Genomic DNA, 111,176 nt, shown 5'->3' with positions numbered 1-111,176 from the left:
CGGCCCGACGGCGCGGTCGTCGTCACCGACTTCGGCATCGCCCGTCTCGGGGAGGGCGCGGGGCGCACCCGTACCGGTCACGTGATCGGCACGCCGCTGTACCTGGCCCCCGAGCAGGGCCGCGACACCGGCCGGCTCGACGGCCGCGCGGACCTCTACTCCCTCGCCTGCTGCCTGTTCACGGCGCTGACCGGGCGTCCGCCGTTCACCGACCCGGATCCGTTCGCCGTGGTGATGGCGCACCTGCGCGCGACCCCGCCGCGTCCGTCGACGCTGCGGGCCGGGATCCCGCCGGCCCTGGACGCGGTGCTCCTGCGCACGCTGGCGAAGGACCCCGCGCACCGTCCGCGCGACGCGGCCGCCCTCGCGGCGGCGCTGCGGGCCGCGGTCGGGGCACCGCCCGTCCCGCCCGCCCGGACCCGCGAGCTGCCCACCGGCGGCGACGACCCCGCGCACCGCGACCCCGCCGCGGCGACCGGCTCGCACGCGCTGGACAGCACGATCGCCGAGGTCGAGAGCGACGAGTCGCACTCGGCGGACCGGCGCCGGGGGCTGGCGGCCGTCCTGCTCGTGCTGGCGGCCCTGGTGCTGGTCGGGCTCGTGGTCACGCTCGTCACCGTCGGCTGAGCCGGGCCGGCCGCGTCAGGCCGGGGCGGGGGTGCGGCGCAGGACGAGGGCGAGCGCCAGGGCCCCCAGCAGCAGCGCGCTCACGTAGCCGGTCACCCCGGCCCAGCCGCCGTGGTCGTAGGCGACGCCACCGGCGGCACCGCCGATGCTCGACCCGGCGTAGTAGCCGACCAGGTAGAGCGACGACGCCTGGGCCGGCACCGCGCCGGGCAGCATCGCCGAGCGGCGCCCGACCCAGGAGCTCGCGACCGAGTGCGCACCGAAGAAGCCGACGGTCACCATGAGCAGCCCGACCAGGGTGGTGACCAGCAGGTCGGGCAGCGTCACCCAGATCCCGGCGACGGCGAGCAGGGTCGCCGTCCAGAGCACAGGACGGCGGCCGAACCGGTCCCCCAGCCGGCCCGCGCCGGTCGAGGCCCAGCTGCCGGCGAGGTAGCCGAGGAAGACCAGCCCGACGAGCGTGCCGGGCAGCGAGAACGGCGGGGCCAGCAGCCGGAACCCGAGGTAGTTGTAGACCGTCACGAACGCGCCCATCAGCAGGAACGCGATCCCGAACAGGCACAGCAGCCCGCGGTCGGTGAGGTGGCGGCGCAGCGGGCCGCCGAGGTCGCGCAGCCGGGTGCGCGACGGCGCCGGTGCCGTCGCCGGCGGCAGCAGCAGCCGGAACGCGACGGTCGCGGCGACCGACACGAGACCGACGGCGGCGAGCCCGCCCCGCCAGCCGCCGAGCTCGGCCACCCAGCCGGCGACGAGCCGCCCGGACAGGCCGCCGAGGGTGTTGCCCGCGATCAGCAGCCCGACCGCGCCGCCGAGGTGGCGCGGCGCGACCTCGTGCGTCAGGTGCGCCATGGACAGCGCGGGCAGCGCGGCGAGCGCGACGCCCTGCAGCCCGCGGACGACGACGAGCGTCTCGAAGGTCGGCGCGAGCGGGGCGAGCAGCGCCAGCACCGCCGACGCCCCCAGTGCCCACGTCATCACCCGGGTCCGGCCCCATGCCTCGGTGACCGCCGAGAGCGGCAGCACCGCGAGCGCGAGCGTGCCGGTGGTCGCGGAGAGCACGAGGCTGGCCGTCGAGGACGGGACGCCGAACTCCGCCGCGAGCGTCGGCAGCAGCCCCTGCACGCTGTAGACCAGCACGAACGTCGCCAGCCCGGAGAGCCACAGCGCGATCCCGAGCCGCCGGTAGCCCGGCGTGCCCCGCTCGTGCGGGGGCGCGGCCCGGACGGCGGGCGGGGCGGCGGGACGCTCGGTCGTTGTCATCGCACACGACCGTAGGCGGGCCCAGGGCGATGCGTCCAATGCATCGTTCGTCGGCATATTCTGCATTCATGCATGAGTCGTTGGCGCCGGCGCTGCACCGGTTCGTGGCGGTCGCGCGCGACGGGCACCTGACCCGTGCGGCCGAGCGGATCGGCGTCCCGCAGCCCACCCTGTCCCGCGCGATCGCCCGGCTGGAGGGCGAGCTCGGCGTCGCCCTGTTCCGGCGGGCCGGGCGCGGGCTGCGCCTGACCGCGGCGGGGCGCACCCTGCTGCCCCGGGCCGAGGCGGCGCTGGCGGAGCTGGCCGCCGGCGTCGCGGAGCTGACCGGCGACGCCGACCCCGCGACCGGCCGCGTCGCGCTGGGGTTCCTCGGCACGCTCGGCACCGCCGCGGTGCCGGGGCTGCTGCGCGGCTACCGGGAGCGGCACCCGCGGGTACGGATCGAGCTGGTGCAGGTCCCGCACGCCGAGCTGCTGTCGCGGGTCCGGCAGGGCACCGTGGACCTGGCGCTGACCTCCCCCCTGCCCGACGAGCCGGGGCTCGTCGCGACCCCGCTGGCCGAGGAGGAGCTGCGGCTGGCGGTGCCGTCGGGGCACCGGCTGGCCGGGGCGGCCGCGGCGGATCTCGCCGAGGTCGCCGACGACCCGTTCCTGCTGTTCGCGCGCGGCTACGGCCTGCAGGGGGTGGTGGAGTCCTGGTGCGCGCAGGCCGGGTTCCGCCCGCGCCGGGCCTTCGAGGGCGGCGAGACGGCCACGCTGCGCGGGCTGGTCGGCGCGGGTCTCGGCGTCGCGCTGCTGCCGGTCGGCCCGGACGTGCCAGGGGTGGTGCAGGTGCCGGTGCGCCGTCCGCACACGGTGCGGACGCTGGGGATGGTGCACGCGGCGGACCCGCACCCGACGGCCCCGGTGCGCGAGCTGCGCGCGTTCGTCGCCGCGCACGGGCCGCGCTGGCTGGCCCACGGCGGGTGAGCCGGCCCGGCGCGGCCGGGGTTACCGTGCTCGCGTGCCGAGCACCGTGACCGACGACGAGGGCCGCGAGGTGGCCGTCCCCGCGAGCGTCCGGCGGGTGGTGTCGATCGTGCCGTCGCTGACCGAGGCGCTGGAGGCGAGCGCGCCGGGCATCGTCGTCGGCGCGACGGACTGGTGCACCCATCCCGCCGACCTGGCCGCCGAGCGGGTGCGGGGCACCAAGAACCCCGACGTCGAGCGGATCGTCGCGCTCGCGCCGGACCTGGTCGTCGCCAACCAGGAGGAGAACCGGCCCCCCGACCTCGACGCGCTGCGCGCCGCCGGGCTCGCGGTGTACGTGACCGACATCCGCGACATCGACGGCGGGCTCGACTCGCTCGGACGGCTGCTCGCGGCCTGCGGGCTCGGCGAGCCGGACTGGCTGGGCGAGGCCCGCGCGCTGTGGGCGGCGCTGCGCCCGGCCGCGCCGCGACGACGCGCGGTCGTCCCGATCTGGCGCCGGCCGTGGATGGCGGTCGGGTCCGACACGTTCACCGGCGCGGTGCTGGAGCGGCTGGGCGTCGACAACGTCCTCGACGGCTCACCCGAGCGCTATCCGCGGTTCGACCCCGCCGACCTGCCCGCGCACGACCTCGTCGTGCTCCCCGACGAGCCCTACCTGTTCACCGCCGACGACGGTCCCGAGGCCTTCGGCGCACCGTCCGCGCTGGTCAGCGGCCGGCTGCTGACCTGGTACGGGCCGAGCCTGGTCGAGGCGGCGCGGGAGCTGCCGTCCGCGCTGCTCCCCCACGGCGACGACGCGGACACGCCCGCCCGGTGACCGGTTCCGCGCCGTCGCGGGCGACCGGCGCCGAGGGGGCGGCGCCTACGGTGGCGCCATGGCACCCGTCGACGAGGACCTGCTCACCACGCTCATCGCGCGGCTCGACCTGGAGCGCAAGGTCCGGCTGCTGACCGGTGCCGACTTCTGGTCCACCCCGGCCGAGCCGGCGATCGGGCTGCGCCGGATGGTGCTGTCCGACGGCCCGTCGGGCGTGCGCGGGGAGAGCTTCGACGAGCGCGACCCGTCACTGTCGCTGCCGTCGGCCACCGCGCTCGGCGCGACCTGGGACCCGGCCGCCGCGCGGCGCTACGGCTCCGCCCTCGGCGCCGAGGCCCGGCGCCGGCACGCCGACGTCGTGCTCGGGCCGACGATCAACCTGCACCGCACCCCGTTCGGCGGCCGGCACTTCGAGGCGCTGTCGGAGGACCCGCTGCTGACCGGCGAGCTCGCCGCGGCCTACGTCGAGGGCGTGCAGGCGCACGGGGTGGCCGCCACGCCGAAGCACTACGTCGCCAACGACGCGGAGAGCGAGCGCTTCACCGTCGACAACCGCGTCGGCGAGCGCGCCCTGCACGAGCTGTACCTGGCCGCGTTCGAGCCGGCCGTCACCCGGGCCGGGGCGTGGGCGGTGATGTCGGCCTACAACGCCGTCAACGGCACCACGATGAGCGAGAACGGGCTGCTCGCCGAGCCGCTGTGCGGCGAGTGGGGCTTCGACGGGCCGGTGGTGTCGGACTGGGGCGCGGTGCGCACCACCGACGCGGCGGCCCGCGCCGAGCAGCACCTCGTCATGCCCGGGCCGGTGGGCGCCTGGGGCGGCCGGCTGGTCGAGGCCGTGCGGGCGGGCCGCGTCGCGGAGTCCGTCGTCGACGGCAAGCTGCGCCGGGTGCTGCGCCTGGCGGCGCGGGTCGGGGCGCTCGACGGCGCCGGTGGCGTGACCGCGGGGGCACCGCCGGGCGAGGACGGCACGGCCGTCGCGCGGGAGCTCGCCGCCGCGGGCAGCGTCCTGGTCCGCAACACCGGCGAGCTGCCCTGGGACCCCGCGACCCTCGGGACGGTCGCGGTGCTCGGCCACAACGCCGTGCTCGCCCGCACCCAGGGCGGCGGCAGCGCGACCGTCCGGCCGGCCGCGGTCGTCTCCCCGCTGGAGGGGTTGCGGACCGCGCTGGGCGCCGACCGGGTGCGGCACCGCCTGGGCGCGCAGGTCGCGGCCGGTGTGCAGCCCTTCGACCCGGCGGAGATCACCAACCCGGTGACCGGCGGGCCGGGGCTGCGGGCCGTGTTCCGCGACGCCGACGGCGCCGAGCTGCGCGCCGAGGACCGGCGGGCGGCGTCGCTGATCTGGATGGGTGCCGAGATCCCCGAGGGCGCCCACCACCTCGAGGTCGCCGTGCGCTGGAGTCCGCCCCCGGGTGTGCACCGCGTCGGGGCCGCCGCCGTCGGGCACGTGGAGCTCACCGCGGGCGACGCCGCCGTGCTCGACACCGACGCCGTCCTCACCGGCGACGAGGGCCCGGGTGCGGCGATCTTCGAGGCGCCGTCGGTGACCGCGGAGATCACCACCGACGGCCCGGTCGAGCTGCGGCTGCGCTTCCGCCCGTCCGGCGGCGAGGCCGGGATGGCACTGTTCGCGGTGACCGTCGGGGAGGAGACGGTCGTCGCCGACCCGGAGGCCGAGGTCGCCGCCGCGGCCGAGCTGGCGGCCGGGTCCGACGTGGCCGTCGTCGTGGTCGGGACCAGCGACCGGATCGAGAGCGAGGGTTTCGACCGGACCTCGCTGGCCCTGCCCGGCCACCAGGACGCCCTGGTGCGCGCGGTCGCCGCGGCCAACCCGCGCACCGTGGTCGTCGTGAACTCCGGCGCGCCGGTGCTGCTGCCGTGGCGCGACGAGGTCGCCGCGGTGCTGCTGGGCTGGTTCGGCGGCGAGCGGTTCGGCGAGGCCGTCGCGGACGTCCTGCTCGGCGTCGCCGAGCCCGGCGGGCGCCTGCCGACCACCTGGCCCGCCACCGGCGGGGAGCGCTCGGTGCTGTCCGGGGTGCCCGGGGGCGGCACGCTCACCTACGACGAGGGCGTCCACGTCGGGTACCGGAACTGGCTGCGCCGCGGCGAGACGCCGGCGTACCCGTTCGGGCACGGGCTGGGGTACACGAGCTGGACCCTCGACGACGCCCGCACCGGGCGGGCGTCGGCGGACGGCGTCGAGGTCGCCGTGACGCTCACCAACACCGGCACCCGGCCCGGCCGCCAGGTCGTGCAGGCCTACCTGTCGCGCGACGGCGGCGCGGTCGAGCGGCCGGTGCGGTGGCTGGCCGGCTGGGCCGTCGTCGACGCCGCACCCGGCCCGGTGACGGTCACCGTGCCCGTCCCCCGCCGGGCGTTCCGGTACCGCGCGGGCGGGGCGTGGGCCACCGAGCCGGGCAGCTACGTGCTGCACCTGGGGTTCTCGGTGGCCGACACCCCGCTCCACGTCGAGGTCGGGGTCGCGCCGCAGGGCTGAGCGCTCAGGAGTGTGCGGCCCGCACCAGGTCCGAGCACTTCTCCCCGATCATCATGGTGGTGATGTTCGGGTTGATCGCCGGCAGGAACGGCATCGCCGACCCGTCCGCGACGCGCAGGTTCTGCACCCCGCGCACCCGAAGCTGCGGGTCGAGCACGGCGTCCGGGTCGCCGTCGGGACCCATCCGCGCCGTGCACGCCGGGTGGTAGACGGTGTTGTGGGTCTTCATGATGTAGTCGGCCAGGTCGTCGTCGGTGACGGCGTCCGGGCCGGGTGCCAGCTCCGCGGCGATCCACTCCTTGAGCGCGGGCTGCTCGGCGATCCGCCGGGCCAGCCGGATCCCCTCGGTCATCACCCGCATGTCGTGGCCCTCGGGGTCGGTGAAGTAGCGCGGGTCGACCTTCGCGCGGTCGCGGAAGTCGCGGGTGCGCAGCCGCACGGTGCCCCGGGAGCGCCCGCGGGTGACGTTCGGGGTGAGGCAGAAGCCGTTGTCGGTGGTCGGGTAGCCCCAGCGCAGCGTGTTCATGTCGAACGGCACCGAGCCGTAGTGCATCATCAGGTCCGGCCGGTCCAGGCCGGGGTCGGTGCGGTGGAACAGCCCGATCTCCCACCACTGGGTGGACTCGGTGACCATCGGCTTCGCGGCCTCCCAGAAGACCAGCCCCTCGACGTGGTCGTCCAGGTTGGACCCGACGCCCGGCAGGTCCGAGCGGACCTCGATGCCGAACTCGCGCAGGTGCGCGGCCGGGCCGATGCCCGACAGCATCAGCAGCTTCGGGGTGTCGATGGCGCCCGCGGAGAGGATCACCTCCCGGTCGGCGTGCACGGTCTCGCGGCCCGGCCCGATCCCCCGCTGGTACTCGACGCCGGTGGCGCGGGTGCCGTCGAAGAGCACCTGCGAGGCCCAGCAGTCGGTGCGCACCTCCAGGTTCGGGCGCGAGGACAGGATCGGGTGCAGGTAGGACACCGACGCCGACGCGCGGGTGCCGTCGGGGAAGGAGTTGATCTGGAAGTACCCGGCGCCGTCGGTGACGGTGCGGCCCTCGTTGAACCGCACGGTGGGCATGCCCACCTCGGCGGCGGCGGCCAGCACGGCGTCGCCGCACGGGTCGTTCGCCGGGATCTGCATGAGGTTGACCGGGCCGGAGCGGCCGTGGCCGTCCCACTCGCCGTCGTTGGTCTCCAGGCGCCGGATCAGCGGCCAGCACTCGTCGGCGGACCAGCCGGTCAGGCCCATCGCGGCCCACTCGTCGAGGTCCTCGCGGGGGGTCCAGAACGCGATGCACGAGTTGTGCGAGCCGCACCCGCCCAGCACCTTGGCCCGCGCGTGGCGCATGTGGGAGTTGCCGCGCTCCTGCGGCTCGATCGGGTAGTCCCAGTCGTAGCCGGAGTCGAGCAGCTTCATCCACTCCGACAGCACCAGGATGGCGGGATCGCCGACGTCGGACGGGCCCGCCTCCAGCAGCAGCACCCGCACCTGGGGGTCCTCCGACAGGCGCGCGGCGACGGCGCAGCCGGCGGAACCGCCCCCGACGACGACGTAGTCGAACCGGTCGCTCATGCGTTCTCTCCCATTCCCTGCTCGATCTCCCGGGCCCGGTGCTCGGGCAGGCACCCGAGCTGGTGGCGGCCGCGCAGCCGGAACCAGGCCAGCCCGGCGAGCGCGACGACGCCGATGAACAGGAACGCGATGAAGCGCAGCCACCCGGTGCCGTAGACCTCCTCGCGGGGCCAGGCCAGGTTCAGCGCCATCGCCGCGCCCCACAGCACCGCCAGCACGTTGACCGGCAGCCCCAGGCGCCCCAGGGAGAAGTACCCCTTCTGACCGTCGTCGGGCCACTCGCCGCGCAGCCGTCGCACCAGCATCGGCACCGTGACCAGCAGGTACGCGATGTAGATCATGATGATCGCCACGCTGGTGACCGCGGTGAACACCTCCGGCACGCCGACGTTGGCGAGCAGGATCAGGATCGCCACGACGCCGACGACGATCGCCGGGACGACCGGCGTCTTGTGCTTCGGGTCGATCCGGGCCAGCACGGACCCGGCCGGCAGGGCGTTGTCGCGGGCCATCGCGAACATCAGGCGGATCGCCGCGGTGTGCACCGCCAGCAGGCAGACGATGACCGCGATGCTGATCGTGATCAGGAAGACCCGGCCGATCGTGCCGCCCGCGACCTGCAGCAGCACGAGCTGCCCGCCGCCGTCCTTGGTGCCCAGGCGCGGGTCGGCCAGGTCCGGCGCGGCCAGGATGATGCCGAGCAGGATCAGCCCGCCCAGCACGAACGACGCGACGACCGCGCGCAGAATGGCCGCCGGGGCGGTGCGGCGCGGGTCCACGGTCTCCTCGCCGAGCGAGCTGGCCGTGTCGAAGCCGTACATGACGTAGGCCGAGGCGAGCGCGGCGACGAGGAACGTGCCGAAGTAGCCGCCCCCGCCCGCCGCGGGCGCCGGCGTCTCGAACAGCACCGAGACCGGGTTGCGGATGCTCAGCAGCAGCGCGACCACGATGACGACGGCCGCGATCAGCTCGATGAACACGCCGGTCGAGTTGATCCGCGCCATCAGCTTGACGCCGATCGCGTTGATCACGGTGGTGAGCACGATGAGGATCGCGCCGAGCAGCACGCCGTTGACCGCGGCGTCGGACGCGTCGGCGGCGTCGCCGATCAGCTGGAAGCCCGACCAGATCTGCGGGAACGTCAGCTGGGCGGCCAGCGCCACCGCCGACAGCGACACCACCGAGGCGGTGAACATCATCCAGCCGGCCAGCCAGGAGACCGTCGGCCCGGCGAGGCGCTTGGACCAGTTGTAGACCGACCCCGCGACCGGGTAGCGGCCGGCGAGCTCGGCGAAGGACAGCGCCACCATGAACTGCCCGGCGAACACCATCGGCCACGACCACCAGTAGGCCGCGCCCCCGGTGCCGAAACCGAAGTAGAACAGCTGGAACGTGCCGGTCAGGATGGAGATGTAGCTGATGCCCGCCGCGAAGCTGGCGAACTTGCCGATGCTGCGGTCGAGGGTCTGGCTGTAGCCGAACTCGGCCAGCCCTCCCCCGTCACCGTCGCCGGTGGCCGGCTGCTGCCGCGTCGGATCCGGACCGGTCATGCGGGGCCTCCAGGACTCTGTGGGCGGGGACGCGTTCGTCGCGCAATGATGGACGCGTCAGCCACCCGCGAACCACCGCTGGGGCGCCGGCTCGGTGTTGGTCCAGACGTGCTTGATCTCCTGGTACTCCGCCAGGCCGGTGGGACCGAGCTCGCGGCCGTTGCCGGAGCGGCCCATGCCGCCCCACTCCGCGCCCGGGAAGTACGGGTGGAAGTCGTTGATCCAGACGGTGCCGTGGCGCAGCGCGTTCGCGACCCGGTTCGCACGGCCCATGTCGGCGGTGAACACCGCGCCGGCCAGGCCGTACTCGGTGTCGTTGCCGAGCCGGACCGCCTCCTCCTCGGTGCTGAACCGCTCGACGGTCAGCAGCGGGCCGAAGGTCTCCTCGCGGATCAGCCGCGAGCCCGGCTCGAGGTCGGTGATGACCGTCGGCAGGTAGAAGTAGCCCTTCGCCAGCTCCGGGTCGTCCGGGCGCGCGCCGCCGCAGCGGATCGTCGCGCCCTCGGCGCGGGCGGCGGCGACGAAGTCCTCGATCTTGGCGCGGTGCGCCTCGGACACCAGCGGCCCGACCTCGACGCCGTCGGTGAGCCCGTTGCCGAGGCGGATCAGCTGCGCGCGGCGCACGACCTCGTCGACGACGGCGTCGGCGATCGGCTCCTCGATGATGAGCCGGGCGCCGGCCGAGCACACCTGCCCGGAGTGCAGGAACACCGCGAGCATCACGTAGTCCACGGCGAGCTCGAGGTCGGTGTCGGCGAAGACGATGTTCGGGTTCTTCCCGCCGAGCTCGACGGCGGTGCGCTTCACCGTCTCCGCCGAGGCCCGGATGATCGTCTGGCCGGTCGAGAGGCCGCCGGTGAAGCTGACCATGTCGACGTCGGCGTGCTCGGTCAGCGGGGCGCCGACCGACGGGCCGTCGCCGAGCACGATGTTGACCACCCCGGCGGGGACGCCGACCTCCTCGCACAGCTCCACGAGCACGACCGACGTCAGCGGGGTGACCTCGCTGGGCTTGATCACCATGGTGTTGCCCGCGGCGATGGCCGGGGCCACCTTCCAGGACAGCTGCAGCAGCGGGTAGTTCCACGGCGTGATCAGGGCGCACACCCCGACCGGCTCGTGCACGATCCGCGAGACGACGGCCGGGTTGCCGGTGTCCACGACCCGCCCGGCGTCCTTGTCGGCCAGGCCGGCGTAGTAGCGGAAGACGGCGGTGACGTCGTCGACGTCCTGGCGGCCCTCGGCGATCGTCTTGCCGGTGTCGAGGGTCTCCAGCCGCGCGATCTTCTCCCGGTCCCGGACGAGCAGGTCGGCGATGCGCCCGAGCAGCGCCCCGCGCTCGCCGGCCGACGTCGCGCGCCACGGCCCGGAGTCGAAGGCCCGGCGGGCGGCGGCGACGGCGCGGTCGACGTCGTCGGGGCCCGCCTGGTCGACCTCGGCCACGGTCGAGGCGTCGAAGGGGTTGATCACCGGCGCGGTTCCGGCGGACCCGGTGGTCCACCGTCCGTCGATGTAGAGACTCGGCACGGCGGGCAGCATCGCGCCCGGGATGGGACGGCGCAATCCCGGGCACACGCGGGCCGGTCGCGGTGGGGGTGACGCATTCCGGCCCGCCGCGTGGCGTGCCGGGAACCCCGCCGATAGGGTTGCGCCATGGGCAACACGGTGCGCGGACGGGAGACCGGGGTGCAGTCGGTCGACCGGGCGATCATGCTCCTGGAGCTGATGGCCGACCGGGGCGAGGCGGGGGTCAGCGAGCTCGCCGCCGCGCTCGACGTGCACAAGTCGACGGCCTTCCGGCTGCTCGGGGCCCTGGAGGAGCGCGGGCTGGTCGAGCAGGTCGGCGAGCGCGGGAAGTACCGCCTGGGGTTCGGGCTGATCCCGCTGGCCGGCCGCGTCGCCGAGCGGCTGGAGGTCACCACCCAGGGCCACCCGGTGTGCGAGGACCTCGCCGGGCAGCTCGGCGAGACGGTCAACATCGCCATCCCCGACCGCGGCTGGGCCGTCAACGTCGACCAGGCGCGTGGCCCGTCGATGGTCACCACGTTCAACTGGCTCGGCCGGATCACCCCGATGCACAACACCTCCAGCGGCAAGGTGCTGCTCGCCGCCCTGGTCGGCGACGACGGCGGGGAGCTGCCCGACACGGTCCCGGCGCGCGGGCGGCGGGCCCTGCTCGACGAGCTGGACCGGGTCCGCGAGAGCGGCTACGCGTGGTCGCTGGAGGAGCTCGAGACCGGGCTGAACGCCGTCGCCGCGCCGGTGCTGGACCACGGCGGCGCGGTCGTCGCGGCGCTGTCGGTGTCGGGGCCGGCCTACCGGCTGCCCGCCGAGCGGATCGAGCGGATCACCCCCGAGGTCGTCGCCGCGGGCGAGGAGATCAGCCGCCGGATGGGGTTCTGGCGCTCCGGCTGAGCCGGCGCGGCACCCGCGGGCGGCTCAGGTCAGCGGCGGGGCCGGGGCCGGGCCCTGCAGGCGTTCCAGCACCGGGGGCAGCGTGCGCTCCAGCTCGTCGCCGTGGCGCTCGAACTCGCGGCGCAGGAACGGGGCGGCGAGCTTCAGCAGCCCCTTGAGCCGCACCTCGGCGTGGAAGCTGACCGTGCAGCCCCCGTCGTCGGCGGGCTCGACGACGATCTCCTCGGTCGCGGTGACGGTCGGGTTCTCCGCCACGAACAGCACCCGGCGGTCGTCGAGCTCGCGCAGCGTGTGGTCGAGCTCGCTCTCCCGCCCGCTCCACACCGACACGGTGTGCCAGGCGGCGCCGACCGCGACCGGGCCGCCCCCGTCGGACCGGACGCAGGAACGCACGGTGGGGTCCCAGATCTCGCTGTGCCCGTGGTCGGCCAGGTAGCCGAGCACGGTCGCGGCAGGCGTGGACACCGCCATCACCCGCTGGACGCCGACCACGACGCTCCTCCCCCGACCGGGACACACCGCGTGTCCCGGCGCGTTGCTCCCGCCGGGCGAGGATGGTCTCACGAGCGCGGCTCATGATCGAGAGCGACCGCGGCGGGTTCTGCGGATCGCCCGTGCCGCGGCGTGCGACCCCGCACACTCGGCGGCGCGGGCGGGCCGGCCGGGCCCGCCCCCGACGACGGAGGTGCCGCGGTGCACGACGCAGGACGACCGCTCCCGCCGCCCGGACCGGGGACGGCGCGCACCGACCCGGACGCGCTCGACGGCGCGGCGGCCGCCCTCGACCGGGTCGCCGACGCGCTGCTCGCCGACGCGGCCGGGGGGGGGGCGTGGCCGGCCGCGCCGGGCTTCGCCACCGGCGCCGCCGCCGTCGCCTGGGAGGACGCGGCCGTGCGCGCGACCCGCGGGCACGCCGCGCACGCCGACGGCGCCGCCGGGGCGCTGCGCGCGAGCGCCGCCGCCTGGCGCGCGGCCGACGACGCCGCGGCCGCGGCCCTCGCGGGACGTCCCGCGTGAGCACCGGTCCCGGGCTCGCCGAGCTCGTGGCCGCCGACCCGGGGGCCTGGCTGCGCCGGGCGGGCGCCTGGGACGGGCTGTCGCGCGCGCTCGACGACCGGGCCGCCGAGCTGGAACGCACCGCCCCCGCGGGCTGGACCGGCGCCGACGCCGACTCGGCGGCCCGCGACCGCGCCGAGCTGGTGCGACGGCTGCGCACCGAGGCCGGTGCCGCCACCCGCGCGGCGCAGGCGCTGGGACGCCACGCCGGCGAGGTGCTCGACGCCCAGCGCCGGCTGGTGGTCGCCGCGCTCGGGGTGCACCCGGAGTTCGTCGTGGACCTGGAGCGCGGCACGGTCGCCCCGGTCGCCGGACGCCCGCTCGCGCTGCTGCGGGGGGCGGCGTCGCTCGCCCGGCTCGCGCCGGACCTGGTGCGCCTCGCCGACGCCGTGGACGACGCCGTCGCCGACGCCGCCCGGTCCGACCGCGAGGCCGCCGCCGCGCTCGGCGCGCTGCACCCCGTCGCGGGGCGGGGGTCGCTGTCCGTCGTGCCCGCGGCGGCGCCGACGACCGGGGCCGCCGACGTGGCGGCCTGGTGGGCGGCGCTGCCCGCCGACGCCCGGGAGGCGCTGCTGCGGACCCGCCCGGAGCTGGTCGGGGGCACCGACGGCGTGCCCGTCGCCGAGCGGGACCGCGCCAACCGCGTCCTGCTCGACGCCGAGCTGGCCCGGCTGCGCGCCTGGTCCGGGACCCTGGCCGCGTCCGGGGCCGGGGCCGCCGCCCGGCGCGCCGCGGACACGGTCGCCGGGCTGGAGGCGGTCCGGCGCCGCCTCGACGCCGGCGGGGCGCTGCTGCTGGGCCTGCAGCGCGGCGGCACCGGCGGGCGGGTGGTGCTCGCGGTCGGGGACCCGACGCGCGCCGCGCACGTCGTCACGCACGTGCCGGGGACCGGGGCGGGCTGGGCCGGCGTCGCCACCGACCTGGCCCGGGTCGAGGCGACCCGCGACGCCGCCCGGTCCGCGGCGCCGGGCAGCTCGGTCGCGGCCGTGCTGTGGACCGGCTACGACGCACCGCCCGACCTGGCCGCCGCCGCGGAGGTCGGGCCCGCCCGGCGGGCGGCCGGGGACCTGCGCGCCTTCCAGGCCGGGCTGCGGGCCGGGCACGACGGCCCGGTGCACCTGACCGTCGTCGGGCACTCCTACGGCTCCACCGTGGCCGGCCACGCCGCCGCGGAGCCGGGTCTCGCCGCGGACGACCTGGTGTTCGTGGGCAGCCCCGGGACCGGCGCCCGGCACGCCTCGGAGCTGGGCGTGCCGCCCGGTCACGTGTGGGCCACCACCGCCGGCAACGACCCGATCTCCCGTGTCCCGGGTGCCGACCTGTTCGCCACGTCGCGGGCGCTCGCGCCGCCGGCGCTCGCGCACGGCGCGGACCCGTCCGTGCCGTCGTTCGGGGCGCGGGTGTTCGCCTCGGCGCCGGGCCCGCTGCTGCCCGGCCCCGACGACCCGGCGACCGCGGTCGACGAGTCCGAGCCCGCCGCGGCGCACGGGGCGTACTGGGATCGCGGGACCCCGAGCCTGGCCGCGCTCGGCCGGATCGTCGCCGCGGCGCCGGGAGCGTGGTGACGCTGCGTCATCGCCGGGGTGCTTTGCGAGACCGGGGCACGGCCGTCCGGCCGAATGAGCGACCGCTCAACGAACCATCAATGGCGCTGGTCACACGTAGTCGTCAGATCGTGCGCAACTACCCTGTCGCCAGGAGGACCACGAGCAGTAGCATGCGGGTCGTGACCGAGACCGAGAGCAGACCGGCACGGCGCACCGGGCGCCCGCCGCTCACCGACCGGGCGACCTTGCTCGCCGCCGCGCGCGAACTCGGGTTCTCGGACCTGACGGTCGGTGCGGTGACCGCCCGGGTCGGCGTCAAGTACTCCACCTTCTACCGGCACTTCCCCAGCCTGGAGGCGCTCGTCGCCGCCCTGGTGGACGACGTCGTGACCGAGGACGTGTTCCCCGCGACCGAGGGCCGCTGGCAGGAGCAGCTGCTGGCGTTCGCCGCCGCGACGTTCGACGTCATGGCGGCGCACCCCGGGCTGGCCCCGGCGCTGGTCCGGCTGCCCGACGCACCGGCGGCGATGCTGGGCGCGTTCCGGCGGCTGACCGACATCCTGCTGGAGGCCGGCTTCACCGCCGAGGACGCGGTCATCGGCGCCTCCACCGTGATGCACATGGGCATGCAGCCGTGGCTCACCGCGAACGCGCGGGGCACCGGCGACGCCCGTCGCCGCGACCAGGTCCTCGCCTCGACCGAGCCGTTCGACGCCGGGGTCCGTGCGGTGTTCCGCGACCGGCTCGACGACCCGCCGCGCAGCTGGACGCTCAGCCGCGTCGAGATCGTCATCGCCGGCCTGGAGACGCGCCTGCCGTCCTGACCCCTCCCGACACGACGACGCCCGGGGTGCTGGTGAGCACCCCGGGCGTCGTCGTCGAATCAGGAGGTCAGGAGGGGACGACCTGGTCCGCCTGCGGGCCCTTCTGGCCCTGGGTGACCTCGAAGGTCACGGCCTGCCCCTCGTCGAGGCTGCGGTATCCGGAGGTCTGGATCGCGCTGAAGTGGACGAACAGGTCCTGCCCGCCTCCGTCCGGCGTGATGAACCCGTACCCCTTCTCCGCGTTGAACCACTTGACGGTTCCCTGTGGCATCCGGATGTCTCCTCGCGTATTGCCGGTTCCTACGAGGTGGACATTAGCCGTACCGGACCCCGCGGGCTACAGCCGCCGTGCGATCGGGTACCGGCGCGTCGCCCGCCCGTGCCGTTTCGTCCGGATCGGACCGGTCAGGCGAGCACCGCGACGAGCACCAGCCCCCCGCTGGTGGCGACGAACGACAGCCCGCTCACGACCTGGAACACCCGGTGGCGCACCACCTGCGGGCCCCACGCCATGGGCAGGAACAGCGCCGGGTTGACCCAGGTGCCGAACACGAGCACGGCGACCAGCCATCCGGGCAGCCCGGGTGCGGCGAGCCCGACGGCGACCAGGATCAGACCCATCAGGACGAAGTCCAGGTGGGCCTGCAGCAGCCGGCGCGGCTCGACGATGCCGATCCGGGCCCACGCCTGCGGCCGGGTCACCGAGACCACCACGGCCCAGCCCAGCACAGCCCCCACCGCCAGCTCGACCAGCCCGATCCGCACCATCGCGTCCATGCGGTGATCATCGCCGACGCCCGGCGGGCTCAGCGCACGGGCCGGTCCCGCAGCTCGATGCCGGCCGGGGTGGTGGCCCCGGCCAGGCCGCAGACCAGGTCGAGCTCGGCGACGACGTTCTGCACGACCCGCGCGACGCCGCGGGCGCCGTCGAGGGCCAGCCCGTGCACGAAGGGGCGGCCGAGCAGCACCGCGCGGGCGCCGAGCCGGACCGCGGTCGCGACGTCGGCGCCGGTGCGCACCCCGGAGTCGAGCAGCACCGGCAGGGCGTCGCCGACGGCGTCGAGCACACCGGGCAGGGCGTCGAGCGAGGCGACGGAGTGGTCGACCTGGCGCCCGCCGTGGTTGGACACGACGATCCCGTCGACCCCGGCGTCGGCGGCGCGGCGGGCGTCGTCGGGGTGCAGGACACCCTTGAGCACGATCGGGAGCCGGGTGCGTGAGCGCAGGGTCGCCAGGTCCTCCCAGGACAGCCGGGGCCGGGAGTAGACGCGCAGGAACGTCTCGACGGCGGCCCGCGGCACCGGCGAGCGCAGGTTCTCCCAGAACCCGCCGGGCGCGTTGCGGGTGATCTCCAGCAGGGTCCGGACGGCCTGCGGGGTGACCCTCGGCGGGGCCCCGGCCGACGGCGCGGCGAGGGTCTCCCGCACGAGGCGGCCGAACACCGGGTCGGAGGTGTACTGGGCGATCCCGATGCCGCGCGCGAACGGCAGGTGCCCGAGGTCGAGGTCGCGCGGACGCCAGCCGAGCATCGTGGTGTCCAGCGTGACGACGACGGCGTCGCACCCGGCCGCCTCGGCCCGCCCCAGGAAGCTGTCGACGAGCTCGTCGGAGGTCGACCAGTACAGCTGGAACCAGGTCGGCCCGGCGACGGCGGCGACGTCCTCCATCGGCGCCCCGGCCTGGTTCGAGATCACCATCGGGACCCCGGCGGCCGCGGCCCCGCGGGCGACGGCGAGGTCCGCGCCGCGGCGCACCAGGTCGAGCGCGCCGATCGGGGCGAGCAGCAGCGGCGCGGGCAGGGTGCGGCCGAACAGCTCCACGGACAGGTCGCGCTCGCCGACGTCGCGCAGCACGCGGGGCACGATCTCGCGGCGGGCGAAGGCGTCGCGGTTGGCGCGCACCGTCGTCTCCGCGCCGGCACCGCCGGTGACGTAGGCGTCGGCGCGGCGGCTCATCGCGCGCCGGGCGCGGCGTTCGAGCTCGTCGGGCCCGGTCGGCACGCGGGGGCGGGCGCCGGACACGCCCTCGCGGTAGATCCGTTCCTGCCTGGCCCGGCCCGGTGCCGTCATGGCGCCCTCCCCCGTCGTCCGACGATCACCCTACGTGCGGCCACCGGTCCCCACGGCGCCGCCGCGGGTGACCGGCGGCCGCTGTCCGGGCCGGACGGGGATCAGCCGGTCAGGCGGACCGGCAGCGCGGTCAGGCCGTGGATCAGGGTGCTCTCCCGGTGCCGCCCGGGCTCGCCCGCGAGTGCCATGTCGGGGAACCGCCCGAGCAGCGTGCGGAACGCGACGTCGGCCTCCAGCCGGGCCAGCGGCGCCCCGAGGCAGTGGTGGATGCCGTAGCCGAAGGCGACGTGCCCGGAGGTGTCGCGGGCGGTGTCGAGCCGGGTCGGCTCGGGGTAGCGGTCGGGGTCGCGGTTCGCGCCGATCAGCGAGACGAGCACGATCTCGCCGGCCGGGACGGTCACGCCGGAGATCTCCACGGGCTCGTCGGTGAACCGGATGGTCGCCAGGTTGACCGGCCCGTCGTAGCGCAGGAACTCCTCGACGGCCTGCGGGACGCGCTCCGGATCGGCCTGCAGCAGGGCACGCTGCCCGGGGTCGCGCAGCAGGGCGAGCATGCCGTTGCCGATGAGGTTGACCGTCGTCTCGTGGCCCGCGACGAGCAGCAGGAACGCCATCGCGGTGACCTCGGCGGGGCTGAGCGAGTCGCCGTCCTCCGAGGCGCGGACGATCTCGGAGAGCATGTCGTCGCCGGGGTGGGCGGCCTTGTCGGCGACCAGGCCGGTGAGGAACTGGGCCATCGCCCCGGCCGCGGCGCCGCGCACGTCGTCGGGGCTGTTGGTCAGCAGCGTGTTGGACCACTCGCGGAACTCGTCGCGGCGGTCGTCGGGGACACCGAGGATCTCGGAGATCACGGTCATCGGCAGCGGGAAGGCGAACGCGTCGAGCAGGTCGACGTCGGGGCCCGCCTGCTCGGCGGCGTCGGCGAGGGAGGTGGCGATCTCCTCGATCCGCGGGCGCAGCCGGGCGATCGCGCGGACGGTGAACGCCCGCCCGACGAGCTTGCGCAGCCGGGTGTGGTCCGGCGGGTCGGCGTTGAGCATGTGGCCGACCAGCGAGTCGGCGAACTGCCGGATCGAGGTCGCGCCGTGACGCTGGAGCAGCTCCGGCAGCCGCCGCGAGTCCTTCTGCAGGCGCGGGTCGTTCAGCGCGGCCCGCGCGTCGGCGTAGCGGGTGACCATCCAGAAGGTCAGCCCGTTCGGCCCGGTGGCCCGGGTGACCGGGCGGCTGTCGCGCAGCTCGCGGTAGAGCGCGTCGGGGTCGTCGAAGAAGTCCTGGTCCAGCCGTACGGGCCGGGTGTCGTGCTCGACGGTCATCGTCCGCTCCTCGTCCTCGGTACTCGCCACGATTGCACTTCGCGTGCAAAAATGCACGCGTGATGAAAAGGACGGAGCGGCCCTCGGCCCGCGAGCGCAACCGGCGCTCGATCCTCGACGCCGCCCAGGCCGTCCTGCGCGAGGACCCCGAGGCGTCGCTGGACGACGTCGCGGCCCGCGCCGGCGTCGTGCGCCGCACCGTCTACGGCCACTTCACCAGCCGCGCCGACCTGGTCGTCGCCCTGGTGCGCGCCGCCGCGGCCGACTTCATCGCGCAGGTCGGCGACGTCGACCCGGACAGCGGCGACCCCGCCGCGGAGTTCGCCGCGACGATCCTGCGCACCTGGAGCACGTCGCGGCGCTACGGCCCGGTCATCCTGCTCGCCCGCCGCACCGTCGACGACGAGGTGCGCGCCGCCATGGCGCCGTTCGCCACGATCATGGTCCGGCTGCTGGAGAACGGACAGCGCGCCGGGGTGTTCGCCCGGCACGTCGCGGCGCCGGTGCTCGCCGAGGTACTGCAGGCCGGGTCGGCGACCTACCTGCGGGCCGCCCAGGCCGGCCGGTGGGACGGCGGGGAGGCCGACGTGGCGCTCGGGCACCTGCTGACGCTGGGCGTGCCGCTCGACGACGCGCGCGCCGCCGTCGCGCGGGCGGGCGCCGCCCGACCCGACGTCTTGACCTGAAGCCGGGTCGAGCTCCTGGCGTCGGGCGCAGGTTCACCGACGCACGAGGCGGGGTTGCGGGCGCGGGACGCGGGGTGAGCCGCCGCGCCCAGCGCGGCACCTACCGGTCGCGGCGCCTCGCGGACGGCGCCCGGTGCTGCACGGGGCCGGCGCCGTGCCGGTGACTCGCGGACCGGCAGGCATGACGACGGGGAGCCGCAGTCGGCCGGACACACGTCGACCCCCGGAACCCGCTGACGGGTCTCTCGGGGGCCGAACCGGGGACAGTGCTCCTCCGATTGGACTCGAACCAATAACCGCCCGATTAACAGTCGGGTGCTCTGCCATTGAGCTACGGAGGACCGTTCTCGCCGTCCGGGCCGTTACTCCCGGCGACGAGAAGGACTCTACAACACCGTTCACAGGGCTCTCGCAACCCCCCGTTCGGCCGCTGTTCCCGCAGGTCGCAGGCATGTCCGGGTGGCGGTGGGGCACCCACGGCGCGCCGGGTACGGTCGCGGTCGGAGGTGAGGGGAATGGTCAGGTTCCTCGTGGGGGTCGCCGTCGGATACGTCCTCGGCACCAGGGCCGGGCACGAGCGCTACGAGCAGCTCGTGCGTGCCTACCACCGCGCGGCGGATCATCCCGCGGTGCAGGGCGCGGCGGGTGTCGCGCGCGCGGGCGTGGAGGGCGCGATCGACAAGGTGCGCGGCGGGCCGAACGCCGGGCAGTGAGGCCGCACCGCACCCCGTGGCCCGCGCCGTGGCCGGGTCGCGGGGCGGGTCAGCGCGTGCGCGCGACCGCGAAGACGCGGCGGAACGGGAACCAGGTGCCGCCGTCGGCGCTGGGCGGGTAGGCCGCACGCAGGCGGGGCGCCAGCTCGGCGACGAACTCGGCGTAGGCGTCGTCGTCGAGGGCGTCGCGGACCGGGCGCAGCGCCGTCCCGGAGACCCAGCGCAGGACCGGGTCGTCGCCGTCGAGGCGCTGCAGGTAGGTGGTCTCCCAGGCGTCGACGTCGGCGCCGGCCGTGGCGAGCAGGTCGGCGTAGCCGAGCGGGTCGAGGACGGTCTCGGTGCCGCGCAGCAGGATCCGCTCGCGCCAGCGGGGCTGGGCGGCGACCTCGCGGGTCAGGACGTGCGAGGGCGCGTCGAAGTTGCCGGGCACCTGCACGGCGAGCCACGCCCCGGGCGCCAGCGAGGCGGTCCAGCGGCGCAGCACCTCGGGGTGCTCGGGGACCCACTGCAGCACGGCGTTGGTCACCACGACGCCGGTGTCGCGCGGCGGCGTCCAGTCCCGGACGTCGACCTGCGCGGCGTCGACGCCGGCGGCGCGCGCGGCGGCGACCATGTCCGGTGAGGAGTCGAACGCCTCGACGGTCGCCGCCGGCCAGCGCCGCGCCAGCAGCCCGGTGAGGTGCCCCGGTCCGCAGCCGGCGTCGACCACCCGCGACAGTCCCGGGCCGGGCTCCCCGATCCGCGCGACGAGGTCGAGGAACGGGCGGGAGCGGTGGTCGTCGAAGGCCCGGTAGAGCTCCGGGTCCCAGCTGGTCACGGCTCCTCCGGCAGCCGGGCCGCGATGCCCTCGGCGAGGCGGCGGGCGGCGACCGGGTCGGTGCCCGGGTCGGGGCGGACCTGCAGGACCAGGCCGTCGCGGCCGGGGACGCGCCGCTGCAGCACCCACGCCCCTCCCCCGGGCAGCTCGCGCCGGTTGCGGGTGCGGACGGACTGGGTGACGCGCTCCTGGACGGCCTGCGGCACCCGGCCGGGCTCGGCGAGCCGGAACCGCAGCGGACGGCCGTCGGTCAGCAGCTCGGTGCCCGGCGCGATCTGCTCGGCGGTCGTCGGGGTGACGACGAGCGAGACCTTGTCCCAGGTCGCCTTGGCGATCGTGTGCCAGCCGATGCGCTCCCCGCCGGGCGGCCAGATGCCCCACGAGGTCACGACGAGCGCCCCGCCGGGTGCCTGCGCGGTGGCGACGACCGCCTCCGACGGGTCCAGGGCGTCGGCGACGGCGTCGGGCACCGGGTCGCGCCCGAACAGCCGCGCCCAGAGCCCGGTCACGAGGCGACCCCGGACGCCTGCTCGCGCAGCTGGATCTTGTACTGCTCCAGCGGCACGAGGACGCCGAACAGGTCCATGTACTCGTCGTGGTCGGTCTCGGCGTTGGTGCGCTGCAGCTGGGACTTCAGGTCGGCGATCTCGCGCTCGACCAGACCCAGCCGCACCCCGGCGAGGACGCCGTTGACGTAGCGGACCTCGTCGGTGTTGCGCTTGGGCAGCTCCAGGTCCTCCACGGCCAGCTCGCTGACCAGCCGCTTCACGTCCTCGCCCGCCCCCTGCGCGACGACGGCGTCGAGCCAGTCCGAGCCGTCCAGCCCGGCGCACACCCCGCCCGCGGCCATGATCGCCCGGTGCACCGCGGCGAACTGCGGGTGGGTGAACCCGGCCTCGGGCAGCTCGTCGAACCCGGGCCCGACGACGCCGGGGATCTGCAGCGCCGCCTTGAGCGCCTCGCGCTGCAGGTGCAGCTGGGCGTCGCCGCGCTTCGGGGCGGGCAGCGCCTCGCGGCGGCGCCCGCGGCCCTCGGTGGGCGCCCCCGCGGTCTCGCGCACCCGGCGCACGACGACGGCGATGTCGTCCCAGCCGACCCAGCCGGCGAGGCGGCGGGCGTACTCGTCGCGCAGGTCCTCCCGCTTGATCTTGGCGACGATCGGGACGGTCTGCTGCAGCGCGGCGACGCGGCCCTCGGCGGACTCGAGGCGGTGGTTGGCCAGCTCGGTGCGGATGGCGAACTCGAACAGCGGCTCGCGCCGGGCGACGAGATCGCGCACCGCGGTGTCACCGTGCCCCAGGCGCAGGTCACAGGGGTCCTGGCCGTCGGCGGCGATCGCGACGTAGGTCTGGGTGGCGAAGTTCTGGTCGCCCTCGAACGCCTTCTGCGCGGCCTTCTGGCCCGCCTCGTCGCCGTCGAAGGTGAAGATGACCTCGCCGCGGTCGAAGGAGTCGTCGCCGATCAGCCGGCGGATCACCGAGACGTGCTCGGTGCCGAACGCCGTCCCGCAGGACGCGACGGCGGTGGTGACCCCGGCCAGGTGCATGGCCATGACGTCGGTGTAGCCCTCGACCACGACGACCTGGCGGGTCTTCGCGATCTCGCGCTTGGCCTGGTCCAGGCCGAACAGCACATGGGTCTTGCGGTAGACGGGCGTCTCGGAGGTGTTGAGGTACTTGGCCTCGATGCCGTCGTCGTCGAACAGGCGCCGCGCGCCGAAGCCGACGACGTCGCCGCCCAGGTCGCGGATCGGCCAGAGCAGACGCCGGTGGAACCGGTCGATCGCGCCGCGCCGGCCCTCCTTCGAGATCCCGGCCTTGATCAGCTCGTCGAGCTGGAAGCCCTGGGCCAGCAGGTGCTTGGTGACGGTGTCCCAGCCCGCCGGGGCGTAGCCGCAGCCGAACCTCTCGGCGGCCGCGTCGTCGAACCCGCGGTCGGCGAGGAACTGCACCCCCGCGCGGCCGGCCGGGGTGCGCAGCTGCTCGGCGTAGAACGCCTGGGCCTTCTTGTTGATCTCCAGCAGACGGCTGCGGGTGCCGCGGTCGCGCTGCACCGACGACCCGCCGCCCTCGTAGGTCAGCCGGACCCCGCACCGCTCGGCGAGCCGCTCGACGGCCTCGGGGAAGCCGATGACCTCCATCTTCATGACGAAGTCGATGACGCTGCCGTGCTCACCGCAGCCGAAGCAGTGGAACGTGCCGTGCGAGGGGCGGACGGTGAACGACGGGGTCTTCTCGTCGTGGAAGGGGCACAGGCCCTTGAGCGAGCCCGCCCCGGCGCGGCGGAGGGCGACGTACTCCTCGACGATCTCCTCGACCCGCGTGCGGTTGCGGACCTCGGTGATGTCGGCGTCCCGGATCCGTCCTGCCACGCGGCCAGTCTAGGCGTCGCGGTCGGCGACGCCCGGCGCTGCCCGCTCCCGGCGCGCGGCGGGTGCGGGGCCGGCGGCGCCGTCACCGAGGTCGGCGGCGTCGACGACCACCCCGCGGCGGCGCAGCCCGGGCACCCGGCCGAGGCCGACGAACATCCCGACCAGCGCGATCCCGAGCCCCAGCACCGCCTGCGCGGTCAGCGGCTCGCCGAGCACCGGGACCGCGCCCAGCGCCGTCGTCGCCGGGACGAGGTTGAGCAGCGAGGAGACGAAGACCGTCGACCGCAGGCGCAGCAGCAGGAACATCAGCACGAACGCGCCCGCGGAGTTGAAGATCCCCAGCCAGCCGACGGCGAGCCAGCCGCCGGCCGCGCGGGGCAGCCAGTCCGCGCCGAGCAGCGGCCAGGCCGCCAGCGTCGCGACCAGCGACGTCGCCATCTGGACGACCACGCTGGTGACGACGGGCGTGTCGTCGTTGAAGCGCTTCTGGTAGAGCGTGCCGGCCGCCAGCGACACCATGCCGAGCACCGGGAACGCGACGGTGCCGCCGAGCCCGCCGCCCAGATCGTCGGCGAGCACGACGTAGACGCCGGCGGCGCCGATCAGCAGGCCCAGCACCGGCCCGGCGCCGAGCCGGGTGGACAGCAGCAGCGGGGTCAGCAGTCCGACCAGCAGCGGCGCCATCCCGAGGATCAGGCTCGACAGCCCGGCGGGCACGCCCGAGGCCAGCCCGCTGTAGACGAAGGTGAACTGCCCGACCTGCAGCAGCAGCGCGGTGACGGCCAGGTGGGCCCAGGCCCGCCCGCGCGGGAGCCCGGGGCGCAGCACCGCGGCCGCCACGAGCATCACGACCAGCGCGATCACGAACCGCCACAGCAGCACCGCGGGCACGTCCATGTAACCGGTCGCGATCTTGCCCGCGATGAAGCCCGAGGCCCAGAGCGGGACGAACAGCAGGGCCAGCACGGGGACGAGCCGACGCGAGGAGGTCACGCACCCACTTCAACGCAGTGCTAACGACCCCGGCAAGCGGGGGTGGCGGGAGCCTCACCCCGCGACGGCGCGGCGTGGGCGGGGCGGGGCAGGCCGTCCTGGGCGTGCCGCGCCAGCCACGGGGCGGCCGCGACCAGGACGAGCACCAGCAACCCCAGGGTGACGCCGGCTGCCCCGGCCGTGGCGGACGCGACGTGGGTGAGCGTGACCATGAGCCCACCGTGCGCCCCGACCCTGTGAACGGGCTGGGAGCCCGCTGGCAAGACCCTTCACCCTGAGTGACGAACACGCGGCGTGTCCGCCACGGATCCGACGTTCGCATTCGCGAACATCAGGGGGTGCGTGTTCGAGGTGTGCGGGTCGCCGGGCTGATGGCGGCCGTTCTGGTGCTGGCGGGGTGCGGAACCCCCGGATCGTTCGTGGACGTGCTGGACGCGGCCCTCGACAGCGGCGTCGTCGACGTCGGTGCGGTGGCGGCGGGCTCGCCCGGTGAGGTCGGCGGGCCCGTCGCGCCCGGGGCGGAGGCGGCGGCCACGGGCAGCGCGGCGACGACGCTGCGGACGCTGCCGGTCAAGGGCCGCGCCCCGAAGACCGGCTACGCCCGCGACCAGTTCGGCCGCACCTGGGCCGACATCGACCGCGACGGCTGCGACCAGCGCAACCAGGTCCTCGCCCGGGACATGGACCGCGAGACGTTCAAGGCGGGCACCCGCAACTGCGTCGTGCTGACGGGATCGCTGCGCGACACCTACACCGGGACGACGATCGCGTTCACCCGCGGGCAGGGCACCAGCGAGAAGGTGCAGATCGACCACGTCGTCGCCCTGTCGGACGCCTGGCAGAAGGGCGCCCAGCAGCTCGACGCGGCCACCCGCGAGCGGATCGGGAACGACCCGCTGAACCTCATCGCCGTCGACGGGCCGACCAACGGCCGCAAGAGCGACGGCGACGCCGCGACCTGGCTGCCGCCCGACAGCCGCTACCGCTGCGCCTACGTCGCGCGGCAGGTGGCGGTGAAGAAGAAGTACAGGCTGTGGGTCACCGCCGCCGAGCGCGACGCGATCGACCGGGTGCTCGGGAGCTGCCCGGGCCGCGCGGTCACCACCGACGCCGACGCCGCGAAGCCCGCGATCACCCTGCGCTGACCCCGCTAGGGTGCCCCGGTGCCCGATCCCGCCGAGCCCTTCGAGCGCCATCGCGCGCACCTGGTCGGGGTCGGGTACCGGATCACCGGCAGCCTCGCCGACGCCGAGGACGCCGTGCAGGAGGCCTGGCTGCGCCTGGCGCGCAGCGACGCCGGCGAGGTCCGCGACCTGCGCGCCTGGCTGACGACGACGGTCGCGCGGCTCTGCCTGGACCGGCTGCGGTCCGCCGCGGCACGCCGCGAGCGCCACGTCGGTCCGTGGCTGCCCGACCCGGTCGTCGCCGGGGCCGACCCCGCGCTGGACGCGGTGCTGCGGGCCGACGACGTGCGGACCGCGGCCCTGCTGGTGCTCGAGCGGCTCACCCCGGCGCGGCGGGTGGCGTTCGTGCTGCACGAGGCGCTGGACCTGCCCTTCGCCGAGATCGCCGCCGTGCTGGGCTGCAGCGAGGCGGCGGCGCGCCAGCACGCGTCGCGGGCACGGCGCGAGATCGACCGCGCACCGGCGCCCCCGCCGGTGCCCCCGGCCGAGGCGGCCGCGGCCCTCGAGCGGTTCGCCGCGGCGCTGGCCACCGGCGACCCGGTCGCCGTCGCCGCCACCCTCGGCCCCGACGTCGAGTTCCTCTCCGACGGCGGCGGCGTCGTCCGGGCGGCGCGACGCCCGGTCCGCGGCGCGGAGAAGGTCACCCGGCTGCTGCTGGGGCTCCTGCGCGAGGGCGACCTGCTCGCCGGCTCCCCCGTCGCGGTCAACGGGGCGCCGGGGTGGGTCGTGCCCGGGCCCGGCGCCCGCCCCGCGTCGGCCACCGCTCTCACCGTGCGGGACGGGGTCGTCGTCGGGATCTACGCGATGCTCGACCCGTCGCGGCTGGGCCGCTGACCCACCGCGCAGGCCGCGGCGAAGCCCTGGTCGGTGACGCCGAGGGCGTGGTTGGAGCGGGCCCGCATGTTCTCCACGGCGATCATCCGGGTCAGCTCGACCAGGCCCGCGTCGCCGAACTCGGCCCGCAGTGCCGCGACCTGCTCGTCGGTCACGGTCATCGGCTGCGCGGTCACGGCGTCGGCGTAGGCCAGCGCCAGCCGCTCGGGCGCGGAGAACGACGGGCTGCTCGCGTACTCGTCGATCCGGGTCAGCCGCTCGACGTCGAGCCCGGACAGCCGCTGCAGCATCGCGCCGAAGTCGACGCACCAGGAGCAGCCGACGACGGTCGCGGTCCGGTACACGGCGAGCTCGCGCACGGAGGCGGGCAGCCGGGTCGCGGCGCGCTCCCAGGCGATCTCGGCGACCAGCGACGCCCAGAACAGGCCGCGGTGGTGGCGCTCGACGGCGAACGGCTCGGGGACCGCCCCGAACCGGCGGCGCAGGACGCGGTAGGCGAGGCGGCCCGCCCGGCCGGCGCGGGCGGGTGGGACGGCGGGGATGCGGGGCACGGTGACCTCCGGTGTCTCGACGACGTGGTCACCGGGTGGACGGGGCGGCGGCCTCCGACGTGACAGCCACGGGGAGTGACGGCCGTCACGTCCGGGTCAGTCGCGGCAGAGGGACCGGTGCCAGGCGTGCGCCGCCGCGTCGGTGAGCGAGGCGACCTGGTCGAGCACGACCCGCAGCCGGGCCCGGTCGTCGGGCGCGGCGGCCCAGTCCTCCGCGCGCGCCGGGTCCAGCGCGCCGGGGCCCCGCGCGCACAACGCGGCGACCAGGTCGTGGAGCAGGTCGCGCTGGCCGGACTGCATCGCCAGGCGTCGCGGGTCACTCATCACGTAGCGGGTGGCGAGCGCCTTGAGCACCACGACCTCGGCGGCCGCGCCGCCCGGCACGACGAGGTCGGCGCGGTGGCGGGCGAGCGGGGCGTCGCCGTACGCGTCGAGGGTGGCGTCGGTGGCGGCCAGGGCGAAGCGCCCGACCAGCTCGGAGGTCATCCGCTTCATCGCGACCAGGTCGTCCCCGGCGGCGGTGCGGACGTCGAAGCCGCGCACCGCCCGCACCACGGGCAGCGCGTCGAGCCGGGCGGCGGCCTCGGCGCAGGCCCCCTCGTCCGCGCCGAAGCGCAGCGCCGCCTCCGTCGCGAGCGCCGCCCGCTCCCCCGGCGACGACAGCACGGCCAGGTCCATCCGGCCGGCCAGCACGGCGTCCTCGACGTCGTGCACCGAGTAGGCGACGTCGTCGGCCCAGTCCATGACCTGGGCCTCCATGCTGCGCACCCCCGGCCGCGCGCCCGCACGCACCCACTCCAGCGCGGGCAGGTCGTCGGCGTAGGCGCCGAACTTGCGCTCGGCGCCGCGGCGCGGCCAGGGGTACTTGGTGGCGGCGTCGAGCGTCGCCCGGGTGAGGTTGAGCCCGCCGGGGCCGCGGCCGTCGCCGGAGCGGGCCTTCGGCTCCAGGCGGGTGAGGATGCGCAGTGTCTGGGCGTTGCCCTCGAACCCGCCGCACTCGGCCCCCGCGACGTCGAGGGCGCGCTCGCCGTTGTGCCCGAACGGCGGGTGGCCGATGTCGTGGGCCAGCCCGGCGGCGTCGACGACGTCGGGGTCCAGGCCCAGCTCCTCGGCGATCCCGCGCCCGATCTGCGCGACCTCCAGCGAGTGGGTCAGCCGGGTCCGCGGGATGCCGCTGACCTCCGCGCCCTCCCCCGGGCCGACGACCTGGGTCTTGCCGGCGAGGCGGCGCAGCGCCGCGGAGTGCAGGACCCGCGCCCGGTCGCGCGAGTAGGGGCTGCGCCGCTCGACGCGTCCGCGCTCCCCCAGCCCGGACCCCTTCGGGGCCTCGGGGTGGCGGCGCTCGGCGTCGGCGGCGGTGTACCCGGTGCCGGGGAGCTCCAGGGTGCTCATCCCAGACCGGAGCTCGCGGTGTCGACCGAGGCGTGGGTCAGCTCGTAGAACAGCAGGGCGCCGGTCTCGCGGTAGATGTAGCGCAGCTGCGTCTCCCGGGTCTGCACGATCGGCCCGCTGCGGGTCGGCGAGGTCCACGCGGACAGCCCGGCGTCGCGGGCCATCGTGCGTGCCCGCAGGCTGTGCCACGGGTCGGAGACGAGCAGCGCCGAGGACCAGCCCTGCTCCTGCGCGGTCGCCGCGACCGCCTCCAGGCTGCCGAGGGTGTCGGCACCGCGCGGGACGGCCTCCACCGCCGAGGCGGGCACCCCCTGCTCGACCAGCCAGTCGCGGCTGGCCTCGGCCTCGGTGTAGCGGTCCCCGGTCCGGCCGCCGCCGACGGTGACGATCCGCGGGGCCACCCCGTCGCGCCAGAGCTGCTCGGCGTGCTTGAGCCGGGCGGCCAGCACCGCGCTGGGCTCGCCGTTGTACTGGGCGGCGCCGAGCACGACGACCGCGTCGCTGGGCCGCTGGTCGTCGACCCGGGCGACCTGCCAGACGCGCAGCGCCGTGACGCCGACGACCGCGACGAGCATGACCAGGCCGCCGACGACCAGCCGGGCCCCCCAGGTCATCCCGGTGCGCACCGGACGGCGCACGGTCCGCCCCGGCGACGGGGCGCGCGGGGCGGGCGGGGCGCCGCCGAGGCCGCGCCGCGAGGAGGGGGCGCTCATCCGCCGATCCGCCCGGTCGAGGCGGCCAGCGCCGAGGCCGAGCGCCCGGCCCGCAGCGCGACGACCTGCGCGACGATCGACACCGCCGTCTCGGCCGGGGTGCGGGCGCCGAGGTCGAGCCCGACCGGGCCGTGCACCTGCTCCAGGTCGGCCTCGGTCACCCCGGCGGCGAGCAGCCGCTCGCGGCGCGCGGCCTGGGTGCGCCGCGAGCCCAGCGCGCCGAGGAAGCCGCGCCCGTGGGCCAGTCCCTCGCGCAGCACCTCGTCGAAGCCGGGGTCGTGGTCGAGCAGGACCAACACGTCGGCGTCGGTGAAGTCCGCGACGGCGGAGCGGGCGTCCGGCAGGGTGGTGACGGTGCGCGCGGTCCAGCCGAGCAGCCCGGCCTGGGCGTGCAGCGCGGCGCCGAGCGCGCCCTCGCCGACCACCAGCACCGACGGGACCGGGACCAGCACGTCCACCAGCACCCGGACGCCGTCGACCTCGATCTGCTCGGTCGCGGTGGCGCCGCGGCGCAGCAGCGCGCGGGCCTGCTCGGCGGCGGCCGCGGTGGCCGGTCCGAGGTCACCGTGCTCCCGCTCCAGCCCGGGGCCGGTGAGCACCAGGGCCGCGCCGCCGTCGACGACCGCCAGCAGGGCCGCCGGGCGCCCCGCCTCCAGCGCCTCGCCCAGCGCGGCCGCGGCCGCGGCGGCCAGCGGGTGGGCGTGCAGCGTCGCGCCACCGGCGCAGGCCAGGCCGGCGGCGAGGGCCGGGGTCTCGGCGACGTGGGCCTCCCGCACGGCCGCGGTGCCGGACGCGGCCTGCACCGCCAGCGGGTGCGCCGCGTCGTCCAGGGCGCCGAGGTAGAGCTCGCCGGCCACCTCGCCGGTCGTGGTGGCGGCGACCAGCTGACCGGACTCGACGGAGCCGAAGCCGTGCCGGTCGAGCACCCGCACGATGCCGGTGCCGGCACCGGCACCCGCCCACCGGCGCAGGGCCGCACCCAGGTCACGACGGGGATCGGCCGGTCGCCGGGCCGCTGGGGAGGTCGCGGAGGTGGTCACGGTCGCCAGGGTAGCGACGCTCACCGACAACGTGGACGGTGTGGCCGCCACGACCCGGACGACCGGCACCCCCTCGTTGCGCCGCACACCGGTACCGCCGTTCGGGGCATCACACCGTGACCGGGGCGACGCACCCGGCGGGGAACCGTACGATTCCGGCACGCGTTGGAACCCTCGAACGCCCATCAGACCGCGAGTCAGGAGTCATGGACCCCACCTGCAGTCCGCGCGCCGTCCGTCCCCGTGACGGTCGGCGACCCCGCACCGCCCCCGTCCCCGTCCGCGCCGTGACCGCACCGGCCGGACCCGAGACCCGGGCGGTGACGCTCCGGTGATCGGCACGATCCTCGGTATCGGCCTGGGCATCCTGGTGGTCCTCGTGATCACCGCCCTGACCGGCTACTTCGTGGCCCAGGAGTTCGGCTACATGGCCGTGGACCGGTCCCGCCTCAAGGCACGCGCGGCCGACGGCGACGCCGGCGCGGCCCGCGCCCTCGACATCACCCGCCGCACGTCGTTCATGCTCTCCGGCGCCCAGCTCGGCATCACCGTCACCGGCCTGCTGGTCGGTTACGTCGCCGAGCCGCTGATCGGCAACGGCATCGGCGAGCTGCTCGGCCTGGTGGACGTGCCGAGCGGTGTCGGCATCGCGGTCGGCACCGCGATCGCGCTGCTGTTCGCCACCGTCGTGCAGATGGTCTTCGGCGAGCTGTTCCCGAAGAACCTGGCCATCGCCCGGCCGGAGCCGGTCGCGCGCTGGCTGGCGCTGTCGACGAAGACCTACCTGGCCCTGTTCGGCTGGATCATCCGGATCTTCGACGCCGCCTCGAACGCGCTGCTCAAGGCGCTGCGGATCGAGCCGGTGCACGACGTCGAGCACTCGGCCACCCCGCGCGACCTCGAGGCGATCATCGACGACTCGAAGGACTCCGGGGACCTGGCGCCGGAGCTGGCGACCCTGCTGGACCGCGCCGTGGACTTCACCGACCGCACCGCGCGGGCGGCGATGATCCCGCGCCCGCGCGTGTCCTGGGTGCGCGACGACGCGACCGTCGAGAGCCTGATCGGGCAGATGGCCGCGGCGCACTCGCGCTACCCGGTGCTGGGCGTCCCGCCGGACGCCGCGGACCCCGACACCGCCCTGGAGCTGGTCGGCGTCGTCTGCCTGAAGGACGTGCTGGCGCTGGCCGAGCGGCTCGACGGGCGGACCTTCGCCGACGTGCGCGTGTCCGAGCTGATGCGCAGCCCGGTGCTCGTGCCGTCGTCGCTGCCGCTGCCTCAGGTCCTCGCCCGGCTGCGCGAGGAGGACGAGGAGCTCGCCTGCGTGCTCGACGAGTACGGCGGCCTCGCCGGCGTCATCACCGTCGAGGACATCGCCGAGGAGCTCGTCGGGGAGATCACCGACGAGCACGACCAGGCCGGGACCGACCAGGCCCGCCAGTCCGACGACGGCTGGGTCGTCCCCGGCGACCGGCACGTCGACGAGGTCGGCCGGCTCATCGACGCCGAGCTGCCCGAGGGCGACTACCAGACCGTCGGCGGCCTGGTGATGGCCGAGCTGCAGCGCCTGCCCCGGACCGGCGACGCGGTGTCGGTCGTCATCCCCGGCGACGACCCGGACGACGAGGCCCGCACCCTGCGGCTCACCGTCCGGGAGGTCGACCGCCGCGTGCCGTCCGCGGTCCACCTGCTGTGGGCCGCCGCCGACGCCGACCAGGACCAGGAGGTGCGCGCGTGAGCGCGTTCGAGATCATCGCGTCGGTCGCGCTCGTCGCGCTGAGCGCGTTCTTCGTCGCGGTCGAGTTCGCCCTCGTCGCCGCCCGCAACTACCGGCTCGAGGAGGCCGCGCAGACCTCGGCGTCGGCGCGGGCCGCGCTGCGCAGCGCGAAGGACATCTCGCTGCTGCTCGCCGGCTCCCAGCTGGGCATCACGCTGTGCGTGCTCGGCCTGGGCGCGATCACCAAGCCCGCCGTGGACTATGCCCTGAACCCGGTGCTGCTGGACTGGGGGCTGCCCGCCGGAGTCGCCGGCGTCCTGTCCTTCGTGGTGTCGCTGATCGTCGTCACGTTCCTGCACCTGGTCGTGGGCGAGATGGCGCCGAAGTCCTGGGCGATCTCGCACCCGGAGCGGTCGGCGATCATGCTGGCCATCCCGATGCGGGCGTTCATGATCGTCGCCCGGCCGCTGCTGCTGCTGCTCAACGGCGCCGCCAACCGCTGCCTGCGGCTGTGCGGGGTCGAGCCGGTGGACGAGATGGCCTCCGGCCGCAACGCCGAGGACCTGCGGGAGCTGGTCGACTTCTCGGCGCGCTCCGGGGACCTGGACCAGCAGCGCCGTGACCAGCTGGTCGCCGCGCTGGAGCTGGAGCGCACCCCGGTGCGCGAGCTGGCCCACGAGCCGTCGGCGGTCGCCGCGGACGACGACGTGGCCGCCGTGCAGGACACCGCGCGCCGGACCGGGCACCTGCGGCTGCTCGTGCGCGACGGCGCGGACCCCGTCGGGTACGTGCACGTGCGCGACACGATGACCCGCGAGCCCGCCACCCGGGCCCGCGACGTCATGCGGCCCGTGCTGACGCTGCCCGCGGACACCCCGTACCACGCGGCGGTCAACACGATGCGCGACGAGCGCGCCCACCTGGCACTCGTCGCCGGTGACGACGGCGCCCCGGTCGGCATCGTCACGCTGTCCGAGCTCGTCGAACGGCTGCTGCCCGAACCGGTGTAAGTCCTCCCCCGGACCGGGTACCCGAGCGGCGCCCGGCCCGGGGCGGCACCAGACTGGCCGCCTCCCGTCCACTCCCGGAGGTTGTCATGTCCGCTCCGACGCTGCGTCCCGCCGACCTCGACGAGGCCGCGCTGGCGAAGCTCCAGCAGCTGGAGTCCCGCATCGGCGGGCCGCTCGTGGCCTACCGGCCCGAGTCGCCGTACGCGGCGCTGTCCGACGACCAGCTCGAGGAGCTGCGCCGGACCGAGACCGAGCTGGGCGTGCAGCTGCTCGCCTACCGGCCCTGAGACGACCGGCGCCCCGCCCGGGGGTCCCGGGCGGGGCGCCGCGTCACGTGCCGGAGCGGCTCAGCAGCCGAGCAGGCGGGTCGCGAGGTAGGTCTCGACCTGGTCCAGGGCGACGCGCTCCTGGGCCATCGTGTCGCGCTCGCGGATGGTCACGGCCTGGTCGGTGAGGGTGTCGAAGTCGACGGTGATGCAGAACGGCGTGCCGATCTCGTCCTGGCGGCGGTAGCGGCGGCCGATGGCGCCTGCGTCGTCGAAGTCGACGTTCCAGTTCCGGCGCAGCTGCGCCGCGAGGTCGCGCGCCTTCGGCGACAGGTCGGCGTTGCGCGACAGCGGCAGCACCGCGGCCTTGACCGGCGCGAGCCGGCGGTCGAGCTTCAGCACGACGCGCTTGTCGACGCCGCCCTTGGCGTTGGGCGCCTCGTCCTCGGTGTAGGCCTCGATGAGGAAGGCCATCATCGAGCGACCGACTCCGGCGGCGGGCTCGATGACGTAGGGCTTGTAGCGGGTGTCGCTGGCCTGGTCGTAGAACGACAGGTCCACGCCCGAGTGGTTCGAGTGCGTGGTCAGGTCGAAGTCGGTCCGGTTCGCGATGCCCTCGAGCTCGCCCCACTCCTGGCCGGTGAAGTTGAACCGGTACTCGATGTCGACGGTGCGCTTCGAGTAGTGGGAGAGCTTCTCCTTGGGGTGCTCGTACTGGCGCAGGTTCTCCGGGTCGATGCCCAGGTCGGTGTACCAGCGGGTGCGCTCGTCGATCCAGTACTGGTGGATCTCCTCGTCGCTGCCGGGCTCGACGAAGTACTCCATCTCCATCTGCTCGAACTCGCGGGTCCGGAAGATGAAGTTGCCCGGGGTGATCTCGTTGCGGAAGCTCTTGCCGATCTGGCCGATGCCGAACGGCGGCTTCTTGCGCGAGGTCGTCTGCACGTTGAGGAAGTTGACGAAGATGCCCTGCGCGGTCTCCGGGCGCAGGTAGGCCATGCCCTCCTCGGACTCCACCGGCCCGAGGAACGTCTTCAGCATCATGTTGAACTCGCGCGGCGCGGTGAACTGGCCGCGGGTGCCGCAGTTCGGGCAGGGCACCTCGGACAGGTCGTTCGGGTCGGCCTGCTCCGGGTCGCGGCCCTTGCGCTCGGCGAACTCCTCGGCCAGCTGGTCGGCGCGGTAGCGCTTGTGGCACGAGGTGCACTCGACCAGCGGGTCGGTGAACGCGTTGACGTGCCCGGACGCGACCCAGGTCTGGCGGGGCAGGATGACCGAGGAGTCCAGGCCGACGACGTCGTCGCGGCCGGTCACCATGGTCTTCCACCACTGGCGCTTGATGTTGTCCTTCAGCTCGACGCCGAGGGGCCCGTAGTCCCACGCCGACCGGGTACCGCCGTAGATCTCACCGGAGGCGAAGACGAATCCGCGCCGCTTGGTCAGCGCGACGATGGTCTCGATCTTGGCGGAGGTGGGCTTGCTGGCCACTGCGGTACTCCAGGGACGTGGAACGGAACGACCCCCGGACACCGGGGGTGCCCCAGATTACCGACCCGCCACCGATCCCCCGTCGCCGCCCACCGGGCCCCCGGCCAGCAGGCTCGGGTGGTGCACCGCGGCGGCGCCGGGGGCGGCGGACAGGAGGGTCTCGTGGGTCTGCTCCACCGTGGTGTCGGCCTCGGCCAGCAGGGGGTGCACGTGCTCGCGGATCTCGAAGGGCCCCAGGGCGCGGCGGTAGGCGTCGACGGAGTCGAACCGGACGGTCAGCACCCACTGCCCCGCGTCCTCGATCGCGCGGCCCGCCTCGCCCCCGCGACAGCCGGGACGCGCGGCGAGCAGCTCCAGCGCGCGGGCGGCGCGGGCGGTGAACGCGTCGGCGTCGGAGGGGGACACGCGGAACCGGCAGACCAGCAGCACGCGGCGACGATAACGAACACGCCTACCATGTCGGGAGCGGCCGGCACGGCACAGCAGCGCCGGGGGGTGTGGCCGCCGCCCCCGGGGGACGGGACGGTCAACCAGATGTCTGCCGCAGCTCAGACCACGCACGCGCAGGGGAGCGACCGGCACGGGGCCGACGACCACCCGCCCGCGCCCGAGCCGGGCCCCACCCGCGACCCCCGCACCCTCGCCGCCGCCGGGGACCTGCTGCGGGCGCTGGCGGCACCGGTCCGGATCGCGATCGTGCTGCAGCTGCTGGAACACTCGCGGTGCGTGCACGATCTCGTCGACGCACTCGGTGTCACCCAGCCGCTGATCAGCCAGCACCTGCGGGTGCTGAAGGCCGCCGGGGTGGTCGAGGGCGAACGCAAGGGCCGTGAGGTGCTGTACTCGCTGGTGGACGACCACCTGGCGCACATCGTCGTGGACGCCGTGGCCCACGTGGAGGAGGAGACGTGACCGAGACGACGGCCGAGCGGTCCACCGCCGGGCCGCGAGGCATCCGCGCCACCCGGCAGCGGGCCGCGGTGACCGCGCTGCTGGACCGGCTGGAGGACTTCCGCTCCGCGCAGGAGATCCACGAGGAGCTGCGCCGCGGCGGTGAGGGAATCGGGCTGACCACGGTCTACCGCACCCTGCAGACCCTCGCCGACGGCGGCGAGGTCGACGTACTGCGGACCGCGTCCGGCGAGGCCGTCTACCGGCGCTGCGAGACCGAGCACCACCACCATCACCTGGTGTGCCGCCGGTGCGGCGCCGCCGTCGAGATCGAGGGCCCGGCCGTCGAGTCGTGGACCGAGTCGGTCGCGCAGAAGCACGGCTTCACCGAGGTGTCCCACACCCTGGAGATCTTCGGCGTCTGCGGGCGCTGCTCGGCCGCCTGACCCGTCTCAGTCCCCGCAGCCGGGCACGGCGGCGGGCTCGGCGCCGCGGGCGAACGGGTCGGCCGGACGCGGGTCGGGCGTGGGCGCCCAGCGGCCGTCGACCAGGGCGTAGGTCCAGCCGGGTCCGCGCCGTGCGAGCGCGTGCAGCGCCGTGACGAGGCGGTCGACGTCGTCGGTGGTGGTGCGCAGCCCGAGCGAGGCCCGGACGGCGTCACGCCCGCCGGTGAGCCGCTCCAGCAGCGGGTGGGCGCAGAACCGGCCGTCGCGCACGCCGATGCCGTGCTCGGCCGACAGCGCCGCCGCGACGAGCCCCGCGGGCAGCTCCCCCAGCGTGAACGACACCGTCGCGGTGCGGTCGGCCGCGTCGTCGAAGCACGACAGCACGCGCAGGCCCGGCACCGTCGCCAGACCGGCGTGCAGCCGGGCCGCGAGCGCGCGCTCGTGCGCCGGGACGGCGTCGTCGACCAGCTCGTCGAGGACGCGGCAGGCGGCACCCAGCGCGGCGGCGCCGAGCACGTTCGGGGTGCCGCCCTCGTGCCGCTGCGGCGCGGGCAGCCACGCGGTGGCGGTGGCGCCGTCGTGCACGGCCACCGACCGGACCGCTCCCCCGCCCGCGACGTGCGGCTCGGCCGCGTCGAGCCAGTCGCGGCGCCCGACCAGCGCCCCGGCGCCCCACGGCGCGTACAGCTTGTGCCCGGACAGCGCGACGTAGTCGGCGTCCCAGCCGGCCAGGTCGACGCGGCGGTGCGGGGCCAGCTGGGCGGCGTCGACGCACAGCCGGGCGCCCGCGGCGTGCGCGATCGCGGCGATCTCGGCGACCGGCAGCAGCTCGCCGGTCACGTTCGACGCCCCCGTGACGGCGACGAGCGCGGCGTCCGGACGGGCGGCCAGCTCGGCGCGCAGCGCGTCGAGGGTGCCGGCCACCGTCGTCGCGGCGCGCACCACGCGGTGCTCGCGGCCGCGCCAGGCCAGCAGCGTCGCGTGGTGCTCCAGGTCCAGGGTCACCACCGGGCCGGGGACGGCGCGGGCGAGCAGGCCGAGCGCGTCGGTGGTGTTGCGGGTGAACACGACCGTGTCGCCGCCGCGGGCGCGGACGAAGCGGGCGACGTCGGCGCGGGCGTTCTCGACGAGCGCGGTGCAGACCTTCGAGGTCCAGCCGGCGCCGCGGTGCACGCTGCCGTGGTACGGCAGCACCTGCGCGACGTGCGCGGCGACCGGCTCCAGCGCCGGTGCGGAGGCCGCGGAGTCGAGGTCGCAGTAGCGGACCCACCCGCCGTCGACGAGCGGGACGGTCAGCTCCGCCCCGACGACGCGGGGCAGCGCGTGCTGGACGGGGCGCGACAGGGCGAGGGTCATGATCCGGCCTCCGGCGGGATCTCGGGGACCCGGCACTCGGCCCGGATCCGCGCTTGCCGCCCACGGGATCGCGGCGGCCCGGTCATCACCCGGGGCACCCCACCGCGGAGGAGGGTTGCCGCCCAGCGAGCCGGGGCTTCGCGCTGGAACTCGTGACCTTCGCCGGTGAAGGTAGCAGGGCGTCTCAGATCGCGACACCGTGAGCAGCGCCACTCGGGATAGCGTCGCGGGGTGGAGGTGAGGTCGACGATGACCGACACGCACGAGGCACCCGGCACCGTCCGGCGGATCGACGTCCCGGAGTCCGGGGAGCTGGCCCAGCTCGCCGCCGTCTTCGACGATCTGCAGTACGTGCTGCGCTGCTGCGAGCACCTGGTGACCGCGCTGGGCGGGCCCGAGTCCGGGCCGGTCCGGGTGGACGCCGACCCCGCGCTGGTCGAGGCGTTGTGGACGGGGGCGGTGGTCGGCTACGTCCGCTGCTTCTCCGGGCGCACGAAGGTACTGACCCGCGAGGACCTGGCCTCACTGGAGCTCGAGGGGGACGTGAGCGGCTTCCACGACATGGTCTCGACGCTGCGCGACCACTACGCGTCGCGGCACGTCAACCCGCGCGAGTCCTACTCGATCGGCGTGGCCCAGTCCAACGACGGGACCCCGCGCGGGATCGCCGTCGTCTCGACGCCGCGCCCGCTGGTCGACGAGACCACCGTGCGGCTGCTCGGCCGGGTCGCCTACGCGCTGTCCGGGCTGGTCGACGCGCGGATGACGAAGGCGCAGAACGACGTGCTCGGCGTCGCCCACGCGATGACCCCGGGCACGCTCGCCGCGCTGCCGGTGGTGCACCTGCACGACGAGCAGGACGCCGCCGGGGCGGGGTGACCCGCCGTCGCCGGGCCCGGGCGGCCGTCCGACGGGGACGGCCCCCGGCCGGTCGCGGCGGCGCTCAGCCCCCGACCAGCTCGGCGCGCATGCTCGACGCCGAGGACACCACCAGCATCAGCAGCGTGCCCATCGGCCCCTGGGCGAGCCCGGCGGCGGGGAACGCGTAGCGCAGCGTCACGTCCCAGCCGCGCTCCCCGCGCACCACGCGCGGCGTCCCGAACAGGCCCTCCCCGACGCCGAGGCCGACCCGCCGGGGCACGTCCTCGGCGGGGTCGTCGCCCTCGGGCAGGTCCCAGGCGACCACGCAGGTCAGGTTGAGGACGGGCAGCCCGTCCTCCAGCTCGGTGCCCTGCACCACGCACAGGACCCCGCCGTGGGCGAAGGTGAGCGCGCCGTCGTCGTCGACGGTGACGTCGTGGAACCGCTCCAGCGCACCCCGGGCGGTGGCGAGCATCCGGGTGATGACCTCGCCGGTCACGAGCCCGCCCCCGCCGCGTCCACGGCTCCGCCGAAGCGCCGGTCCCGGCGGGCGTAGATCTCGACGGCCTGCCAGATGTGGCGCCGGTCGAAGTCGGGGAACAGCGTGTCCAGGAAGACCATCTCGGCGTAGGCGCTCTGCCACAGCAGGAAGTTCGACGTCCGCTGCTCGCCCGAGGAACGCACGAACAGGTCGACGTCGGGCATGTCGGGCTCGTCGAGGTGGCGCGCCAGCATCCGCTCGTCGATCTTGTCGGGGTTGATCCGGCCCTCGGCGGCGAGCCGCGCGATCTGCCGGACCGAGTCCACGATCTCCGCGCGGCCGCCGTAGTTCACGCACATGGTCAGGTCGAGCACGTCGTTGCCGCGGGTCCGCTCCTCCGCGATCTCCAGCTCCTTGATCACCGAGCGCCACAGCCGGGGGCGGCGCCCGGCCCAGCGCACGCGCACGCCCATCGCGTCCATCTCGTCGACGCGGCGGCGGATCACGTCGCGGTTGAAGCCCATGAGGAACCGGACCTCGTCCGGGCTGCGCCGCCAGTTCTCGGTGGAGAACGCGTACGCCGACAGCCAGCGCACGCCCATGTCGATGCACCCGCGCGCGACGTCCATCAGCGACGCCTCGCCGCGCTTGTGCCCCTCGGTGCGGGGCAGGCCGCGGGCGTTGGCCCAGCGGCCGTTGCCGTCCATCACGAGTGCGATGTGGCGCGGCACCAGGGCCGGCGGGATCGCCGGGGGCCGCGCACCGGACGGGTGCGGCGCGGGGGGCTGGAACGGCACGTCCGCCGACTCTACGGAAGGCCCGGCGGGCCCGGCCGGTCGCGGTGCTCCTCGGGCCACGCGGGGACGTCCGGGTCCTCGAGACGCTCGATCGTCTCGCGCAGGGCGCGCATCCCGCGGTGCCCGCGCACCCGGTCGGCCTCCGACAGCGGGTCGGACTCGTCGGGCCGGATGACGGGCAGCATCGGGATGGCGGGCCAGGCGCCGTCCTCGGTGCGGGCGCGGACCTGGCGCATCGCGCGGGTCGGGCCGTCCTGCGGGGACTCGGGCAGCAGCTCGGTCCGGACGGGCAGCTGCTGGGTCGGCGGGACCGGGATCCGCTGCGTCGCGGCCGGCAGCCGGCTCGTGCGCCCGGCGGAGTCGCGCCGGTCGGACCGGTCGGTCCGTCCGGCACCGTCCGGCGGCGGGTTGTGGGGTCGGGTCACGACTACCTCTCCGACGGGGCTGGGGTCCCCTCGATCACAGGAGCGTAACGAGACCGTCCGGCGGGTTGCCCACCCGAGCCGACCTTCACCCGGTGGAGTCGGCGGACGACGGCCGGGACGCGACCGGCGGCAGCCGGGTGGTCCCGGTCACGTCCACGTCGACCGCTCGACGGGACGGGCGGTCGGCCGGTCAGGGCGCCGTCGCACCGCCGGATCCCCTGTCGGGCACGGTGTCCGGAGCCGGGCCCGGCGCGGGGTCGGCCCCGGCGGCCGGGCGGTTGCGGGACCGCCGGTCCACCAGCGGCAGCGAGCGCAGCTGCCGTTCCAGGTGCCACTGCAGGTGCGCCGCGACCAGGCCGCTGGCCTCGCGGCGCGACGGCGTCGCGGAGCCGTCGGCGGTGTCCCAGTCCCCGTGCAGCAGCGCCGAGAGCAGCGCGACCGTCTCCGGCGCGGGGGTGACCGAGCCGGGCGGGCGGCAGCGCGGGCACACCATGCCGCCGCCGGCGACGGTGAACGCGCGGTGCGGGCCGGGCGCGGCGCACCGGGCGCACTCCACCAGCGACGGCGCCCACCCGGCGTGGCTCATCGCCCGCAGCAGGAACGCGTCGAGCACCAGGGCGGGCTCGCGGGCGCCGTCGGCCAGCGCCCGGGTCGCGCCGAGCAGCAGCAGGTAGACCCGCAGGCTCGGCTCGCCCTCCTCGGACACCAGCCGGTCCGCGGTCTCCAGGATCGCGCAGCCGCACGAGTACGCCGACCAGTCCGCGACGATCGCCGGGGCGAACGCGTCCACGGTCTGGGCCTGGGTGACCACGTCGAGCGTGCGGCCGGTGTAGCACTGGACGTCGACGTGGTTGAACGGCTCCAGCCGCGCCCCCCAGCGCGACCGGGTGCGGCGCACGCCCTTGGCCACCACCCGGATCTTGCCGTGCCCGCGGGTCAGCATCGTGACGATCCGGTCGGCCTCGCCCAGCTTCTGCACCCGGAGCACGATCCCGGTGTCGCGGTAGAGCTGGGGCATCCCCCGAGTCTAGAAGCCCAGCTTGCGCAGCTGCTTGGGATCCCGCTGCCAGTCCTCGGCGATCTTCACGTGCAGGTCGAGGTGCACCCGGGTGCCGAGCAGCTTCTCGATCTGGCGCCGGGCGTCGGTCCCGACCTGCTTGAGCCGGGCCCCGCCCCGGCCGATGACGATCCCCTTCTGGCTGGACCGCTCGACGTAGATGATCGCGTAGATCTCGAGCAGGTCCTTCTTCTCGATCGTCTCCTCGACGACGACGGCGATCGAGTGCGGCAGCTCGTCGCGCACGCCCTCCAGCGCGGCCTCCCGCACCAGCTCGGCGACGAGCACGTCCTCCGGCTCGTCGGTGAGGTCGCCGTCCGGGTACAGCTGCGGGCCCTCGGGCAGCAGCCCGACCAGCAGGTCCGCCAGCAGCTGCACCTGGAACCCCGACTGCGCCGAGGTCGGGACGACCTCCGCGAAGTCCATCAGCTCCGACACCTCGGTGAGCCGCTCGACGACCTGCTCGGGCCGCGCGAGGTCGGTCTTGGTGACGACGGCGACGACCGGGGTGTGCGCGGCGACCTTGCGTAGCTCGGAGGCGATGAACCGGTCGCCCTTGCCGACCTTCTCGTTCGCCGGCACGCAGAACCCGACGACGTCGACCTCGGACCAGGTCTCGCGGACCAGCTCGTTGAGCCGCGAGCCGAGCAGCGTCCGCGGGCGGTGCAGGCCGGGCGTGTCGACCAGCACGATCTGGGCGTCGGGCCGGTGCACGATGCCGCGGATCGCGTGCCGGGTGGTCTGCGGGCGCGACGAGGTGATCGCGATCTTCGACCCGACCAGCGCGTTGGTCAGCGTCGACTTGCCCGCGTTGGGCCGCCCGACGAAGCAGGCGAACCCGGACCGGAAGCCGTCCGCCGGGCCCCCGGGGCCGGTCACGCCGCCCCCAGCCGGGCGAGGATCTCGCGGCCGATCGGCAGCGCGGCCGTCGCCGCCGGGGACGGGGCGTTGAGCACGTGCAGGATCGAGCCCGGGCGGCCCGCGCCGTCCGGCCCGGCCTGGTCGAGGAACAGGAAGTCGTCGACCAGGGTGCCGTCGGGCTTGACCGCCTGGGCCCGGACCCCGGCGCCGGCCGGGTGCAGGTCCGCGGCGGTGACGTCGGGCAGCATCCGCTGGATCTGGCGGACCATCGCCCGCGTGGACAGCGACCGCTGCACCTCGCCGATGCCGTAGCGCCAGTGCGTGCGGGCGACCCGCAGCATCCCCGGGTAGGTGAGGGTGCCGAGGAGCTCCTTCGGCTTGATCGTGCGCCAGTCGTAGCCCTCGCGGGCGAGCGCGAGCACCGCGTTCGGGCCGGCGTGGACGTGGCCGTCGATCCCGCGGGTGGCGTGCACCCCCAGGAACGGGAACGCCGGGTCGGGCACCGGGTAGATCAGCCCGCGGACCAGCGACGCGGCCCGCTCGGAGAACCCGGAGTACTCCCCGCGGAACGGCACGATCCGCACGCCGGGGTCGGCCCCGGCCAGGCGTGCCAGCTCGTCGCAGCGCAGGCCGCCGCACACGACGGCGCGGGTGCCGAGCAGGTCGCCGCGGGTGGTGCGCACGACGACGTCGGACGGGCGGCGCGCGAAGCCGGTGACGGTGCGGCCCAGGTGGACCTCCCCGCCGTTCTTCTCCACCAGCTCGCCGAGCTTCTCCGCGACGAGGCGGTAGTCGCAGATGCCGGTCGAGGGCACCCACAGCGCGGCGAGGCCGCGGACGTCGGGCTCGTACTCCCGGATGCCGTGCTCGTCGAGGCGGTGGTTCTCCACGCCGTTCGCCGCCCCGCGGCGGGCCAGCTCGTCGAGGCGCGGCAGCTCCTCGGGCCCGGTCGCGACGACGAGCTTGCCGCACACCTGGTGGGGCAGGTCGTGCTCGCGGCAGAACGCGACGGTCTCGGCGCACCCGGCGACGGCCAGGCGCGCCTTGTAGCCGCCCGGCGCGTAGTACAGCCCGGAGTGGATCACGTTGGAGTTGTTGCCGGTCTGGTGGTTCGCGAGCCGCTGCTCGCGCTCGACGACGGCCACGCTCAGGCCGCTGCGGGTGGCGGCGTAGGCGGTGGCGAGGCCGACGATCCCGCCGCCGACGACGACCAGGTCGTAGCGCGGCGTCGCGGGCAGCCCGGTCATCGGGCTCGCTCCACGGGGACGGTCGTGCGGGCCATCGTTCCTCCTCGGGCCCGCCGCCGGTCGGCGGGGACCCCTCGTCTCGTCCGCCCCCCGTGTCGCGGGGACGGTGTGCGGTCGGTGCCGGTCAGCGTCGTTCCGCGCCGGCGTGTTCGGTCGGGTCGCCCGCCGCGGAGTCCGGGACGTCGGACTCCTCGGTGCGGGCGCGGTCCTGCTCGGGCGCGGTGTCGCCGGCCGGCTCCAGCGGGCTGACCAGCACCGCGGTGATGCGGACCCGGCCGCGGGCGTCCTTGCCGCCCTCGCCCTGCAGGCGCAGCAGGTCGTCGAGCTCCGCGGTGGCGCCGGGCAGCGGCACCTTCCCCAGCCGCTGGGCGAGCAGCCCGCCGACCGTGTCGACGTCGGCGGCCTCCAGCGCCTCGTGCAGCTCGTCCTCGCGGGGGGTGCCGCGGAAGCGGCCGGCGAACAGCTCCTCGAGGTCCTCGACGGGGAGCCGGGCGGAGACCCGGAAGGCGCCGTCGGCGGCCTCGGCGACCTCGGGCACCTCCTCGCTGTCGTACTCGTCGGTGATCTCCCCGACGATCTCCTCGAGGATGTCCTCGATCGTCACGACGCCGGCGGTGCCGCCGTACTCGTCGACGACGACGGCCATGTGGTTGCGGGTGCGCTGCATCTCGCGCATGAGGTCGTCGCTGCGCTTGGAGTCCGGCACGAACGCGGCCGGGCGCAGGATGTCGAGCAGCGCGACCTGGCGCTCGCCGCGCCGCGCCTCCTCCCGGGCCCGCACGAGGTCCTTGAGGTACGCGACGCCGATGACGTCGTCGATGCCCTCGCCGAGCACCGGGATCCGCGAGTAGCCGCTCTTCAGCGCGAGCCGCAGGACCTTCTCCACCGGGGTGTCGCGCTCGGTCCAGATCAGGTCCGGCCGCGGCACCATGATGTCGCGGACCGGGGTCTCCCCCAGCTCGAACACCGAGTGGATCATCTTGCGCTCGCCCTCGTCGACGACGCCGCGGTTGCTGGCCATGTCGACGAGCTCACGCAGCTCGACCTCGGTGGAGAACGGGCCGTCGCGGAAGCCGGGGCCCGGGGTGATCGCGTTGCCGAGCAGGATCAGCAGGGTCGCCAGCGGCGACAGGACGGTGCCGATCGCCCGGATCGGGGCGGCGAGCAGCAGCCCGATCCGGTACGGGTGCTGGCGGCCCAGCGTGCGCGGGCCGACGCCGATCAGGACGTAGCTGGCCAGCACCATGATCACGCCGGTGAGGACGAGGCCGATCCAGGTCGCGGAGAACAGCGGGGCGAGCGCGAGCGCCAGGAGGATGACCGCGACGGTCTCGCAGGTGACCCGCAGCAGCATGAGCAGGTTGACGTGCCGGGGCCGGTCGGCGACGACGGCCGCCAGCGCCCTGCCCCCGGCCCGGCCGGCGCGGACGACGGCGTCGACCCGGGCCCGCGAGATCGACATGAGGGCGGAGTCGGCGGCGGCGAACACCCCCGCCAGCAGCACGAGCAGGACCGTCGCGACGATCAGCCAGACGGTGGTCACTTCTGCTCCTCAGGAGAACGTGTCTGTCGGGATGCCGGTCACCGGCCGGGCTCGTCCTCGAACCCGGCCGCGCCGAGCAGGCGGTCGTCGCTGCGCTTCTGGGCGTCGCGCGCGCGCTCGCGGGCGCGGTCCTCGCGCCAGGCCTTGAGCAGCCGGTTCTGCAGCGCGAACATCTCGCGCTCGTCGTCGGGCTCGAGGTGGTCGTAGCCCAGCAGGTGCAGGATGCCGTGCACGGTCAGCAGGTGCAGCTCGTCGGCCAGGGTCTGGCCGGCCTTGCGGGCCTGCTCCCGGGCGAAGGCCGGGCACAGCACGACGTCGCCGAGCAGGGCCGGGCCCAGGTCGGGCGCGTCGGGACGGCGGGTGTCCTCGGTGAGGGAGTCCATCGGGAACGCCATGACGTCGGTCGGGCCGGGCTCGTCCATCCAGCGGACGTGCAGCTCCTCCATCGCGTCCAGACCGACCGCGGTGATCGCCAGCTCGGCGGCCGGGCTCACCTTCATCGCGTCCAGCGCGTACCGGGCGACGGACACGATCTGCGCCTCGTCGATCGTGATCCCGGACTCGTTGACGACCTCGATGCTCACGCCGCCGCTGCCCCGCCCCTGCTCGTCGTCACTGCGTCCGTCCTGTGGAGGGGCCAGCGTAGACGCCGGACACCGGCGGTCCGGGCGCCACCCGCCCGCCGCCCCTCACCGGCGCCGGTTGCCGCGGCCGACCGGGCCGTTGCGGGGCGCGCCGTTGCCGACCGCCGCCGCGCGCCGCTCGGACGCGGCGTCGAACCGGGCGTAGGCGTCGACGATGTCGGACACCAGCCGGTGACGGACGACGTCGGCGGAGTCGAGCCGCGAGAAGTGCACGTCCTCGACGCCGTCGAGGATGTCCTGCACGACGGCCAGCCCGGACCGCGCGCTGCCCGGCAGGTCGACCTGGGTGATGTCGCCGGTCACCACGATCCGCGAGCCGAAGCCGAGGCGGGTGAGGAACATCTTCATCTGCTCGGGCGTGGTGTTCTGCGCCTCGTCGAGGATGATGAACGCGTCGTTGAGCGTGCGGCCGCGCATGTAGGCCAGCGGCGCGACCTCGATCGTCCCGGCCGCCATCAGCTTGGGGATGGACTCGGGGTCGATCATGTCGTGCAGCGCGTCGTAGAGCGGGCGCAGGTACGGGTCGATCTTCTCGAACAGGGTGCCGGGCAGGTACCCCAGCCGCTCCCCCGCCTCGACGGCCGGGCGGGTCAGGATGATCCGGTTGACCTGCTTGGCCTGCAGCGCCTGCACCGCCTTGGCCATGGCCAGGTACGTCTTGCCGGTACCGGCGGGCCCGATGCCGAAGACGATCGTGGAGGCGTCGATGGCGTCGACGTAGCGCTTCTGGTTGAGCGTCTTGGGCCGGATCGTCTTGCCGCGGCGCGACAGGATGTCCAGGCTCAGGACCTCGGCCGGGGACTCGCCGAGGCGCTCGTCGGCGGCGTTCTCCGCGGACAGCATCTGCACGGTGCGCCGCACGGTGTCCGCGCCCACCAGCTGCCCGCGCCCGGCGAGGGTGATGAGCTCGGTGAACACGCGCTCGGCGAACGCGACGTCGCCCGGGTCGCCGGACAGGGTCAGCTCGTTGCCGCGGACGTGGACGTCGGCGGTCAGCTCCTCCTCGGCGGCGCGCAGGCTGTCGTCGCGCGAGCCGAGCAGGGCGAGCAGGGCGGTGTCCGGCACGGTCATCCTCGACCGGACGGTCCCGCCCGGTGCTGCGTCGGACCGCAGGTGGGGGGTGGGGCCGGGTTCGGTGCCGGTCAAGAGTGTGTTCGCCTGCCTCGTACGTCGGGTGTCCGGACTGCGCCGATGGTACCGGTGCGACGCGGCGCGGCACCCGCCGATTCCGCCCCCGGCGTCACACGGGGGTGCTCAGCCGTTCGACGGCGGCCAGCGCCGCCGCCCATCCCGGGTGTGCGACGTCGATGAGCTGCTGGTGGGTGGCGCCCTCGACCCGCACCAGCTCCGACCGGTCCCCCGCGGCGACGGCGGCGGTCACGAAGTCCTCGCTCTGCTCCAGCGGGACGACCTCGTCGGCGGTGCCGTGCACGCACACCGACGGCACGCCCAGCGGCAGCGCCTCGGCCGGGCTGGTCGCGCGGTACCGGGCCGGGTCGCTCGACGGGGTGGCCGCGACCAGGTCGGCGACGGCGCCGTCGCCGAGCAGCGTCGCGCCGGCCAGGTCGAGCACCCCGGCCAGCGACACCACGCCCGCCGGGCGCACCACCGGCGCGGCCCCCGGCTCGCCGGCCGCCAGCCCGGCCCGCATCGCCAGCCAGGCGGCGAGGTGCCCGCCCGCGGAGTGCCCGAGCACCACCAGGCGCCGCAGGTCGATGCGGGTGGAGCGCAGCGACGCGAGGTGGTCGGCGGCCATCGCGACGTCGTCGAACGTCGAGGGCCAGCCGCCGCCCGCGCCGACCTTGCGGTACTCCACGTTCCACACGACGAACCCCGCCGCGACGAGCGCGTCCGCGACCGGGCGCATGATCGTCAGGTCGGTCCCGGCCCGCCAGAAGCCGCCGTGCAGCACGACCACCGTCCCGCGCGGGAGGTCGCGGGTGCGGGGGAAGGTGAGCTCGCCGAACTGGTCGGGCTGGCCGCCGTAGGCCATCCGCTCGGTCTGCGGGACCGTCCGGTCGCGCGTCGGGCGCGGCGCGGCCGGGGCGGCGCCGCCGCCGCAGGCCGCCAGCAGCGGGGTCGCGGCGAGGCCGGTCAGCAGGGTTCCGAACGTGCGGCGCCCGAAGCGGGGAGCGTGGTCGCTGTCACACACGCGCCGGATGATGACAGCCCCACGCCGTCCCCGACGACCGTTTCGCCGGATCGTGACCCGCCGGAGGGCCGGGGGCGGGCGGCGTCAGCGGGCCCAGCGGCCGGTGCGCACCGCGAGCGCGCCGAGCGCGACGCAGGCCGCGGTGGAGGCGCGCAGCACCTCCGGCCCCATCCGCACCGGCACGGCGCCGGCGTCGGCGAGGCGGGCGAGCTCGGCGTCGTCGACGCCGCCCTCCGGCCCGACGGCCAGCAGCACCTCCCCGGCCGCGGGCAGCGCGACGGTCGCGAGGTCCTCGGTCGCGGACTCGTGCAGCACCAGCGCGACGTCGGCGGCGGCGACGCGGGCGGCGAGCCCGGCGGTCGTCACCGGCTCGCCGACCTCGGGCTGCCAGGGGCGGCGGGCCTGCTTGGCGGCCTCGCGCACGGTCGAGCGCCAGCGCTCCAGGGCCTTCGCGCCGCGCGGACCGTCGTCCCAGCGGGTGACGCAGCGGGCGGCCCGCCAGGGCAGGAACCCGTCGGCGCCGGCCTCGGTCGCGGTCTCCACGGCGAGCTCGCCGCGGTCGCCCTTCACCAGCGCCTGTGCGACGACGACCCGCACCGCGGGTGCGGGCACCCGGGTCACCTCGTGCAGCCGCACGGTCAGCGCGTCGCGCCCGGCGGCGCCGGTGACCTCGGCGCGGGCGAGCCCGCCGTGGCCGTCGGAGAGCACCAGGGCCTCCCCCGCGCGCAGCCGGCGCACCGTGGCGGCGTGGCGGCCCTCCGGGCCGTCGAGCACCGTCTCGGCGCCCGGGCCCGGGAGGGCGGCGACGTCGTCGACCAGGAACAGCGGCGCCGTCGTCACCGGGTCAGCGCCCGGACCAGCTGTCGCGCAGCTTGGAGAACAGACCGTGCCCGTTGCGCGAGCCGCCGACGAGGTCGGGCTGCTCCTCGCCGCGCAGCTCCGCGAGCCGGCGCAGCAGGTCGGTCTGCTCCTTGTCCAGCCGCGTCGGCACCGACACCTCGACGTGCACGAGCAGGTCGCCGTGGCCGTCGATGCGCCCGGTGGAGCGCAGCCGCGGCATGCCCTTCCCGCGCAGGGTGCGCACGGTGCCGTGCTGGGTGCCGGGCTCGACGTCGATGTCGATGACGGTGCCGTCGAGCAGCGGCAGCGGCAGCGTGGTGCCCAGCGCCGCGGCGGTCATCGGCAGCGGGAGCGTGCAGTGCAGGTCCGCGCCGTCGCGGGTGAAGACCTCGTGCGGGGCCTCCTCCACCTCGACGTACAGGTCGCCGGCCGGGCCGCCGCCCGCGCCGACCTCGCCCTGGCCCGCGAGCCGCACCCGCATGCCCTCGGCGACCCCGGCCGGGATCTTGACCGACACGGTGCGCCGGGACCGGACGCGGCCGTCGCCCGCGCACTGGCGGCACGGGTCGGGGATGACCTCGCCGAACCCGCGGCAGGTCGGGCAGGGCCGCGCGGTGACGACCTGCCCGAGGAACGAGCGCTGCACGCTCTGGATCTCCCCGGAGCCGCCGCAGGTGTCGCACGCGGTGGGGTGGGTGCCGTCGGCACAGCCGGAGCCCTGGCACTGGGTGCACAGCACCGCGGTGTCGACGGTGAGGTCGCGCTGCACGCCGGCGGCGCAGTCCTCCAGCGTCAGCTCCATCCGGATCAGCGCGTCGGCGCCGGGCTGGACCCGGCTGCGCGGACCGCGCCCGCGCCCGCCCGCGGCGGTGCCGCCGAAGAACGCGTCCATGATGTCGCTGAACCCGCCGAAGCCGCCGAACGGGTCGCCACCGCTTGCGCCGCCTCCGCGGGCGTCGAGCGGATCCCCGCCGAGGTCGACGACCCGGCGCTTCTCCGGGTCGGTCAGGACCTCGTAGGCCGCGCTGACCTCGCGGAAACGCTCCTGCGCGCCCGGGTCGGGGTTGACGTCCGGGTGCAGCTCACGGGCGAGCTTGCGGTACGCCCGCTTGATCTCCGCGGCGTCGGCGCCGCGCTCGACGCCCAGGATCCCGTAGTAGTCGCGTGCCACCTGGCTCTTTTCCTCGATGAAGTGTACGTACAGGGAACGGAGGAAGTCCTACCGACCGGTCAGGATCTCACCCACGTACCGGGCGACGGCATGCACCGCCGAGATGGTGCCGGGGTAGTCCATCCGGGTCGGCCCGACGACACCCATCCCGCCCAGCGGGGTACCCGTTCCGTACCCGACCGTCACCACCGACGCGGTGCGCAGGTCCTCGGCCTCGTTCTCCTCACCGATCCGGACCGTGACCAGCCCGGAGTCCTGCGACGCGGCGAGCAGCCGCATGACCACGACCTGCTCCTCCAGCGCCTCGAGCACCTGGCGCAGCGAGCCGGGGAAGTCGGCGTGGCTGCGGGTCAGGTTGGCCGTGCCGCCGAGCACCATCCGTTCCTCGGGGTGCTCGACGAGCGTCTCGATCAGCACCGTCGCGACGTGCAGCAGGGGGGTGCGCAGGTCGTCGGGCGCGGAGTCGGGCAGCTCGGCCACGGCGGCGGAGGCCTCGGCGAGCTTGCGCCCGTTCAGCGCGTTGCCGAGTATCTCGCGCAGCCGTGAGACCTCCGTCTCACCGAGGACCTCGCCGAGGTCGACGACGCGCTGGTCCACCCGGCCGGAGTCGGTGATCAGCACGAGCATCAGCCGGGCCGGGGTGAGCTGCACGACCTCGAGGTGGCGCACCGTGGAGCGGGTCAGCGTGGGGTACTGGACGACGGCGACCTGCCGGGTCAGCTGGGCCAGCAGCCGCACCGAGCGGCGCAGCACGTCGTCGAGGTCGACCGCGCCGTCCAGGAACGTCTGCACGGCGCGCTTCTCCGCCGACGACAGCGGCTTGACCTGCGAGATCCGGTCGACGAACTGCCGGTAGCCCTTGTCGGTGGGGATGCGGCCCGCGCTGGTGTGCGGCTGGGCGATCAGCCCGTCCTCCTCCAGCACGGCCATGTCGTTGCGCACGGTCGCGCTGGACACGCCGAGGTTGTGCCGGTCGACGATGGCCCGCGACCCCACGGGCTCCTGGGTCGAGACGTAGTCGGCGACGATGGCCCGCAGCACGGCGAACCGTCGCTCGTCGGCGTTCACTCCCGATGCACCTCCCCCGGTGTGCTCGGACCCAGTCTAGGCGTCGCCGCCGGGGCGCGGCCCCGGTGCGCGCCGTGGCACGGTGGGTGGGGTGTCCCTCTCCCGTCGTCTCGGGCGGCGTTCCCTGCTGGTCGGCGCGGGCGCGGCCGCGCTGCTCGCGGCCGGCACCACCGACCGCTGGCTGCCCGTGCCGCCGGGTGCCGCCGGCGACGGCGACCCGGTGGCACTGCGCGCCCGGATCCTGGCCGGGGTGCCCCCGCACACCGGCCTGGCGACGGCGACCGGCCGCCTCGGGCTGCCCGCCGTGCCCCCGGTCGGCACGGCGGGCCGGCTGCTGTCGGCGACCACCCGCATCCGGGTGCAGCTCGCCGCGCCGGACCGCTGGCGCGTGGACGAGCTCACCCCCGTCGGTGAGGTCGGCACCTACCGCGACGGTGGGGTCGAGCAGGTCTGGGACTACGGCGCGAACCGCCTCACGACCGTCACCCCGCCCGCCCCGGTGCGGTTCCCGCGGGCGTCGGACCTGGCCCCGGCCGACCTGGCCCGCAGGCTGCTCGGCGCGACCCCGGACGACCCGGTGACCGCGCTGGCGCCGCGCCGCGTGGCCGGGCTCGTCGCCGCCGGGCTGCGGGTGACCCCGGCCGACCCGAACGGCCTGGCGGGGAGGATCGACGTCTGGGCGGTGCCGGTCGGGGACGGTGCGCTGCCGGTCGCGGTGGAGGTCGCGGCCCGCCCCGGCACGGTGCCCGGGGGCTACGACACCGACGTGGTGTCGGGCCGGGCCCCGCTGCTGGCGACGGCGTTCACGTCGGTCGCGCCGGGAGCGCCGCCGCCCGGGGCGCTGGTCCCGGCGCCGCCGTCGTCGGCGGAGCGGGTGCGGGCCCGCCCCGACGACCTCACCGCCGGCCTGCGCGGCGTCGCGGGGAGGCCGCCGCCGGACCGGCTCGCCGGGCGCGACCGCGCCGCGCTGCCGGTGTCCGGGGACCTGCCCGCCGACGAGCTGCTGCCGGGCGTCGCCGTCTACGGCACCGGGGTCGGCCGGTTCGTGCTGGTCCCGGCCGGGCCCGACGTCGTCGACGGGATCGTGCGCGGCTCGGCGGTCGCGGGCGGCGTCGACGTGCCGGGGCTGCCCGGCGGGACCGCCGTGCGGATCGCGACGCCGCTGCTCACCCTGGTGGTGGCGCGGCGACGGCGGCGCGGGGTGCTGCTGGCCGGGCCGGTGCGCCCGGCCGTGCTGGAGGCCGCCGCCGTCGAGCTGGTGGGGGGCGGCTCGTGACCGTCGTCGCCACCGAGGGGCTCACGAAGCGGTTCGGCCGGGTCACCGCCGTCGACGGGGTGGACCTCGCCGTGCCGGCCGGGTCGCGGTTCGGGCTGCTCGGCCCGAACGGCTCGGGCAAGACGACGCTGGTCCGGATGCTGCTCGGGCTGGTGCACGCCACGTCCGGGTCGATCGAGGTGCTGGGGTCGCCGATGCCGCGCGCGGCGCGGTCGGTGCTGCCGCGGGTGGGCGCGCTCGTCGAGTCCCCCGCCGCGTGGCCGGGCCTGTCCGGGCGCGCGAACCTGACCCTGCTCGACGCGGCCGGGGCCGCCGGTGGCCTGGTGAACCGGCCCGCCGAGCGGCGCCGTCGCGTGCAGGACGCGCTGGAGCAGGTGGGCCTGGGCGGGGTGGACCGGCGCCCGGTGCGGGCCTACTCGCTGGGCATGCGCCAGCGCCTCGGGATCGCCGCGGCGCTGCTGCGGACCCCGGAGCTGCTGCTGCTCGACGAGCCGACCAACGGGCTGGACCCGCGCGGCATCGGCGAGATGCGGGCGCTGCTGACCGCCCTGAACGCGGCCGGGACGACCGTGATGCTCTCCAGCCACCTGCTCGCCGAGGTCGAGACGCTCTGCACCCGGGTCGGGGTGATGGACGCCGGGCGGCTCGTGCTCGACCAGGACCTCGACGCCCTGCGCGCGCCCACCGGGCGGGTGCTCGTGCGCACCCCCGACCCGGACGCGGCGGCCCGGGCCCTGGGCCGCGCCCTGGAGTCCCGCGACGGCGACCGGCTCGTCGTGCGCGCCGCGGACCCCGCCGACCTCAACGCCCACCTGGTGCGCGCCGGGGTCGCGGTGGTCTCGCTGACCCCGGAGCGGCGCACCCTGGAGCAGGTGGTCCTCGAACGGACCGGCGACGGCTCGGACCGGGTCGGGCGCCCGGGTGCCGCACGGTGATCGGGGTCGAGCTGGCGCTGCTGCTGCGCCGCAGGCGGGTGTGGCTGTGCTGGCTGCTGCTGTGCGCGCTGCCGGCACTGGTCGCGGTGGTCGTCTCGGCGACCGGGATCCTGCCCCCGCCCGGGCAGGGGCCGGCGTTCCTGTCCGCGGTGGCGACGAACGGGCAGATCTTCCCGGCGTTCGCGCTGGCCCTGGTGCTGCCGGTGCTGCTGCCGATCACGGTGGCCGTCGTCGCCGGGGACACCGTGGCCGGGGAGGCCACGGCGGGGACGCTGCGCTACCTGCTGATCCGCCCGGTGGGGCGGCTGCGGCTGCTGGTCGCGAAGCTGGTGTCGGTGGCGTTCTTCGTGCTCACCGCGGTGACGCTGGTCGTGCTGAGCTCCTACGCCGTGGGGACCGCGGTGTTCGGCACCGGCACCACGACGGCGACCGGCGGGCTGACGCTGCCCCCGGTCGACACCGGGCCGGGCGCGGTGGGCTCGCTGTCGGCGACGGTGATCGAGCCCGTGGACCTGGCCACCCGCACCGGGCTGACCGTCGGCTACCTGGCGCTGTGCATGCTGACGCTCGGCGCGCTGGGGATCTTCTTCTCGACGCTGACCGACGCCCCGCTCGCGGCCGCGCTCGCGGTGCTGGCGGTCGTCGTGACGAGCGCGTCGCTGCAGGCGCTCGACGCCTCCGCGGCGTTCGTCGAGTTCCTGCCCACGGCGCACTGGCTGGCCTGGATCGACCTGTACCGCGACCCCGTCCTCTACGACTCCGCGCGGACCGGGGCGTGGGTGCAGCTGGGCTGGGTGGCCGTCGCGACCGGAGCGGCCTGGGCGAACCTGGCGACCAAGGACGTCACCAGCTGAGCGGGCGCGCTCAGCCGGCGGCGCGCAGGGTGCCGCAGTCGGCGGGGGCCTGCGCGATCGGTGCGGGGGACAGCGCGCGCAGCACCAGCCCGACGACGGCGTCGTCGGCGGGCAGCCCGCCGTGGTCGACCGCGGCGCCCGGGCAGAGCTGCTGCAGCTCGACGTTCACCGCCCCGGCCAGGCGCGCCGAGGCGGGCGGGGTGACGACCCGGTCGTCGCCGGTCCACACCGACAGCCACGGCAGCAGCGACCCGGCACCGGCCAGCTCGCCGAGCAGGGCCGAGCCGGGGGCGAGCTGGCGGCAGGCCTGCGGGCAGGCGTCCGGGGCGAGCGCGGCGGCCGACGCGGCGACCTCGGTGCCGGCCAGCGGCGAGCCGAGCGAGACGATCCGCCGGGCGCGCGCCGCGCCGTCGTCGCGGACCGCCCACAGCCCGGCGACCACCCCGCCCGCGGAGTAGCCGACGACGTCCACCGAGGCCGCGCCGGCGCCCGTCGCGTCGGCCACGGCCCGGTCGAGGACCTCGACCTGGCGGTTCAGGTCGCCGGTGCCGTCGCCGTCGAGGACGAGCACGCGGGCGTCGCGGCCCTGCGCGCGCAGCGCGGCGGCCAGCGGCTCCAGGCCGCCGCGGTCGCCGCCGTAGCCGGGGACGATCAGCACCGGGCCGGGCCGGTCCTGCGCGACGGGCCCGCCGGGCCGCGCGCCGCCGGGCACGAGCGCGACCACCGCGGCCACCACCGCGACGGCCGCGACCAGCGCGAGCAGGCCGAGCAGCAGGCGGCGGCGCGGACTCACCGCGCGCCCGCCGGTGCGTCGTCAGCGACGAGCAGCTCGGTGACGACCCGGTCGGCCAGCAGCCGGCCGCGGTCGGTGAGCACGGCCCGCCCCGCGGCGTGCGCGGCCGGGTCGAGCAGCCCCTCGGCGACGGCGCGCTCCGCGGCGGACCGGCCGCCGGCGCGCAGCAGGGTCAGCGGCATGCCCTCGGCCAGACGCAGGCGCAGCATGACGCGCTCGGTGTGGCGCTCGTCGTCGGTGAGCTGCTCCGCGCCCGCCTCCGGGGACGTGCCCCCGGCGAGCGCGCCCGCCCAGCGGGCCGGGTGCTTGACGTTCCACCAGCGGCGCCCGCCCAGGTGCGAGTGCGCGCCGGGGCCGATCCCCCACCAGTCGCCGTCGCGCCAGTAGCCGAGGTTGTGCCGGCACTCGGCGCCGGGCCGCGACCAGTTCGAGACCTCGTACCAGGCGAGCCCGGCGGCGCGCAGGCGCGCGTCGAGCAGCTCGTAGCGGGTGGCGGCGACGTCGTCGTCGGGGGCGGGCAGCTCGCCGCGGCGGACGCGGCGGGCCAGCGCGGTCCCGTCCTCGACGATCAGGGCGTAGGCCGAGACGTGGTCCACCCCCGCGTCGAGGACGGCGTCGGCCGAGGCGCGCAGGTCGTCGTCGGTCTCGCCGGGGGTGGCGTAGATCAGGTCCAGGTTGACGTGGCCGAACCCGGCGGCGCGGGCCTCCCGGGCCGCCTCGACGGCCCGGCCGGGGGTGTGCGTGCGGTCGAGCACCGCCAGCACGTGCGGCGCCGCGGACTGCATGCCGAGCGAGATGCGGGTGAACCCGCCCGCGCGGAGCCGGTCGAAGAACTCCGGCGAGACCGACTCGGGGTTGGACTCGGTGGTGACCTCGGCGTCGTCGGCGAGCGGGAGGTGCTCGCGGACGGCGTCGAGCATCGCCACGAGCCGGTCCGCCCCGATCAGCGACGGGGTGCCGCCGCCGACGAACACGGTGTCGACCCGGCGCGGCCCCACGGTGCGCGCGGCGCGCGCGATCTCGGCGCGGGCGGCGGCGAGCCAGCCGTCCGGGGACGCGGCGTCACCGGCCAGCTCGGAGGCGGTGTAGGTGTTGAAGTCGCAGTAGCCGCAGCGGGTCGCGCAGAACGGCACGTGGACGTAGAGCCCGAACGGGGCCGTCTGCGGTGCTGTCCGCGGTGCTGTCGTCACGTGGCCTGAGTGTGCCACCCGCCGCCCGCCCCCGGGGCCGGGCGGTGTCCGTGGCCGGTGACCCGCCGGACCAGGGCCGTGACCTCACCGGGGTCGAAGCCGTCGAGCGGGTAGGCGACCAGCCCGGGAGCGGTCTCCAGCAACCCGAGGACGGCGTCGTCGGCCGGCCGGTGCCGCAGGGTGACCTCCAGCCGGTCGAGGGCGACCTGCCGTCCGGCGGCGCCCAGGAGGCCGCGGCGGTCGTCGTCCGCCCCTGCGGTGACGTCCCGGCGCTCGACCAGCCCGATCGAGGCGATCGCGGTCCAGGGCAGCCGGACCGGGCGGTGCGGCTCGGTCGGCGCGACGAGCTGCAGGGCGTCGGGTCCGCACGCGATGCGCCGACGCGGGCTGAGGCGGGAGACCAGGGCGAGCATCCCGACGAGGGCGACCAGTCCCGCGCCGCCCAGCAGGAGCGCCAGGGCCCACTCGGGGCCGGCCATCGGCGCCCGGCCGGTCAGGTCGCGCACGATCCCGCGGCCGGAGGCCACCACCAGGAAGACCGAGATCAGCGCGGGGGCGATCAGCAGGAGCAGGGTGCGGAGGACCCGCGGTCGCAGCACGACGACGTCCGCGGGCGGCGCGACCGGCGCGCCCCCCGTCCACCGGGGGTCCCGCACGCCGTGGGTGTCGCCGCCCGGCACCCCGAGGGCACGCAGCCGGGCCCGGACCGCGGCCACGTCGAACCCGACCAGCTCCAGGTGCTCCTCGCCGGTCGCCGTGGTCAGCACCAGGGCGGGCGGGCGCCGCTCGGCGACGAGTGCGCGGGTGACCCGGTGCGCGGGGACCGCGACGGGCTCCGGCCAGCCGACGGCACGGATGCCGGCGGCGTCGACGTACAGCCGCCGCCGGCCCAGGCGGGCCGCCGAGCGCACGGCGAGGCCCGCGAGCGAGGCCGTCACCACGGCCAGGACGACGTCGCCGGTCGCGGGCCGCGCGCCGGACAGCAGCGGGACCAGCGCACCCGCGGCGAAGGGCAGGGCCACGACCAGGCCCACCACGAGCGGGACCGTGGTCAGGTGGCGACGGGGCCGGAGCGGGGCCGACGGCGCATCGGACGGCGGATCGACGGGCGGGCGGCCGGTGGGGATCATGGGCGCAGCCTGCGCCGCAGCGGGGACGGCCGGGCCCGGACGGCCACGACCGATCCCGATCGCGAACGTCCGTACCTATCAGCGGTCCGCTCCCACGATGCGAACGTCACTTTGTGACGCGTCCGGACACCGTGCATCCTGGACGACGTGCCCGCGCTCCGTCTCCGCCTCGTGGCCCGCCGCCACGTGGACCTGAACCGGACCCGCAGCGCGCTCTGTCGCCGTCGCTGAACCGACGGCCCCCTTTCTCGAACCGCCCGGGCCGCTCCGTGCCCCGTCCCGGGCCGGAGTGCGCCCGCACCCGACACGGAGCACCCACCACATGGCGCCCACGAACACCGCTCCCCGCCGTGCCCGCGGCCAGGGGCAGTGGAAGCTCGGCCACCGCGAGCCGCTGAACCCCAACGAGCGCAGCAAGCGCGACGACAACCCGCTCAACGTCCGCGCACGGATCGAGAACATCTACGCCGCGCGGGGCTTCGACTCGATCGACCCCGCCGACCTGCGCGGGCGCTTCCGCTGGATGGGCCTCTACACCCAGCGCCGCCCCGGCATCGACGGCGGCCGCACCGCGGCGCTGGAGCCGGAGGAGCTCGACGACGAGTACTTCATGATGCGCGTGCGCCTCGACGGCGGCGCGGTCTCGGTCGCGCAGCTGCGCGCCCTGGGCGAGGTGTCGCGTCGCTACGGCCGCGACACCGCCGACGTCACCGACCGGGAGAACATCCAGTACCACTGGATCCGCGTCGAGGACGTCCCGGCGATCTGGAAGATGATCGAGCCGCTGGGCATGCAGACCACCGAGGCCTGCGGCGACTGCCCGCGCGTGGTCATGGGCTCGCCGGTCGCCGGCGTCGCCGAGGCGGAGAAGGTCGACCCGACCCCCGCGATCGACGAGATCGTGCGCCGGTTCATCGGCGACCGCGAGCTGTCCAACCTGCCGCGCAAGTTCAAGTCCGCGATCTCCTGGCAGCAGGACGTCGCGCACGAGATCAACGACATCTCCTTCGTCGGCGTCGACCACCCGGAGCACGGTCCGGGCTTCGACCTGTGGGTCGGCGGCGGCCTGTCGACCAACCCGCGGATCGCGGAGCGCCTCGGCGCCTGGGTCCCGCTCGACGAGGTGCCCGACGTGTGGCACGGCGTCGTGCAGGTGTTCCGCGACTACGGCTACCGCCGGCTGCGCCACCGCGCCCGCATCAAGTTCCTCATCGCCGACTGGGGCCCGGAGAAGTTCCGCCAGATCCTGGAGGACGAGTACCTGGGCCGGAAGCTCCTCGACGGCCCGGCCCCGGCGGTCCCCGAGCGCCCGATCGACCACGTCGGGGTCTTCCGGCAGAAGGACGGCCGCAACTACGTCGGCGTCGCCCCGCCGTCGGGCCGGGTGTCGGGCAGCACGCTGCTCGCCGTCGCCGACGCGGCGGAGCGCGCCGGGTCGGACCGGATCCGGTTCACGCCGTACCAGAAGATCGTGGTGCTCGACGTCGCCGACGACCGGCTCGACGGGCTGATCGAGGAGCTCGACACCCTCGGCCTGCCCGCGCGGCCCTCGACCTGGCGCCGGTCCACGATGGCCTGCACCGGCATCGAGTTCTGCAAGCTCGCGATCGTCGAGACCAAGGAGCGGGCGATCCGGCTGGTCGAGGACCTCGAGAAGCGCCTCGCCGACGTCGTGCCGGACGTGCCGATCTCGTTGCACCTCAACGGCTGCCCCAACGCCTGCGCCCGCACCCAGGTCGCCGACATCGGGCTCAAGGGCCAGATCGTCACCGACGCCGACGGCAACCAGGTCGAGGGCTTCCAGGTGCACCTGGGCGGCGGGCTGGGGCTGGACTCCGGCTTCGGCCGCAAGCTGCGCGGCCTCAAGGTCACCAGCGCCGAGCTGGGCGACTACGTCGAGCGGGTCGTGCGCAACTTCGCCGCCCAGCGCGACGGCGACGAGCGCTTCGCCCAGTGGGTGCTGCGCGCCGACGAGGCGGACCTGAAGTGAGCGAGCGCGCCGCGACGTTCTACTGCCCGTACTGCGGCGAGGAGGACCTGCGCCCGGCCCAGCGGTCGGACAAGGTCCCCGGCGCCGCCTGGTGGTGCGCGGGCTGCCTGCGCACCTTCGTCGTCACCTTCGTGGGGATCGGCGTCCCCGAGACCTCGGGAGCAGGATCATGAGCGTCACCACCGAGATCGACCTGCGCGCCACCGCCGAGCGGGGCGCCGCCGAGCTGGGTCCCGACGCGACCGCCGGGCAGCTGCTCGCGTGGGCCGCGCGGACCTTCGGCGACCGGCTGATCGTCGCGTCGAACATGCAGGACGCGGTCCTGGTCGACCTGGCGTACCGGGCGAAGCGCGACGTCGAGATCCTGTTCCTGGAGACCGGCTACCACTTCGCCGAGACCATCGGCACCCGCGACGCCGTCGACTCCGTCTACCCGGAGCTGACCATCGTGAACGCGACGGCCGCACAGTCCGTCGCCGAGCAGGACGAGGCGTTCGGCACGGACCTGTTCGCCCGCGAGCCCGACCGCTGCTGCGCGCTGCGCAAGGTCGCGCCGCTGCAGGACACCCTGTCCCGCTACGACGCCTGGGTCACCGGCGTCCGCCGCGTCGAGGCGCCCACCCGGGCGAACACCCCGCTGGTCACCTACGACGACAAGTTCGGGCTGGTCAAGATCAACCCGATCGCCGCGTGGTCCGACGAGGACATGGACCGCTACATCGCCGAGCACGGGGTCCTGGTGAACCCGCTGGTCGACGCCGGCTACCCCAGCATCGGCTGCGCCCCCTGCACGGCGAGGCCGAAGCCGGGCGAGGACCCGCGCGCCGGCCGCTGGGCCGGGCGCGCCAAGACCGAGTGCGGGCTGCACGCATGACGACCCTGGAGGAGACCGCCGTGACCGCCGCCGTCACGACCCCGGCCCTGGACGCGCTCGACGCGCTGGAGTCCGAGGCGATCCACGTGTTCCGCGAGGTCGCCGGCGAGTTCGACCGCCCGGTGATCCTGTTCTCGGGCGGCAAGGACTCCACGCTGCTGGTGCACCTGGCCATCAAGGCGTTCGCGCCGGCGCCGGTGCCGTTCGGCCTGCTGCACGTCGACACCGGGCACAACTACCCCGAGGTCATCGAGTTCCGGGACCGGGTCGCCGAGCAGCACGGCCTGCGCCTGGAGGTGGCCCGGGTCGAGGACTACCTCGCCGACGGCCGCCTCGTCGAGCGCTCCGACGGCACCCGCAACCCGCTGCAGACCCAGCCGCTGCTCGACGCGATCGCCGAGCACCGCTTCGACGCCGTGTTCGGCGGCGGCCGGCGCGACGAGGAGCGCGCCCGGGCCAAGGAGCGGATCATGAGCCTGCGCGACGCGTTCGGCCGCTGGGACCCGCGCAAGCAGCGCCCGGAGCTGTGGAACCTCTACAACGGGCGGCACGCCCCCGGCGAGCACGTCCGCGTCTTCCCCATCTCCAACTGGACCGAGCTCGACGTCTGGCGCTACATCCGGCGCGAGGGCATCGAGCTGCCGTCGATCTACTACGCCCACGAGCGCGAGGTGTTCCAGCGCGACGGCATGTGGCTGGCCGAGGGGCCCTGGGGCGGCGCCCGCGACGGGGAGACCCTGCAGCGCAGGTCCATCCGCTACCGCACGGTGGGCGACGGCTCCTGCACCGGCGCCGTCGAGTCCACCGCCACCACCCTCGACGAGGTCATCGCCGAGGTCACCGCGTCCCGGCTCACCGAGCGCGGCGCCACCCGGGCCGACGACCGGCTCTCGGAGGCCGCCATGGAGGACCGCAAGAAGGAGGGCTACTTCTGATGGTCGACTCCGCACAGCCGCGCGACCTGCTGCGCTTCGCCACCGCCGGCTCCGTCGACGACGGCAAGTCCACCCTCGTCGGGCGCCTGCTCTACGACACCAAGTCGGTGCTGGCCGACCAGATCGAGGCCGTCGAGCGCGCCTCGGTCGACAAGGGCATGTCCACGCCGGACCTGTCGCTGCTGGTCGACGGCCTGCGCGCCGAGCGCGAGCAGGGCATCACCATCGACGTCGCCTACCGGTACTTCGGCACGCCGACGCGCGAGTTCGTCCTCGCCGACACCCCGGGCCACGTGCAGTACACCCGCAACACCGTCACCGGCGCGTCGACCGCCGAGCTCGCGGTGCTGCTGGTCGACGCCCGCAACGGCGTCGTGTCCCAGACCCGGCGGCACGCCGCGGTGCTGTCGCTGCTGCGCGTCCCGCGCCTGGTGCTCGCGATCAACAAGATCGACCTGATCGACCACGACCAGGCCAAGATCGCCGACATCGAGCGCGAGTTCACCGACCTGACCCGGTCGCTGGGCTTCCCCGACGACGCCGTCCAGGTCATCCCGGTCTCGGCGCTGGTCGGGGACAACGTGGCGTTCCGCAGCGAGCGCACACCCTGGTACACCGGCCCGACGCTGCTCGAGCATCTGGAGTCGGTGCCGGTCGAGGGCCCGGACGCCGGCGCCCCGTTCCGGATGCCGGTCCAGTACGTGATCCGGCCCCGCCACGGTGGCGGGTCCCGCTCCGCCGACGCGTCGCTCGGTGACCTCCACGACTACCGCGGCTACGCCGGTCAGGTCGCCTCGGGCACCGTCCGTCCCGGCGACGAGGTCGTGGTGCTGCCCGAGGGGCACCGCACCACCGTCTCCGAGGTCCGCACCGCCGACGGCCCGCTCGGCGCCGCCGGGGCCGGGCTCAGCATCACGGTGCTGCTCGCCGACGACATCGACGCCCCCCGCGGCGCCCTGATCGCGGCCGCGTCCGACGTCCCGGAGGTCACCTCCGAGATCGACGCGACGCTGTGCTGGCTGGCCGAGAAGCCGCTGGTCCCCGGGGCGCGGCTGCTGCTCAAGCACGGCACCCGCACCACCCAGGTGATCGTCGGGCAGCTGGGGTCGCGGCTCGACACCGAGACGGTGTCCTACGCCGCGGGCCCGGAGAAGCTCGAGATCAACGACATCGGACGGGTGTCGCTGCGGGTGGCCGACGCGCTGCCGGTCGACGAGTACGCCCGGGTCCGCGCGACCGGCGGGTTCCTGCTCGTCGACCCGCCGACGGGCAACACGCTGGCCGCCGGCCTGGTCGGCGACCCGCTCGCGGCGGTGCCCGCCGCGGGCTGACCTCATCTGTTCTGCCGATTCGCGAGCCGGTCTCGTAACGGCCCGGCCGCCGGTCCCGAGTGATGCGAGACACACCGCGGGCGACGACGCCCCGGTGGCCCCGTGTGGCAGAGGAGTCGGACATGGGCCCGTCGCGCAGCACCCGTACCCGGCCGTCCCGACGTGCGTGGCGGTGGCTCGCCGCGCTCCTGGCCGTCCCGCTGCTGACGGTCGCGACGGGACTGCCGGCGGCCGCGGCGCAGGCGCCGCCCGGGGCGGAGGAGCTGAACTCGCGGATCGAGCCCGCCGTCGTCCTGCTCGGGGTGACGTGGTCGGGCTACGTCCTCTACGACACCGCGGACGGCCGGCAGTGGTCCGACCCGCTCGAGTCGTCGACGACGTGCACCGGGTTCTTCGTCTCGACGACCGGGCAGATCGCCACCGCCGGGCACTGCGTCGACCCGGACGAGGGCCGAGCCCTGCTGATCGACGCGCTGCTGGACCAGCAGGTCGACCGGAAGCTGCTGACCTCGGCGCAGGCGTCGTCGATCTCGCCGGGCGCCCAGCAGTCCTGGCAGGTGGAGGGACGCAACACCGGGTCGCCGATCGCGCGCACCATTACCGCGGTGCAGCCGTCCGCCGTGACCGGCGCCGCGCTGACCCGGCCGGCGCCGGCGCAGATGCTGGCCTTCCAGCCCGGCGCCGAGGGTGACCTGGCCCTGCTGAAGGTGGAGACGACCGGTGCGGTCGCGCTGCCGGTGGCGACCGCCGACCCGCGCTCCGGGGCACCCCTGACCGCGATCGGGTTCCCGGGGACCGTGCGCGCCGTCAGCGACATCGACCGGACCCGGGCCAGCTTCATCTCCGGCACCGTCGCCAGCAACCAGGTCACCCCGCAGGGCGTCGCGACGACCGAGATCGACGCGACGATCAACCCCGGCATGTCCGGCGGGCCGACGGTCGACGAGCTCGGCAACGTGCTCGGCGTCAACTCCTTCTACGTCCGCGACACCAACGGGGTCCAGGCCTCGAACTTCGTCACCGACACGACGTCGCTGCACGACTGGCTGGGTGCGCACGGGGTCACGACGCTGCCCCCGGCCGTCGCGCCGGCCGGTGACGGCCCGCCCGCGGTGCCCACCTGGGTCTGGTACGCGGCCGGAGCAGCGGTGCTGGTCCTCGCGCTGCTCGCACTGGCGGTGGTGGTCCGCGGCCGCCGCCGCCCGGCCGACAGCGGGGGCGCGGCACCGGCGTGGGCCGTGCCCGCGCAGCGCACCGGGGAGACCCCCGCTCCGGCCGGGACCGGACCGGCCGCGCCGCCGCCCGGGTCCCCGGCCCCCGCGGCGGCCGCGGAGCCCGCCGCACCGGCCGAGCCCGCCGGACTGCCGGAGCCCACCGCGGAGACGACCGACCCGGCCGCGACCGGAGCCCCGGACGCGGGCACCACGGCCCCGGTCTCCACCCTGGAGCGGCCCACCGCGAGCTGGTGCGGCGCGTGCGGGGCCCGGGCCGGCGCCGGTGCGCGCTTCTGCACGTCCTGCGGGACGGCCGTCGGCTGACCCGGCGGGCGGCCCGCCGCCCGGCTGTCCGGACCGGTGGGCCGTGCCGTGGGCCGTGGCGCCGGTCACGAGCCGCCGCCCACACGCCCACGACGGGCGTCCGGCCGGGTCGTCCGCCCAGCTCAGAGGCTCGGACCGGCAACGTGTCCGGACAGGTTCGGCGCCGTCCCGGCCTGCGGAAGCCGACTTGTCGCGGCCCGCCCGGACGCCCACCATGGGGTCGTGACCGAGTCCTGTGTCCACGCCGCCCGGGCCGCCGCGCCCGGCCGTTCGGCGTCGGACCCGGCGGTCTCCTGGCACCTCGTCGCGCACCTCGAGCGGTTCTGGCCGTCGCGCCGGCTCGACGCCTTCGACGAGTTCTGTCGCCGCGGCCGGTAGCCCCGTCCCGCCACGGCGTCCCGCGCCGTCCCGCCACGCACCGCGGCCCCCGCACGGGTCACGGCAGCTCCCGCACGCCCGGCGTGCGCAGGAAGCAGGATCATGTTCGACCCCTCCCTCGCTCTGGCCGGCCTGCTCGTCGGCCTCCTCGTCGGGCTCACCGGCATGGGCGGCGGCGCGCTGCTGACGCCGCTGCTCGTGCTCGTCTTCAAGATCAACCCGCTGACGGCGATCTCGTCGGACCTGCTGACCTCGCTGGTGATGAAGCCGGTCGGGGCCGCGGTGCACGCCCGGCGGCGCACCGTGCACTGGCGGCTGACCGGCTGGCTGGTGCTCGGTGCCGTGCCCGCCGGATTCGCCGGGGCCGTGCTGATCGGGACGATCGGCACGGGGATCGGCGTCGAGGACCGGCTGAAGGTGTTCATCGGGATCGCGCTCGTCGCGTCGGTCGCGACGACGCTGTTCCGTCAGGTGATGGACCGGCGGGGCAGCCGCAACGCCGTCGACGTCGACGCCCCGGTCGTCGTCCGGCCGGTGCGCACGGTGCTCATCGGCGTCGTCGGGGGCCTCGCCGTGGGCATGACCTCGGTCGGCGCCGGGTCGCTGATCATCGCGATGCTGCTGCTCGCCTACCCGCAGCTGCACCCGTCGCGCCTCGTGGGAACCGACATCGTGCAGGCCATCCCGCTGGTCGGCGCCGCCACACTCGGGCACCTGTTCTTCGGCGACGTCCACGTCGGCCTCGCCGCGGCGCTGCTGGTCGGCGCGCTGCCCGGCGTCTGGCTGGGCGCACGGGTGTCCTCGGCCGGCACCGGGCGCCTCGTCAAGCCCGTGGTCACCGCGGTGCTGCTCGCCTCGGCGCTCGCCCTGCTCGGCGTGCCCGGCCCGGCCGTGCTGGGGGCGACGGCGGTCGCGCTCGTCGTCACCGTCGCGCTGCTGCCGCGCCGGCGTGGCACGCAGGCCGAGCCGCAGCGGGCTCCCGAACCCGTCGGCAGCCGCGGCTGAGCCCGCGCGGCGCCCGGACCGCGGTGCCCCCGCTCAGGCGGCGGGCGTCGCCCGGGCGACCGCACCCGGCAGCACGCCCAGCACCGCGCGGGCGACGGCGTCGTTGTAGCGCAGGCTCTGCGCGTTCATCCCGGGCCGGGTGAACGCCCCGGCGACCTTCACCGTGGTGTGCGGCCCGACGGCGAAGCGGCGCGGGTGCACCCCGCCGCCCGCGGTGTGCAGCGCGCCGTCGGACGGGCGCACCGACAGCAGGCCGGTGCTGCGCAGCAGGGTGCCGTCGTCGTCGCGCAGCTGTTCCTCGACGGCCTCGCCGCGCGCGAGCAGCCCGGCCAGCAGCGGGTCCGCGGTGCGCGACAGGCTCGGGTCGGGCAGCCGGGCCTCGACGAGCACCCGCGCGGTCACCGGCTCCGCGCCGGCGAGGGTGGTGCTGGTGGCGTGGAAGCCGTGCTCGTCGACGTCGACGGCCGTCCCGGCGCCCAGGAACCTCAGGTACCCGGCGCGCGAGAGGGCCAGCAGCTCGCGCACGCGGAACCCGGGCGGGCCGGAGGCCACGGAGTTGAAGAACGACTGCCACCACGGCAGGTCCTGCGCGCGCGAGCGCGCCGAGAGGACCCCGGAGCCGGCGAGCCGGGTGGTCTCGGTGAAGACCGACAGCATCGCCACGAACGCGCCCAGGTGCGGGGTGTGCCGGTCGTCGACGTGCTGGCGCAGGTCCTCGGCGATCCGCTCGCGCACCAGCGGCTGCAGCGTCGCCAGGTCGGGGGCGTGCAGGCCGTCGAGCGGGCGGTCCAGCGCGGCCAGGTCGAGCCGGTCGAGCGGGTCGGGCACGAGCTCGGCGACCAGCGCCGCCTCCTGCGGGCTGTCGTGGGCGACCGCGGCGAACCGCTCGGCGAACTCGTCCCACCCGGCGCGGACGCGGTCGGGGTGCCCCTGGAACAGCTCGTGGTACCAGCCCCAGGCGATCTCCTTGGCCATCAGCGGCCAGACCTCGGTGCGCACGTCCACCGGGCCGCCGGAGGCGATGAGCGCGTCGGTGGTCGCCGGCGGCAGGAACCGCGGCAGCGGGGGGCGCCCGCCGCGCAGCTGGTAGTGGGTCTTGGAGTGGTACGTGGCGCCCCGCGGCGACCCCGCGACCAGCACCGGCTCGTGCCCGGACGGCAGGTAGCGCAGCTGGTCGGGGTCCTCGGGGTCGGGCACGAAGCGCCCGCCGCGGCCCTCGAACAGCAGCACGGCGAGGTCGACGAACGCGAGCCCGAGGCCGCGGGCGAGCACGGTCTCGCCGGGCTCGATCACCGACAGGTCCGAGTCGGTCGTCTGTTCCGGGGGCAGGTAGCGCAGCCCGAGCGCGGCGGCCCGGGCGGCCAGCGCGCGCTCGTCGTCGGTGGGGGTGGCGTCGAGGTGCCCCGAGGCCAGCACGACGGCGTCGGCGCGCAGCGTGGTGCCGTCGCCGAGGCGCACGGCCTGCCGGCCGCCGGACTCGTCCAGGCTCTCGGCGGTGGCGCGGTGCACGTGCACCCGCATCCCGGCCGGTGCGCGCGCGACGACCTCGCGCAGCACGGCGGCGAGGTAGTGGCTCTGCAGGCGGCGCGAGGGGAACGTCGTCGCCGTGACGGCGGCCAGCTCGCCGGCGAGCTCCGGGCCGAGCTCGGCCCGCGGGTCGCCGTGCTCGCGCAGCGCCTGCGCCCACTCCCAGAACGACGGGCCGGGCGCGACGGGGCCGTCGCAGACCACGGAGGCGTCGGTCCACATCGTGACGTCGGCGGCCATCGAGTTCATCGCGAGCAGCGGCGACTGCTCGGTGCGCCAGATGCGCCCGGCGCCGGCCGGGAAGGGGTCGACGAGGTGGACGTCGACGCCCGGCCCGGCGAGCGCGCCGGCGAGCATCTCCGGGGCGCTCGCGACCATGCGCTCGAGCACGCCGGCCCCGCGGGGGCCGGCGCCGACGATCACGACGGAGGGGGCGTGCGGGTTTCGGGACACGGGGACGCTCCTGGGTCGGCGGACGGGCGGGACCGTCGCGTCACGGCCGGCGGCGCAGCCGGCACAGGTCGACGTGTCGGCGCGTCACCAGCCGCAGACCCATGCGTCCCACGGTAGGTCCCCTCCCCCGCCCCGGCCACCCGTCGCGGCGTCGTCACCGGAGCCAACGCCGTCACACGGCGGGCGATTCCCCGGGGCCGGCGAGGGTCACCCGCAGCGGGTGCGGGGTCCCCGCCGTCGCGGCGACGGCGTCGGCGAGCACCGACAGCACCGCGGCGTGGGTGCGCGGGTCCGCCGCGGCGAGCCCGCCGTCGGCGACGACGAGCTCGACCGGCCCGGGCGGCAGCCAGGACAGGTCCGACAGGCAGTCGGCGAGCGCGTCGAGGTTGTGGCCGTAGTACCCGGGGAAACTCAGGGCCTCGCCGAACGCCGCCAACGTCGCGGCACGGTCCGCGACCCCCTCGACGACGGCGACCAGGCCCGAGGCCCCGGCCCGCCCCCGGGCCGCCTCGACGGCGGGGGCGGTACCGGCGCTCTCACGGTGCAGGGTGCTCACCTCGAGACGTCTACCACGACGAACGAGGCGTAGTGGTCACCCGTGTAGTAGTACTCGCCGCCCGACCCGGTGACGATGCGGCGGGCACCGCGGGTGCTCGAGCCGGGCGTCTCGACGGTGTACTCCTCGTAGTAGCCCGAGGACTTCGCGGGCAGGATGCCCTCCCGGTTCTGGAACGTCGTGCCGTCCTGCGAGTAGGGGTACGGACCGCCGGAGCGGATCAGGCGGTAGGTGTCGGTCGCCTCGTCGGGCAGCGACGACAGAGCCCGCACGGGCAGCCCGGACTCCTCCTCGCCCGGCACGGCGGCCGGGGCGACGGGCGCGGCGACCCCGGCGGACGGGACGGCGGACCGGGCGACGGACTGGGCGGCGGACGGGACGGCGGCGGACGGGACGGCGGCCGACGGGACGGCGGCCGAGGCGGTGGCGGGGAGCGCGAGGCCGAGCGCGGCCAGCGCGGCGACGAGGGCGGCGACGAGCAGCGCCCGCACCCCGGTCCGCGCATCCGGACGAATGATCATGGTCCGGACGCTAACGAGGGTCACCCGTTCGAGGACAGACATCGCTGCGAAACGCCACCGACCGGTCACCCGCCGTTTCCACGACGGCCGCCGGGACCGCGCTCCGTTCGCCCGCCGACCGCGGACCCGGGGCCGGGACCTCCGATGATCACGACCGGTCACCGACCACGTGCGTCCGGTCACCGTGTCCTGCGTCCCACCCGTGTTCTACACGGCGTAAAAGGCGTTGAAGGGGGGTACAACGGAGCTGAGAGACCAGGACCGACTGCGCATGACACGCCCCGACCCCGACACGTTCAACGGAGAACGTCGCATGACCGCAGAGCTGATTCGCCCCCCGACCGACCGCCCCGCCGCCGTCGAGCTCCCCACGCCGGACACCGGGCGGGCGGCGGTGGACCGCATGCTGGACGCGATCGACGAGCTGGTGCGCCGCCACCGCGCCCTCGCCGCCCACGACGGCGCCTCCGCCGCCCTGCACGCCGAGCTCATCGCCGCCGAGCTGGACCAGCAGGTCGCCGTCCTGCGGACGATGCCGCGCCAGCCCGGTCGCTGAGCACGCCGTCTCAGAGCTCGGCCGCGGCCGGGACGATCTCGGAGCCGAACACCCGCAGCGGCTCGATCCCCGCCACGCCCGGGACCACCGTGTGCACGTGGTGCACACCCAGCGCCGCGTACCCGCGCAGCTCCTCGACCGCCGCCTTCGGGTCCGCCGGGTCGAGCCGCGCCATCACCGTCTTCTCGATCTCGTCGTAGTCGCGCCCGACCTCCTCGCAGCGGGTGCGGAGCACGTCGAGCTTGTGCGCCAGCTCCGGGCCGCCGAACAGGTTGCACGCGTCGGCGTACTGCGCGACCAGGCGCAGCGTCTTCCGCTCGCCGCCGCCGCCGATCAGGATCGGCGGGTGCGGCCCGCGCAGCGGCTGCGGGACGTTCATCGTGCGCGCCAGCCGGTAGTGCTCGCCGTCGAAGGGGCCGTCGTCGTCGCTCCACATCTGCCGGGCGATGCGCAGGGTCTCCTCCAGCCGCTCGAACCGCTCCGCGGTCGGCGGGAAGAACAGGCCGAGGCCGGCGGCCTCCTCCTCGTTCCAGGCGGCGCCGATGCCGAGCATCGCCCGCCCGCCGGACAGCACGTCCAGCGTGGTGACGGCCTTGACGAGAAGCCCGGGGTCGCGGTAGGTCACCGCGGTCACCCAGGCCAGCAGCTCGACGCGCTCGGTCCGCGCGGCCAGGTAGCCCAGGACCGTGTACGCCTCGAGCATGTCGTTCTCGATCGGCCCGACCGGGCGGATCTGCCAGACGTGGTCCATGACGCTGACCCGCGCGAACCCCTGCTCCTCGGCGGCGGCCGCGATCCGGGAGAGGTCGTCGGCCAGGCCGGCGGGCCCGGCGGGGAAGGTGAAGTCCGCGATGTGCAGTCCGATGTCCACGACGTGTCCCTTCATAAACGGAGTGTTCTCCGTTTACCGAGACTAGACCGGACCCGGTGACCGCCGCCACCCGACCGGTTTCGCACCGGCCCGCCCACCGGTTCGGCCGCGATCATCACGTCGCGCACCACCGGCCGGTGCGGTTGACTGGTGCGGTGATCGTCCTCGTGCGTCGGCGCCACATCGACCTCGGCCGGACCCGCGGCGCGCTCTGTCGCCGCCGCTGACCCACCCCGACCGGCCTTCCCGCACGACACATCCCAGGAGATCACCATGCCCCTCGTCACCTTCGCCGTCAGCGGCCAGGGCACCGGCGTCGCGCAGACCGTCGCGGTCGACGGCGCCGACTACACCATCGAGACCGACGCCTACCCCGCCTTCGGCGGCAAGGACGAGCACCCCAGCCCGCTCGCCTACACCCTCGCGTCGCTGTCGTCGTGCAACCAGGTCACCAGCTCGATCGTCGCCAAGGAGCTCGGGATCACCATCGAGCACGTGCGCTTCGACGTGGCGGCGGACTTCAACCCGACGACCATGACCGCGGGCACCCACCGCGAGGGCGAGACGACGTTCCAGAACCTGCGGATCGACGCCGTGGTCACCACCGACGGCTCCGCGGAGCAGGTCGCCGAGCTCGCCCGCGAGACCGAGCGCCGCTGCCCGGTGTCGCAGCTGTTCGCCCTGGCCGGGGTCTCGATCACGAGCAACTGGCGCAAGGCCTGAGGACCTAGGGTGCGGGGGTGACTGTCACCGCGGACACCCCCGACTCCCCCGAGCTCGTCCACCTGGCCGTCGAGGCCGGGATCGCGACGATCACGCTCGACTCCCCGCACAACCGCAACGCGCTCTCGGCGCAGCTGCGCCGCGAGCTGATCGCCCACCTCGACACCGCGATCGCCGACGACGCAGTGCGGGTGGTCGTGCTGACCCACACCGGCACCGTGTTCTGCGCCGGGATGGACCTCAAGGAGTCGAAGGGCGCCGCCGCCGGCGCGCAGGGCGTCACCGAGGTGCCCCGCATCCTGACGACGCTGTGGGACTCGCCGAAGCCGGTCGTCGCACGGCTCGCCGGCCCCGCCCGCGCGGGCGGGGTCGGCATCGTCGCGGCGTGCGACATCGCGGTCGCGGCCGAGGACGCGACGTTCGCCTTCTCCGAGGTCCGCATCGGCGTCGTGCCCGCGGTCATCTCGGTGACTGTGCTCCCCCGGCTGTCCGCCCGCGCGGCACACGAGCTGTTCCTGACCGGCGAGACGTTCGACGCGCGGCGCGCGGCGGCGGTCGGACTGATCAACAGCGCCGTCCCGGCCGACGCGCTCGACGACGAGGTGGCCCGCTACGCCGGGATGCTCCGGCTCGGCGCGCCGGGGGCCCTGGCCGGGGCCAAGGCGATGCTGCGCCGCGAGCGCCCGGCGACGATGGCCGACGACTTCGCCGCGATGAACACGCTCTCGGCGGGCTACTTCGCCTCCGAGGAGGGCCAGGAGGGCATCCGGGCGTTCGGCGAGAAGCGGAAGCCGTCCTGGGTGCCCGCCGACTGAGCATCACCCGTTCAGAGCAACATGGTCGACGCTCGGTCGCCGTCGCCACTGCCGGGTGAAACGGGACGGAACTGCCGGCCGCCGTCGCCGGGCCAGTGCGGCAACGGATTCGCGGGAATGGTGTGGATCAGTTCGCGGCCGCTCTGCGACGGATGCCGGAAACGTCACCTCCGCCCGGCCGTTGCTCTGTTCGGGTTCTCCTGTCGTGAACCCGTCACCAGCATCGATCCCGCTCGTCGTACGGGGTGCGGCATCTCCGCCGCATCACACGGAAAGGACGATGGCCGATGCTTCCCCTCCCCCTCCCCATTCCGGGAATGACCAAGCCCGAGAAGGACGAGTGCTGCTCGCACAGGCCGCCGAAGAAGGAGCACTGCCCGCCGCGGCGCACGCCGAAGCACCACCACAAGCACCACTGCAAGTGACGGTGTGCTGATCACACCGGGTGGGCCCCGGACACGTCGGGACCCACCCGGTGCGGTGGAGGGGACGACATGACCGAGGACGCCGGCGGGTCCGGGGGCCCGCTCGCCGAGCCGGCACCGCGGCTGCCGCTGCGCACCGTCTTCGCGCGCTTCTGGCCGCACACCCGCCCGTTCCGCGGGCGGATGGTGCTGAGCCTGGCGCTCACCGCGGGCGTGCCCGCCCTGACGACGGCGAGCATCGGCCTGTTCCAGGTCCTGGTCGACGACGTCCTCACCCCCGCGGACTTCCGGCCGTTCCCGATGCTGGCCGCCACCTACCTGGCGCTGACCCTGCTGACCGGCGTCGTCTCCTACGTCGACTCCTACCTCAGCGCCTGGACCGCCGAGCGGTTCGTCCTCGGCCTGCGCGTGGAGCTGTTCGCCCACCTCGGCGAGCTGTCCGCGCCGTACCTGGACCGGCGCCCGCTCGGCGACGTGCTGTCGCGGATCGGGTCGGACGTCGCCGAGATCGAGGAGCTGGTGCTCACCGGGGTCAACCTGCTGCTCACCTACTCCTTCCAGATCCTGTTCTTCACCACCGCGATGCTGCTGCTCGACTGGCGGCTGACGCTGGTCGCGCTGGTCGCGGCACCGGCGTTCCTGCTGCTGTCGCGGCTGCTGTCGCGCCGGATCGCCGACGCCGCCCGCGAGGAGCGGCGCCGGTCGGGGTCGATCGTCTCGGTGGCCGAGGAGAGCCTGGGCAACGCCGCGCTCGTGCACGCCTACGGCCGCACCGCGGCCGAGACGGCCCGGTTCCGCGCGGAGAACGAGGCCGCGTTCCGGGCCCAGATGCGCGCGATCCGCCTGGAGAGCCTGTTCGCACCGGCCAGCGGGCTGGTGCAGGCCGCCGGGCTGCTGCTCGTCGCGGGGATCGCCGTCGCCCGGCTCGGCAGCGGCGAGCTCACCCTCGGCGGGCTGCTGGTGCTGCTCGCCTACCTCGGGCAGCTCTACGCACCGGTCTCGGGCTTCGGCAACCTCGCCGCGACCCTGTACTCCGCGTGCGCGGGCGCCGAGCGGATCGTCGAGGTCCTCGACGCCCGCCCGGCCGTCGCCGCTCCCGCCGTGGCGCGCCCGCTCCCCCGTGCGACCGGGGAGCTGGCGCTGCACGGCGTCGCGTTCGACTACCCGGGGTCGGGCCGCCCGGCCCTGCACGAGGTGTCGTTCCGGGTGCCCGCGGGGTCGCGGGTGGCCGTGGTCGGGGCGTCGGGGGCGGGCAAGAGCACCGTGGTGCGGCTGCTGCTGCGCCAGCACGACCCGGACCGCGGGCGGGTCACCCTCGACGGCGTCGACCTCGCGCAGCTGGCTCCGGCGGACCTGCGCGCGGCCGTCGTCCCGGTGCTGCAGGACTCGCTGGTGTTCGACGCGACCGTGGAGGAGAACATCCGCTGGGCGCGCCCGGACGCCGCCCCCGAGGAGGTCGAGGCCGCCGCGCGCGCGGCCGACCTGCACGACGTCGTCGCCGCCCTGCCCGACGGCTACCGCACGCGGATCGGGCAGCGCGGCCGGATGCTGTCCGGCGGGCAGCTGCGGCGCCTCGCGATCGCCCGCGCCCTGGTGCGGGACGCGCCGGTGCTGCTGCTCGACGAGCCCACCGCCGGGCTGGACGCCGCCTCCGCCGCGCGGGTCCTCGCGCCGGTCCGGCGCCTGGCCGGGCACCGGACGGTCGTGCTGGTCACCCACCGGCTGGTCGACGTCGTCGACGCCGACCGCATCGTCGTCCTCGACGGCGGCCGGGTCACCGGGTACGGCGACCACCCGTCGCTGCTGCGCGAGTGCCCCGGCTACGCGGCGCTGTACCGGCTGCAGGAGCAGGCCGGCGACGCCCCGCCCCCGGCCCCGCCGGTCGCGCCCCGCCCGCTCCCCGCCCGGCGCGGCGAGGCCGTCGCGCGCACGGTGCCGCTGCCCGCCGTCGCCGGGCCGGGGGTGCCGCTGCCCGCGTTCCCCACGGTCGGCGCGCCGAGCCCGGTGCCGGAGCCGCGGGCGCGCCACCGCGTCGCCGACACCGGCCGCACGGCTCTGCCCCCGGCCCGCCACGCCGACGGCGGCCGGCACCGCCGCACCCCCGACCCGGTGCGCTGAGCCCGCGGCGGGCCGGGCGCGCGCGGCGCGGGGCCCGCCCAGCGCGCCTACCCTGGGACCATGAGCGCACCCGCCGTGACGACCGACCCGGGTGCGGCGCTGGAGCTCCTGGCGGGGCGGCGGCTCGTCGTCCTGACCGGCGCCGGGCTGTCGACCGACTCGGGCATCCCGGACTACCGCGGCCCGGGGTCGCGCCCGCGCAACCCGATGACCTACTCCGAGTTCGTCTCGGGCACCCCCGCGCAGCGGCGGTACTGGGCGCGCAGCCACGTCGGCTGGGCGCGGATGCGCCGCGCGGACCCCAACCCCGGGCACCGGGCGCTGGCCGCGCTCGGGGCGGCGGGCGTCGTCGACGGGCTCATCACCCAGAACGTCGACGGCCTGCACGGCGCCGCCGGCAGCCGCGGCGTGATCGACCTGCACGGGCGCATCGACGAGGTCGTCTGCCTGGACTGCCGCCGGGTCACCCCGCGCGAGGACCTGCAGGCCCGGCTCACCGCGCTCAACCCCGGCTTCACCGAGGCGCACAGCGCCGAGGTCGAGACCGCCCCCGACGGGGACGCCGCCGTCGAGATCACCGACGGCTTCCGGGTCGCGCCGTGCGCGTCCTGTGCCGGGGTGCTGAAGCCGCACGTGGTCTTCTTCGGGGAGAACGTGCCCCGCGAGCGGGTCGACCGCTGCTACGCCCTGGTCGCCTCGCTCGCCCCCGAGGACTCCGCGCTGCTCGTCGCCGGGTCCTCCCTGACGGTCATGTCGGGGCTGCGGTTCGTGCGCGCCGCGCACCGGGCGGGCGTGCCGGTGGTGATCGTCAACCGGGGCGCCACCCGTGGTGACGACCTCGCCGACGTCCGCGTCGACGCGGGCTGCTCGCAGACCCTGGAGGCGCTGGCCGCCCGGCCGGTGTGACCGCGCTCAGCCGCCGCCGTCGCGGCGGTCGCGGGGCACGTCGAACCGGGCCGTCACGCGGTCCAGGGCGACCGCGACGCCCGCGCACGCCGGCAGGACCACGATCGTCACGAAGACGACCTGGAACACGAACGGCAGCCCGGTGAGCCACAGCTCGAACGCGTCCCAGCCGTCGATGATCGTGCGCACACTCCACACGGTAGTCCCCGCGCCCAGGCATTAGGTTCGGGCCCATGTTCGCTGTCTACGCGCAGGAGCCCGACGCCGACGCTCCGCTCGACTCGCTCGTCGTGGGCGAGCGGCCCGACCCGGAGGTCCCCGAGGGCTGGGTCTCCGTGAACGTCTCGGCCGCCAGCCTCAACATGCACGACCTGTGGACGCTCCGCGGGGTCGGCATCAAGCCCGACCAGTTCCCCATGATCCTCGGCTGCGACGGCGCCGGGACCCTCGACGACGGCACCGACGTCGTCCTCTACCCGATCATCGGTGACCCGGACTGGCGCGGCGACGAGACCCTCGACCCCCGGCGCACCCTGCTCACCGAGAAGCACCAGGGCACGATGGCCGACAAGGTCGTCGTCCCGGCCCGCAACGCGATCCCCACCCCGGCGGGCATCACCCCGGCGCAGGGCGCCGTGCTGGGCACCGCGTGGCTGACCGCGTACCGGATGCTGTTCACCCGGTCGAACCTGCAGCCCGGCCAGACCGTGCTCGTCCAGGGCGCCTCCGGCGGGGTGTCGACGGCGCTTGTCCAGCTGGGCCGGGCCGCCGGGTTCCAGGTGTGGGTCACCGGCCGCGACGAGGAGAAGCGCGCGCTGGCCGAGCGGCTCGGCGCGCACGCCACGTTCGAGCCCGGCGCGAAGCTGCCCGGCAAGGTCGACGCCGTCATGGAGTCGGTCGGCGAGGCCACCTGGAAGCACTCGATGCGCGCGCTGCGCCCGGGCGGGCGCATCGTCATCTGCGGCTCGACCTCGGGCCCGAACCCGCCGGCGGACCTGCAGCGGCTGTTCTTCCTGCAGCTCGAGGTCGTCGGGTCGACCATGGGCACGCGCCAGGAGCTGGCCGATCTCATGACCTTCGTGTCGACGGCCGGGATCGCGCCGGAGATCGGGACCGAACTGCCGATGGACTCCGCGAAGGAGGCGTTCGAGGCGATGGCGGCCGGGAGGACCGCGGGCAAGATCGTGCTGACCCGCTAGGGCGTTACGTGACCGTGGTGTGATGCAGTCGTGATGTCGTTAGGGGACGTCAAGCGGTCTACGAAATGGCTGGTCGACGGCCTGCGCGTCACCGCTGCGTGACGACCGTCCGGCGCTCGGGCGACGTTTCCGCAGGACAGGGTCGGATTTCGCCCGTTCGGCAAGTACAGTGCGTCATCGTGACCGAGCCTTTCAGTCGACGGGCGTCGGGGACGGCCACCATGGCCGCCCCGACGCCTGGAGCCGCGGGTGTCGTCGAGTTCCTGGACCGGGTCGACCACGCCGTGGCCACAGCCCTGTCCACCAACCCCTCCGCGACCGACGTCAGCCGTGACGGCTGGCGGGTGCTGTTGATGCTCGCCCGCGGCACCGGCCGCAGCATGGGCGAGGTCGCGGGACACACGTCGCTCCCCGCCCCCACGGCCACCCGGATCGTGGACCGCCTCGTGGAGAAGAAGCTGGCCTACCGGTCGGCGGACCCCCTCGACCGGCGTCGCGTGCTGGTGCACCTGTCGGCGGAGGGACGGACCGTCGTGGAGTCCGTCTGCCAGCGGGTGCAGCGCATCCTGTCGCCGCGCCGCGCTCCCGCCGCCCGCCCCGCACCGTGCGAGACCACGGTCCCCGGCCCCCGGGCAGGCTCGGTCATGTAGCGCCCCCGCGCTCCCCCGCCCCCCACACGTACACGTCGGGCCCGACACCCTCGAGGGAGTCGGGCCCGCTCTCGTGTCCGGGGCTACTTCTTGGGCTTCTCGGTGGCCTGGCCGCCGCCGGTGGACAGTGCGGCGACGAAGGCCTCCTGCGGGACGTCGACCCGGCCGATGGTCTTCATCCGCTTCTTGCCCTCCTTCTGCTTCTCCAGCAGCTTGCGCTTGCGGGAGATGTCGCCGCCGTAGCACTTGGCGAGGACGTCCTTGCGGATCGCGCGGATGGTCTCGCGGGCGATGATCCGCGCGCCGACGGCCGCCTGGATCGGCACCTCGAACTGCTGGCGCGGGATCAGCTCGCGCAGCTTGGTCGCCATCGACGTGCCGTAGGAGTACGCCGACTCCTTGTGCACGATCGCGGAGAACGCGTCGACGGCCTCGCCCTGCAGCAGGATGTCGACCTTCACCAGGTCGGCGACCTGCTCGCCGGCCTCCTCGTAGTCGAGGCTGGCGTAGCCGCGCGTGCGGGACTTCAGGTTGTCGAAGAAGTCGAAGATGATCTCGCCGAGCGGCATCGTGTAGCGCAGCTCGACGCGGGTCTCGGACAGGTAGTCCATGCCGCCGAGCTGGCCGCGCCGGCTCTGGCAGAGCTCCATGATGGTGCCCACGAACTCCGAGGGCGCCAGGATGGTGATCTTGGTGATCGGCTCGCGGACCTCGGCGACCTTGCCCACCGGCCAGTCGCTGGGGTTGGTGACCTCGATCTCCTCGCCGTCGTCGGTGGTGACCTGGTAGACGACGTTGGGGGCGGTGGAGATGAGGTCGAGGTCGAACTCGCGCTCGAGCCGCTCGCGGGTGATCTCCAGGTGCAGCAGGCCCAGGAAGCCGCAGCGGAAGCCGAACCCGAGCGCGGCCGAGGTCTCCGGCTCGTAGGTGAGCGCGGCGTCGTTGAGCTGCAGCTTGTCCAGCGCCTCGCGCAGGTCCGGGTACTGGGAGCCGTCGATCGGGTAGAGCCCGGAGTAGACCATCGGCTGCGGCTCGCGGTAGCCGGTCAACGGCTCGGCGGCCCCGTTGCGCTTGGACGTGACGGTGTCGCCGACCTTGGACTGACGGACGTCCTTCACACCGGTGATGAGGTAGCCGACCTCGCCGACCCCCAGGCCGTCGGACGGCTTGGGCTCCGGCGAGACGATGCCGATCTCGAGCAGCTCGTGCTCGGCGCCGGTGGACATCATCTTGATCTTCTCGCGCGGGGAGAGCTTCCCGTCGACGACCCGGATGTAGGTGACGACGCCGCGGTAGGTGTCGTAGACCGAGTCGAAGATCATCGCCCGGGCGGGCGCGTCGGCGTCGCCGACCGGGGCCGGGACCTGGGCGATGACCGCGTCCAGCACGGCCTCGACGCCCTCACCGGTCTTCGCGCTGCAGCGCAGCACGTCCTCCGGCTCGCAGCCGGTGATGTGCGCGATCTCCGCGGCGTAGCGCTCCGGGTCCGCGGCCGGCAGGTCGATCTTGTTGAGGACCGGGATGATGTGCAGGTCCTTCTCCATGGCCAGGTACAGGTTGGCCAGGGTCTGCGCCTCGATCCCCTGCGCGGCGTCGACCAGCAGGATCGCGCCCTCGCACGCCTCGAGCGCACGGGAGACCTCGTAGGTGAAGTCGACGTGGCCGGGGGTGTCGATCAGGTGCAGGACGTGCTCGGTCGGCTCGCCGTCGGCGTTCTTCGCGGTCCACGGCAGCCGGACGTTCTGCGCCTTGATCGTGATGCCGCGCTCGCGCTCGATGTCCATCCGGTCGAGGTACTGGGCCCGGGCGTCACGATCGCTGAGCACCCCCGTGACCTGCAGCATGCGGTCGGCCAGGGTGGACTTCCCGTGGTCGATGTGGGCGATGATGCAGAAGTTCCGGATGCGCTCCGGCGGGGTGAACGTGCGGTCGGCGTACGTCGTCACTCGGCTGTACTCGGCTTTCGCTGTCGCATCGGGGCGTCGGGCACTGGCCCCCATCGTCCCATGTCGTACCGGGCGGGCGCCGTGGTGGCACCGCGGGTCGTCACGCGGCGCCGGTGCAGGTCCGCGGCACGACGATCTCCGAGCTCGTCCGCGAGGAGTCCGGCGACGGCGTCGTCCCGGCCGTCGACGTCGGGCTCGACGTGGCGCGGGTGGCCGACCCGCAGGGCCACCGGGCCGTGATCACGCTCGACGGGACGTTCCCGCCCTGCCGCGTCCGGTGCCCCGGCCCGGGGCGCGACGACGCCGCTGGTAACCTTGTGCGTCGAGCGCTCGGCGTGCTCGCCCGAAACGGCCTGGACCCTCTCTCCAGTGATGCTGTTCGGTGCCGCCGGAGCGGACCGGACGTACACACACACCAGCCGACCAGCAGGCAGGAAGACCAGAGGCAGACGTGGCCAACATCAAGTCGCAGATCAAGCGTGTCAAGACCAACGAGAAGCGCCGGCAGCGCAACAAGTCGGTGAAGTCCTCGGTCAAGACCGCCATCCGCCACTTCCGCGAGGCCGCCGACTCCGGCGCCGACAACGTCGTGGAGCTGCAGCGCAAGGCGGCCAAGGCTCTGGACAAGGCGGCCGGCAAGGGCGTCATCCACCGCAACCAGGCGGCGAACCGCAAGTCCGCGATGGCCAAGCGCCTCAACGACGTGCAGGCCTGAGCCACCACGGTTCACCGACGGCGCCGTCCCCGGCTTCGGGGGCGGCGCCATCGTCGTGTGCGGGGTGGTTCCTGGTCGACGTCCGGCCGGGCTCGGGGCAGCGCCCCGGTCAGCGGCCCGCGCGGGCCGCGACGACCGCCAGCACGGCGCGTTCCAGGGCGTACTCGGCGTCCGCGGCGATGCCCTTGACGTCCGCGTTGACCTGCGCGGTCGCCGCGATCGCGACCGCCAGCTGCTCGGGGCGCCACTGGCGCACCGTCTGCTGCGCCTTGCGGATCTTCCACGGCGGCATGCCGAGCTCGCCCGCCAGCCGGTTCGGGTCGCCGCGCCCCGCCGAGCCCACCTTGGCCAGGGTGCGGACGGAGTCGGCCAGCGCGTCGGCGATCAGCACGTGCGGGACACCGAGCACCAGCGCCCAGCGCAGCGCCTCCATCGCCGCACGGCGGTCGCCGGCGACCGCGGCGTCGGCCACCGCGAAGCCGGAGGACTCGGCGCGGCCGCGGTGGTAGCGACGCACCCCGGTCTCGTCGACCGTGCCGCCGGTGTCCGCGACGAGCTGCCCGGCCGCGGCCGCCAGCTCCCGCAGGTCCGAGCCGACGGCCTCGACGAGCACCGCGAGCGCGCCCGGGGTGATCGTGCCGCCGTGGCGGCGGACCTCGTCGCGGACGAAGTCGGACCGCTCGTCGGCGCGGGTGATGCGGTTGCAGGTGACCACGGCCGCCCCGGCCTTGCGCATCAGGTCCAGGACGGCCTTGCCCTTCGCGCCGCCCGCGTGCTGGACCACGAGCACGATCCCGTCGGCCGGGTCCTTCACGTAGTCGGCGAGCGCGGCCGTCATATCCTTGCCCGCGTCCTGGCCGTGGGTGAGCACGATCACCCGGCCCTCCGCGAACAGCGACGGGCTCAGGTGCCCGGCCAGCTCGCCCGGCGCCACCTCCGAGGTGCGGAAGCGGCGCAGCTCGGTCTCCGGATCGGACCCCCGTGCCCGCCGGACCAGGTCGGACACGGCGCGTTCGGCCAGGAACTCCTCGTCGCCGACGACGAGCTGCAGCGGGGCCGGGGCCTTCGTCGCGCTCACCCCCCCATCGTGGCCCACACCCCCGACAACCCGTGACCCGCGTCCCGTCCGGAGGACACCTCCTGGCGGGGACGCGACCGTCTCGCGTACGGTCATGACCGTTTCCGGCCACCGCGCCGGGACACCACAACCGCATATGGCTCATCCAGAGGGGCAGAGGGAACGGCCCGTTGAAGCCCCGGCAACCGGCGTCGCACGACGATCCGCCCACACCTGCGCGCTCCGCGCGGTGAGGACGTCGACGAACACGGTGCCAATTCCGGCCCGCCGCACCCGGCGGGACAGATGAGGAGATCTCGTGACTCTCACTGCTGCGCCCGAAACCACCCCCGCCTACGACCTGGGCTCCGCGCGGGCGCTGTCCTGCCGCGAGTGCCGGCACCGCATCCCGCTCGCGGCGGAGTTCGCCTGTCCGCGCTGTTTCGGCCCGCTCGAGGTCGCCTACGAGTTCCCGGCGGTCACCCGCGCCTCCATCGAGGCCGGCCCGAAGTCGATCTGGCGCTACAAGGACCTGCTGCCGGTCCCCTCGACCGTCGAGCAGCACGCCAACACCGAGCCCGGCCTGACCCGGCTGATCGAGGCCGACAACCTGGCGCGCGCGCTCGGCGTCCGCAAGATCTGGATCAAGGACGACACCGGCAACCCGACCCACTCCTTCAAGGACCGGGTCGTGGCCGTCGCGCTCGCCGCGGCCCGTGAGCTGGGCTTCTCCGTGCTCTGCTGCCCCTCGACGGGCAACCTGGCCAACGCCGTCGCCGCCGCGGCCGCCCGCGCCGGGTGGGACTCGGTGGTGCTGATCCCGTCCTCCCTGGAGCAGGCCAAGATCGTCACCACCGCGGTGTACGGCGGCACCCTGCTCGCCGTCGACGGCAACTACGACGACGTCAACCGGCTCGCCACCGAGCTGGCCGCCGAGCACGAGGACTGGGCGTTCGTGAACGTCAACGTCCGGCCGTACTACGCCGAGGGCTCCAAGACGCTGGGCTACGAGGTCGCCGAGCAGCTCGGCTGGCGGCTGCCGGAGCAGGTCGTCGTGCCGGTCGCCTCCGGCTCGCAGCTCACGAAGATCGACAAGGGGTTCACCGAGCTCGGCGAGCTCGGCCTCGTCGAGCCGACGCCCTACACCGTGTTCGGGGCGCAGGCCACCGGCTGTTCCCCGGTCGCGTCCGCCTTCGAGGCCGGCCACGACGTGATCCAGCCGCAGAAGCCGGACACCATCGCCCGCTCGCTGGCGATCGGCAACCCGGCCGACGGCCCGTACGTCCTGGACTCGGTGCGGCGCACCGGTGGCTCGGTCGGGCACGTGTCCGACGAGGAGGTCGTCGCCGGGATCCGGCTGCTGGCCCGCACCGAGGGCGTGTTCGCCGAGACCGCCGGCGGGGTCACCGTCGCGACCACGAAGAAGCTGCTCGAGGCGGGGACGCTCGACCCCGACGCCGAGACCGTCCTGATGATCACCGGCGACGGTCTCAAGACCCTCGACGCCGTCTCCGGCGAGGTCGGCCCGACCGCGACGGTGCCGTCGACATCGCGCGCGGTGCGCGAGGCGCTGGCGAACCGGGGCTGACCGGCCCCGCCGGCCGGGCGCCGGGCGGGGGTCGCCCCGGGCGACCACCGCCAGCCCGGCCGGGTCGTCGCCGGTCAGGGCGAGGTCGCCGGACCGGTCGGTGCGGGCGACCAGGATCCCTGCGGCGGCGAGCCGGTCCACCAGCTCCGGGTTGGGGTGGTGGTAGGTGTTGCCGTTCCCGACGCTGATCACCGCCGCCCGCGGCGCGACGGCCCCGATCAGCGCGGGCAGCACCTTACGCGAGCCGTGGTGCGGCATCTTCAGCACGTCGGCCCGCAGGTCCGCGCCGGAGGCGAGCAGGTCGTCCTGGGCGGCGAGCTCGGCGTCCCCGGTGAGCAGCACGGTCGCGGCCGGCGTCGTGGCGCGCAGCAGCAGCGAGATGTCGTTGACCGCGGTGCCGTCGCTGCCGTCGACCGTCACGGGCGGGTGCACGGGCCCGAGGACCTGCAGGCGCAGCTCCGGCCAGCCCAGCTCCATGCCGCGGGCGAGCCCGACGACGGGCGCGCCGGCCGCCGCGGCGTGCCGGGTGATCTCGCGCAGCCCGGACGCGGGTTCGCGCACCGGGCCGACCGCGATCCCGCCCGTGGCCCGCCCGCGCAGCGCGCCGGCCAGGCCGCCGTCGTGATCGGCGTGGAAGTGGGTGATCACGACCAGTTCGAGGACCCGCACGCCGAGCCGGTCCAGGCAGGTGTCGACGGCGTCGTCGCCGGGTCCGGTGTCGACGAGCACGGCGTGCCCGGCCACACCGGTCGCCAGCACGAGCGCATCGCCCTGCCCGACGTCGCAGGCCACCATCCGCCAGCCCGCGGGCGGCCAGCCCGGTGGTGCGAACCGGGTCGGCACCAGCACCACCAGCAGCCCGACCAGCAGGGCCAGCAGCAACGCCCGCAGTCGCGGCACCCGCCCCATCGCGAGCAGCCCCAGCAGCAGGCCGGTGAGCAGCAGCGCGCCGCCCACCCCGGCCGGCCACGGCACCGTCGCCCCCGGGACCGCGGCGGCCCGGTCCCCGACGAGCACCAGCCACCGGACGAACGGCCCGGCCAGCCACGCGCAGACCCACGCCGCCCACGGGCTGAGCGCGGACAGCACGGCCCCGAGCACACCGAGCACCGTCGCCGGCGCGACCGCGGGTGCCGCGAGCAGGTTCGCGACCACCGTGACCAGCCCGACTCCCCCGTTCAGCCCGGCGATGACGGGGGCGGTCGCCAGGGCCGCGGCGACCGGGACGACCAGCGCCTCCGCCGGCCCGGACGGCAGGCCGCGCCGCTTCAGCGACGCCGTCCACCCCGGGCCGAGCAGGACCAGCGCCCCGGTGGCGACGACGGACAGGACGAACCCGGCGTCGACGGCCAGCGCGGGCGAGGCGAGCAGCAGCCCGAGCACCGCCACCGCGAGCGCCGGCACCGCGGAGCGCGCCCGGCCGGCGGCGAACGCGACCAGCACCACCCCGCCCATGACCGCCGCCCGCAGTACCGACGGCGACGGCCGCGCCAGCACGACGAACCCGACCAGCGCGAGCAGCGCCGCCGCGGACGCCACCCGTGGGTCGGTGCGGAACAGGCGCAGCAGGAGCAGCACCGCACCGGTCACGATCGCGACGTTCGCCCCGGACACGGCGGTGAGGTGCGCCAGCCCGGCGGTGCGGAAGTCCTGCTCGGTCTCCGCGAGCTGGGCGCGGGTGTCCCCGATCGCCAGCCCCGGCAGGAGCCCGGCCGGGGCCTCGGGCAGCGCGGACACCGCGGCGTCGCGCAGCCCGTCGCGCAGGCTCCCGGCCGCCGTCTGCCACCACGGTGGCGGGGTGACGTCCTGCGGGGCGCCGCGGACCCGCAGGACCGCGACGGTCAGGTCGGAGCGCTGCGCGGGGGCGAGCAGGCCCGCGGCGGAGACCTCCTGGCCGGGCAGCAGCCCGGCCCAGCTCCCGGCCGGTGCGAGCAGCAGCAGTGCGCCGCCGGTGCGCGCCCGGTGCGCGCCGACGGTGGCCGCGACCAGCTCGGTGCGGACCAGCGCGGTGGCCCGGGCCGCGCCGGACTCGTCGCCGCCGGTGCCGCCGCGCAGCACCCGCGGGTCGTCGGTGAGCCGGACCCGGACCTCGGCGGCGGCGCCGCGGTCGGCGGGGTCGCGCAGCGGGTGCGCGGCCAGCGCGCCCGCGTGCGCGGTGACCAGCAGGGCCGCGACCAGCGCGCAGCCGGCCGCCGCGAGCACCGTCGACGCCGGAGCGGCCGCGCGGGCACCGGCCCGGGCCCGGAGCAGGGCGACCGCCGCGGCGACCACCGCGAGCGCCGCCGCGGCCACTCCACCGGGCGGACCGCCGAGCAGCCCCGCCAGGACGGCGGCCCAGGTCGCGAGCGCGGCGGGCACCAGCCGCAGGTCCGGCGGGGCCGGACGGTCCTCGCCGCTCCCGCCGTCGGCACCCCGCCGGGGCGTAGCGGAACCGGTCGCGGAGCCGGGCCGGTCGGGACCGGGGCGCCGGGCGCGCGGCGCGGTCACACCCGCACCAGCTCACGGAGCCGGGCGAAGCGGCGCTCCCCGATGCCGTCGATCTCCCGCAGCTGCTCGACCCGGCTGAACCGCCCGTTCGCCGTCCGCCAGTCGACGATCTTCGCGGCGGTGACCGGGCCGACCCCCGGCAGCCCGTCGAGGTCGGTCGCCGTCGCGGAGTTCAGGTCGAGCTTCCCGGCCGGGGCCGCCGGGCCACCCGGCGCGGCCCCCGGCTCGGCGCCGGACGCGGGCTCGGCGCCCGGTGCGGGCTGCACCGGTGCCGCGTCCGCGGCCGGGGCCGCCCCGCCCGCGATCTGCTCGCCGTCGCCGAGGCGCCGGGCCAGGTTGAGCACGGTGAGGTCGATGCCGGGCAGCGCACCGCCGGCGCCCTCCACGGCGTCGGCGACCCGGGCGCCGTCGGGGACCCGGACCCGTCCGGGCCGCGCCACCCGGCCGACGACGCTGACCACGTGCGGGCCCGCGGTCGCCGCGGGCGCCGCCGCCGGTGCGGGCGCGGCACCGGTCTCCGGGACCGCGGGCCCGTCCGGCACCGCCGTCACCTCCGGCAGGCCGCCGACCGGCTGCACGGTGGGCCGGTCGAGCCACACCCCGACCCCGGCGACGAGTGCCCCGGCCAGCACCACCGCGACCAGGGCGAGCGCACCGGGCCGGCCCGGGTCGACCCGCGCCCCGGCCAGCGACGGCGGCAGCCACCGCAGGGCCGTGCGCCGCAGCCACGACGGCCGGCCGCCGTGCGGGACGTCGGCGGCCACGACGTCGGCCGGGGCGTCCGTGCGGGCCGGCGCGGCCAGCGGGTGCCCGGCGTCGGGGTCCGCGGTCCACGTCGCCGCCCGCGGACCGGCCGCCGGAAGGATCGGCAGCGGCTGCGTGGGCGGGTCGTAGTGCTCGCGTGGGGCCCCGCGCACCCCGATCCCGGCCAGGCGCCTGCCCGGGTCGCGGGGATCGTCGGTCCTGGTCACGCACCCGACGCTAGGAGCGGCGGGGCCCGTCGCCGGGCCGGATCACGGACCTGTGGACAGCTCGGCCGGTCGTGGACCGGCGTCCCGCGGCGGCCGCCGGGACCGCGTCACCGTCGGTCCGACGTGCCAGACTGCGGCGGGGCCGTGCGTGTCCGGCGGGGAACGGCGGCGCTCAGGTCCCGGCCGGGACGACCACGACGCCCACCAGCCCGGGCCCCGCGTGTGCCCCGATGACCGCGCCGACCTCGGAGACGTGCACCTCCGCGGCGTCGGGCAGCTGCTCGCGCAGCCGGTCGGCGACGTCCTCGGCCCGCTCCTCGGCGCCCAGGTGGTGCACCGCGAGCCGGGCGCCCGGCCCGGCCGCCTCCGCGACGGCCAGCGCGACGAGCCGCTCGGTCGCCCGCGAGGTCGTCCGCACCTTCTCCAGCAGCGCGATCCGGCCCCCGTGCAGGTGCAGGATCGGCTTGACCGACAGCGCCGTCCCCAGCAGCGCGGACGCGGCACCGATCCGTCCGCCGCGGCGCAGCCGTTCCAGGTCCTGCACCGCGAACAGCACCCGGGCGCGGGCGGCGACGGCCGTCGCGGCGGCCGCGACGGCGTCGGCGGGGGCACCGGCCGCCGCGGCGTCGGCGGCGGAGAGCACCGCGAACCCCAGCCCCATCGCGATCGCCGCGGAGTCGACGACCCGGATCCGGTCCGGCGCGACCTCCGTGGCGGCGACCCGGGCGGCGTCCCACGTCCCGGACAGCTCGCGGGACAGGTGCACCGACACGACCGCGTCGGCGCCGTCGTCGAGCAGGGCGGTGAACCGCTCCGCGAACGCCACCGGCGCCGGGCGCGAGGTCTGGACCAGCACGTCCCGGTCGGCGAGCGCCGTGATCAGCTCCGCCGCGGTCACCTCGACGCCGTCGCGTGCCGTCCGCTCCCCGAGCCGCACCTCCAGCGGCACCACGTGGACGCCCGAGCGGCGCGCCGGCCCCGGCGGGAGGTGGGCGGTGGAGTCGGTGACCACGGCGACCGGCGAGGAGGGCACGCGCGGACCCTATCGGGGCCGGTCAGCGGAACAGCGGCGCGAGTGCCGCCTGCGCGGCGCGGTAGCGGCCGTGGGCGTCGTCGAGGCGGGCGCGCTCGCGCGGGTCGGGCACGAACTCGCGGTCCACCCGCACCATCGCGGCCACCAGCTCCCCGACGCCGGCGGCGTCGCCCACGGCGAGCGCGGCGAGCACGGCCGCGCCGAGGACACCGGCGTCGGTCTCCGCGGTGCGGCGCAGCGGCCGGTCGAGCACGTCGGCCTTGACCTGGCACCACAGGTCGCTGCTCGCGCCCCCGCCGCAGACGGCGAGCGACCCGGCCCGCAGCCGGGCGGCGGCCTCGAGCGGCTCCAGGACGTGCCGGGCGGCGTGCGCGACCCCCTCCAGCACCGCGCGACCGAGCTCCGCGGTCCCGGTGTCGGGGCCCAGCCCGAGCCAGTGCCCGCGCAGCGACGGGTCCCACAGCGGGGCGCGCTCCCCCGCGAGCTGCGGCAGGAACAGCGCACGGTCCGGGCGGGCCGCCCCGGCCGCGCCGAGCAGACCGGCCACGTCCGTCCCCAGCGCCGCGGCCGCCCACACCAGCGCGTCACCACCGGCCTGGGTCGGCCCCGCGTGCACGTGCAGGCCGCGCCACGGCGGGAACGACACCACGCCCGGGGCGCCGCCACCGGGCTCCGCCGCCACGGCCAGCACCTCCGAGGTCCCCGCGACGTCGACGGCGTCACCGGGGGCGGCGATCCCGCCGCCGAGCAGGGCGGCCCAGGCGTCCATCGTCCCGACCGCCACCGGCAGCCCCGCCGGGAGGCCGCCGGCGCCGGTGGTCTCCCCCGCGACCGTCGCCGGGTCGGCGAGCGGCGGGACCATCGCCCGCAGGCCGGGCACCAGCAGGTCCAGCCACCCGGCGGGCGTCCCGTCCGGGCCGACGAGCCCGATCGAGGACAACGGGTCGGCGATCGCGGTGCCGGTGAGCCGGGCCAGCAGCCAGTCCTTCGGCGCGAGCAGCCGTGTCGCGCGGGCCCAGGCCGCAGGCCGGTGCGCGGCGAGCCAGGCGGCGCGCGCCGCCGGGTGCGACGCGTCGACGGTCCCGAGCCCGCCACGGACCCGCGCCCGGTCGGCCGGGGACAGCCGGTCGGTCAGCGACGCGGCGACGGCGGCGCAGCGCCCGTCCTGCCAGGTGATCGCCGGGTACACGGGCGTGCCGTCGCCGTCGGTGAACAGATGGGTGTTGACCTGGGCGCACAGCCCGACGGCGTGCACCCCGGACAGGGCGGGGCCGAGCTCGGCCAGCGCGTCGCACAGGCCGCTCCACCAGTCGGCGGGGTCCTGCTCGGCGTGCCCGGGCGCGGGCCGGTGCGTGCGGTGGCGCCGGGTCGCGGCGGCGACGCGGGTGCCGTCGGCGGCGAGCACGGCCGCCTTCACCGAGGTCGTGCCGAGGTCGATCCCAAGCAGCGTCACGGCGCCCCCAGCAGCGCGGCCAGCGCCTCCCCGACCGCGGCGTGGCCGTCCCACCCCCAGTGCATCCCGTCGGGGTTGCCGTGCCCGCCCAGCACGTGCCCGCCGACCAGGGCCGGCACGTCCAGCACCGACACCGCCGGGACGCCGGCCGCCCAGCGCCGGATCGCGTCCTCGGTGGCGGCGCGGTGCGGGTGCGCGAACCCGTAGTCGGTGGCCCGGTGCACCGACGGCAGCAGCGCCACGACCGGGAGCCCCGGGCGCAGCGCGTGCACCCCCGCCCGGCACCGTTCCAGGTAGGCGACGGTCAGCCGGGGCGGCAGCGTGGCCGGTCCCCCGCCGGGCAGCCGGGCCAGCGCCGGGGCCAGCCGGGGCTGCGCGGCCCGGTACCCGGCCCGCGCCGCGCGGCGCAGCCCGTCCGGGCGCAGCACCGGGATCAGCTCGCGCAGCGCGGTCGGCAGCGGCGAGGGCAGCGAGTCCATCCCCGACACCCCGAGCACGACCGCGCCGACCCGCGGCAGCGCGGCCCAGACCCGCGGGTCACCGGCGACCGCCGACCAGGCGTGCCGGGCCGTCCACCCGGCGCGCGCGACGAGCTCGGCGCGGCCCCCGAGCCGGGCGGCGGCGAGGTTGGGCCACAGCCGCGGCTCGTCGGCCGGACAGGGCCGTTCGGGTCCGTGGAAGGCCAGCGAGTCGCCGACGACCAGCAGGTCAGGCACCGATGTTGTACCCCGACAGCCGCCAGCGCGGGTGGTCGTCGCGGCGGGCGACGACGGCCCACTTCGCGTTGCCCATCCCGCCGATCACCGGCCAGGCGGACTCCGGCAGGTCGAGCAGCCCGCACACCAGCCCGGCGATCATGCCGCCGTGCGCGACGAGCAGCACCGAACGCTCGTCCGGGTCGTCGGTGAACTCGGTGTCGAGCTCGGTGACGACCGGCATCGAGCGGGCGACGACGTCGACCCGCGACTCCCCGCCCGGCGGGGTGAAGCGCGGGTCGGAACGCCACGCGGCGATCGCGCCCGGGTCCTCGGCCTCGATGTCGGCCACCGTGCGGCCCTGCCAGTCCCCGAGGTGGGTCTCGCGCAGCCGCTTGTCCACCGACAGCGGCAGCCCGGTCGCCGCGGCGACGGTGGTCGCGGTGTCGTGGGCGCGGGTCAGGTCCGAGGTCACGATGCGGTCGAAGCGGCACCCGGCGAGCAGCGGCGCGGCCGCCGCGGCCTGGGCCATCCCGGCGTCGGTCAGGCGGGTGTCGAGATGCCCCTGCATCCGCCCGGTGGCGTTGTACTCGGTCTGCCCGTGCCGCAGCAGCGTCAGGCGGCTCAGGGTCATGCAGTGCCGTCCGTGCTGCCGTCCGTGCTGCCGTCCGTGCTGCCGTCCGTGCTGCCGTCCGCGCCGCCGGGCCCCTCGCCGGTGTCGGGGATCTCGATCGACGGGCAGTCCTTCCACAGCCGGTCCAGGCCGTAGAACCCGCGCTGCTCGCTGTGCATGACGTGCACGACGATGTCGGTGAAGTCCAGCAGCACCCAGCCGTTGTCGGCGTCGCCCTCGCGACGGGTCGGCTTGCTGCCGCGCTCGCGCAGCTTCTCCTCGACGGCGTCGACGATGGCCTGGACCTGCCGCTCGTTCGCCGCCGACGCGAGCACGAAGCAGTCGGTCAGCGCGAGCTGGTCGGACACGTCGAGCGCGACGATGTCGACGGCCTTCTTGTCCGCGGCCGCGGCCGCGGCCACCTTCGCCAGGCCGATCGCCTCCGGTGATGCCGTCACTTCGCTCTTCCCCTCCACGCCACGACTGACCACGACAGTGTGTCAGCCGGGTGCCGGGGACTTGGGCGGCGGGCACCGGGCGGGATAGGTTCGCGGCCACGGTGGACCGTCGAAGGAGACTCCCCATGCCCCTGGCGCCCGATCTCGAGGGCACGCAGTGCGAACCGGTCAGCTTCGCGTGGGCACGGGACGACGTGCTCCTCTACGCCGTCGCCGTCGGCGCGGGCGGCGAGGACCCCGCCGGCGAGCTGGCCCTGACCACGGAGAACACCGAGGGCGTGCGGACGGCGGTGCTGCCCTCGTTCGCCGAGATCGTCGCCCGCGGCGCGCGGGTGGACCTCGGCGACGTCGACCCGTCGCGGGTGGTGCACGCCGAGCAGGGGTTCCGGGTGACGGCGCCGCTGCCGGTGGAGGGGCTGGCCCGGGTCACGGCCACCGTCACCGAGGTCCTCGACAAGGGGTCGGGTGCGCTGGTGCGCACCGAGGCCGAGGCCGTCGACGCCGACACCGGTGCGCCGCTGCTGACCGCCACCCGCACGCTGTTCCTCGGCGGTGAGGGCGGCTTCGGCGGTGCCCGCGGCGAGCAGGCGCCCAGCCCGGTCCCCGACCGCGCGCCGGACCACGAGCTGACCTACCGGACCACCCCCGGCCAGGCCCTGCTCTACCGGCTCACCGGCGACCGCAACCCGCTGCACAGCGACCCGGCGTTCGCCGCGCGGGGCGGCTTCGACCGCCCGATCCTGCACGGCATGTGCACCTACGGCTTCACCGCCCGGGCGCTCGTCGCGACCGCGTGCGACGGCGACGCCCGCCGCCTCGTCGCGATGGACGCCCGGTTCACCAGGCCGGTGCTGCCCGGGCAGTCGCTGACGGTGTCGGTGTGGGACACCGGCGGCGGCACCGTCGCGTTCCGCACCGCGGCCGACGGCGAGGTCGTCCTCGACCGCGGTACCGCCGAGATCGCCCCGGCGGGCTAGGGGTCAGGACGCCGCCGCGACGACCCGCGGCGGCGCCGGGTCCCCCGGGTAGTCGTGGCCACCGCGGTAGGCCAGCTCGGACAGCGCGTCGAGCGCGGCCAGCTGCGGGTAGGGACGCGCCCCGTCCCGGTGCGGCCAGCGGTGGTCGAGCGCGCGGAAGGCGACCGCGCGGTGCCGGGTGGTCGCCAGGAAGCGCGGGTTGTCGCGGACGAAGCGCGCGTAGGCGTGCCGCAGCTCGGGGTGCTGCCCGAGCTCGGTGCGCACGAACCGGTCGACGTCGGTGCCGATCTCGTGCACGTACTCGCCGCAGAGCTGCACCACGAACGGCACGACCCAGGACTCGTGGACGCAGAACAGCTCGCGCACCGCGCGCTGGCGGTGACCCGCGTTCTCGCTGCGCGACATCCACGCCGCGACGACGGCGCGCCGGCGCGGCGAGAGCGGCGCGGTGAACACCGACGGCGGCCACGGGAACGACACCCGGAACGGGATCTGGACCGGGTCGCCGTCGACGTGCACGTCGTGGTCGGCGACGCCGCCGCCGGCGTCCTGCACGAGCTGCGCGGACACCGCGCCCCACGGGGCGAGGGCCCGCATCGCGACGTGCGCGTCCCGGCGGACGCGCTGCGGCACCGCACGCAGCAGCAACCCGGCCACCGCCGGGGTGGGGACGTCGATCACGACCGTCACCGTAGCCCGATCAGCGCAGCCCGGCGTGACCGACGGTCGATCACTTCGCTCCGTCGTCACCCGTTCGGCAGTGTGTGACCGGCAGGCGGTAGACGACGGCGAGGGGCTCGCGGCCGTCCGGGAACCGCCACCCGGCGGGCACGGTGCCGGCCCGGACCCATCCCGCCGCGCGGTAGAGGCGCTCCGCGGCGGGTGACTCGACGACGTCGAGCACCCCGTCGCGGCCGCGGGCGGCGAGCTCGGCCGCCACCCCGTCGAGCAGGGCCCGCGCGTGCCCGGCGCGCCGCCGTGCCGGGTCGGTGAACACCCGGGTCAGGCGCAGCGCCGCGCCGTCGCCGGGCTCGGCGAGGAGCGCCGCGTGCCCGGCCGGTCCCCCGCCGGCGTCGGCGACGAGGGCGACGACGGTCCCGGGCGGGGAGAGGAACGCCGCGGGGTCGGCGGGCCAGGTGGAGGGGTAGCGGTCGGCGGCGTGCACGGCCCGCAGCAGTGCGACGCAGGCGGGCAGGTCGGCGCCGGTGCGCGGGCGGACGGTCACGACCGGCCAGGCTGCCACGGCGGCGGTACGGTCCGCCCGTGCAGGCCAACGCGACGCAACGACGGTCCTGGGACGGACCGACCGGCGACGTCTGGACCCGCTGGGCCGAGCGGTTCGAGGCCGGCGTCGCCGGCTACACCGGGGCCTTCGCCGACGCCGCGGCGCTCGCACCCGGGGAGCGGGTCCTCGACGTCGGCTGCGGGCCCGGCGGCACCGCCCTCGCCGCCGCGGCCGCGACCGGCCCGGACGGTCACGTGCTCGGGGTCGACCTGTCGTCGTCGCTGGTGGCGCGGGCACGCGAGCGGGCCGCCGCGGCCGGGGCGCGCACCGCCGAGTTCGCCGTGGCCGACGCCCAGGTCGACGACCTCGGCGTCCACGACGTCGTCCTGAGCCGCAACGGCGTGATGTTCTTCGACGACCCCGCCGCGGCCTTCGCGAACCTGCACCGTGCCCTGCGCCCCGGCGGCCGGGTCGCGCTGCAGGTGTGGCGGTCCTGGGCGGAGCAGGAGTGGCTGCAGGTCGTCCTGGGTGCCCTGGACGTACCGCCGCCCCCCGACGGCGCGCCCGGCCCGGTCGGGCTCGGCGACCCGCAGCGCTGCCGGGCCCTGCTGACCGGGGCGGGCTTCACCGGCGTCGCCGTCACCGGGGTTCGCCGGCCCATGTGGTTCGGCGCCGACGTCGACGACGCCACCGCGTTCCTGCTCGACCAGCACGCCGCGCGGCTGGCCGAACTGCCCGCCGCGCGGCGCGACGCGGCCGCCGGACGGCTGCGCACGGCGCTGGCCGCGCACGCCGGGCCGGACGGTGTCGTGGCCGGCTCGGCGGCGTGGCTGCTCACCGCCGACCGGCCCTGAGACACCTCAGCGCGGCCGCAGCACGTAGGCGGTGTAGCCGTACTCCGTCCCGTGCGCGGCACGGACGTCGATCTCGTGCCCGACCTCGTCGAGCGCGGCCGGGTCGACGCCGTCCTCCCGCAGGGTCGCGATCCGGCAGGCCAGTGGGCGGTAGTAGGCGTCCCAGTCCGAGTCGGGCAGCAGGTAGACCGCCTGCACCGTGTACCCGGCGCGCTGCGCGGCGGCGACGTTCTCCGCGGTCGTGCGCATCGCGGGGTAGCCCGCGTCCCAGAACGCGCGCGCACCCGGCGACGGGTCGGTGGTGGTCCACTCGGCCTCGGTCAGGACCAGCACCCCGCCGGGGGCGAGCAGCCGCCGCCAGGCGTGCAGGGCCGCGTCGAAGCCCATGATGTAGGCCGCGCCCTCGGACCAGACCAGGTCGGCCTCCCCGTCGGGCAGCGGCAGGTCGTCCATCGGCGCCACCAGCGGACGCACCCGCTCGCCCAGTCCCGAGGTGGCCGCGCGGGTGCGCAGCCGCGCCAGGAACGGCTCGTGGGTGTCGACGGCGACGACCTCGCCCCCGGTCGCCGCGGCCAGCGGCAGGGTGGCGGGGCCGGTGCCGCAGCCGATGTCGACGATCCGCGGACGGGCGGGCAGCCCGCCGGCGAGGCGCAGCAGCAGTGCCGTCGTCTCCTCCGACCCCGGCGCCTCGCGGGGCAGGTCGTCGTGGGCGGCCAGGAAGACCTGCTCCAGCGGTGTGCTCACGCCCGCGCATGATGCCCGGACCGGCCCGTCACCGCACCACCGGAACGTGTGCATGATGGAGCGGTGCACGTCGACATGCTCCTGCTGACGATCCCGCCGCTGGCGATCTACCTCCTGTGCGGGGCGGTCGTCGGGGTGGAGAGCATCGGCATCCCGCTGCCCGGCGAGATCGTGCTGGTGGGGGCCGCGCTGCTGGCCGCGCGACCCGGCTCCCACATCGACCCGGTGGCCGTCGCCGCGGCGGCGACGACGGGGGCGATCATCGGGGACTCGATCGGCTACACCGTCGGCCGCCGCTACGGCACCGGCCTGCTGGAACGGCTCGGCCGCCGCTTCCCGCGCCACCTCGGCCCGGCGCACCTCACCGTGGCGCAGCGGGTGTTCGACCGCTACGGCGTCTGGGCGGTGCTGTTCGGGCGCTTCGTCGCGATCCTGCGCATCCTGGCCGGGCCGCTCGCCGGGACGATGCGGATGCGCTACCCGGCCTTCCTCGTCGCGAACGCCACCGGCGCCGTGCTGTGGGCGGGCGGCACCGTCACCGCCATCTACTGGCTCGGGATCGTCGCCGAGACGTGGCTGAAGCGGTTCTCCTGGATCGGGCTCGTCGTGGCGGTGGTCGGCGGCCTGCTGATCTCGCGCTACGTCCGGCACCGCGTGGAGCGTGCGGCCGCCCGGGAGGGCACCCCGTGACGGCCGTGCACGGGCTGGCGGCCGCCGAGCGGGCCGACCTCGCCGACCTGCTCGACACGCTCGGCACCGAGCAGTGGGTGGCGCCGTCGCTGTGCGCGGGCTGGCGGGTGCGCGACGTCGTCGCCCACCTCATCGGCTACGACGTGCTCGGCTGGCGCGGCAGCGCCGCCGTCGCCGCCCGGTCCTGGGTCGCCGCCCGCAGCGCGAACGACGCCGTCGTCGCCGCCTGGTCCGGCCGGCCGGTGTCCGAGCTGGTCGCCGCGGTGCGCGCGCACCTGCGCCCGCGCGGGCTCACCACCGGGTTCGGCGGCCGGATCGCCCTGACCGACTGCCTGATCCACCACCAGGACCTCCGCCGACCGCTCGGGCTGCCGCGCACCGTGCCCGCCGCGCGGCTCGCCGAGGCGCTGCCGTTCGCGATGACCGCGCCGCCGCTGGGGGCCCGGCAGCGGATCCGGGGGCTGCGCCTGGTCGCGACGGACCTGGATTTCCGCCACGGCGACGGCCCCGAGGTCACCGGGCCGGGCGAGGCGCTGCTGCTGGCCGCCGCGGGCCGCGCCGACGCCCTGTCCGAGCTGCGCGGCCCCGGCCGCGCGCTGCTGGAGCGGCGGACGACCGGGCGGGCCTGATCGGCCGCTCAGCCCAGCGCGTGCGCGGTGTAGGTGACGCCGCCGCGGAACGAGCGGGAGTCGAGCAGCCGCAGGTGCTCGTCGGTCCAGCCCTCGGGGAACAGCCGCCGGCCCCGGCCCTGCACGACGGGGTGGTGGAACAGCCGGACCTCGTCGACCAGACCGGCCGCGATCAGCGTGTGGCACAGCGTGATGCTGCCGGTGAGCACGATGTCCTCGCCGGGGCGCTCCTTGAGCGCGGCCACCTCGGCGACCGGGTCGCCGGACAGGACCGTCGAGTTCTGCCACTGCGGGTCGGTCATCGTCGAGGACACGACGTACTTGTCGACCTGGTTCAGGTAGTCGGTGATGCCGGTGGTGTCGTCGGTCTGCAGCGGCCAGAAGCCGCGGAAGTCGCAGAAGGTGCGGCGGCCGAGCAGGGTCGCGTCGGACGCGGCGTCCTGGCGGTGCAGCTCGGCCAGGACGTCGGCCTGGCCGTCGTCGGCCGGGGTGAACCAGTCGCCGAGGAACTCCACCGAGCCGTCGAGGGTGATGTTCTGGGTGATCGCGAGGGTACGCATGCAGTACCGACCGACACCGTCACGCGAACTCATCGCCGGGCCGGTCCCCGGTGTCGCGGCACCGGGGACCGACGGCGGGGCGCAGGCCGGGCGGGACGGTCCCGGCCCCGCCACTCATGCCGGGGTGTCGAGCAGTTCCTGCAGGTACTGGTCGATCTGGGGCATGTAGGTCGGCGCGACGCCGAACAGCGCGAGGTGCCCCAGCAGGTCGTCGACGACGCGGATCGTCGCGTGCGGGGTCAGCTCCAGCTCGGCCTCGTGGTCGCGGACCGGGAAGAACATGTCCTCGTTGATCGGGATGACCCGGGCGACGGACTCGTTGCGCCCGAGCGCCTCGGCGAGGTCCCCGCCGGTGTGCCGCGCGACGTCGCCGCGCTGCCACTTCCACGCCATGCAGAGCAGGTCGTTGGGGTCCATCGCGGTGAAGTACGGCTCCAGGAAGCCCGCCATGAACGCCTCCCGGGACTCGAACTCCAGGGCCCGCCAGACCTCCTGCTTCCAGAACTCGGTCGAGAACCCCATCACCGCCCAGATGCCGGCGTGCCGCCGCAGCCCGGCCTCGACGTCGGCGTTGCTCGCGTAGTTCCCGCCGTTCCAGCCGGGGTCCGACGTGATCGCCTCGACCAGCGCCTGGGTGTAGAGGAAGTCGTGCGGGGTGTTCTGCGCGGTCCCCGCGATCGGCGCGGCCCGGCGCACCTTGTCCGGGAACCGGACCATCCACTCGTACGTCTGCTGGGCACCCATCGACCCGCCGACGACGAGCGCGAGCCGCTCGATGCCGTAGTGCTCGCGCAGCAGCTGCTCCTGCGCGCGGACGTCGTCGCCGATGCGCACGTGCGGGAAGTTCGACATCGCGATGCCGGCGTTCGCGCCCGACGCGTTGTGCGGGCTCGTCGACAGACCGTTGCCGATCTGGTTGACCACGACGATGAAGTAGCGCTCGGGGTTCAGCGCGTGCTCCGGGCCGATGTAGACGTCGCGGAAGATCTGGTGCGTCCCGGAGTACCAGGTCGTCACCAGGATCGCGTTGTCCCCGGCCTCGTTGAGGGTGCCGAAGGTGGCGACCGCGAGCTGCAGGTCGGGGATCACCCCGCCCTCCTCCAGCGCGAACTCCCCGAGCCCGATCAGCTCGTAGTCGCCGTGGAACTCGTGGGTGTAGTACGGGTTCTCGATCGCCGCGGGCCCCGCCGGGGCCGCTGCCGTTCCAGTCACTGCCGCTCCTGCTCCGTCGAAGACGCGGGCCGGGTGCGACTCTTCCGCGTTGTGACGCGGGGCACAAGATCCGTGATCCGAAGGGCGGGGGACCGTGACCGCGGGCGGCAGGGGCTCCCGGGTCCGCCGCCCGCGGTCACGAGGGGTATCGACCCCCGCCGGTGACGCCTGAACGGCCGGTCGTGCACGACCGCTCATCGGCGTGTCGCGCTCAGCTCCAGAGCACGACCAGGACGATCATGCCGACGACGACCAGCAGGCCGAGCACGACCAGGAGCAGCCACGCCGCCTGGTTCGGCGGGGCGTCCGGGGGCGCGGCCGGACCGGGATCGGGCCCCGGGGCCCCGGCGAGCCGGTGCCGCGCGGTGTCCGCCGCACCGCCCGGAACGGCGGCCGGCACGGCGTGCGGCGCGGCGTGCGGCGCGGCGTGCGGCGCGGTGCGGCGGCGCAGCTCGGCGAGCTGGGCGCGGTCGAGGATCGGGGTGGTCAGGTCGTCGGTGCTCATACCCGCACAACGCGGGCACCCGGAGCGAGGGCACCGAAGTCCCACCTCCCGTGTCCCGCAGCATGATCCATGTCGCGGGCGGTCAAGCGGCCCACCCGGGCGCGCTACGCAACGTGGCCGACATGCGGCCGAAACCTCACGCACCGTCACGCCGATGAGTTTCCCCGCGGCGCCCGGTCGGACGGGTATGCCCACTCTGCAGGTTCCCGGCGCCACCCTGTCCCACGACGTCGTCGGCACCGGTCCGCTGCTGCTGCTCGTGCCGGGCGGCGCGATGGACTCCGCGCCGTTCGCCGGTCTCGCGGCGGCCCTCGCGGACCGCTTCACCGTCGTCCGCTACGACGCGCGCGGCATCGGCGCGAGCCCGTTCGACGGCGAGCCGTCGACGATCACCGTCGCCGGGCAGGCCGCCGACGCGCTGGCCCTGATCGACCACCACTCCCCCGGCGCACCCGCCTACGTCCTCGGCTCGTCCGGCGGCGCGCTCACCGGGCTGGAGCTGGTCGTCCGCCACCCCGACCGGGTCGCCGCGCTGATCGCGCACGAGCCGCCGCTGGCCTCCGACGACGACGCCGCGCAGGACGACGAGCTGCTGCGCATCCACCGCGAGCAGGGCCCGGTCGCCGCGACGGTGGCGTTCCTGCAGGTCACCGGCCTCGACGGCGGCACGCCCGCCGACCCGGAGATGCTGCCGCCGTCGCTGGTGTCGAACTTCGACGTGTTCTACCGGCACATGATCACCTCCATCAGCGCCTACCGGGCCGACGTCGAGGCGCTGCGCCGGCTGCCGGTGCGCGTGGGCATCGGCGAGACCTCCGACCAGCAGGCCGAACGCGCGGGGCGTGCGCTCGCGCGCGAGCTCGGCCGGGAGCCGGTGCTGTTCGCCGGGGACCACGTGGGGTTCGCCGCCGAGCCGGAGCGCTTCGCCGGGCAGCTGGCGGCCGCGTTCGCCTGAGCCCCCGGACCGTCCCGGGACGCGGCCGTCCCGCGTCCCGGGACGGTCAGCCGCCCGCGAGCCGGGCCGCGAGCCAGTCCCGCGCGTGCGCCCGGGCGAGCGCGGCGACCGGGGTGTCGTGCCCGGCGAAGCCGTGCGGGACGTCCGGGTAGAGCCGCAGGTCGGCCTCGACGCCGGCCGCGACGAGCCGGGCCGCCATGGCGAGGCCGTCGTCGAGCAGGACGTCGCGGGTGCCGGCGGTCATCAGCAGCGGCGGCAGCCCGCTGAGGTCGGCGAACACCGGCGAGACGTCGTGCCGGGTCCGGTCCGCGACATGGCCGGCGTAGGCCTGCAGGAACCACTCGTCGGCGATGCGGCGCCCGGCCGGTGTGGTCGCGCTGAGGTCGTAGGTGCCGTAGCGCAGCTCGGCCCCGGCGACCCGGTGGGCGAGGCCGCGCTCGCGCAGCCGCAGCAGGGTGGTCACGGCGAGGGTGGCGCCCGCGGACGTCCCGGTGACGGCGACGCGGCCGGTGCCGAACCGCGCCTGCGCGTGGTCGAGCAGCCAGACCGCGGCGGTCGCGCAGTCGTCGGGGGCGGCGGGCCAGGGGTGCTCCGGCGCGAGCCGGTGGTCGACCGCGACGACCGCGACGCCCAGCGCGTCGGCGAGCGCGCGGTTGCGCACGTCGCTCTGCGCGGCCGAGCCGAGGTAGAAGCCGCCGCCGTGGATCTCCAGCAGGACACCGCGGGCGGGGACCGGCGGGGAGGTGATCCGGATCGGGACGCGCCGCCCGTCGGCGACGGCGACGTCGTCGCGGGCCGGCGGGTCGGCCGGACGGGGCGGGGGCGCCGCGGCCCGTGCGGCGTACAGCTCGTCGGGCCCGGCCGGGCCGCGCCCCGCCGGGCGCGCCGCGTGGAAGGCGCGGGTCCGGGCCAGGTCACCGGGCGGGACGGCGACGGTCAGGGCGTCGAGGTCGAGGCGCACCGGCTCAGGCCCCGTCGGGCTCGCGGCGGGTGAGCACCCACGGCCCGTCCTCGGTGATCGCGACGGTGTGCTCGGAGTGCGCGGCGGTCGAGCCGTCGGCGGAGCGGATCGTCCAGCCGTCGGGGTCGACGACGATCCGGTCGGTGGTCCGGGCGAACCACGGCTCCAGCGCGAGCGTGAGGCCGGGCTGCAGGCGCAGCCCGCGCCCGGCGCGGCCGGTGTTGGGGATGTGGAGGTCGCCGTGCATCGTGCGGCCCAGGTCGTGCCCGCCGAACTCGGTGTTGACCGGGTAGCCGTGGTCGGCGGCGACGACGCCGATGGCCGCGGAGACGTCGCCGAGCCGGTTGCCCGGGCGGGCCGCGTCGATCGCGGCCTCCAGGGCCTCCTCGGTGGCCCGGACGAGGCGCAGGTCGCCCTCGTCGGCGGGGTCGCCGACGATGATCGTGCGGGCGGAGTCGGCCACCCAGCCGTCGATGCCGACGGCGAGGTCGGCGCTGAGCACGTCGCCGTCGCGCAGGGTGTGGTCGTGCGGGAGCCCGTGCAGCACGGCGTCGTCGACCGACAGGCAGATGACGTTGCGGAAGGGGCCGCGGCCGAAGGACGGCGCGTAGTCCCAGTAGCAGGACTCCGCCCCGCGGCGGGCGATCATGCCGCGCACGTGCTGCTCGATGTCGAGCAGGTTGACGCCGACGTCGGCGATCCGCCCGACCTCGGTGAGCACCTCGGCGACGAACCGCCCGGTGACGTGCATCCGCTCCAGCTCGGCGGGGGTCTTCAGCTCGATCACGGTATAGTTGTACCGCAGATCGCGGGCTTGCCGGTACGGAAATACCGGACCTACGCTCGGCCCATGGTCCGCCTGCCCCTCACGCCCGAGCAGATCGAGGCCGGCCGCCGTCTCGGCGCGCTGCTGCGCCGCGCCCGGGGCGACCGCGACCCGGCCGAGGTCGCCCGCGCCGCCGGCGTCTCACCGGAGACGCTGCGCAAGATCGAGACGGGCCGGCTGCCGAGTCCCGGGTTCGGGACGGTCGTCCGCCTGGCGGAGGCGCTCGGGGTGCCGGTGCAGGACCTCGCCGCGGAGTGGCGCGGGAGCGACGTGCCGATGGAGGCCGCCGGGTAGCGGGCACCCGGTCCCGCCGCCGGTCAGAGGATCCCGCGCTGCCGGGCGGCCGAGAGCGCCGCGGTGCGCGACTGCACGCCGAGCTTGTTGTAGATGTGGGCCAGGTGCGACTTCACGGTGGCCCGCGACAGCGACAGCCGCGCGGCGATCGCGTCGTTGGAGCCGCCCTCCCCCACCAGCCGCAGGACGTCGATCTCGCGGCGGGTCAGCGACGTGTCGGGCCTGCGGAGCCGGGTCAGCAGGCGTCGCTGCACGGTCGGGCCGAGCGCGGGCTCACCGGCCGCGGCGGCCCGGATCGCCGCGGTGAGCTCGTCGGTGGGGGCGTCCTTGAGCAGGTAGCCGGTCGCGCCGGCCTCGACCGCGGCCAGGATGTCGCCGTCGGTGTCGTAGGTGGTGAGGATCAGGACCGGCGGTCCCCCGGCCGCGACGAGGTCGCGGGTGGCGTCGACGCCGCCGCGCTGCGCCTCGCCGAAGCGCAGGTCGAGCAGGACGACGTCGGCCCGGCCGCCACCGGCGACCCAGCGCAGCAGCTCCGCGGTTGTCGCGCACTCGCGCACGACCCGCATGTCCGGTTCGGTCTCGACGACGGCGCGGACGCCGGCCCGCACGACGGGGTGGTCGTCGGTCAGGACGATGTCGATCACCGTGCCTCCGCGGCGGTCGCGGCGCCCGGGACGGTCACGGTCAGCACCGTGCCCTCGCCGGGCGCGGACTCCAGCGCGAGCGACCCGCCCAGCTCACCGGCCCGGTGGCGCATGGTGGGCAGTCCGAACCCGCCGGGCCCGCCGGGCGGTGCGCCGGGGTCGAACCCGGCGCCGTCGTCGACCACGTCGACGACGACGTCGTCGGCGGTGTAGTCGACGACGACCACGACGTGCGAGGCGCCGGCATGCCGGTCGACGTTGGCCAGCGCGGAGCCGACGATGCGCAGCAGGCCGGCCTCCACCTCCACCGGCAGCGGGCGCGGGCTCCCCTCGGTCCGGACGACGACGTCGAGCTCACGGGCGCGGTAGCGCTGCGCGGCCCGGTCCAGGGCGGTCACGAGGGTGACGCCGTCGAGGTCGGGCGGGGCCAGCGCGCGGACGACCCGGCGCGCCTCGTCGAGGCTGTGCACGGCCATCTCCCGGGCCCGGTCGACGTGGTCGGCGGCGCGCGGGACCTCGTCGCGGGCCAGCGCCGTCCCGGCGGCGCGGAGCAGCAACTCGATGGCCGAGAAGCCCTGCGCGAGGGTGTCGTGGATCTCGCGGGCCAGCCGTTCCCGCTCGTCGCGGACGAGGGTGTCGCGCTCGGCGTCGGCGAGCAGCGCGCGGGCGTGCACCAGCTCGTCGAGCGTGGCCTGGCGTTCGGCCGCCTCGCGCACCAGCGCCTCGAAGCCGAGGACCACCCCGACCGCGACCAGGGCGCCCAGCACCGGGCCGAGCACGAACCCGAGCGGCAGCGGGCCGGGCGGGGCGGCGAGAACGACGCCGTCGGCGACGACGACCGCCGTCGTCAGGCCGACCGCGACGACCCCGCGGTGCGGGCCGAGCACGTGCATCTGCAGCAGGAACAGCGGGAACGCCGCCCACAGCGACGTCGGACTCAGCGGCAGCAGGACGCACCAGAGCGCCACCAGCGCGGCGACCCAGGCGACGTCGGGCCACCACGCGCCGCGCGGCGCCGTGACCGGACGGTCGCGCACCCGGATCCGCATCCGGCCGGCGGCGTACACGGCGACCAGCAGCACCCCCGCGGCGACCGCGACCGTCACCTGCGCGGGCGGGCGGCCGAGCGCACCGGTCACGGCGAGCGCGACCAGCCCCACGAACAGCAGGTCGAGCCCGACGTCGAGCGCCCGGATCCACGACGACCACGGATGAGCAGGCACCGGGCCAGTATCGCCCCCGGCCGCGGCGCCCCCATCAGCCGAAAGGTGGAGGGCGGTCACCGCCGCGCGGCGGCGCGGATGCGGTCCGCGGGCCGATGGGCCGCACCGGCACGACGACGACCCTGGACCGCGTCACCGCACCGACCGCCGGAAGGGTCCCCGATGCTCGTCACCGCCATCGTCCTCAGCACCGCCGCGCTGGCGGCCTACACGCTCGGCGTCTGGGCCGAGCACCGCGCCGGGTCACTGCGCTGGTGGCACGTCGGCGCCTTCGGGGCGGGTCTGACCTGCGACGTCGCCGGGACCGCGGTCATGGGCCGGATCGCCGCGACCCAGCCCCCGCCGCCGCCGGGCCTCGCCGCCGTGCTGCAGACGATCATGTCGACGACCGGGCTGGTCGCGCTGGTGCTGATGGCCGCGCACCTGGCCTGGGCGGTGGCGGTGATGGTGCGGGACCGGCCCGCCGAGCGCGCGCGCTTCCACCGCTACAGCCTCGCGGTGTGGGCGTTGTGGCTGGTCCCGTACTTCTCGGGGATGGCGGCGTCGATGGCGGGCTGAGGCCCTCGAAGTTGACTGAAAAGTCAGTCAGTATCTACCCTCGGCCGTGCCACCGACCGCACCGACCCGAGGACGGACCAGGACATGATCGGACGACGCCGGCTCCTGCAGGCGGGACTGCTCGCGACGGGCGGCCTGCTCGCCGCGTGTTGCGACGCGTCCCCGTCGGGCGGGGCGGCCGGGGGAACCGCCGGGGCTGCGCCGATGCCCGACGAGGGCGCCCCGCACGCACGCACCTGGATGGCGTTCGGCGCCGAGGCGGACATCTGGGGCGCAGACCTGCTCCCCCGCGTCCGCGACGAGCTCGCCACGATCGCCACCACCATCGCCCGGTTCGAGCCGGTGTCGATGCTCGCGCGCCCCGACGAGGCCGCCCTCGCGCGGTCCCTGGTCGGCCCGGGCGTGGAGGTGGTCGAGTGCGAGATCGACGACCTGTGGATCCGCGACACCGGACCGGTCTTCGTCCGCGACGGCGGCACCGGTGCCGGGGTCGATCTCAACTTCAACGGCTGGGGCGGGAAGCAGGAGCACGACCGCGACGCCGGCGTCGCACGGTTCGTCGCCGGCCGGGCCGGCACAGCGGTCGTCACGACGGAGCTGGTCATGGAGGGCGGCGGCCTGGAGGTCGACGGCGAGGGGACGGCGGTCGTCACCGAGTCCTGCGTGCTGAACGCCAACCGCAACCCCGGCTGGTCGAGGGCCGACGTCGAGCACGAGCTCGGACGCCTGTTCGGCGTCACGACCGTGATCTGGCTGCCCGGCATCGCCGGACACGACATCACCGACGGCCACACCGACTTCTACGCCCGGTTCGCCGGACCGGGCGTGGTCGTCGCCGCCCTCGACGACGACCCGGGCTCGTTCGACCACGACGTCACGCGCCGCCACCTCGACATCCTGCGCAGCGCCACCGACGCCCGCGGCCGCCCCCTGCGGGTCGAGACCCTGACCGCCCCGTCGGTGCTGCGCGCCGAGGACGCGGGTGAGGACTTCGCGGCCGGCTACGTCAACTTCTACGTCTGCAACGGCGCCGTCGTCGCTCCGCGGTTCGGGGACCCCGACACCGACCCGGCGGCCCGGGCCACCCTGGAGCGCCTGTTCCCCGACCGGGAGGTCGTACAGCTCGACATCGACGCGATCGCCGCGGGCGGCGGCGGGATCCACTGCGCCACCCAGCAGGAGCCGGCCCGATGACCCGGTCGCACGGGCCGGGGCGCCGGGGGGCCGCGGCGGAGCGGCGGGCGCAGATCCTGCACGCCGCCGTCCGCGTGATCGCCGTCGACGGCGTCCGCGGCCTGCGGGTGGAGAAGCTCGCCGCCGAGGCCGGGGTGTCCACGGCGCTGATCTACTACCACTTCACGAACCGCGACGGGCTGCTGCGCGCCGCGCTGGAGCACGTCAACGAGCGCGCGGAGGCCTACACCGCGCCGCCGGCGCCCGCCGGCCACGACGACCCGCGGGCCCGCATCGCGCAGATGCTGCTGCTGGAGCTGCAGGACTCCGCCGACGTCCGCACCACCAGCGTCGCCTGGGGCGAACTGCGCGCGAGCGCGGTGTTCGACGCGGCGCTGCGCGACCCGCTGCGCGACGCCACGCGGTCCTGGGACGCCGACGTCGCGACGCTCGTCCGCGCCGCGCAGGCCGCCGGCACCGTCGCCGACGACGTCGATCCGGAGCTGACGGCCGAGTGGCTCACCGCGCTCGTCGAGGGGCTGAGCGAGCGGTGGCACAGCGGAACGACCACGCTCGACCGGGCCCGTCTGGTCCTCGAGCGGGCCGTGGCCGACGCGCTGCGGGGGTGACCGGCCCCCGGCCGGCGGGCCCGCACGGCTCAGGCCGCCGGCCCCGGGCCGGCGCCGTGCCGGGCCCGGAAGCGGGACTTCTTCTCGCGGTTGCCGCAGGTGTTCATCTCGCACCACCGCCGCGTCCGGCTGCGGCTCGTGTCGAAGAACGCCGCCCGACAGGTGGGTGAGGCGCACAGCGCCATCCGGCCGTCGCGCTCGCCCGCGACCACGGCGACCGCGTCCGCGGCGAGGACGCCGAGTGCGTCCGCCACCGCCGACGCCGGGCCGAGGCGCCACCGGCGCTCCCCCTCGGGCGTCAGGACGGCCGCGGCGTGCCCGCGCGCGCTGTGGTCGTTCAGCACGGCGACGGCCGCGGCGGGCAGCGGCTCGCCGAGTGCCGTCGCCGTCGCCACCCGGTGGATCGCCTCGCGCAGCTCGCGGGCGCGCGTCAGGTCCTGCGGGGTGCAGGAGCCCACGGCGAGCCCGCTGACCGCGAGCCAGTCGGCGAGGCGCTGGGGCGTGGGGATGCGCTCGACGGCGTCACCGCATCGCTCGGTCAGCGTCGCGGTGAAGCTCGTCGCCAGCACACTGCCGAGCCGGAACTCGGGACACCCGTCGCTCACCGGAACCATCTTAGCCGGTTGCCGTTCCGCGGCCGGGTCGGTAGAACCGTCATTGCTGGTTCCACTACGTCGACCCGAGGAGAGGCCATGCGCGGTCCCGACCGCACGGTGCACACGTTCCGGTCCCGCATCACCGACGCCGACCTCGACGACCTGCGGGCCCGCCTCGCCCGGGCCCGCCTGCCGGAGCCGGAGACCGTCGCCGGCGCCCCGGCCGGCCCCGGCCGCTGGGAGCAGGGGGTCCCGCTCGCCGACCTCACCGACCTCGTCGGGTACTGGCGCAGCGGCTACGACTGGCGGTCCTTCGAGGAACGGCTCGACGCCATCGGCCAGTTCCGCACGGAGATCGACGGCCTCGGGATCCACTTCCTGCACCGGCGGTCGTCCCGGGCGGACGCGACGCCGCTGATCGTCACCCACGGCTGGCCGGGCAGCGTCGCCGAGTTCGTCGACGTGCTCGACGACCTGGCCGAACCACGCGACGACGCACCGGCCTTCCACGTGGTCGCCCCGTCGCTGCCGGGGTTCGGCTTCAGCGACAGGCCGGAGCGGACCGGGTGGGGGATCGAGAGGATCGCCGCCGCGTGGGTCGAACTGATGGACCGGCTCGGGTACCGCAGGTTCGTCGCCCACGGCGGGGACTGGGGCGGCACCGTCACCACCGTGCTCGGCGGACGGTTCCCGTCGCGGGTGACGGGCATCCACAGCACGTTCGCCCAGGCCCCTCCGGGCACGACGACCGACGGGCTCACCGCGGCCCAGCGCGAGTGGGCCGAGTCCACCCGCGACTTCTGGCGGCACCGCGCGGCGTACGCGACGCTGCAGGCGACCCGCCCGCAGACGATCGGGTACTCCCTCGTCGACTCACCGGTGGGACTGCTCGCCTGGATCCTGGACAAGTTCGCGGAGTGGACGGACACGCGGGACAGCCCGTTCGAGACGATCTCGCGGGACCGGCTCCTCGACGACGTGACCCTGTACTGGCTGACCGGGACCGGCGCGTCCGCGGCCCGCATCTACCACGAGAGCCACCACTCGCTGGACCCCGACCTGCGGGTCGACGTGCCGGCCGCGATCACCATGTACCCGCGTGACATCGAGCGGTGCCCGCGCCCCTGGGCGGAGCAGCGCTACCGGCGGATCGTCCGGTGGAGGGAGCCGGAGGCCGGAGGGCACTTCCCGTCGCTGGAGGATCCGGGGCACTTCGTCCGGGATCTGCAGGACGGCGTCGCGGCCGTGCTGGCCGCCGGTGACCGACCCGGCGACGGCTCCGTGCCCCGGTCCCCCGGCGCCGGTCGGGAACCGGTCCAGCCGGTCCCCGGCAGCTGCTCGTGATCTCGCCGCGCTCCGAGGGACCGTGCTCGGCGTTCCCCACCGGCGGTCACCGCCCGCACCGACGGGATGATGTCGCGGCATGGGGATCCGCCGCGCCGTCGTGGGCGACGCCGTCGCGATCGCCGGAGTCCACGTCCGGTCCTGGCAGGTCGGCTACCGCGGCCGGCTCCCGGATGCCGTTCTCGACTCCCTCGCCCCGGACCAGCGCGCCCGTCGATGGAGAGACACGCTTCGAGCTGCGGACCGGCCCGGGCTCGGGACGCTCGTGGCCACCGGTTCCGACGGGCACCACGTGGTGGGATTCGCCCATCTGACGCCCTCGCGGGACGCCGATCCCGACCCCTCGGATGTCGGTGAGATCGCGTCGTTCTACGTCGATCCGCAGTGTTGGAGACTCGGGGTGGGGCGCGAGCTGGTGTCCGCGAACCTCGTGGCACTCACCGGCGCCGGCTGTACGACCGGAACACTCCGGGTGCTGGCGACCAACGCTCGCGCGATCGGCTTCCACCACGCCACCGGCTGGTCTCCTGACGGCGGCACGAAGCCCGGCACGATGGCGGGCGCTCCGGTCGAGGAAGTGCGCTACACACGCCCGCTCCACCCGGCGGACGGGAGCGCGAGCCCATGACGACGGCCCTGTACTGACCCGACGCTGTCGGTGGTGGCTGATTACCTGGCCGTGTGTTCGAAACTCCGGACGAGCTCCGCGACCTCCAGTCCCTCCTCGACACGTCGCTGGACGCCTCCAGCAACCACACGAAGTCGATCATCCGGCCAGGCGAGAGCACTCTCGACGCCGAGCAGGTCGTCCAGGTATGCCGCGGCATGTGCACGTTGGCCGTCGCCACGGTCACCCGACGCGGCGAACCACGCATCAGCGGGGCCGACGGACACCTCCTGCACGGCCGATGGGTCGTCGGCACCCACCGCCGGGCCGTGAAGGCTCGTCATCTCGCGGCACGTCCCGGTATCAGCGTGACCTTCCTGCGTGGCGAGCAGATCGGCATCTTCACGCACGGACAGGCCGTTCCGCTGAACCCCGAGGGAACGAGCAGCGACCCGACGTGGCCGACCGTCCGCGAGTACCTCGTCGACCACTACGACGACCACGACACCAACCCGTTCTGGGACGAGAACGTGTGGTATCGCGTCGAACCCCACTGGATGGTCGCCTACGGCCGCGACCCGGTCGGGCTGACAGCCCAGCAGTCGGTGCTCTGACGGGAGATCGCGTGGTGGCCACGTCGTCGTGAGGTGGCGCCGGCCGGGCCAGACCGTACCGGACCTGTACCCGCGGACCGTCGGGACGCAGGATCACGAGCATGGGCGAGGACGAGGAACGCATGCTCCGCAACGACTGGTACCTCGACGGACCCGACCTCGCCGACGACCGACGTCGCTGCGGGCGCCTCCTCGACCGCTTCAACGCGACCGGCGCCGATGACGAGGACGAACGCGCAACGCTCCTTCGCGACATCGCCGGACGGGTCGGCGAGGGCGTCGTGGTCCTCCCTCGCTTCCTGTGCAGCTACGGCACCCACACCGCCCTCGGCAACCGCGTCTTCGTCAACCACGACGCCCTCTTCATGGACGACGCCACGATCATCATCGGCGACGACGTCCGGATCGGACCGCGGACACAGCTCCTGACTGCGCAGCATCCCGTCGAGGACCACGACCGCCGTCGTGAGGGATGGGAACGTCCTCCGCCGATCAGCATCGGGAGCAATACCTGGCTCGGAGCCGGGGTCATCGTCTGCCCCGGCGTGACCATCGGGGCAGACGTCGTGGTCGGGGCGGGCAGTGTCGTCACCCGCGCCGTCCCTGATCGCGTTCTCGTCGCAGGCAACCCGGCCCGCACCATCCGCCAGATCTCAGGAGACGCCCCGGACGGCCCGGAGACGCCACGAACGGGTGGGCCCCGCCGGACGTCCTGTCGGCGTTCGCCAGGCTCACCCACACCGCGGCACGGGGGTGTACCCCGCAGGAGATTCGCCGAGAGAAACCGAAGCTCAGCGGCCCGGATCGAGATAGAGACTGCGCTTGGAGATGTACTGCACCACCCCGTCCGGCACCAGGTACCAGACGGGCCGCCCGGCCCCCACCCGCTCCCGGCAGTCGCTCGACGAGATCGCCATCGCCGGCACCTCGACGGTCGTCACCGACCCCTCGGGCAGGTGCCCGTCGGCCAGCTCGTACCCGGGCCGCGTGACGCCGACGAAGTGGGCGTAGCGGAACAGCTCGTCCACCTTGCGCCAGGACAGGATCTGCTGGAGCGCGTCGGCGCCGGTGATGAAGAACAGCTGCGCGTCGGGCATCGCGGCGTGCAGGTCGGCCAGGGTGTCCGCGGTGTAGGTCGGGCCGTCGCGGTCGATGTCGACGCGGCTGACGGAGAACCGCGGGTTCGACGCCGTCGCGATGACGGTCATCAGGTAGCGGTCCTCGGCCTCGGAGACCGCGCGTCCGGACTTCTGCCACGGCCGCCCGGTCGGTACGAAGATCACCTCGTCGAGGGCGAAGCGGTCCGCCACCTCGCTGGCGGCGACGAGGTGACCGTGGTGGACGGGGTCGAACGTCCCGCCCATCACACCGATCCTGCGCTGCATCGACGCAGACTATGACGATCACCCACCCGGCGGCATCCCCGGATACAGGTGCCGGAACTGCACGCTGATCCGCGGTCCGCCGGTGGCGACCTTCGGCACGCAGTGCTGCCACGTCCGCTGGCAGGTCCCGCCCATGACCAGCAGGTCTCCCGACGCCAGCGGGAACGACACCGACGCACCACCGCCGGTGGGGCGCAGCCGCAACGGACGGGTCGCGCCCAGCGACACGAGCGCGACGACCGCCTCGGGCCGGTCGCGGGCGACGCGGTCGCCGTGCCAGGCCACGCCGTCGGCGCCGTCGCGGTAGAGGTTCGCGCCGACCTGGGTGAAGGCGTGGCCGTAGCGCTCCCCCAGCGTGCGGCCCATCGCGACGAGCCGGCGGGGCACCGCGTCGTCGGGCAGCACCCAGCGGTGGGTCAGGCGCGGCTCGTCGACCACGCGGTCGTACATCCGGCGGCGGTGGCCGCGGAACGGCACGGTCGCGGCCAGCTCGTCGAACAGCGCGTCGGCGTCGGCCGCCCAGCCGGGCACGACGTCCACCCAGGCGCCGTGCGCGAGCTCGTGCCGGTACGCCGGGCCCGGCTCACCGACCGCGAGGAGGGATCCCTGCCAGCTGAGGTCCACCCGGGGCACGGTACGCCTGGTCGAACAGGAGTTCGAGTGCGACGATCTCGACCATGAGCTCGCGGGCCGACGGTGCGGTGCTGTCCTACATCGGTCTGCGGAGGTCGGTCGGGGTGATCGGGATCCTGCTCCCGTTCGTCCTCGTCGCCGGCGACCTGCTGCTCGGCGGCGACGGGCTGCGCGACTCCATCAGCCGCTACTACTACTCGCCCGTGCGCGACGTGTTCGTCGGAGCGCTGTGTGCGGTCGGGGTGTTCCTGTTCTGCTACCGCTACGAACGGCCCGACGACCGGCTCGCCAACGTCACCGGGACGGCCGCGATCGCCGTCGCGCTGCTGCCCACCCGGCCCGACGGGCCCGCGACCACCGCGCAGGTCGTCGTCGGGTACCTGCACCTGCTCTCGGCCGGCGTGTTCTTCGCCGGGCTGGCGTGGTTCTGCCTGGTGCTGTTCACCCGGGGCGGGTCGGGGACCCGGGGCAAGCGGGCCCGCAACGTGGTCTACCGGGTCTGCGGCGCGACGATCGTCGCCTGCCTGGTGCTGGCCGCACTGGACGCCGCGGCCGTGCCCGACGCCGTCGCCGAGCGGTTCCACACGCTGTTCTGGCTGGAGGCCGTCGCGATCCTGGCGTTCGGCGTCGCCTGGTTCGTCAAGGGCGACACGATCCTGACCGACTCGCCGACGGCCGACCCCGCACCGGCGCTCTGACCCCTCGAACACAGAGCCCCGGAACGCGACAGCGGGCCGGCCCGGACGCCCCCCGGCAGTCCCGACCGGCCCGCTGTACGGGTCGCTCGATCAGCCGACCGGCGCCGCCGGGGCCTCCGGCGCGCCGGGAAGCATGTCCAGGATCGGGTCGAGCGGGGTCGAGGGCAGCTCCGGCAGCATGCCGTGCGACTTGTCCTCGTGCTTGTGGTCCCACTTCTTGTGGTCGTGCTTCTTGCCGTGCTCGTGGTGCTTGTCCTTGCCACCCTCGTGCTTCGAGTGACCCTTGTCGGACGAGCCCTCGTCGTAGCCGGTGGTGCCGGCGAACGCCGCAGCCGGGGCGGCGACGGCCAGGGGGAGCAGAGCGGCACCCACGATGGCGCCGCGAACGGACTTCCGCATCTCACAACCTCCATGGTTGATCGTTAGACCGTCGCAAACGGTCTTGCCCCACCCAACGAGGCCCGAAGAGGGACGCAACGACCTTTCACCCGTTCGCGTTGACCAGCACGGATAACCGATAGTTACGCCTTCACTACGACATGTGTGTGACGGCTCCGTTCACCCGCGCGAGCGATCGGCCGCCCCGGCGAGGACGGGCAGGTACGCGTCGAGTACCCACGGGATCGACAGCACCGAGGGCGCCGAGCTGGCCACGACGCGGTCCGCGCCGACGACCGGGGCGAACCCGCCGCGACGCATCGCCGGCAACAGCGACACCCCCGGGGCCGTCCGGAACGCCTGCGCCTCCTGCTCGGTCGCGAAGAAGCCGATCACGAGGTCGGAGTCCACGCGGGAGAGCAGCTCGCCGCTGACGGTGTAGTAGACCTCGCCGTCGCCGGGGGCGTTCTGCTCGACGTAGGGCGCGAGTGCGAGCCCGAGGTCGGTGACGAGCCGGACGCGGACGTCACCGGCACGGAAGACGCCGAGCGCCCCGCCGTCCATCCCGCCGGTGTAGACGAACGTGGCCCCGGCCAGCCGCGGGTGCCGCGCGGCCGCCGTGCGCAGCCGCTCCTCGGTCGCCGCGACGAGCTGCTCGGCCCGTGCTGGGTCCCCGAACACCCGTCCGGCGACGCGGGTCTGCTCCTGCCAGGCCGTGGAGTACGGCGCGTCGGGGTAGGCGACGGTCGGCGCGATGGCGGAGAGCTGGTCGTACTCGGCCGCGGTCAGGCCGGAGTAGGTGGCGAGCACGAGGTCCGGACGGGCCGCCGCGACCTGCTCCAGCGGGACCGCCGCCAGGTCGTCGGTGCCGATGACCTGCGGGAACTCGCCGCCGTGGGCGGTGATCGCGTCGCGCACCCAGGGGAGCACGCCCTCGGCGTCGCCGCCGTAGACCGTGCGCGGGATCGCGACCGGGAGCACGCCCATGGCCAGGGCGACGTCGGTGTTCGCCGCGCTCAGCGTGACGACCCGGCGCGGCCGGTCCGGCACGACGGTCTCGCCGAGCGCGTGCCGGACGGTCACCGGGTAGCCGGTGGCGGACGGCGCCGCGGGGCCGTCGCCGGACGGCTGCGGGCCGCCGCATCCGGCGAGCAGGAACAGGCCGGCGGCGCCGGCGAGCAGGCCGCGGCGACCGAGGGTCGCGGCGGGCGGCGGGGCGACGGACACGATGGATCTCCCTCCAGAAAGGAAGGTGAGCCTAACCTGATAAGCGGGCGGATCGGTCGCGGCCGGCGTCGTTCGGCGCGCGGTGGGACGCACCCGTCGCGGCGACCCGACGCCGCGTCGGGGTGCGGACGACCCGCGGGTAGCGTCGCGCCCATGCGTGCTCCGGACAGTGGCGACCGGGCCGATCGCGACGCCGGCCCCCGCTCCCCCGCCCCCGGTCTCCCGGCCCACCCGCCCGCACCCGCACCCGGCGGCACCCCCGACGGCGAGCAGCCCCGCCTGATCGCCGTCGACGTCCTGGCCGACGCCCGGGTCCCGCAGGTCGCCGGCGCGGTCTTCGCGCTG

The 111,176-nt window shown here is 75.6% G+C and carries 119 protein-coding genes, 1 tRNA gene, 2 pseudogenes and 2 riboswitches (1 of these 124 running past the window's edge); of the genes and pseudogenes, 55 read left to right on the top strand and 67 right to left on the bottom strand.

Going from position 1 to position 111,176, the window contains the following annotated elements:
* Positions 1-627 carry the 3' portion of a serine/threonine-protein kinase gene (locus WJX68_RS10655; RefSeq protein WP_340288917.1) on the top strand. It extends 468 nt beyond the left edge of the window, so only the last 627 of its 1,095 coding nucleotides appear in the window; its start codon lies off the left edge, out of view; its stop codon occupies positions 625-627.
* A gap of 15 nt (positions 628-642) precedes the next feature.
* Here WJX68_RS10655 and WJX68_RS10650 read toward each other — a convergent pair whose 3' ends face one another.
* Complete coding sequence (locus WJX68_RS10650) at positions 643-1,887, bottom strand: MFS transporter (RefSeq protein WP_340288914.1); 1,245 nt, start codon at positions 1,885-1,887, stop codon at positions 643-645.
* A 68-nt stretch (positions 1,888-1,955) separates the two neighbouring features.
* On the opposite strand from WJX68_RS10650, the gene WJX68_RS10645 reads away from it, so the two are divergent.
* Genes WJX68_RS10645 through WJX68_RS10635 form a run of 3 tightly spaced genes read left to right on the top strand, consistent with a single transcriptional unit; the run spans position 1,956 to position 6,175 of the window.
* Complete coding sequence (locus WJX68_RS10645; protein ID WP_340288911.1) at positions 1,956-2,855, top strand: LysR substrate-binding domain-containing protein; 900 nt, start codon at positions 1,956-1,958, stop codon at positions 2,853-2,855.
* A 34-nt stretch (positions 2,856-2,889) separates the two neighbouring features.
* Entirely contained in the window at positions 2,890-3,675 is a 786-nt protein-coding gene (locus WJX68_RS10640) for a helical backbone metal receptor (RefSeq protein WP_340288908.1), read from the top strand.
* A 58-nt stretch (positions 3,676-3,733) separates the two neighbouring features.
* Positions 3,734-6,175, top strand: a complete 2,442-nt coding sequence (locus WJX68_RS10635; protein WP_340288905.1) for a glycoside hydrolase family 3 C-terminal domain-containing protein — start codon at positions 3,734-3,736, stop codon at positions 6,173-6,175.
* 4 nt (positions 6,176-6,179) lie between these two features.
* On the opposite strand, the gene WJX68_RS10630 is transcribed toward WJX68_RS10635, so the two are convergent.
* The 3 genes from WJX68_RS10630 to WJX68_RS10620 are packed head-to-tail and all read right to left on the bottom strand — an operon-like array spanning position 6,180 to position 10,813.
* Positions 6,180-7,736, bottom strand: a complete 1,557-nt coding sequence (locus WJX68_RS10630) for a GMC family oxidoreductase (RefSeq protein ID WP_340288902.1) — start codon at positions 7,734-7,736, stop codon at positions 6,180-6,182.
* The gene (locus tag WJX68_RS10625) at positions 7,733-9,286 is read right to left on the bottom strand and encodes an APC family permease (protein ID WP_340288899.1); all 1,554 of its coding nucleotides are present in this window, start codon (positions 9,284-9,286) and stop codon (positions 7,733-7,735) included. The genes WJX68_RS10630 and WJX68_RS10625 overlap by 4 nt, the downstream gene beginning before the upstream one ends.
* A gap of 57 nt (positions 9,287-9,343) precedes the next feature.
* The gene (locus WJX68_RS10620) at positions 9,344-10,813 is read right to left on the bottom strand and encodes an aldehyde dehydrogenase family protein (protein ID WP_340288896.1); all 1,470 of its coding nucleotides are present in this window, start codon (positions 10,811-10,813) and stop codon (positions 9,344-9,346) included.
* Between the two features lie 126 nt (positions 10,814-10,939).
* Between WJX68_RS10620 and WJX68_RS10615 the strand changes: the two genes are divergently transcribed.
* On the top strand, positions 10,940-11,701 hold the full coding sequence (locus tag WJX68_RS10615; RefSeq protein WP_340288893.1) for an IclR family transcriptional regulator: 762 nt from the start codon (positions 10,940-10,942) through the stop codon (positions 11,699-11,701).
* Between the two features lie 24 nt (positions 11,702-11,725).
* Here WJX68_RS10615 and WJX68_RS10610 read toward each other — a convergent pair whose 3' ends face one another.
* Positions 11,726-12,193 carry an SRPBCC family protein gene (locus WJX68_RS10610; RefSeq protein WP_340288890.1) on the bottom strand — a complete coding sequence of 156 codons (468 nt, stop codon included), beginning with the start codon at positions 12,191-12,193 and terminating at the stop codon, positions 11,726-11,728.
* Between the two features lie 201 nt (positions 12,194-12,394).
* On the opposite strand from WJX68_RS10610, the gene WJX68_RS10605 reads away from it, so the two are divergent.
* From WJX68_RS10605 to WJX68_RS10595, 3 genes are all read left to right on the top strand, one after another.
* On the top strand, positions 12,395-12,718 hold the full coding sequence (locus WJX68_RS10605; RefSeq protein ID WP_340288887.1) for a hypothetical protein: 324 nt from the start codon (positions 12,395-12,397) through the stop codon (positions 12,716-12,718).
* Entirely contained in the window at positions 12,715-14,322 is a 1,608-nt protein-coding gene (locus tag WJX68_RS10600) for an alpha/beta hydrolase (protein WP_340288884.1), read from the top strand. The genes WJX68_RS10605 and WJX68_RS10600 overlap by 4 nt, the downstream gene beginning before the upstream one ends.
* A gap of 161 nt (positions 14,323-14,483) precedes the next feature.
* On the top strand, positions 14,484-15,128 hold the full coding sequence (locus WJX68_RS10595; RefSeq protein WP_340288881.1) for a TetR/AcrR family transcriptional regulator: 645 nt from the start codon (positions 14,484-14,486) through the stop codon (positions 15,126-15,128).
* A 67-nt stretch (positions 15,129-15,195) separates the two neighbouring features.
* Here WJX68_RS10595 and WJX68_RS10590 read toward each other — a convergent pair whose 3' ends face one another.
* From WJX68_RS10590 to WJX68_RS10575, 4 genes are all read right to left on the bottom strand, one after another.
* Entirely contained in the window at positions 15,196-15,399 is a 204-nt protein-coding gene (locus WJX68_RS10590; protein WP_340288879.1) for a cold-shock protein, read from the bottom strand.
* 134 nt (positions 15,400-15,533) lie between these two features.
* Positions 15,534-15,905 carry a hypothetical protein gene (locus tag WJX68_RS10585; RefSeq protein WP_340288876.1) on the bottom strand — a complete coding sequence of 124 codons (372 nt, stop codon included), beginning with the start codon at positions 15,903-15,905 and terminating at the stop codon, positions 15,534-15,536.
* 29 nt (positions 15,906-15,934) lie between these two features.
* Complete coding sequence (locus tag WJX68_RS10580; protein WP_340288873.1) at positions 15,935-17,197, bottom strand: alpha-hydroxy-acid oxidizing protein; 1,263 nt, start codon at positions 17,195-17,197, stop codon at positions 15,935-15,937.
* Between the two features lie 101 nt (positions 17,198-17,298).
* Positions 17,299-18,510, bottom strand: a complete 1,212-nt coding sequence (locus tag WJX68_RS10575) for a cytochrome P450 family protein (protein ID WP_340289293.1) — start codon at positions 18,508-18,510, stop codon at positions 17,299-17,301.
* Positions 18,511-18,572: 62 nt separating this feature from the next.
* Between WJX68_RS10575 and WJX68_RS10570 the strand changes: the two genes are divergently transcribed.
* A complete protein-coding gene (locus WJX68_RS10570) occupies positions 18,573-19,196 on the top strand; it encodes a TetR/AcrR family transcriptional regulator (RefSeq protein WP_340288870.1) in 624 nt (207 codons plus the stop codon).
* A gap of 269 nt (positions 19,197-19,465) precedes the next feature.
* On the opposite strand, the gene WJX68_RS10565 is transcribed toward WJX68_RS10570, so the two are convergent.
* Positions 19,466-19,537, bottom strand: a tRNA-Asn gene (locus tag WJX68_RS10565).
* 174 nt (positions 19,538-19,711) lie between these two features.
* Here WJX68_RS10565 and WJX68_RS10560 point away from each other — a divergent pair.
* Positions 19,712-19,909, top strand: a complete 198-nt coding sequence (locus WJX68_RS10560; RefSeq protein WP_340288867.1) for a hypothetical protein — start codon at positions 19,712-19,714, stop codon at positions 19,907-19,909.
* A gap of 49 nt (positions 19,910-19,958) precedes the next feature.
* On the opposite strand, the gene WJX68_RS10555 is transcribed toward WJX68_RS10560, so the two are convergent.
* The 5 genes from WJX68_RS10555 to WJX68_RS10535 are packed head-to-tail and all read right to left on the bottom strand — an operon-like array spanning position 19,959 to position 24,302.
* Positions 19,959-20,726: a trans-aconitate 2-methyltransferase gene (locus WJX68_RS10555; RefSeq protein WP_340288864.1), complete on the bottom strand. Its 768-nt coding sequence runs from the start codon at positions 20,724-20,726 to the stop codon at positions 19,959-19,961.
* The gene (locus WJX68_RS10550; protein WP_340288861.1) at positions 20,723-21,235 is read right to left on the bottom strand and encodes a hypothetical protein; all 513 of its coding nucleotides are present in this window, start codon (positions 21,233-21,235) and stop codon (positions 20,723-20,725) included. The genes WJX68_RS10555 and WJX68_RS10550 overlap by 4 nt, the downstream gene beginning before the upstream one ends.
* Positions 21,232-23,097 carry a DNA primase gene (gene dnaG, locus WJX68_RS10545; protein WP_340288858.1) on the bottom strand — a complete coding sequence of 622 codons (1,866 nt, stop codon included), beginning with the start codon at positions 23,095-23,097 and terminating at the stop codon, positions 21,232-21,234. The genes WJX68_RS10550 and dnaG overlap by 4 nt, the downstream gene beginning before the upstream one ends.
* Positions 23,098-23,106: 9 nt before the next feature.
* The gene (locus WJX68_RS10540; protein ID WP_340288855.1) at positions 23,107-24,090 is read right to left on the bottom strand and encodes a DMT family transporter; all 984 of its coding nucleotides are present in this window, start codon (positions 24,088-24,090) and stop codon (positions 23,107-23,109) included.
* Between the two features lie 20 nt (positions 24,091-24,110).
* Positions 24,111-24,302, bottom strand: a complete 192-nt coding sequence (locus WJX68_RS10535; RefSeq protein WP_340288852.1) for a hypothetical protein — start codon at positions 24,300-24,302, stop codon at positions 24,111-24,113.
* A gap of 126 nt (positions 24,303-24,428) precedes the next feature.
* Here WJX68_RS10535 and WJX68_RS10530 point away from each other — a divergent pair, with 126 nt between their 5' ends.
* Positions 24,429-25,235, top strand: coding sequence for an HNH endonuclease family protein (locus tag WJX68_RS10530; RefSeq protein ID WP_340288849.1), 807 nt, complete (start codon positions 24,429-24,431; stop codon positions 25,233-25,235).
* A gap of 18 nt (positions 25,236-25,253) precedes the next feature.
* Positions 25,254-26,108 (top strand): RNA polymerase sigma factor SigJ, encoded by an 855-nt coding sequence (gene sigJ / locus WJX68_RS10525; protein ID WP_340288846.1) that lies wholly within the window; start codon positions 25,254-25,256, stop codon positions 26,106-26,108.
* Here the strand turns inward: sigJ and WJX68_RS10520 are convergent.
* The 4 genes from WJX68_RS10520 to WJX68_RS10505 form a co-directional block, all read right to left on the bottom strand.
* Positions 26,072-26,659, bottom strand: a complete 588-nt coding sequence (locus WJX68_RS10520) for a carboxymuconolactone decarboxylase family protein (RefSeq protein ID WP_340288843.1) — start codon at positions 26,657-26,659, stop codon at positions 26,072-26,074. The two genes, sigJ and WJX68_RS10520, sit on opposite strands and share 37 nt — an antisense overlap.
* Positions 26,660-26,755: 96 nt before the next feature.
* Entirely contained in the window at positions 26,756-28,051 is a 1,296-nt protein-coding gene (locus WJX68_RS10515) for a deoxyguanosinetriphosphate triphosphohydrolase (RefSeq protein WP_340288840.1), read from the bottom strand.
* The gene (locus WJX68_RS10510; protein ID WP_340289290.1) at positions 28,048-28,665 is read right to left on the bottom strand and encodes a YdcF family protein; all 618 of its coding nucleotides are present in this window, start codon (positions 28,663-28,665) and stop codon (positions 28,048-28,050) included. The genes WJX68_RS10515 and WJX68_RS10510 overlap by 4 nt, the downstream gene beginning before the upstream one ends.
* Positions 28,666-28,760: 95 nt before the next feature.
* Positions 28,761-29,804 carry an XdhC family protein gene (locus tag WJX68_RS10505; RefSeq protein WP_340288838.1) on the bottom strand — a complete coding sequence of 348 codons (1,044 nt, stop codon included), beginning with the start codon at positions 29,802-29,804 and terminating at the stop codon, positions 28,761-28,763.
* Between the two features lie 331 nt (positions 29,805-30,135).
* Here WJX68_RS10505 and WJX68_RS10500 point away from each other — a divergent pair, with 331 nt between their 5' ends.
* The 3 genes from WJX68_RS10500 to WJX68_RS10490 all read left to right on the top strand — a co-directional run bounded on the left by WJX68_RS10500 (position 30,136) and on the right by WJX68_RS10490 (position 32,818).
* A complete protein-coding gene (locus WJX68_RS10500; protein WP_340288835.1) occupies positions 30,136-31,542 on the top strand; it encodes a hemolysin family protein in 1,407 nt (468 codons plus the stop codon).
* Positions 31,539-32,531 (top strand): CNNM domain-containing protein, encoded by a 993-nt coding sequence (locus tag WJX68_RS10495; protein ID WP_340288832.1) that lies wholly within the window; start codon positions 31,539-31,541, stop codon positions 32,529-32,531. Before WJX68_RS10500 ends, WJX68_RS10495 begins: the two co-directional genes overlap by 4 nt.
* 86 nt (positions 32,532-32,617) lie before the next feature.
* Positions 32,618-32,818, top strand: a complete 201-nt coding sequence (locus WJX68_RS10490) for a hypothetical protein (RefSeq protein WP_340288829.1) — start codon at positions 32,618-32,620, stop codon at positions 32,816-32,818.
* Positions 32,819-32,878: 60 nt separating this feature from the next.
* On the opposite strand, the gene WJX68_RS10485 is transcribed toward WJX68_RS10490, so the two are convergent.
* On the bottom strand, positions 32,879-34,285 hold the full coding sequence (locus WJX68_RS10485) for a glycine--tRNA ligase (RefSeq protein ID WP_340288826.1): 1,407 nt from the start codon (positions 34,283-34,285) through the stop codon (positions 32,879-32,881).
* Positions 34,286-34,342: 57 nt separating this feature from the next.
* On the bottom strand, positions 34,343-34,714 hold the full coding sequence (locus tag WJX68_RS10480) for an antibiotic biosynthesis monooxygenase (protein WP_340288823.1): 372 nt from the start codon (positions 34,712-34,714) through the stop codon (positions 34,343-34,345).
* A 105-nt stretch (positions 34,715-34,819) separates the two neighbouring features.
* Here WJX68_RS10480 and WJX68_RS10475 point away from each other — a divergent pair, with 105 nt between their 5' ends.
* Positions 34,820-35,197: an ArsR/SmtB family transcription factor gene (locus WJX68_RS10475; RefSeq protein WP_340288820.1), complete on the top strand. Its 378-nt coding sequence runs from the start codon at positions 34,820-34,822 to the stop codon at positions 35,195-35,197.
* Positions 35,194-35,622 carry a Fur family transcriptional regulator gene (locus WJX68_RS10470; RefSeq protein WP_340288817.1) on the top strand — a complete coding sequence of 143 codons (429 nt, stop codon included), beginning with the start codon at positions 35,194-35,196 and terminating at the stop codon, positions 35,620-35,622. The genes WJX68_RS10475 and WJX68_RS10470 overlap by 4 nt, the downstream gene beginning before the upstream one ends.
* A 6-nt stretch (positions 35,623-35,628) precedes the next feature.
* On the opposite strand, the gene WJX68_RS10465 is transcribed toward WJX68_RS10470, so the two are convergent.
* Positions 35,629-36,978 (bottom strand): aminotransferase class V-fold PLP-dependent enzyme, encoded by a 1,350-nt coding sequence (locus tag WJX68_RS10465; RefSeq protein WP_340288814.1) that lies wholly within the window; start codon positions 36,976-36,978, stop codon positions 35,629-35,631.
* 44 nt (positions 36,979-37,022) lie between these two features.
* Positions 37,023-37,136, bottom strand: a riboswitch (SAM riboswitch).
* 91 nt (positions 37,137-37,227) lie between these two features.
* Between WJX68_RS10465 and WJX68_RS10460 the strand changes: the two genes are divergently transcribed.
* A complete protein-coding gene (locus tag WJX68_RS10460; protein WP_340288811.1) occupies positions 37,228-37,857 on the top strand; it encodes a hypothetical protein in 630 nt (209 codons plus the stop codon).
* A 64-nt stretch (positions 37,858-37,921) separates the two neighbouring features.
* Here the strand turns inward: WJX68_RS10460 and WJX68_RS10455 are convergent, their stop codons facing one another.
* The 13 genes from WJX68_RS10455 to hrcA all read right to left on the bottom strand — a co-directional run bounded on the left by WJX68_RS10455 (position 37,922) and on the right by hrcA (position 50,125).
* Positions 37,922-38,314 carry a hypothetical protein gene (locus tag WJX68_RS10455; protein ID WP_340289287.1) on the bottom strand — a complete coding sequence of 131 codons (393 nt, stop codon included), beginning with the start codon at positions 38,312-38,314 and terminating at the stop codon, positions 37,922-37,924.
* Positions 38,315-38,334: 20 nt separating this feature from the next.
* A complete protein-coding gene (locus WJX68_RS10450) occupies positions 38,335-39,117 on the bottom strand; it encodes an isoprenyl transferase (protein WP_340288808.1) in 783 nt (260 codons plus the stop codon).
* An 11-nt stretch (positions 39,118-39,128) separates the two neighbouring features.
* Entirely contained in the window at positions 39,129-39,542 is a 414-nt protein-coding gene (locus WJX68_RS10445; RefSeq protein ID WP_340288806.1) for a hypothetical protein, read from the bottom strand.
* 190 nt (positions 39,543-39,732) lie between these two features.
* Positions 39,733-40,560 (bottom strand): DNA repair protein RecO, encoded by an 828-nt coding sequence (recO, locus tag WJX68_RS10440; protein ID WP_340288803.1) that lies wholly within the window; start codon positions 40,558-40,560, stop codon positions 39,733-39,735.
* A 9-nt stretch (positions 40,561-40,569) separates the two neighbouring features.
* On the bottom strand, positions 40,570-41,478 hold the full coding sequence (era, locus tag WJX68_RS10435) for a GTPase Era (protein ID WP_340288800.1): 909 nt from the start codon (positions 41,476-41,478) through the stop codon (positions 40,570-40,572).
* Positions 41,475-42,707 (bottom strand): L-2-hydroxyglutarate oxidase, encoded by a 1,233-nt coding sequence (gene lhgO / locus WJX68_RS10430; RefSeq protein WP_340288797.1) that lies wholly within the window; start codon positions 42,705-42,707, stop codon positions 41,475-41,477. The genes era and lhgO overlap by 4 nt, the downstream gene beginning before the upstream one ends.
* Before the next feature lie 124 nt (positions 42,708-42,831).
* Entirely contained in the window at positions 42,832-44,250 is a 1,419-nt protein-coding gene (locus WJX68_RS10425; RefSeq protein ID WP_340288794.1) for a hemolysin family protein, read from the bottom strand.
* A 38-nt stretch (positions 44,251-44,288) separates the two neighbouring features.
* The gene (gene ybeY / locus WJX68_RS10420) at positions 44,289-44,834 is read right to left on the bottom strand and encodes an rRNA maturation RNase YbeY (protein WP_340288791.1); all 546 of its coding nucleotides are present in this window, start codon (positions 44,832-44,834) and stop codon (positions 44,289-44,291) included.
* A 105-nt stretch (positions 44,835-44,939) separates the two neighbouring features.
* Positions 44,940-46,040, bottom strand: a complete 1,101-nt coding sequence (locus WJX68_RS10415; protein ID WP_422785691.1) for a PhoH family protein — start codon at positions 46,038-46,040, stop codon at positions 44,940-44,942.
* 94 nt (positions 46,041-46,134) lie between these two features.
* Complete coding sequence (locus WJX68_RS10410; protein WP_340288788.1) at positions 46,135-47,046, bottom strand: alpha/beta hydrolase family protein; 912 nt, start codon at positions 47,044-47,046, stop codon at positions 46,135-46,137.
* Between the two features lie 84 nt (positions 47,047-47,130).
* Positions 47,131-47,886, bottom strand: a complete 756-nt coding sequence (locus WJX68_RS10405; protein ID WP_340288785.1) for a 16S rRNA (uracil(1498)-N(3))-methyltransferase — start codon at positions 47,884-47,886, stop codon at positions 47,131-47,133.
* 4 nt (positions 47,887-47,890) lie between these two features.
* Positions 47,891-49,057, bottom strand: coding sequence for a molecular chaperone DnaJ (gene dnaJ, locus WJX68_RS10400; protein ID WP_340288782.1), 1,167 nt, complete (start codon positions 49,055-49,057; stop codon positions 47,891-47,893).
* A gap of 48 nt (positions 49,058-49,105) precedes the next feature.
* A complete protein-coding gene (gene hrcA, locus WJX68_RS10395; RefSeq protein WP_340288779.1) occupies positions 49,106-50,125 on the bottom strand; it encodes a heat-inducible transcriptional repressor HrcA in 1,020 nt (339 codons plus the stop codon).
* A 91-nt stretch (positions 50,126-50,216) separates the two neighbouring features.
* Here hrcA and WJX68_RS10390 point away from each other — a divergent pair, with 91 nt between their 5' ends.
* The 3 genes from WJX68_RS10390 to WJX68_RS10380 are packed head-to-tail and all read left to right on the top strand — an operon-like array spanning position 50,217 to position 53,190.
* On the top strand, positions 50,217-51,401 hold the full coding sequence (locus WJX68_RS10390) for a hypothetical protein (protein ID WP_340288776.1): 1,185 nt from the start codon (positions 50,217-50,219) through the stop codon (positions 51,399-51,401).
* The gene (locus tag WJX68_RS10385; RefSeq protein WP_340288773.1) at positions 51,398-52,336 is read left to right on the top strand and encodes an ABC transporter ATP-binding protein; all 939 of its coding nucleotides are present in this window, start codon (positions 51,398-51,400) and stop codon (positions 52,334-52,336) included. The genes WJX68_RS10390 and WJX68_RS10385 overlap by 4 nt, the downstream gene beginning before the upstream one ends.
* Positions 52,333-53,190, top strand: a complete 858-nt coding sequence (locus WJX68_RS10380) for an ABC transporter permease (RefSeq protein ID WP_340288770.1) — start codon at positions 52,333-52,335, stop codon at positions 53,188-53,190. Before WJX68_RS10385 ends, WJX68_RS10380 begins: the two co-directional genes overlap by 4 nt.
* 10 nt (positions 53,191-53,200) lie before the next feature.
* On the opposite strand, the gene WJX68_RS10375 is transcribed toward WJX68_RS10380, so the two are convergent.
* The 3 genes from WJX68_RS10375 to WJX68_RS10365 are packed head-to-tail and all read right to left on the bottom strand — an operon-like array spanning position 53,201 to position 56,210.
* The gene (locus tag WJX68_RS10375; RefSeq protein ID WP_340288767.1) at positions 53,201-53,983 is read right to left on the bottom strand and encodes an esterase/lipase family protein; all 783 of its coding nucleotides are present in this window, start codon (positions 53,981-53,983) and stop codon (positions 53,201-53,203) included.
* Positions 53,980-55,173 carry a radical SAM family heme chaperone HemW gene (gene hemW / locus WJX68_RS10370; RefSeq protein WP_340288764.1) on the bottom strand — a complete coding sequence of 398 codons (1,194 nt, stop codon included), beginning with the start codon at positions 55,171-55,173 and terminating at the stop codon, positions 53,980-53,982. Before hemW ends, WJX68_RS10375 begins: the two co-directional genes overlap by 4 nt.
* The gene (locus tag WJX68_RS10365; protein WP_340288761.1) at positions 55,170-56,210 is read right to left on the bottom strand and encodes a hypothetical protein; all 1,041 of its coding nucleotides are present in this window, start codon (positions 56,208-56,210) and stop codon (positions 55,170-55,172) included. Before WJX68_RS10365 ends, hemW begins: the two co-directional genes overlap by 4 nt.
* Positions 56,211-56,625: 415 nt before the next feature.
* Between WJX68_RS10365 and WJX68_RS10360 the strand changes: the two genes are divergently transcribed.
* From WJX68_RS10360 to WJX68_RS10325, 8 genes are all read left to right on the top strand, one after another.
* On the top strand, positions 56,626-58,293 hold the full coding sequence (locus WJX68_RS10360; protein ID WP_340288758.1) for a nitrite/sulfite reductase: 1,668 nt from the start codon (positions 56,626-56,628) through the stop codon (positions 58,291-58,293).
* Entirely contained in the window at positions 58,290-58,466 is a 177-nt protein-coding gene (locus WJX68_RS10355) for an Insertion element protein (protein WP_340288755.1), read from the top strand. The genes WJX68_RS10360 and WJX68_RS10355 overlap by 4 nt, the downstream gene beginning before the upstream one ends.
* On the top strand, positions 58,463-59,167 hold the full coding sequence (locus WJX68_RS10350; RefSeq protein ID WP_340288752.1) for a phosphoadenylyl-sulfate reductase: 705 nt from the start codon (positions 58,463-58,465) through the stop codon (positions 59,165-59,167). The genes WJX68_RS10355 and WJX68_RS10350 overlap by 4 nt, the downstream gene beginning before the upstream one ends.
* Positions 59,164-60,102: a sulfate adenylyltransferase subunit CysD gene (gene cysD, locus WJX68_RS10345; protein ID WP_340288749.1), complete on the top strand. Its 939-nt coding sequence runs from the start codon at positions 59,164-59,166 to the stop codon at positions 60,100-60,102. The genes WJX68_RS10350 and cysD overlap by 4 nt, the downstream gene beginning before the upstream one ends.
* Positions 60,102-61,433 carry a sulfate adenylyltransferase subunit 1 gene (locus WJX68_RS10340; RefSeq protein WP_340288746.1) on the top strand — a complete coding sequence of 444 codons (1,332 nt, stop codon included), beginning with the start codon at positions 60,102-60,104 and terminating at the stop codon, positions 61,431-61,433. Before cysD ends, WJX68_RS10340 begins: the two co-directional genes overlap by 1 nt.
* 104 nt (positions 61,434-61,537) lie before the next feature.
* Positions 61,538-62,971, top strand: coding sequence for a trypsin-like peptidase domain-containing protein (locus tag WJX68_RS10335; protein WP_340288743.1), 1,434 nt, complete (start codon positions 61,538-61,540; stop codon positions 62,969-62,971).
* A 222-nt stretch (positions 62,972-63,193) separates the two neighbouring features.
* Positions 63,194-63,349 carry a hypothetical protein gene (locus tag WJX68_RS10330; RefSeq protein WP_340288740.1) on the top strand — a complete coding sequence of 52 codons (156 nt, stop codon included), beginning with the start codon at positions 63,194-63,196 and terminating at the stop codon, positions 63,347-63,349.
* Between the two features lie 102 nt (positions 63,350-63,451).
* Positions 63,452-64,354 carry a sulfite exporter TauE/SafE family protein gene (locus tag WJX68_RS10325; RefSeq protein WP_340288738.1) on the top strand — a complete coding sequence of 301 codons (903 nt, stop codon included), beginning with the start codon at positions 63,452-63,454 and terminating at the stop codon, positions 64,352-64,354.
* Between the two features lie 33 nt (positions 64,355-64,387).
* On the opposite strand, the gene WJX68_RS10320 is transcribed toward WJX68_RS10325, so the two are convergent.
* The 3 genes from WJX68_RS10320 to WJX68_RS10310 all read right to left on the bottom strand — a co-directional run bounded on the left by WJX68_RS10320 (position 64,388) and on the right by WJX68_RS10310 (position 67,411).
* Positions 64,388-66,334, bottom strand: coding sequence for an FAD/NAD(P)-binding protein (locus WJX68_RS10320; protein ID WP_340288736.1), 1,947 nt, complete (start codon positions 66,332-66,334; stop codon positions 64,388-64,390).
* Between the two features lie 172 nt (positions 66,335-66,506).
* Positions 66,507-66,890 (bottom strand): barstar family protein, encoded by a 384-nt coding sequence (locus WJX68_RS10315; RefSeq protein WP_422785690.1) that lies wholly within the window; start codon positions 66,888-66,890, stop codon positions 66,507-66,509.
* Positions 66,887-67,411 (bottom strand): guanyl-specific ribonuclease, encoded by a 525-nt coding sequence (locus tag WJX68_RS10310; RefSeq protein WP_340288733.1) that lies wholly within the window; start codon positions 67,409-67,411, stop codon positions 66,887-66,889. Before WJX68_RS10310 ends, WJX68_RS10315 begins: the two co-directional genes overlap by 4 nt.
* 313 nt (positions 67,412-67,724) lie before the next feature.
* Here WJX68_RS10310 and WJX68_RS10305 point away from each other — a divergent pair, with 313 nt between their 5' ends.
* Positions 67,725-67,967, top strand: a complete 243-nt coding sequence (locus tag WJX68_RS10305) for a hypothetical protein (protein ID WP_340288730.1) — start codon at positions 67,725-67,727, stop codon at positions 67,965-67,967.
* A 10-nt stretch (positions 67,968-67,977) separates the two neighbouring features.
* Here WJX68_RS10305 and WJX68_RS10300 read toward each other — a convergent pair whose 3' ends face one another.
* Positions 67,978-68,838, bottom strand: coding sequence for an LLM class F420-dependent oxidoreductase (locus tag WJX68_RS10300; RefSeq protein WP_340289278.1), 861 nt, complete (start codon positions 68,836-68,838; stop codon positions 67,978-67,980).
* Positions 68,839-68,894: 56 nt separating this feature from the next.
* On the opposite strand from WJX68_RS10300, the gene WJX68_RS10295 reads away from it, so the two are divergent.
* From WJX68_RS10295 to WJX68_RS10275, 5 genes are all read left to right on the top strand, one after another.
* A complete protein-coding gene (locus WJX68_RS10295) occupies positions 68,895-69,065 on the top strand; it encodes a hypothetical protein (RefSeq protein ID WP_340288728.1) in 171 nt (56 codons plus the stop codon).
* 46 nt (positions 69,066-69,111) lie between these two features.
* Entirely contained in the window at positions 69,112-69,561 is a 450-nt protein-coding gene (locus WJX68_RS10290) for an OsmC family protein (RefSeq protein ID WP_340288726.1), read from the top strand.
* A gap of 17 nt (positions 69,562-69,578) precedes the next feature.
* Complete coding sequence (locus tag WJX68_RS10285) at positions 69,579-70,376, top strand: enoyl-CoA hydratase-related protein (protein ID WP_340288723.1); 798 nt, start codon at positions 69,579-69,581, stop codon at positions 70,374-70,376.
* Positions 70,377-70,870: 494 nt separating this feature from the next.
* Entirely contained in the window at positions 70,871-72,919 is a 2,049-nt protein-coding gene (locus WJX68_RS10280; RefSeq protein WP_340288720.1) for an ABC transporter ATP-binding protein, read from the top strand.
* A gap of 60 nt (positions 72,920-72,979) precedes the next feature.
* Positions 72,980-73,825 carry an NAD-dependent protein deacetylase gene (locus tag WJX68_RS10275; protein ID WP_340288717.1) on the top strand — a complete coding sequence of 282 codons (846 nt, stop codon included), beginning with the start codon at positions 72,980-72,982 and terminating at the stop codon, positions 73,823-73,825.
* A gap of 6 nt (positions 73,826-73,831) precedes the next feature.
* Here WJX68_RS10275 and WJX68_RS10270 read toward each other — a convergent pair whose 3' ends face one another.
* Positions 73,832-74,014, bottom strand: a complete 183-nt coding sequence (locus WJX68_RS10270; protein ID WP_340288714.1) for a hypothetical protein — start codon at positions 74,012-74,014, stop codon at positions 73,832-73,834.
* A gap of 44 nt (positions 74,015-74,058) precedes the next feature.
* Here WJX68_RS10270 and WJX68_RS10265 point away from each other — a divergent pair, with 44 nt between their 5' ends.
* The gene (locus WJX68_RS10265) at positions 74,059-75,024 is read left to right on the top strand and encodes a zinc-binding dehydrogenase (protein WP_340288711.1); all 966 of its coding nucleotides are present in this window, start codon (positions 74,059-74,061) and stop codon (positions 75,022-75,024) included.
* Between the two features lie 179 nt (positions 75,025-75,203).
* On the top strand, positions 75,204-75,674 hold the full coding sequence (locus WJX68_RS10260) for a MarR family winged helix-turn-helix transcriptional regulator (protein ID WP_340288708.1): 471 nt from the start codon (positions 75,204-75,206) through the stop codon (positions 75,672-75,674).
* 83 nt (positions 75,675-75,757) lie between these two features.
* On the opposite strand, the gene lepA is transcribed toward WJX68_RS10260, so the two are convergent.
* Positions 75,758-77,620 carry a translation elongation factor 4 gene (gene lepA, locus WJX68_RS10255; protein WP_340288705.1) on the bottom strand — a complete coding sequence of 621 codons (1,863 nt, stop codon included), beginning with the start codon at positions 77,618-77,620 and terminating at the stop codon, positions 75,758-75,760.
* Between the two features lie 113 nt (positions 77,621-77,733).
* Here lepA and WJX68_RS25220 point away from each other — a divergent pair, with 113 nt between their 5' ends.
* Both WJX68_RS25220 and rpsT read left to right on the top strand, forming a co-directional pair.
* Positions 77,734-78,144 carry a cyanase gene (locus tag WJX68_RS25220; RefSeq protein ID WP_422785689.1) on the top strand — a complete coding sequence of 137 codons (411 nt, stop codon included), beginning with the start codon at positions 77,734-77,736 and terminating at the stop codon, positions 78,142-78,144.
* Positions 78,072-78,335, top strand: coding sequence for a 30S ribosomal protein S20 (rpsT, locus tag WJX68_RS10250; protein WP_340288702.1), 264 nt, complete (start codon positions 78,072-78,074; stop codon positions 78,333-78,335). The genes WJX68_RS25220 and rpsT overlap by 73 nt, the downstream gene beginning before the upstream one ends.
* A gap of 109 nt (positions 78,336-78,444) precedes the next feature.
* Here the strand turns inward: rpsT and holA are convergent, their stop codons facing one another.
* Positions 78,445-79,413: a DNA polymerase III subunit delta gene (gene holA, locus WJX68_RS10245; RefSeq protein WP_340288699.1), complete on the bottom strand. Its 969-nt coding sequence runs from the start codon at positions 79,411-79,413 to the stop codon at positions 78,445-78,447.
* A gap of 138 nt (positions 79,414-79,551) precedes the next feature.
* Positions 79,552-79,705: riboswitch (SAM riboswitch) on the top strand.
* Positions 79,706-79,711: 6 nt separating this feature from the next.
* Between holA and thrC the strand changes: the two genes are divergently transcribed.
* Entirely contained in the window at positions 79,712-80,980 is a 1,269-nt protein-coding gene (gene thrC, locus WJX68_RS10240; protein ID WP_340288696.1) for a threonine synthase, read from the top strand.
* 243 nt (positions 80,981-81,223) lie between these two features.
* Here thrC and WJX68_RS10235 read toward each other — a convergent pair.
* From WJX68_RS10235 to rsfS, 7 genes and pseudogenes are all read right to left on the bottom strand, one after another.
* Positions 81,224-82,717, bottom strand: a pseudogene (locus WJX68_RS10235) (ComEC/Rec2 family competence protein); the annotation flags it as partial.
* 746 nt (positions 82,718-83,463) lie between these two features.
* Positions 83,464-84,438: a ComEA family DNA-binding protein gene (locus WJX68_RS10230; RefSeq protein ID WP_340288693.1), complete on the bottom strand. Its 975-nt coding sequence runs from the start codon at positions 84,436-84,438 to the stop codon at positions 83,464-83,466.
* A 172-nt stretch (positions 84,439-84,610) separates the two neighbouring features.
* Positions 84,611-85,471, bottom strand: a complete 861-nt coding sequence (locus WJX68_RS10225) for a DegV family protein (protein ID WP_340288690.1) — start codon at positions 85,469-85,471, stop codon at positions 84,611-84,613.
* Positions 85,472-85,493: 22 nt separating this feature from the next.
* A complete protein-coding gene (locus WJX68_RS10220; protein ID WP_340288688.1) occupies positions 85,494-86,924 on the bottom strand; it encodes a xylulokinase in 1,431 nt (476 codons plus the stop codon).
* Positions 86,921-87,640 carry a diglucosylglycerate octanoyltransferase gene (gene octT, locus WJX68_RS10215; RefSeq protein WP_340288686.1) on the bottom strand — a complete coding sequence of 240 codons (720 nt, stop codon included), beginning with the start codon at positions 87,638-87,640 and terminating at the stop codon, positions 86,921-86,923. The genes WJX68_RS10220 and octT overlap by 4 nt, the downstream gene beginning before the upstream one ends.
* On the bottom strand, positions 87,633-88,253 hold the full coding sequence (locus WJX68_RS10210; RefSeq protein WP_340288683.1) for a histidine phosphatase family protein: 621 nt from the start codon (positions 88,251-88,253) through the stop codon (positions 87,633-87,635). Before WJX68_RS10210 ends, octT begins: the two co-directional genes overlap by 8 nt.
* Complete coding sequence (rsfS, locus tag WJX68_RS10205; protein ID WP_340288680.1) at positions 88,250-88,690, bottom strand: ribosome silencing factor; 441 nt, start codon at positions 88,688-88,690, stop codon at positions 88,250-88,252. The genes WJX68_RS10210 and rsfS overlap by 4 nt, the downstream gene beginning before the upstream one ends.
* Positions 88,691-88,815: 125 nt before the next feature.
* On the opposite strand from rsfS, the gene WJX68_RS10200 reads away from it, so the two are divergent.
* Positions 88,816-89,667 (top strand): MaoC family dehydratase, encoded by an 852-nt coding sequence (locus WJX68_RS10200; protein WP_340288677.1) that lies wholly within the window; start codon positions 88,816-88,818, stop codon positions 89,665-89,667.
* Positions 89,668-89,670: 3 nt separating this feature from the next.
* On the opposite strand, the gene WJX68_RS10195 is transcribed toward WJX68_RS10200, so the two are convergent.
* Positions 89,671-90,348 (bottom strand): hypothetical protein, encoded by a 678-nt coding sequence (locus tag WJX68_RS10195; protein ID WP_340288675.1) that lies wholly within the window; start codon positions 90,346-90,348, stop codon positions 89,671-89,673.
* 49 nt (positions 90,349-90,397) lie between these two features.
* A complete protein-coding gene (locus WJX68_RS10190) occupies positions 90,398-90,892 on the bottom strand; it encodes a GNAT family N-acetyltransferase (RefSeq protein ID WP_340288672.1) in 495 nt (164 codons plus the stop codon).
* 38 nt (positions 90,893-90,930) lie between these two features.
* Here WJX68_RS10190 and WJX68_RS10185 point away from each other — a divergent pair, with 38 nt between their 5' ends.
* The gene (locus WJX68_RS10185; RefSeq protein WP_340288670.1) at positions 90,931-91,746 is read left to right on the top strand and encodes a class I SAM-dependent methyltransferase; all 816 of its coding nucleotides are present in this window, start codon (positions 90,931-90,933) and stop codon (positions 91,744-91,746) included.
* Positions 91,747-91,752: 6 nt separating this feature from the next.
* Here WJX68_RS10185 and WJX68_RS10180 read toward each other — a convergent pair whose 3' ends face one another.
* On the bottom strand, positions 91,753-92,490 hold the full coding sequence (locus WJX68_RS10180) for a class I SAM-dependent methyltransferase (RefSeq protein ID WP_340288667.1): 738 nt from the start codon (positions 92,488-92,490) through the stop codon (positions 91,753-91,755).
* Between the two features lie 63 nt (positions 92,491-92,553).
* On the opposite strand from WJX68_RS10180, the gene WJX68_RS10175 reads away from it, so the two are divergent.
* Together WJX68_RS10175 and WJX68_RS10170 are read left to right on the top strand one after the other, a co-directional pair.
* Complete coding sequence (locus WJX68_RS10175; RefSeq protein ID WP_340288664.1) at positions 92,554-93,180, top strand: DedA family protein; 627 nt, start codon at positions 92,554-92,556, stop codon at positions 93,178-93,180.
* Positions 93,177-93,809 (top strand): maleylpyruvate isomerase family mycothiol-dependent enzyme, encoded by a 633-nt coding sequence (locus WJX68_RS10170; protein WP_340288663.1) that lies wholly within the window; start codon positions 93,177-93,179, stop codon positions 93,807-93,809. The genes WJX68_RS10175 and WJX68_RS10170 overlap by 4 nt, the downstream gene beginning before the upstream one ends.
* Before the next feature lie 8 nt (positions 93,810-93,817).
* Here the strand turns inward: WJX68_RS10170 and WJX68_RS10165 are convergent, their stop codons facing one another.
* The 3 genes from WJX68_RS10165 to WJX68_RS10155 all read right to left on the bottom strand — a co-directional run bounded on the left by WJX68_RS10165 (position 93,818) and on the right by WJX68_RS10155 (position 96,086).
* Entirely contained in the window at positions 93,818-94,369 is a 552-nt protein-coding gene (locus WJX68_RS10165; protein WP_340288661.1) for a dihydrofolate reductase family protein, read from the bottom strand.
* 114 nt (positions 94,370-94,483) lie between these two features.
* Complete coding sequence (locus WJX68_RS10160; protein WP_340288659.1) at positions 94,484-95,581, bottom strand: alpha/beta fold hydrolase; 1,098 nt, start codon at positions 95,579-95,581, stop codon at positions 94,484-94,486.
* A gap of 211 nt (positions 95,582-95,792) precedes the next feature.
* Complete coding sequence (locus WJX68_RS10155; RefSeq protein ID WP_340288656.1) at positions 95,793-96,086, bottom strand: hypothetical protein; 294 nt, start codon at positions 96,084-96,086, stop codon at positions 95,793-95,795.
* Between the two features lie 187 nt (positions 96,087-96,273).
* Between WJX68_RS10155 and WJX68_RS10150 the strand changes: the two genes are divergently transcribed.
* Positions 96,274-97,041, top strand: a complete 768-nt coding sequence (locus WJX68_RS10150) for an alpha/beta hydrolase (protein ID WP_340288653.1) — start codon at positions 96,274-96,276, stop codon at positions 97,039-97,041.
* Between the two features lie 46 nt (positions 97,042-97,087).
* On the opposite strand, the gene WJX68_RS10145 is transcribed toward WJX68_RS10150, so the two are convergent.
* Positions 97,088-98,002: an alpha/beta hydrolase gene (locus WJX68_RS10145; RefSeq protein ID WP_340288650.1), complete on the bottom strand. Its 915-nt coding sequence runs from the start codon at positions 98,000-98,002 to the stop codon at positions 97,088-97,090.
* A gap of 4 nt (positions 98,003-98,006) precedes the next feature.
* Positions 98,007-98,789 (bottom strand): type I methionyl aminopeptidase, encoded by a 783-nt coding sequence (gene map / locus WJX68_RS10140; RefSeq protein WP_340288647.1) that lies wholly within the window; start codon positions 98,787-98,789, stop codon positions 98,007-98,009.
* Between the two features lie 63 nt (positions 98,790-98,852).
* Here map and WJX68_RS10135 point away from each other — a divergent pair, with 63 nt between their 5' ends.
* Positions 98,853-99,122, top strand: a complete 270-nt coding sequence (locus WJX68_RS10135) for a helix-turn-helix transcriptional regulator (RefSeq protein WP_340288644.1) — start codon at positions 98,853-98,855, stop codon at positions 99,120-99,122.
* Positions 99,123-99,145: 23 nt separating this feature from the next.
* On the opposite strand, the gene WJX68_RS10130 is transcribed toward WJX68_RS10135, so the two are convergent.
* Together WJX68_RS10130 and WJX68_RS10125 are read right to left on the bottom strand one after the other, a co-directional pair.
* Entirely contained in the window at positions 99,146-99,766 is a 621-nt protein-coding gene (locus tag WJX68_RS10130; RefSeq protein WP_340288641.1) for a response regulator, read from the bottom strand.
* Complete coding sequence (locus WJX68_RS10125) at positions 99,763-100,989, bottom strand: sensor histidine kinase (RefSeq protein ID WP_340288638.1); 1,227 nt, start codon at positions 100,987-100,989, stop codon at positions 99,763-99,765. The genes WJX68_RS10130 and WJX68_RS10125 overlap by 4 nt, the downstream gene beginning before the upstream one ends.
* A gap of 162 nt (positions 100,990-101,151) precedes the next feature.
* Between WJX68_RS10125 and WJX68_RS10120 the strand changes: the two genes are divergently transcribed.
* From WJX68_RS10120 to WJX68_RS10110, 3 genes are all read left to right on the top strand, one after another.
* Positions 101,152-101,547, top strand: coding sequence for an HsmA family protein (locus WJX68_RS10120; RefSeq protein WP_340288635.1), 396 nt, complete (start codon positions 101,152-101,154; stop codon positions 101,545-101,547).
* A gap of 84 nt (positions 101,548-101,631) precedes the next feature.
* Positions 101,632-102,741, top strand: coding sequence for an agmatine deiminase family protein (locus tag WJX68_RS10115; RefSeq protein WP_340288632.1), 1,110 nt, complete (start codon positions 101,632-101,634; stop codon positions 102,739-102,741).
* Positions 102,738-103,349, top strand: a complete 612-nt coding sequence (locus WJX68_RS10110) for a TetR/AcrR family transcriptional regulator (protein WP_340288629.1) — start codon at positions 102,738-102,740, stop codon at positions 103,347-103,349. Before WJX68_RS10115 ends, WJX68_RS10110 begins: the two co-directional genes overlap by 4 nt.
* 29 nt (positions 103,350-103,378) lie before the next feature.
* Here the strand turns inward: WJX68_RS10110 and WJX68_RS10105 are convergent, their stop codons facing one another.
* Positions 103,379-103,963 (bottom strand): CGNR zinc finger domain-containing protein, encoded by a 585-nt coding sequence (locus WJX68_RS10105; RefSeq protein WP_422785688.1) that lies wholly within the window; start codon positions 103,961-103,963, stop codon positions 103,379-103,381.
* A gap of 78 nt (positions 103,964-104,041) precedes the next feature.
* Here WJX68_RS10105 and WJX68_RS10100 point away from each other — a divergent pair, with 78 nt between their 5' ends.
* From WJX68_RS10100 to WJX68_RS10085, 4 genes and pseudogenes are all read left to right on the top strand, one after another.
* Entirely contained in the window at positions 104,042-105,289 is a 1,248-nt protein-coding gene (locus tag WJX68_RS10100; RefSeq protein WP_340288623.1) for an epoxide hydrolase family protein, read from the top strand.
* A 79-nt stretch (positions 105,290-105,368) separates the two neighbouring features.
* A complete protein-coding gene (locus WJX68_RS10095) occupies positions 105,369-105,917 on the top strand; it encodes a GNAT family N-acetyltransferase (RefSeq protein WP_340288620.1) in 549 nt (182 codons plus the stop codon).
* 53 nt (positions 105,918-105,970) lie between these two features.
* Entirely contained in the window at positions 105,971-106,510 is a 540-nt protein-coding gene (locus WJX68_RS10090) for a pyridoxamine 5'-phosphate oxidase family protein (RefSeq protein ID WP_340288617.1), read from the top strand.
* A 101-nt stretch (positions 106,511-106,611) separates the two neighbouring features.
* Positions 106,612-107,163, top strand: a pseudogene (locus tag WJX68_RS10085) (sugar O-acetyltransferase); the annotation flags it as partial.
* Between the two features lie 138 nt (positions 107,164-107,301).
* Here the strand turns inward: WJX68_RS10085 and nadD are convergent.
* Positions 107,302-107,895 carry a nicotinate-nucleotide adenylyltransferase gene (nadD, locus tag WJX68_RS10080; RefSeq protein ID WP_340288614.1) on the bottom strand — a complete coding sequence of 198 codons (594 nt, stop codon included), beginning with the start codon at positions 107,893-107,895 and terminating at the stop codon, positions 107,302-107,304.
* Positions 107,896-107,913: 18 nt separating this feature from the next.
* Positions 107,914-108,519: an alpha-ketoglutarate-dependent dioxygenase AlkB gene (locus WJX68_RS10075; protein WP_340288611.1), complete on the bottom strand. Its 606-nt coding sequence runs from the start codon at positions 108,517-108,519 to the stop codon at positions 107,914-107,916.
* 53 nt (positions 108,520-108,572) lie between these two features.
* Between WJX68_RS10075 and WJX68_RS10070 the strand changes: the two genes are divergently transcribed.
* Complete coding sequence (locus WJX68_RS10070; protein ID WP_340288608.1) at positions 108,573-109,226, top strand: DUF998 domain-containing protein; 654 nt, start codon at positions 108,573-108,575, stop codon at positions 109,224-109,226.
* A gap of 90 nt (positions 109,227-109,316) precedes the next feature.
* Here the strand turns inward: WJX68_RS10070 and WJX68_RS10065 are convergent, their stop codons facing one another.
* Positions 109,317-109,625, bottom strand: a complete 309-nt coding sequence (locus WJX68_RS10065) for a hypothetical protein (RefSeq protein WP_340288606.1) — start codon at positions 109,623-109,625, stop codon at positions 109,317-109,319.
* A 159-nt stretch (positions 109,626-109,784) separates the two neighbouring features.
* The gene (locus tag WJX68_RS10060; RefSeq protein ID WP_340288604.1) at positions 109,785-110,831 is read right to left on the bottom strand and encodes an iron-siderophore ABC transporter substrate-binding protein; all 1,047 of its coding nucleotides are present in this window, start codon (positions 110,829-110,831) and stop codon (positions 109,785-109,787) included.
* A 153-nt stretch (positions 110,832-110,984) separates the two neighbouring features.
* Between WJX68_RS10060 and WJX68_RS10055 the strand changes: the two genes are divergently transcribed.
* On the top strand, positions 110,985-111,176 hold a 192-nt coding region (locus WJX68_RS10055; RefSeq protein WP_340288602.1), incomplete at its 3' end, for a hypothetical protein.

It is taken from the genome of Pseudonocardia spirodelae, assembly GCF_037727765.1.
Classification (GTDB): Bacteria; Actinomycetota; Actinomycetes; order Mycobacteriales; family Pseudonocardiaceae; genus Pseudonocardia; species Pseudonocardia spirodelae.
Note: the sequence above shows the minus strand (reverse complement) of the source record. Positions and strands in the feature narration are given on the sequence as shown.

Bases quoted from the DNA above. Each gene is read 5' to 3' on its own strand.
- WJX68_RS10650 (WP_340288914.1), bottom strand. From the start codon at position 1,887: ATGACAACGACCGAGCGTCCCGCCGCCCCGCCCGCCGTCCGGGCCGCG.
- WJX68_RS10645 (WP_340288911.1), top strand. From the start codon at position 1,956: ATGCATGAGTCGTTGGCGCCGGCGCTGCACCGGTTCGTGGCGGTCGCG.
- WJX68_RS10635 (WP_340288905.1), top strand. From the start codon at position 3,734: ATGGCACCCGTCGACGAGGACCTGCTCACCACGCTCATCGCGCGGCTC.
- WJX68_RS10630 (WP_340288902.1), bottom strand. From the start codon at position 7,736: ATGAGCGACCGGTTCGACTACGTCGTCGTCGGGGGCGGTTCCGCCGGC.
- WJX68_RS10625 (WP_340288899.1), bottom strand. From the start codon at position 9,286: ATGACCGGTCCGGATCCGACGCGGCAGCAGCCGGCCACCGGCGACGGT.
- WJX68_RS10615 (WP_340288893.1), top strand. From the start codon at position 10,940: ATGGGCAACACGGTGCGCGGACGGGAGACCGGGGTGCAGTCGGTCGAC.
- WJX68_RS10590 (WP_340288879.1), bottom strand. From the start codon at position 15,399: ATGCCACAGGGAACCGTCAAGTGGTTCAACGCGGAGAAGGGGTACGGG.
- WJX68_RS10585 (WP_340288876.1), bottom strand. From the start codon at position 15,905: ATGGACGCGATGGTGCGGATCGGGCTGGTCGAGCTGGCGGTGGGGGCT.
- WJX68_RS10580 (WP_340288873.1), bottom strand. From the start codon at position 17,197: ATGACGGCACCGGGCCGGGCCAGGCAGGAACGGATCTACCGCGAGGGC.
- WJX68_RS10575 (WP_340289293.1), bottom strand. From the start codon at position 18,510: ATGACCGTCGAGCACGACACCCGGCCCGTACGGCTGGACCAGGACTTC.
- WJX68_RS10570 (WP_340288870.1), top strand. From the start codon at position 18,573: ATGAAAAGGACGGAGCGGCCCTCGGCCCGCGAGCGCAACCGGCGCTCG.
- WJX68_RS10560 (WP_340288867.1), top strand. From the start codon at position 19,712: ATGGTCAGGTTCCTCGTGGGGGTCGCCGTCGGATACGTCCTCGGCACC.
- WJX68_RS10535 (WP_340288852.1), bottom strand. From the start codon at position 24,302: ATGGTCACGCTCACCCACGTCGCGTCCGCCACGGCCGGGGCAGCCGGC.
- WJX68_RS10515 (WP_340288840.1), bottom strand. From the start codon at position 28,051: ATGAGCACCCTGGAGCTCCCCGGCACCGGGTACACCGCCGCCGACGCC.
- WJX68_RS10510 (WP_340289290.1), bottom strand. From the start codon at position 28,665: ATGACCTGGGGGGCCCGGCTGGTCGTCGGCGGCCTGGTCATGCTCGTC.
- WJX68_RS10490 (WP_340288829.1), top strand. From the start codon at position 32,618: ATGTCCGCTCCGACGCTGCGTCCCGCCGACCTCGACGAGGCCGCGCTG.
- WJX68_RS10475 (WP_340288820.1), top strand. From the start codon at position 34,820: ATGTCTGCCGCAGCTCAGACCACGCACGCGCAGGGGAGCGACCGGCAC.
- WJX68_RS10465 (WP_340288814.1), bottom strand. From the start codon at position 36,978: ATGACCCTCGCCCTGTCGCGCCCCGTCCAGCACGCGCTGCCCCGCGTC.
- WJX68_RS10460 (WP_340288811.1), top strand. From the start codon at position 37,228: ATGACCGACACGCACGAGGCACCCGGCACCGTCCGGCGGATCGACGTC.
- WJX68_RS10455 (WP_340289287.1), bottom strand. From the start codon at position 38,314: ATGCTCGCCACCGCCCGGGGTGCGCTGGAGCGGTTCCACGACGTCACC.
- recO (WP_340288803.1), bottom strand. From the start codon at position 40,560: ATGCCCCAGCTCTACCGCGACACCGGGATCGTGCTCCGGGTGCAGAAG.
- lhgO (WP_340288797.1), bottom strand. From the start codon at position 42,707: ATGACCGGGCTGCCCGCGACGCCGCGCTACGACCTGGTCGTCGTCGGC.
- WJX68_RS10360 (WP_340288758.1), top strand. From the start codon at position 56,626: ATGGCGCCCACGAACACCGCTCCCCGCCGTGCCCGCGGCCAGGGGCAG.
- WJX68_RS10350 (WP_340288752.1), top strand. From the start codon at position 58,463: ATGAGCGTCACCACCGAGATCGACCTGCGCGCCACCGCCGAGCGGGGC.
- cysD (WP_340288749.1), top strand. From the start codon at position 59,164: ATGACGACCCTGGAGGAGACCGCCGTGACCGCCGCCGTCACGACCCCG.
- WJX68_RS10340 (WP_340288746.1), top strand. From the start codon at position 60,102: ATGGTCGACTCCGCACAGCCGCGCGACCTGCTGCGCTTCGCCACCGCC.
- WJX68_RS10325 (WP_340288738.1), top strand. From the start codon at position 63,452: ATGTTCGACCCCTCCCTCGCTCTGGCCGGCCTGCTCGTCGGCCTCCTC.
- WJX68_RS10310 (WP_340288733.1), bottom strand. From the start codon at position 67,411: ATGATCATTCGTCCGGATGCGCGGACCGGGGTGCGGGCGCTGCTCGTC.
- WJX68_RS10305 (WP_340288730.1), top strand. From the start codon at position 67,725: ATGACCGCAGAGCTGATTCGCCCCCCGACCGACCGCCCCGCCGCCGTC.
- WJX68_RS10290 (WP_340288726.1), top strand. From the start codon at position 69,112: ATGCCCCTCGTCACCTTCGCCGTCAGCGGCCAGGGCACCGGCGTCGCG.
- WJX68_RS10280 (WP_340288720.1), top strand. From the start codon at position 70,871: ATGACCGAGGACGCCGGCGGGTCCGGGGGCCCGCTCGCCGAGCCGGCA.
- WJX68_RS10275 (WP_340288717.1), top strand. From the start codon at position 72,980: ATGAGCGCACCCGCCGTGACGACCGACCCGGGTGCGGCGCTGGAGCTC.
- WJX68_RS10265 (WP_340288711.1), top strand. From the start codon at position 74,059: ATGTTCGCTGTCTACGCGCAGGAGCCCGACGCCGACGCTCCGCTCGAC.
- WJX68_RS10210 (WP_340288683.1), bottom strand. From the start codon at position 88,253: ATGACCCTGAGCCGCCTGACGCTGCTGCGGCACGGGCAGACCGAGTAC.
- WJX68_RS10200 (WP_340288677.1), top strand. From the start codon at position 88,816: ATGCCCCTGGCGCCCGATCTCGAGGGCACGCAGTGCGAACCGGTCAGC.
- WJX68_RS10165 (WP_340288661.1), bottom strand. From the start codon at position 94,369: ATGCGTACCCTCGCGATCACCCAGAACATCACCCTCGACGGCTCGGTG.
- WJX68_RS10155 (WP_340288656.1), bottom strand. From the start codon at position 96,086: ATGAGCACCGACGACCTGACCACCCCGATCCTCGACCGCGCCCAGCTC.
- WJX68_RS10150 (WP_340288653.1), top strand. From the start codon at position 96,274: ATGCCCACTCTGCAGGTTCCCGGCGCCACCCTGTCCCACGACGTCGTC.
- WJX68_RS10135 (WP_340288644.1), top strand. From the start codon at position 98,853: ATGGTCCGCCTGCCCCTCACGCCCGAGCAGATCGAGGCCGGCCGCCGT.
- WJX68_RS10120 (WP_340288635.1), top strand. From the start codon at position 101,152: ATGCTCGTCACCGCCATCGTCCTCAGCACCGCCGCGCTGGCGGCCTAC.
- WJX68_RS10115 (WP_340288632.1), top strand. From the start codon at position 101,632: ATGATCGGACGACGCCGGCTCCTGCAGGCGGGACTGCTCGCGACGGGC.
- WJX68_RS10110 (WP_340288629.1), top strand. From the start codon at position 102,738: ATGACCCGGTCGCACGGGCCGGGGCGCCGGGGGGCCGCGGCGGAGCGG.
- WJX68_RS10105 (WP_422785688.1), bottom strand. From the start codon at position 103,963: ATGGTTCCGGTGAGCGACGGGTGTCCCGAGTTCCGGCTCGGCAGTGTG.
- WJX68_RS10100 (WP_340288623.1), top strand. From the start codon at position 104,042: ATGCGCGGTCCCGACCGCACGGTGCACACGTTCCGGTCCCGCATCACC.
- WJX68_RS10095 (WP_340288620.1), top strand. From the start codon at position 105,369: ATGGGGATCCGCCGCGCCGTCGTGGGCGACGCCGTCGCGATCGCCGGA.
- nadD (WP_340288614.1), bottom strand. From the start codon at position 107,895: ATGCAGCGCAGGATCGGTGTGATGGGCGGGACGTTCGACCCCGTCCAC.
- WJX68_RS10070 (WP_340288608.1), top strand. From the start codon at position 108,573: ATGAGCTCGCGGGCCGACGGTGCGGTGCTGTCCTACATCGGTCTGCGG.
- WJX68_RS10065 (WP_340288606.1), bottom strand. From the start codon at position 109,625: ATGCGGAAGTCCGTTCGCGGCGCCATCGTGGGTGCCGCTCTGCTCCCC.